Genomic DNA, 114680 nt, shown 5'->3' with positions numbered 1-114680 from the left:
ACGGCCTGGATCTGGTCGACGCCATGGTGGTCGCCGCCGACGACAGCGCCTCCGACGAGAAAGTCGCCGAGTACGAGCGCAGCGCCTGCCCGACCTGCGGCTCCTGCTCCGGCATGTTCACCGCCAACTCGATGAACTGCCTGATGGAAGCCCTGGGTCTGGCCCTGCCGGGCAACGGTTCGACCCTGGCCACCCACAGCGACCGCGAGCAGCTGTTCCTGCGCGCCGGGCGTCTGGCCGTCGAGCTGTGCCAGCGTTACTACGGCGAGAACGACGAGTCGGTGCTGCCACGCAACGTCGCCAGCTTCAAGGCGTTCGAGAACGCCATGACCCTGGACATCGCCATGGGCGGTTCGACCAACACCATCCTGCACCTGCTGGCCGCCGCCCAGGAAGGCGAAGTGGCCTTCGACCTGCGCGACATCGATCGCCTGTCGCGCACCGTGCCGCAGCTGTGCAAGGTCGCGCCGAACATCCAGAAGTACCACATGGAAGACGTGCACCGCGCCGGCGGGATCTTCTCGATCCTCGGCGAACTGGCGCGTGGCGGGCTGCTGCATACCGACGTGCCGACCATTCACAGCCCGTCGATGCTCGACGCCATCGCCCAGTGGGATATCACCCAGACTAAAGACGAGGCCGTGCACACCTTCTTCAAGGCCGGCCCGGCCGGTATCCCGACCCAGACGGCGTTCAGCCAGTCGACCCGTTGGGATACCGTCGACGACGACCGCGCCGAAGGCTGCATCCGCAGCGTCGCCAACGCCTACTCGCAGGAAGGCGGCCTGGCCGTGCTGTACGGCAACATCGCCGTCGACGGTTGTGTGGTGAAGACCGCCGGCGTCGACGAGTCGATCCATGTGTTCGAAGGCAAAGCGAAGATCTTCGAGAGCCAGGACAGCGCCGTGCGCGGCATCCTCGCCGACGAAGTGAAGGCCGGCGACATCGTGATCATCCGCTACGAAGGCCCTAAAGGCGGCCCGGGCATGCAGGAAATGCTCTATCCGACCAGCTACCTGAAATCCAAAGGTCTGGGTAAGGACTGCGCCCTGCTCACCGACGGCCGCTTCTCCGGCGGTACCTCGGGCCTGTCGATCGGCCACGCCTCGCCGGAAGCCGCCGCAGGCGGTGCCATCGGCTTGGTGCGCGACGGCGACAAGGTGCTGATCGACATCCCCAATCGCTCGATCAACCTGTTGGTCAGCGACGACGAGCTGGCCGCACGCCGCGTGCAGCAGGATCAGAAAGGCTGGAAGCCGGTCGAAGCCCGTCCGCGCAAAGTCACCACCGCGCTGAAGGCCTACGCCTTGCTCGCCACCAGCGCCGACAAGGGCGCGGTGCGCGACAAGGCGCTGCTCGACGGCTGAGTCGTCACCCGCGTGTCACCGAAAGCCCGGCCAAGTGCCGGGCTTTTTTGTTTTCGGGCGCCTGTAGGTTGGCGTTGAGCGAAGCGATACCCAACATTTGCGCCGCATGGGTATCGCTTCGCTCAACCCATCCTACGGACCTGCGTGCCCCAACCCATCCTACAAACTGCACCTCCTCTCCCTCTCCCCGCTGGGGAGAGGGCCGGGGTGAGGGGAGGAAGCCTCGTAGCAACGCAACATCTTCGCCCTACCTCGCTGCGCCCCCTCACCCTGCCCTCTCCCCAGAAGGAGAGGGTTCTGTCCGCGTAGACCTGTAGGGCGGGTGCAACCCGCCAAGGTTCGCCACTCGCGGGTTTCACCCGCCCTACCTCGCTGGCAACCGCGCAGCTCAACCCATCCTACAAACTGCACCTCCTCCCCCTCTCCCCGCTGGGGAGAGGGCCGGGGTGAGGGGAGGGAGCTTCGTAGCAACGCAACATCTTCGCCCTACCTCGCTGCGCCCCCTCACCCTGCCCTCTCCCCAGAAGGAGAGGGTTCTGTCCGCGTAGACCTGTAGGGCGGGTGCAACCCGCCAAGGTTCGCCACTCGCGGGTTTCACCCGCCCTACCTCGCAGCGCTACCAATTGCACCGTCGGGCGCCGCCGCGGTGGCGGGCCGCTCAGTCGTCCAGGCTGTTGACCAGCGCCCGGTACAACTGCGCGGGCGACACGGGCTTGTGCAACAAGGGCACACCACTGGTACGCGCCTCGCGCAAGCGTTCCGGCGCGGTGTCGCCGGTGATGATCAAGGCCGGCACCGCCGCGCCCAACGCCTCGCGCACCTGGCTGATGGCCTGGGCGCCGGTCTGGTGCTCGCGCAAGCGGTAATCACTGATCAACACCTGCACCGGCCACTGCTCGACCTGCCGCAGCGCATCCTCAATATCCTCCACGGCGCGGCACTCGCAGCCCCAATCCTCCAGCAGGTGCAGCATGCCATCGCGCACGCTGGCATCGTCATCGATCACCAGCACCCGCAGGCCACGCAAACGCTTGGCCTGCAATTGCGGCGCACTGGGCTGCTCGAACACATCGTCGCTGAAGTTGCCCTGGGCCAGGGGCAGGCGGATCCGGAACACACTGCCACGGCCGGGCCGGGACACCAGGCTCACGCCGTGCCCCAGCGAACGCGCCAAGCCCTCGGTAATTGCCAGGCCCAGACCCAGCCCTTTGAGGCGGTCGCGCTCCGGATTGCCCAGCTGGTGAAACTCGCGGAACACATCGCCCTGCTGCGACGGCTCGATGCCGATGCCGGTGTCGAAGACTTCGATCAACACCGCATCGCCGCGCCTGCGACAGGCGACCAGCAAGCCGCCCCGCTCGGTATAGCGGATCGCGTTGGCGATCAGGTTGCGCAACATCAGCTCCAGCAAGGCCGGGTCGGAATCCACCGCCAACTGGGTTTCGCGGCATCGATAGACGATGTCCTTGGCATCCGCCAGGCTGCCCAGTTCATTCTCCAGCTTGTTGAACAACGGCTGCAGGCGGAACGCCCGGCGCTGCGGCTCGATCACCCCGGCCTCGATACGCGAAAAATCCAGCAAGGTATTGAGCATCTGCGCCGAGGCCTGGCTGGCCGCCCGCGCACGGTTCAACACCTTGTGCTGTATGTCCGACAGCTCGCTGCGCGCCAGGACTTCCAGAAACAGCTCCTGGGCATACGCCGGCTGGCGCAGGTCATGGCTGGCGGCGGCCAGGAACTTCGATTTGGCCAGATTGGCCTGCTCGGCCGTGTCCCGCGCCGCCTCGGCTCGCTCGCTCTCCACCTGTAAGCGTTCGACTAGGTCGAGGTTCTCGAAGCGCAGGGCGATGGAGCGCCGCGACGCCCGCTGGGCGATCAGCGCCTGCCCGACCTGGCCGGCGACATACAGGCTGCAGCCAATGGCCAGATTGCGATAGGACGCATCCCCGATCAGCCACAGCTTGCTGTTGATGGCCACCAGTTGCGCAAACTGCATGCTGGCATAGAGGGGGAACACCGGCGCCAGCAGCGACACCGCATTGCCACTCACCCCGGCCAGCGAGGCCATGACCAGCAATTGCTCCATCAGCGAGCCGTGCCCCATCACCACCCAGGCCAATGAGCCCCAGGCCAAACCCTCCAGCACCTTGATCAGGCTCATGCCCAGAATCAGCCGGGACGCGTTGCCCGGCGTCACGCCGCGGCGCAGGGCCAGCATCGCGTAACCCACGCACAGCACGCGCGTCACCACCACCAGGGCAAACCAGCCCAGCAAGCGCTGGCGGTTCTCGGCGGAGTCCAGGGCCAGCAGCAGCACCAGGGCCAGGGCGAGACCCAGGAACAGCGAGCTGCGCATGCCGATGAACACCAGCCGCACCTGCTCGATGCGGATGTCCAGGCCCAGCTTGTCGCTCAGCGCTACCTCGTTCAAAGGCTCAACCCCAGGCGACGCGCCACGAAGGCCGCTTCCGAGCGACTGGACACCTGCAACGCCAACAGGGTGGCCTGCACATGCCCGCGCACGGTGTTCTCCGAGAGGTTGAGGCGCCGGCCGATCATCTTGTTGGACAGCCCCTGACACAGCAAATCGAGCACCTCACACTGCCGGGGCGTCAGCCTGACCGGCGGCTGACTCGCCTCCGGCAGCAAGGACGGGAACACCTGAGCGGGCAGCTCGTCAGCGAGCGCCTGGGCGATCAGTTCCAGCATGCGCGCGGGGGTCTCGGTCTTGCACACGAAACCATGGGCACCGCGTGCCAGTGCCTCCTGAACAACCCGCGCATCCTGCAAGGCAGTCACCACCAGCACCTTGGCCAGCGGCCACTTGCCCTTGAGCGCCGCGATGCCATCCAGACCGTTGCCGCCCTCAAGCTGCACATCCAGCAGCACCAGATCGACCGCCTCGCTCGGGCACAGCAGCGCCTGCGCCAAGGAGGATGCCTCGGATAGCTGAACATCGCTCAAGCCGGCGGCCAACACCAGGCCCACCCCGGAGCGGAACAACGCATGGTCATCGATAAGCAGCAGGTGTTTAGTCATGGTGGCCATTCAATGTCTTAACGGCTCGCCGCGCAAGCCAGTCCAAATGGACTATTGGGCTGCACATTCACTGCTGGTTAAGGTGACTGCCTAAAAAAACACCAGGCCAGAGAGTCGCCAGCCCCCCCGCTGCCGCGCGCGCAACGCCCTGCCTGCACATCAAGGACGACGCCATGAACCGCGTATTTTCCACCGTTTGGAATCACAGCCTCGGCGCCTGGGTGGTGGCCAGCGAACACGCGGCCCGCCAGGGCAAGCGCGGCGCGCGGCGCATCGCCACTGCCTTGACGGTGACCGGCCTGGGGCTCGGCGCCCCGCTGCACAGCCTGGCCGCCGACCTGCCCAGCGGCGGGCAGATCGTCCATGGCAGCGGCCAGATCGGCGCGGCCACCGGCAACCAGCTGGTGATCGGCCAGAACAGCAACCAGCTGGCCATCAACTGGCAGAGCTTCGATATCGCCGACGGCCACCAGGTGACCTTCAACCAGCCGGGTGCCGATGCGGTGGCCCTCAACCGGGTGCTCGGCGCCGACGGCTCGAAGATCATGGGCCAGCTCGATGCCAACGGCCGGGTGTTTATCGTCAACCCCAACGGCGTGCTGTTCGGCAAGGGCGCCGCGGTCAATGTCGGCGGTCTGGTGGCCTCGACCCTGGACCTCTCGGTGGAGGATTTCGCCGCCGGCAACTACCAGTTCAAGGGCGACGGCAGCAACCAGGCCGTGGTCAACCAGGGTTCCATCAGCGCCGCTAACGGCGGCGCCGTGGCGCTGCTCGGCGGCACCGTCAGCAACCAGGGGGTGATCGTCGCCAACCAGGGCAGCGTGGCCCTGGCGGCGGGCAACAAAGTCACCCTGGACTTCGCCGGCGACGGCCTGCTCAACGTGCAGGTGGATGAAGCCGTGGTCGACGCCCTGGTGGAAAACCGCCAGCTGATCAAGGCCGACGGCGGCCAGGTGCTGCTCACCGCCCACGCCGGCGAGGCGCTGCTGAAAACCGTGGTCAACAACACCGGGGTGATCGAGGCGCAGACCCTGGGCGAGAAGGACGGCAAGATCGTCCTGCTCGGCGGCTTCGACGGCGGCACGGTACAGGTGGCCGGCACCCTGGATGCCAGCGCGCCCAAGGGCGGCAACGGCGGCTTCGTGGAAACCAGCGGCGCCCACGTCAAGATCGCCGACACGGCGAAGGTCACCACCCAGGCGGAAAACGGCAGCACCGGCACCTGGCTGATCGACCCCAACGACTTCACCATCGCCGCCAGCGGTGGCGACATGAGCGGCGCGGCGGTGTCGCTGGCGGTGCAGAGCAACCACTTCGAGATCCAGACCGCCACCATGGGCACGACCGGCGGCAATGGCGACATCCACGTCAACGACGCGATCAGCTGGAGCAGCGACAACCGCCTGACCCTGAGCGCCGAACGCAACATCAATATCAAGGCGCCGATCAGCGCGACGGGTAACAGCGCCGGCCTGGTGTTCAAGCATGGCGGCGACTACCGCATCGGGGCGCCGGTCACCCTCTCCGGCGCCAATGCCAGCCTGAGCATCAATGGCCAGGGCTATACGCTGATCCACGATGTCGACCAGTTGCAGGCCATCGACAACAACCTCGGCGGCAGCTACGCCCTGGCCGAGGATATCGACGCCAGCGCCACCGCCACCTGGAACGCCGGCGCCGGCTTCAAGCCGCTGGGCGTAAGTGATAACGGCGCCGCCGCTACCGTCGGCTTCAGGCTGGCCGGCCTCGGCCATAGCATCGACGGACTGAGCATCAACCGGCCCCAGTGGAATTACGTAGGCCTGATGGGCGTGCTCGCTGGTGAGATGCGCGACCTTGGCCTGAGCGGTGGTTCGATCAGCGGCGGCCAATACGTCGGTGGGCTGGTTGGCTGGCACTACTCCGGCACCATCAGCAACGCCTACGTCACCGGCACGGTGAACGGCAACGACTACGTCGGCGGCCTGGTCGGGAAAAACGACGGCACTCTCAGCAGCGTCTACGTCACCGGCACGGTGACTGGCCGCAACTACGTCGGCGGCCTGGTCGGGACCAACAACGACACTCTCAGCAACGCCTACACCACCGGCACGGTGACTGGCAGCGGCTACTACGCCGGCGGCCTGGTCGGGGAAAACTACGGCACGATACGCAACGCCTACGCCACCGGCACGGTGACCGGCAGTAGCGGCGTCGGCGGCTTGGTCGGGTACAACGTCGCCGGCAGCATCAGCAACAGCTACTGGGATCAGGACAGCACTGGCCAGGCTCAGGCCGTGGGCAACCAGCTACTCCACCCAGGTGTGACTGAGCTCACCGCCGCTAACCGTTACAACCATGCCAGCTACGCCAACCTCGGCACCTGGGCCGAAACCGCCAGCGGCTCGGGCATCTGGGTGGCCAGTGTAGGGACAGACAAGCAATGGATCATGATCGAAGGGCAAACCCGGCCCTTCCTGTTCAGCGAATACAGCACCACCGTCCGCAACGCCCACCAATTGCAGCTGATGGCCTATGACCTCAGCGCCGACTACACACTGGCAAACGATATCGACGCCAGCGCCACCGCCGGCAGCAATGCCAGCGGCATGTGGAGCAGCCTGGGCTTCAGCCCCATTGGCAATAACTCCAACCTATACAGCGGCACCTTCGATGGCCTGGGCCACGCGATCTCGGGGCTGACCATCGCCCGGCCTTTGCAGGATTACGTCGGCCTGTTCGGCAGCACCCGCAGCACCGGCACGCTGCGCAATATCGGCCTGCTGGGCGGCACGGTGGAGGGCAGAGACAGCGTCGGCGGACTGGTCGGGTACAACGACGGCGAGATCAGCAACGCCTACGCCACCAGCGCGGTGAGCGGCAGCGGCGACTACGTCGGCGGCCTGGTCGGGTACATCGCCTCCGGCACGATCAGCAACGCCTACGCCACCGGCACGGTGACCGGCAGCAGCAACGTCGGCGGTCTGGTCGGGTACAACTTCGCCGGCACGATCAGCAACGCCTACGCCACCGGCATGATCAGACCGGTGACCGGCGCCATCTACGTCGGCGGCCTGGTCGGGCGCAACACCGGCACGATCAGCGCAAGCTTTTGGGATACACAGAGCACCGGGCAGGCCCATGCCACGGGCAATCAAGCCACCCCCTCAGGGGCAACCGCACTCACATCCGCCCAGATGAAGAGCGCGGCCAGCTTTAGCGGCTGGGACATCGCCACCGAGGGCGGTAGCGCATCAGTCTGGCGGATCTACGAGGGCTACAGCGCACCTCTGCTGCGCAGCTTTTTGAAGGCCGTGACCGTGAGCGCCAACCCCGCGAGCATCACCAGCAAGACCTACGACGGCAGCATCGCCAGCGGCACTTTCACCTATACCCCCAGCCTGGCCGGCGCGCTACTCAACGGCCCTGCCCGCTACGCCAGCACTTCCGCCAACGCCGGCACCTACAGCACCGCCAATGGCGGGTTGAGCCTGGGTGGCCTGTATTCCGGCCAACAGGGCTATGACATCAGCTATACCGGCGGCGGCAGCCTGACCATCACCCCCAAGGCCCTGAGCTGGAACAACTTGACGGTGAACAACAAAGTCTATGACGGCAGCAAGGGAGCCAGCATCAGCGGCGGCTCCCTGACCGGCATGGTCGGCGGCGAAACGCTGACCTCAGTCAGCAGCGCCATGTTCTCCGACAAGAACGCAGGCACAGGCAAGACGGTCACGGTCAACACCACCCTTGGCAATGGCGGCAATGGCGGCCTGGCCAGCAACTACACGATCAGCAACCCTACCGGCGTAACGGCCAATATCAACCAGGCCACCATCAGCTCGGTCACCAATGTGGTGGCCGACAGCAAGGTCTACGATGGCGGCACCGCGGTCACCTTCGGCTCGGCCACGGCCACCTTCAACGGCATGGTCAGCGGCGACAACCTGGCGATTGGCGCCACCACCGCCTCGTTCAGCAACAAGAACGCCGGCACCGGTAAGCTCGTGAACATCTCCTTCCTGACCCTGAGCGGCGCGGACGCGGGCAACTACCTGCTGGCCAGCACCACCGCGACCGGCACCGGCACCATTACACCGAAGGCACTGACGATTACCGGCATGTCGGCCCTCGACAAGGTCTACGACGGCAACACCATGGCCAGCGTGACGGGCGGCGCACTCAGCGGCCTGATCAGTGGTGAGATGTTGGGCGTGACCGGCCTGACGCTGAGGTTTGACAACAAGAACGCCGGCACCGGCAAGGCCGTGATCGCCAGCGGCGCCACCCTGGCCGACGGCACCGGCCTGGCCAGCAACTACACGATCAGCAACCCGACCGGTCTGACCGCCAGCATCACCCCGAAAGCCATCACCGGCACCATCGTCGCCGCCAACAAGACTTACGATGGCACCACGGCCGCCACCACCTACGGCAGCTTCGGCGGGGTCTTTGCTGCCGATAGCCTGAGCCTGAGCACCACCGGCAGCTTTACCGATAAAAACGCCGGCACCGGCAAGACCGTCACGGTCAGCGCTGTACTGGCGGGCGCGGATGCCGGCAATTACCTGCTGAGCCCCAACATCAACACAACCACGACCGCCAACATCACCCCGAAAGCCATCACCGGCACCATCGTCGCAGACAACAAGACCTACGACGGCACCACGGCCGCCGCCACCTCCGGCAGCTTGGTCGGGGTCATTGCGGGCGATAACCTGAGCCTGAGCACCTCCGGCAGCTTTACCGATAAAAACGCCGGCACCGGCAAGACCGTCACGGTCAGCGGTGTGCTGGCGGGCGCTGATGCCGGCAACTACCTGCTGAGTCCCAACGCCACCGCGACCGCCAGCATCAACAAAGCCGCCGCCACCATCACCGCCAACAACGCAAGCCGCACCTACAACGGCCTGCAGCAGAACGTGGCCGGCTTCACCGCCAGCGGCCTGCTCAATGGCGAGCAGGCCAGCGTACTCACCGGCGTCAGCACCGCCGGCGGCAGCGGCACCAACGCCGGCACCTACCGCCTGATCGCCAGCGGCGCGGATGGTAACTACCTGCTGACCTTCGACGACGGCGCGCTGACCATCGACAAAGCCGCCGCCACCGTCACCGCCAACAGTGCAACCCACACCTACAACGGCCTGCAGCAAAGCGTCGCCGGCTTCACCGCCAGCGGCCTGGTCAACGGCGAACAGGCCAGCGTACTCAGCGGCGTCACCACCAGCGGTGGCAGCGGCGCCAATGCCGGCACCTACAACCTGATTACCAGCGGCGCGGACGGTAACTACGTGCTGACCTTCGTCGACGGCGCGCTGACCATCACCAAGGCCGCCGCCACCGTCACCGCCAACAGCGCCACCCGTTCCCACAACGGCCTGCAGCAGAGCGTCGCCGGCTTCACCGCCAGCGGCCTGGTCAATGGCGAGCAGGCCAGCGTACTCAGCGGCGTCCGCACCACCGGCGGCAGCGGCACCACGGCCGGCACTTATGCCCATAGCGCCAGCGGCGTGGACGGCAACTACGCGCTGACCTTCGTCGATGGCGCGCTGACCATCAACGACGTCGCGCCCACGCCTCCCGCCGGGCCCCACGTTCAGGTCATCGCCGGCACGATCTACCTGACCAATGGCGGTGATTCACTCAGCTTCCCGACAGGCCAGTTCGGCTTCAGTGGCGGCCCGCAGATCCCGAAAGCGACCGTGATCATCCACGCCCCCGGCCTTATCTTCAGGCCGCCAGCCGGACCGGCCGCGAGTATGTCAGCGCCGGCATTCGCCGCGCTCCCAGGGACCACCATCATCGCCAAAGGCATCCGCCTGCCGGAAGGAATCTGATCATGCGTTTTACCCTTTCCCTGCTGGGCCTGGCCCTGAGCAGCGTCAGCCTCGCCGCCGTGGCACAGGTGGCGCCCGACGCCGGCCAGTCGATCCGCGAGATCGAGCAGGCCCCGCTGCAACTGCCGCCCAAGCAGTCGCTGGAGCTGAACCTGCCCGACGCGCCCTCCAGCGAGGTCAAGGCCGGCGGCCCGAGCCTGCAGGTGACCAAGCTGCGCCTCACCGGCAACACGGCGATTGCCGAGCCGGAGCTGCTGGCGCTGCTGGCCGATCTACAAGGCCGCACGGTCTCGCTCGGTGAGTTGCAGGCCGGCGCCAACCGCATCACCCGCCTGTACCGCGAACGCGGCTACCCGCTGGCACGCGCCTATTTGCCGGCCCAGGAGATCGAGGGCGGCGTGGTGCAGATCGCCGTGCTCGAAGGCCGCTATGGCGCGGTGCAGGTGGACAACCAGGCCGGTCTCAGGGGCGCCGCCCTGGCACCGCTGGAGGCCCTGCAGAGCGGCGATGCGGTGCGCGCCGCGCCGCTGGAGCGCAGCTTGTTGCTGCTCCAGGACACCCCGGGAGTGGCGGTCAAATCCACCCTCAAACCCGGCGCCTCGATGGGCGCCACCGACCTGCTGGTCGATGTGCAGCCCGGCCCGCCGGTTTCCGGCTCGGTCGACCTGGACAACTACGGTAACCGCTTCACCGGCGAGTACCGCCTGGGCGGCAGCCTGAACCTCAACAGCCCGCTGGGCCTGGGCGATCAGGTGTCGTTGCGGGCCATGGGCTCGGATGAGGAGCAGCACTACTACCGCGCTGCCTATCAGCTGCCGCTCGGCCCGTGGGCCACCCAGCTCGGCGTGGCCTACTCGGACATGGATTACGAGCTGACCCGCGACTTCGAAGACCTCAAGGCCCACGGCAACGCGCGCATCAGCAGCGCCTATGCGGTCCAGCCACTGCTGCGCAGCCGCGACTTCTCCCTGTATGCGCAGCTGCAGTTCGACGACAAGCGCCTCAAGGACGACATCGACTTCTTCGCCAGCAAGAGCGACAAGCGCGCGCGCGTGGTGATCGCCAGCCTCAGCGGCAACAGCCGCGACGACCTGCTGGGCGGCGGCGTGAACAGCTTCGCCCTGGCCTGGAGCCAGGGCAGCCTGAACATCGACGGCCCGCTCAACCAGTTGGTCGACGATCTCACGGCCGGCACCCAGGGGAACTTTCACAAGCTCAATCCCAGCCTGGTGCGCCTGCAACACCTGAGCGAGCGCTTCAGCCTCTACACCCAGGTGCAGGGCCAGTGGAGCGACGGCAATCTCGACAGCTCGGAGCAGATCAGCCTCGGCGGCGCCTATGGCGTGCGCGCCTACCCGCAAGGCGAGGCCTCCGGCGACCAGGGCTGGCAGGCCAATGTCGAGCTGCGCTACGCCCTGACACCGGCCTGGCAGCTGTCCACCTTCGCCGACCATGGGCAGGTGCGTCTGCACAAGGACACCTGGAGCGACGACGAAAACCACCGCAGCCTCTCCGCTGCCGGCCTGGGCGCCACCTGGGCCGACCACGGCTGGCGCCTCAACACCGTCGCCGCCTGGAAGCTCGGCAACGCCGAGCCCCAGAGCGATAACGACCGCAGCCCAAGGGTCTGGGCCCAGGTGGTGCGGTACTTCTAGCGCCGTATAGCGGGCGTAGGGCGGATTCAGACCTGTAGGGCGGGTGAAACCCGCCAAGGTTCGCCGCTCGCGGGTTTCACCCGCCCTACATTTACGAAGCTAACGACCATGAAGCAGGCGTAGGGCGGATTCAGGAGCGCAGCGAACAATCCGCCGCCCCATGCCCCGGCGCTTCGATTCGCGGATGAATCCGCTCCTACTGAGCGCATGTGTGGCGACTCAAATGCCCGGCTGCGCCGGCGCCAGGTTGGCGTTGCTCTGGCCGACGGCCAAGCCGGCGCGTACGGCACCCACGGCGGCCTGGTAATAGGCTTTACCACCCGCGGATTCGGCGAAGCTGGCGAATTCCTCGAGCTCCGGGTCGGACAAGTCGCGGTAGACGTACAGCAGGGTGTTGTCGATATCGCCATCGATTTGCTGCATCAGCCGCTCCCGCTGGCTATTCAGCATGCCTTGCGCCTGATCGCCGCCGAGCAGGCCGGGAATCATCTGGCTGAGGCTGTCGGCGGCCACCCCGGCAAGCGCCAGGCTGACTTCGGCACCGGCTTCCTTGGCTGGCAACACCTGGGCCAGATGACGAATCAGCAGGCGCCGGGTGGCGTCGGCCTGGATGCGCGGCAAACCGTTGGCGTTCTTTTGCAATTCCTCGCGACTGGTGGCCTTGACCTCGGCAGCGGTGATCTTGCGGCCCAGCGGCGACTGGAAGAATTGCAGCGCCGGCTGCGGATCGGCGAGTTGCTGACGCAACGCCGCCTGCGCGCGCTGGTCCATCGCCTGCGCGGCGAAGCGCTGATTGCTGTTGGCCACCAGCGCCTGATACACCGCCGGCGGCAGGGTGCTGCGATATTGCTGCTGGGCGGCCTGCAACGCGGCGCTGAAATGCGCACGCTGTTCGGCCCAACCCGCCACCTGATAGAGCTGGGAATGATCGTCAGCCCGGCTGGGCAGGCTGAGCAGCAACAACACACAAGCAAAAAGGGCGCGCATTCGGGACTCCTGTCGGACGAGGGGCATTTTCGGTGGCGATACCACGGCTTGTCGAGGCGTGCGCGCGGCGCTGTAGAATTGCCCGCATGTTAAGCCAAACTGCTCCCTCGCTGTTTCAACCAATTGTCGATGACCTGGCCGAGCATGGTTGGGCCCGGCAGAGCCGCTTCCTGCCAGATGATCTGACCCGAGCCTTGGCCGATGAGTGCCGTGAGCGTGCCCGGCAAGGCGAGCTGGCCCCGGCGCGGATCGGGCGCGGCGCCGGCCAACAGGTCCGCGAAGGGGTGCGCGGTGATCGCATCCAGTGGCTGGAAGCCGGCCAGTCGGCGGCCTGCGATCGCTATCTACGGCTGATGGAGGACTTGCGCGAGGCGCTCAACCAGGCGCTCTACCTGGGCCTGGCGGATTACGAGAGCCACTTCGCCTGTTATCCGCCCGGGACGTTTTACCAGCGCCACGTCGACCGTTTCCGCGACGACGACCGGCGCGTGGTCTCGGTGCTGACCTATCTGAATGATGATTGGCAGGCAGCGCATGGCGGCGCATTGCGCTTGCATCTGCCGGCGGCGAACGGTGAACGGACCGAGGATATCGCCCCGCTGGGTGGCAGCCTGGTGGTGTTCATGTCCGCCGACTTGCCCCATGAGGTGCTGACCAGCAACCGCGAACGGCTGTCGCTGGCCGGCTGGTTTCGCCGACGTGGCGACGGGTTGCTGTGATGATCGCAGACCTTAGTGACCCCAGACGCGAAACGTACCGCGCAGGTCGGTGATGTCGCGCACCGCCAGCTTGCCGATGCTGCTGTCGCCGATATACAGGTCGCCTTCCACACGCACGCGAATACGCTGAGCGGGGAAGTCGTTGGCAATCAACTGCTGATTGATGCCGGTCAGATCGGGCAGGGTCAGCTGGATCTGCTGCTGGCCGTTGTTGCCGGAGATTACATCGACCTGCAAGGTCGGCACGTTGATGCCCAGCAGCGGTACGCTGAGGCCCAATTGCGCGGGCCCGTAGGCGAAGCTGCCACCGGCGCCGTTCGGGCAGTCGCCGGGATTGACGCAGCCGTTGTCGACCTTGACGTTGCGCAACGAGACACTGCCACCGTCGTCATTCCAGGCCACCTGGCCGATATTGGCCTGCAGGTCGATGCGCAGGGTGATGCCGGCCTGACCGGTGATGGTGCTCAAGGTGTGATTGTCGAGATCGCGCAGGGCGGCCTGGCTGCTGCCGGCGGATAGCGTGGCGAAGCTGACGAGCGCCAGCAGTAGGTGACGGGTTGTGCTTGAGGACATGGCGGCGTTTCCTTCGCGCAGTTCGCGGGGTGCGCCGCAGTCTGGCCCGCGCCGTCCAGGCTGGCGAGCGGTGCCCGGCAGTTCCCGCCGAAGGATAGGCTGCGCGATGGCTGCGGGCGCCTCGGGCCGGCGCTTTGCTCCGTTTTCCCGCACCTTCGGTTGGCCGTCGATAGGCTTGAATTAGGCAGTTGTTACGCGCAGTGACTGACCATCACGCGTCGTCAGGAGGGATACCCAATGCAGAAAATCCTCGTCAGCCGTTGTTTGCTTGGCCATCTGGTGCGCTATGACGGCGGCTGCCACGGGCCGTTCGACTTGCTCGCGCGCTGGCAGGCCGAGGGCCGAGTGGTGCCGCTGTGCCCGGAAGTGGCCGGCGGTTTGCCGACCCCGCGCGCGCCGGCGGAAATCGCCGGCGGCCAGGGTGGCGAGGTGCTCGAGGGTCGCCAGCGGGTGCTGACCATTAGCGGCGACGATGTCACGGCGGAGTTCCTCGATGGTGCGCAGCAGGCGCTGGCTCTGGTCCGCGAACACGGCATTGGCCTGGCGGTGCTCAAGGCGCGCAGCCCGTCCTGTGGCAATCGGGAGAATTACGACGGCAGTTTCACGGGCCGCAAGGTCGCAGGCGAAGGCGTTACCGCCGCGCTGTTGCGGCGGGCCGGGGTGCAGGTGTTCAGCGAAGAACAATTGCCGGACGCAGCCCGGGCGCTGGCTGCACTGGATGCTGAAACTATCTGAAACAGAGCGGTTGCTTTGCTAGGGAACCGCGCCTTGCGGGGGTTGGTCTGTGCTCATCCAATCCAGCAAGGAACAGCGCCATGCCACGTCTACTGCCGATTTTCGCTCTCGCCGTCGCCTTCTCCGGTGGCCTCGCCCACGCAGCAATGCCGCTCACGGCAGCGCCGCAGGGGGCTGAGGTGTACTTCATCGAACCGGCTGACGGGGCCACGGTGGACAAGACCTTTACCGTCAAATTCGGCCTCAAGGGCATGGGCGTCGCACCGGCCGGCATTGACGCTCCGGCCACCGGCCACCGGCCACCATCATCTGTTGATCGATGTGCAGGACATGCCAGCGCTAAACATGCCGCTGCCGGCCACCGAGAACGTCCGCCATTTCGGCAAGGGGCAGACCGAAACCGAGCTGACCCTGGCGCCGGGCAAACACACGTTGCAGCTGTTGGTCGGCGACAAGAATCACGTGCCGCTCGATCCGCCGGTGATCTCGAAGAAAATTACCGTCACAGTGAAATGACGGCCACCGTGATGACGGCCACCGTGAAGTAGTCGCCTCGGCATCAGCCAGGCATGAAAAAGGGAGGCCGAAGCCTCCCTTTTTCATATCCAGCAAAACAGTTCTCAAAGCGTCGCGAGCGGCTGTCAGCTCGGTGCGGCCGGAGCGCAGGAACCGCAATGTACTGGAGTACATGAGGATTCCGAGCACCGCCCGTGCCGAGATCACAGGCACACAGCAGCTTTGCGGGCTGTTTTCAGAACAGTACGCGGCTGCGGATGGTGCCGGTGACGTGCTGAATCTTCTCCAGGGCCAGGTCGGAGTACTCGGCGTCGACGTCAATGACCACGTAGCCGACCTTGTCGTTGGTCTGCAGGTACTGGCCGGAGATGTTGATGCCGTTCTCGGCGAACACCTTGTTGATCTCGCTCATCACACCCGGGATGTTCTCGTGGATGTGCAGCAGGCGGTGCTTGCCCGAGTGCGCCGGCAGGGCCACTTCAGGGAAGTTGACCGACGATACCGAGGTACCGTTGTCGCTGTACTTGACCAGCTTCTCGGCCACTTCCAGACCGATGTTGGCCTGCGCTTCGGCAGTCGAACCACCGATGTGCGGGGTGAGGATCACCCGGTCCAGGCCACGCAGCGGGCTCTCGAACTCTTCGTCGTTGGACTTCGGCTCGACCGGGAACACGTCGATTGCCGCGCCGATCAGGTGCTCATCCTTGATCGCGTTGGCCAGGTGATCCAGTTCGACCACGGTGCCACGTGCGGCGTTGATCAGGATGCCGCCCTTCTTCATGGCGCGGATTTCTTTCTCGCCGATCATCCACTGGGTGGACGGCAGCTCCGGCACGTGCAGCGAGACGATATCGGCCATGCCCAGCAGTTCGTGCAGGTTGCCGACCTGGGTGGCGTTGCCCAGCGGCAGCTTGGTCACCACGTCGTAGAAGTACACCTGCATGCCCAGCGCTTCGGCGAGCACCGACAGCTGGGTGCCGATCGAGCCGTAGCCGACGATACCGAGCTTCTTGCCGCGGATCTCGAAGGAGTTGGCCGCCGACTTGATCCAGCCGCCGCGGTGGCACGAGGCGTTCTTCTCGGGGATGCCACGCAGCAGCAGGATGGCCTGCGCCAGCACCAGCTCGGCGACCGAACGGGTGTTGGAGAACGGCGCGTTGAACACCGCGATGCCGCGTTCGCGGGCGGCGTTGAGGTCGACCTGGTTGGTGCCGATGCAGAAGCAACCGACCGCGACCAGCTTCTTGGCGCAGTCCAGGACCTCGGCGGTCAACTGAGTGCGCGAGCGGATGCCGATGAAATGCGCGTCGGCGATCTTTTCCTTCAGCTCGTTGTCGGACAGCGCGCCTTTCAGGTACTCGATGTTGCTGTAGCCGGCGGCTTTCAGCGTATCCACCGCGTTCTGGTGCACACCTTCGAGGAGAAGGAACTTGATCTTGCTCTTGTCGAGAGAGGTCTTGCTGCTCATCTGCGTACCTGTGATTCGCGGTAAAAATGTCAGGGCGTGCGGCACTTGGGCCGGTCCCGAAAGTCGGCTCGGGGCACAGTCAACGGGGGCGCTATGCTAGCATACGGCCCCCGCGAAAGACCCACCCCTGGCTGATGAAGCGTGCTCAGGGTGACCATGAATCGTTTGAGAGTTCCGCTGATGACCCATGCCCTGATCGAAGAGCTGAAGACCCTGGTTGAGCCCGGCAAAGTCCTCACCGACGCTGATTCCCTGGCCGCCTACGGCAAGGACTGGACCAAACATTTCGCTCCGGCACCGCTGGCCATTGTCCTCCCCAAGAGCACTGAGCAGGTGCAGGCGATCGTGCGCTGGGCCAACGAACGCAAGGTCGCTCTGGTGCCTTCCGGCGGGCGTACCGGGCTGTCCGCCGCGGCTGTCGCGGCCAACGGCGAAGTAGTGGTGGCCTTCGATTACATGAATCAGATCCTCGCCTTCAACGAGTTCGATCGCACCGCGGTGTGCCAGCCGGGGGTGATCACCAAGCAGTTGCAGACCTTCGCCGAAGAGCAGGGCCTGTATTACCCGGTCGACTTCGCGTCCAGCGGCTCCAGCCAACTGGGTGGCAACATCGGCACCAATGCCGGCGGGATCAAGGTGATTCGCTACGGCATGACCCGCAACTGGGTGGCCGGGCTGAAAGTCGTCACCGGCAAGGGCGACCTGCTCGAGCTGAACAAGGACCTGATCAAGAACGCCACCGGCTATGACCTGCGCCAGCTGTTCATCGGCGCCGAAGGCACCCTCGGCTTCGTCGTCGAGGCGACCATGCGCCTCGACCGCGCACCGCAGAACCTCACGGCGATGGTCCTCGGCACCCCTGATTTCGATTCGATCATGCCGGTGCTGCACGCCTTCCAGAACAAGCTCGACCTGACCGCCTTCGAATTCTTCTCCGATAAGGCGCTGGCCAAGATCCTCGCCCGCGGCGACGTGCCGGCGCCGTTCGACAGCGAGTGCCCGTTCTATGCCCTGCTGGAATTCGAGGCGAGCACCGAGGAAGTGGCCAACGCCGCGCTGGCGACCTTCGAGCATTGCGTCGAGCAGGGCTGGGTGGTCGACGGGGTGATGAGTCAGAGCGAGCAGCAGCTGGCCAACCTGTGGAAGTTGCGCGAATACATTTCCGAGACCATCTCGCACTGGACGCCGTACAAGAACGACATCTCGGTCACCGTCAGCCAGGTGCCGGCGTTCCTCCATGACATCGACCGCATCGTCGGCGAGCACTACCCGGACTTCGAGATCATCTGGTTCGGCCACATCGGCGACGGCAACCTGCACCTGAACATCCTCAAGCCCGACGCGCTGAGCAAGGACGAGTTCTTCGCCAAGTGCGCGACGGTCAACCAGTGGGTGTTCGAGACCGTGCAGAAGTACAACGGCTCGATCTCCGCCGAGCATGGCGTGGGCATGACCAAGCGCGATTACCTGACCTACAGCCGCTCGGAGGCGGAAATCGCCTACATGAAGGCGATCAAGGCGGCCTTCGATCCGAACGGGATCATGAACCCGGGCAAGATATTCCCGGTCTGACCGCTCCTACAGTCGACTCAGCCGTAGGGCGGGCGTAACCCGTCATATCAACGCGGGTCGCCCCCGCCCGATGAGGAGCAGGCATGAGCTACCAACATCAGTACAGCGACGGTACCCACATCCATTTCCCGATGGGCAAGGTGGTCTGCGTCGGGCGTAATTACGCCGAGCACGCCAAAGAGCTGAACAACCCGGTGCCGACTGAGCCGCTGCTGTTCATCAAGCCGGGCAGCTGCGTGGTGCCGCTGGATGGCGGCTTCATCATCCCGCTGGACCGCGGCGCCGTGCATTTCGAAGCGGAAATCGCCGTGCTGATCGGCAAGCCGCTGTCGCGCCAGCCGAGCCGCGAAGAAGTCCTGGACGCCATTTCCGGCTACGCCCCGGCGCTCGACCTGACCCTGCGCGACGTGCAGGCCAAGCTCAAGGAAAAGGGTTATCCATGGGAATTGGCCAAGGCCTTCGATGGCGCCTTTGTCCTCGCCCCGTTCGTTCCCGGCGATAGCGTGGAAGACCCGGCTGACCTAGGCATCCGCCTGACCATCAATGGCGAAGTGCGCCAGGACGGCAACAGCCGCGACATGCTCAACCCGATCGTGCCGCTGATTCAGCACATCGCCGGGCATTTCAGCCTGCAACCGGGCGATGTGGTGTCTACCGGCACTCCGGCCGGGGTCGGCCCATTGCAACAAAACGATGAATTGCATCTCGAACTGCTCGGCCATGCGCATTTCGCCGGCCGGGTGCTATAAGGGCGCTTCACGTTTTTTTGATTATTGCCCCTCTATCTTGTGCGCCGGGATGCGCGCCTCCCGAGTGAGGTGCACATCCAGCACGCACCGTTCTGTTCATGGATGAAACAACGGAACTGTCATGCGTGGCGGCTAGTCTGACCGCCCCCAAGTCGCAGGTAGTTCGATGTCCATCTCCATGTCTTTCTTACCTCGGCCGCGCTGGCTGGCGCTGATCCTGGCGCTGACCACCCTCGTCGTGCTGACGCGATTCTGGCATTGGGATGATCGTGCCTTGTTCTGGCTCCATGAGCGTGGCATCGGCCAGGCCGAGCGCGATGCGAGCATCTGGTTGCCGGGCTACCGCGCAGTCATTCAGGCCAAGCCGCTGGCCGGACTGGAAAAGGATGAAACCTCCGATCTGGCCTACAACCCGGTCAGCCGAACCCTGTTCACGGTGACCGGCAAGAAGCCGTTGCTGGTCGAGCTGAGCCTGACTGGCGATGTGCTGCGGCGCATCGCCCTGAACGGTTTCTCCAATCCCGAGGGCGTGGCAGTGCTTGCCGACGGCAACATGGCGATTATCGACGAGCGTCGGCGCACCTTGTCGATCTTCAAGCTGACACCACTGACCGTCGAACTCAGCCCGCTGGACACCACCGAATTCGACCTGGGCTTTGCCGATTCCGGCAACAAGGGCTTCGAGGGCATCGCCTGGGACCCGGCGCAACATCGCCTGCTGCTCGGCAAGGAGCGCTCGCCGCTGGAGCTGTTCAGCTGGAGCAGCGATGGCACCGCGCAGCTCGGCGGCAGCATGAAACCGCTGCACAGCGACCAGCTGTACATACACAACCTCTCGGCGCTGGGCGTCGATCCGCGCACCGGACATACCCTGGTGCTGTCGGCGCAATCCAACCTGCTGCTGGAGATTGACGAGCACGGCGAACCGGTCAGTTTCATCAGCCTGATCGGCGGGCTCAACGGCCTCGACCGACGCATTCCACGCGCCGAAGGGGTGGCCATCGACGAGACCGGGACCATCTATATGGTCAGCGAACCCAACCTGTTCTATGTGTTTCGCAAGACTGTGACAGATGCCGAGCCGGTCGCCGAAGCGGACTGAGTTCAGCTCGGCTCAAGCCGCGTTAAGCCTCAATTCAGCTGGATTGACTATGCTGACGCCATCAACCACTGCTACGGAGTCAACCTTATGCAACGTCACCTCCTCGCTCTGCTGTTCGTCCCACTGTTCTCGGCCAGTGCCATGGCTGCCACCGGCGGCGGTTACACCGGCCCTGGCGCCACGCCGCAAGTGACCACCGTCGCGGGTGCCCTGGACGCCGCAGATGACACGCCAGTGGCGCTCACCGGCCAGATCGTCAAGCGCCTGAAAGGCGACAAGTACGAATTTAAGGATGCCACCGGCACCATTCAGGTCGAGATCGATGACGACGAGTGGCCGGCGCAATCCATTTCCGAGTCCGCCAAGGTCAAGCTGACCGGCGAAGTCGAACGCGAGCTGACTGGACGTGAAGTCGACGTCGATATCCTCGAGCTGGTGAAGTAATCCCCCCTGAAATAACCCCCCGAAGTTAACCTCGAGTCCACGTCGATCGTTGCGGTCGGCGTGGTCGTTCCTCCGCATGGACGCATGTTGCGCTGCTAGCCGGGCTATTCAGGCAGGCTTGATCGTCGGCATAGTGCAGTCCAGTTCTCCTGCCGAGCGCACGCGATGCTTCGATTGTTCACCTGGAAACGCCTGCCGGTTTTGCTGGCACTGGCGGCGCTGTTGTTGGCGGCGCTGGTCGGCCAGCACTTTCGGCTGTTCGAGCGCGCTTGGTTTACCGCGCAGGAAGGCCGTCATGAGGAGCGCTGGCGCGGTAAGTCGATCTGGTTGCCGGACTATCGGGTGGCCGTCGAAGCGCTGCCGCTCGAAGGCCTCGAAGATCTTTCTGCACTGACCTACGACCCGCAGCGCAAGACCCTGTTTACCGTGACCAACAAGCGCTCCCAGCTGATCGAGCTGTCCCTCGACGGACGGGTTCTACGCCGCATTCCGCTGCAAGGCTTCGGCGATCCGGAAGCCATCGAATACATCAGCCCCGGGGTGTATGTGATCACCGACGAGCGTGAGCAGCGCTTGATCAAAGTGCGCGTCGCTGACGGCGAGCAGCTGTTGGATGCGGCCAACGCCGAACAGTTGACCCTGGGCATCGGCCTGAACGGTAACAAGGGGTTCGAGGGACTGGCCTACGACGCGGGCGGCAAGCGGCTGTTTGTCGCCAAGGAGCGCGACCCGGTGCGCATCTATGAAATACAGGGTTTCCCGCAGCGCAATCCGGATATTCCCTTCGCCGTGCATGTGGTCGATGACCCCAAGCGCGATGCCGGACTGTTCGTCCGCGACCTGTCGAGCCTCGACTACGACGCACCTACCGGCCACCTGTTGGCGCTGTCCGATGAGTCGCGGTTGGTGTTGGAGTTGGACGCCGATGGCCGGCCGATCAGCAGTCTGTCACTGCGTGGCGGCCAGCACGGCCTGAAACATAACGTGCCGCAGGCCGAGGGCATCGCCACCGACGAGGCGGGCACGTTGTATCTGATTAGCGAGCCGAACCTGTTCTACGTGTTCCGTAAACAGGCCGACTGATCAGCTCTCGTCGACCAGCACGGCGCCCGGCGCATTGCTGGTCACCGACTGGATGCCGGCGTCACGACTGGTGGCGCTGGCATACATCTGGCTCTGGCCGATCACCTGGCCGTTGGTGGCCTTGAGCACGAAGTAGGGTTTGCCGCCGCTACCGTCCCTGGCTTCGAAGGCGCCGTCGCGCGCGACGTTTTTGCGCACCGACTCGATGCCGTTCAGCGCCGAGTCCTTGGCCTTGTACAGCTCGCTGGTGAGGACGATCTCACCGTTGCCGGCGAGCAGGTTGAAGTGGAACTGGCCATCTTTGGCCTTTTTCAGATGGAATTTTCCGGCCATCGGGGGTCTCCTGGCGTAATGGGCTGGCGCACCTCGGGCTGAGCTGGCGCCATCCCCAGTAACGCTAGACGACTCCACCGGACGCGGGCCGGCAGCCGATCAGCGGCGCAGGGCCTTCACACCCTCGCTGGTGCCGAGCAGCAACAGGTCGGCCGGGCGCGCGGCGAACAGGCCGTTGGTGACCACCCCGACGATGGCGTTGATCTGCGCTTCGAGCTCCGGCGGATTGACGATGCTCAGGTTGTGCACATCGAGAATCACATTGCCGTTGTCGGTCAGCACACCCTCGCGGTACACCGGGTCGCCGCCCAGTTTGACCAGCTGGCGGGCGACGTGGCTGCGCGCCATGGGAATCACTTCGACCGGCAGCGGGAAAGCGCCGAGTACCGGCACCAGCTTGCTGGCGTCGGCGATGCAGATGAAAGTCTTGGCCACCGCGGCGACGATTTTCTCGCGGGTCAGCGCGGCACCGCCGCCCTTGATCAGGTTCAGGTGCTCGTCGCTCTCGTCGGCGCCATCGACATAGAACTCCAGGTCGCTGACCGTATTCAGCTCATACACCGGAATGCCGTAGCCTTTGAGGCGCGCGGCGGTGGCTTCGGAACTCGCCACGGCGCCATCGAAGGCCATCCTGTGCTGGGCCAGCGCGTCGATAAAGCAGTTGGCGGTCGAGCCGGTGCCGACCCCGACCACGCTCTTGCTGTCGAGCTGCGGAAGAATGAAGTCGACGGCGGCCTGGGCGACGGCCTGCTTGAGCTGATCCTGGGTCATGGCGGAATCCGGGTAGAAAACAGAAGAAGCGAATTATAGCGGCGCGCTTGCGGCGGATGTTGGATTGCCAACCAACGGTTGATTTCGTTGCGGTAGACTGCCGGCTACCTGAATTTCCCGCCAGCGATGCCGCCATGCTCGAACAGTACATCAAGAAGATCCTCACCTCGCGCGTCTACGACGTCGCGGTGGAAACCCCGCTGCAGCCCGCCCGCCAGTTGTCCGAGCGGCTCAACAACCAGATTCTGCTCAAGCGCGAAGATCTGCAGCCGGTGTACTCGTTCAAGATTCGCGGCGCCTATAACAAGCTGGCGCAGCTGAGCCCCGAGGAACATGCGCGTGGCGTGGTCACCGCCTCGGCCGGCAACCATGCCCAGGGCCTGGCGCTGGCGGCCAAGCACCTCGGGGTCAAGGCCACCATCGTCATGCCGCGCACCACCCCGGAGCTCAAGGTGCAAGGCGTGCGAGCGCGGGGCGGTAAGGTCGTGCTGCATGGCGATGCCTTTCCCGAGGCGCTGGCCTATTCGCTGAAACTGGTCGAGGAAAAGGGTTACGCCTATATCCACCCGTACGACGATCCGGACGTGATCGCCGGCCAGGGCACGGTGGCCATGGAAATCCTCTGGCAGCACCCCGGCCAGCTGAATGCGATCTTCGTTCCGGTCGGTGGCGGCGGGTTGATCGCCGGCATCGCCGCGTACATCAAGTACCTGCGCCCGGAGATCAAGGTCATCGGCGTCGAACCGGACGATTCCAACTGCCTGCAGGCCGCGATGGCTGCCGGCGAGCGCGTGGTGTTGCCGCAGGTCGGGCTGTTCGCCGACGGCGTGGCGGTGGCACAGATCGGCCAGCACACCTTCGACATCTGCAAGGACTATGTCGACGAAGTGATCACCGTCAGCAGCGACGAAATCTGCGCGGCGATCAAGGACATCTACGACGACACCCGCTCGATCACCGAGCCGGCCGGCGCTCTGGCGGTGGCCGGGATCAAGAAGTACGTCGAGCGCGAAGGCGCCAGCGAGCAAGTGCTGGTGGCCATCGATTCCGGCGCCAACATCAACTTCGACCGCCTGCGCCATGTCGCCGAGCGCGCCGAGTTGGGCGAGAAGCGCGAAGCGATCATCGCCGTGACCATTCCCGAGCGACCGGGCAGCTTCAAGGCCTTCTGCGAGGCGATCGGCAAGCGGCAGATCACCGAGTTCAACTACCGCTACCACACGGATAAAGAGGCGCACATCTTCGTCGGCGTGCAGACCCATCCGGACAGCGACCCGCGCGCGGCGCTGGTCGCCAACCTGCGCGAGCAAGGCTTTCCGGTGCTCGATCTAACCGACAACGAACTGGCCAAGCTGCACATCCGGCACATGGTCGGCGGCCATACCGCGCGGGTCAGCGACGAGGTGGTGTACCGCTTCGAGTTCCCCGAACGACCTGGCGCGCTATTCAACTTCCTGCAGAAACTCGGCGGGCGCTGGAATATCTCGATGTTCCATTACCGCAATCATGGCGCCGCCGACGGGCGGGTGGTGGCCGGTCTGCAAGTGCCGGTGGCGGAGCGCCATCTGGTGCCGGAGGCGCTGGAAGAAATTGGCTATCCGTACTGGGACGAAAGCGACAACCCCGCCTACCAGCTGTTTCTTGGCTAGCCCTGGGCTAGGCTGGAAAGGTTGAGATCAAGGAACCGCAAGTATGCCTACCGTGCAAACCCTGGAAATTGTGCAAATCGCCGGGACCGCCCTGTTGCTGGTCGTCGCTCTCGGGCTCGCCGGGTATGGCTGGCGCACCTGGCGCAGCGGCGACCACGCGCGCGCCGCACAGAGCGTACGGCACATTGGCTGGGCGGGTTGGACGCTGGCCGTGCTGAGCATTCTCAGCCTGCCGGTCGCCAGTTGGTGGCTGGCCCGTCTGGGCCCCTGGCCGCTGGCGCAACTATGGTTGCTGGGCGGTGCGTTGCTATACATCCCGGCATTTATCGCCTGGCTGCTGCTGGCCGGACGGCTACAGCGATTGCGCGAAGCGGTACAAGGCGATGCAGGATTAGCCGGTGGTGCCGGCCTGCTGCGCGGTACGCAGATCATGACCGCGCTGACCGTGCTGCTGTTCGCCACGCTGCTGGTGCTGGTGATCGTCAAACCGGCATAACCGGCGTCCATGTGCCGATTAAGTGTTGCGCAGCGCTTTTGTAGGGTGGGTTAGCCGCGTAGCGGCGTAACCCACCAGCGGTGCCATCTCGGGCACCGGCGTCCAGCCTTCGGTGGGTTACGCCTATGGCTAACCCACCCTACGAATCTGACCAGCGTAAAGTCGTAGCCCGGATGTAATCCGGGGATTTGGCGACTCCGCCTCCCGGATTGCATCCGGGCTACCTCGAGCGTTCGGGCATTAACGCAACGAAATGATCGGCCAGCCGCGCTGCTCGGCTTCGGCGCGCAGTTTCGGGTCGGGATCCACCGCGCAAGGCCGGGCGACTTGCTCGAGCAGCGGCAGGTCGTTCAACGAGTCGCTATAGAAGCTACTGCCTTCCAGGCTCAAACCGTTTTCCGCCAACCAGCGATTCAGGCGCGTCACCTTGCCTTCGCGGAAGCACGGTACGTCGGTGGTGCGTCCGGTGTAGCGCTCGCCGACCATTTCGCACTCGGTGGCCAGCAGCGTCTCGACGCCCAGCCGCGCGGCGATCGGCGCGGTGACGAAGCGGTTGGTGGCGGTGATGATCAACAGCTTGTCGCCGGCAGCGCGGTGTTCGGCGAGCAGCGCCTCACCCTTGGCGAGGATGATCGGCTCGATGCAATCGCGCATGAACTCGGCGTGCCACTGTGCGAGTTGGGTCACGTCGGTGCGGCCGAGGATTTCCAAGCTGAAATTCAGGTAATCAGTGATGTTCAGCGTGCCGGCCAGGTAGTCCAGATAGAACTGGTCGTTGCGCGCTTTGTAGGCGTCGGCGTCGAGGATGCCGCGGCGGCACAGATAGTCGCCCCAGGCGTGATCGCTGTCGCCGGCCAGCAGGGTGTTGTCGAGATCGAATATCGCCAAACGCACGGTAAATGCTCGCTTTAGAGGCCAAAAATTGGCCCACAGAATACGGCCTTTTGCCCCTGATGCCCACATCGCTGGACGCCGCGTTGCCGCTCTCGCAACCTTTATGGAACAATGCCGGAACATGCGTTTTCGAGGTTGTATGCCGTGATCGATTCCGATGGTTTTCGCCCAAATGTCGGCATCATCCTGACCAATGATGTCGGTCAGGTACTCTGGGCTCGACGGATTAATCAAGATGCCTGGCAGTTTCCGCAGGGCGGTATCAACGCGCAGGAGTCGCCGGAACAGGCGCTGTACCGCGAGTTGAACGAAGAAGTCGGCCTGGACCCCGACGATGTGCAAATTCTTGCCTGCACCCGGGGCTGGTTGCGTTATCGTCTGCCGCAACGTCTGGTCCGGACCCATAGCCAACCGCTGTGCATCGGCCAGAAACAGAAGTGGTTCCTCTTGCGCCTGACCGGCGCGGATGAGCGGGTGCGCATGGATGTAACCGGCAAGCCGGAGTTTGATGACTGGCGCTGGGTCAGCTACTGGTACCCGCTGGGCCAGGTAGTGACATTCAAGCGCGAGGTCTACCGCCGCGCCCTCAAGGAACTAGCACCGCGCCTGTTGGCGCGCGACTGATACGGAGTTCGACCCCGAGCCATGCTCAATACGCTGCGCAAGATCGTCCAGGAAGTGAACTCCGCCAAGGATCTCAAGGCGGCGCTGGGGATCATTGTGCGGCGCGTCCGGGAGGCGATGGGCAGCCAGGTCTGCTCGGTCTACCTGCTCGATCCGGAAGCTGGGCGCTTCGTGCTGATGGCCACCGAAGGCCTCAACAAGCGCGCGATCGGCAAGGTCAGCATGGCGCCGAGTGAAGGTCTGGTCGGCCTGGTCGGTACCCGCGAAGAGCCGCTGAATCTCGAATTCGCCTCCGAACACCCGCGTTATCGTTACTTCGCCGAAACCGGCGAGGAGCGCTACGCCTCGTTCCTCGGCGCGCCGATCATCCACCACCGGCGGGTGATGGGCGTATTGGTGGTGCAGCAGAAGGAGCGCCGCCAGTTCGATGAAGGTGAAGAAGCCTTTCTGGTGACCATGAGCGCGCAGCTCGCCGGGGTCATCGCGCATGCCGAGGCGACCGGTTCGATCCGCGGCCTCGGCCGCCAGGGCAAGGGCATCCAGGAAGCCAAATTCGTCGGCGTCCCCGGCTCATCCGGTGCCGCCATCGGCACCGCCGTGGTGATCTTGCCGCCGGCCGATCTGGAAGTGGTGCCGGACAAAGCGGTCAGCGATATCGACGCCGAACTGCGCCTGTTCAATAACGCGCTCGAGGGCGTGCGCAGCGACATGCGCCAGCTGTCCGCCAAGCTGGCCACCCAGCTGCGCCCGGAAGAGCGCGCGTTGTTCGACGTGTATCTGATGATGCTCGACGACGCCGCCCTCGGCAGCGAAGTGACCAAGGTCATCAAGACCGGCCAGTGGGCGCAGGGCGCGCTGCGCCAGGTGGTCAACGAGCACGTCAAACGCTTCGAACTGATGGACGACGCCTACCTGCGCGAGCGCGCCGCCGACGTCAAGGACCTCGGCCGGCGCCTGCTCGCCTACTTGCAGCAAGAGCGCAAGCAGAGCCTGGTGTACCAGGACAACACCATTCTGGTCAGCGAAGAGCTGTCGCCGGCGATGCTCGGCGAAGTGCCGGAAGGCAAGCTGGTCGGCCTAGTCTCGGTGCTTGGCTCGGGCAACTCGCACGTGGCGATCCTGGCCCGCGCCATGGGCATTCCCACGGTGATGGGCGCGGTCGATCTGCCGTATTCCAAAGTCGACGGCATCAAGATGATCGTCGACGGCTACCACGGCGAGGTGTTTACCAACCCCAGCGAGGTGCTGTGCAAGCAATACGCCGAGGTAGTCGAGGAAGAGCGCCAGCTGTCCCAGGGACTGAATGCCCTGCGCGAGCTGCCGTGTGAGACGCTCGACGGCCACCGCATGCCGCTGTGGGTCAACACCGGCCTGCTTGCCGACGTCAAGCGTGCGCAGGAGCGCGGCGCCGAGGGCGTCGGCCTGTACCGCACCGAAGTGCCGTTCATGAATGGGGAGCGCTTCCCCAGCGAAAAGGAGCAACTGGCCACCTACCGCGAACAGCTGGCGGCCTTCCACCCGCTGCCAGTGACCATGCGCAGCCTCGATATCGGTGGCGACAAGGCGCTGTCCTACTTCCCGATCAAGGAAGAGAACCCGTTCCTCGGCTGGCGCGGCATCCGCGTCACCCTCGACCACCCGGAAATCTTCCTGGTGCAGACCCGCGCCATGCTCAAGGCCAGCGAGGGCTTGAACAACCTGCGCATCCTGCTGCCGATGATCTCCGGCACCCACGAGCTGGAAGAGGCGCTGCACCTGATCCACCGCGCCTGGGGCGAAGTCCGTGACGAGGGCGTGGACATTCCCATGCCGCCGGTGGGCGCGATGATCGAAATCCCGGCGGCGGTCTATCAGGTGCGCGAATTGGCCCGCCAGGTGGATTTCCTCTCGGTCGGCTCCAACGATCTGACTCAGTACCTGCTGGCGGTCGATCGCAACAACCCTCGCGTCGCCGATCTGTATGATTTCCTGCATCCGGCCGTGCTGCAGGCGCTGCGCCTGGTGGTCGACGGCGCGCATGCCGAAGGCAAGCCGGTGAGCATCTGCGGCGAAATGGCCGGCGACCCGGCCTCGGCGGTGCTGCTGATGGCGATGGGCTTCGACAGCCTGTCGATGAACGCCACCAACCTGCCCAAGGTGAAATGGCTGCTGCGTCAGATCAGCCTGTCCAAGGCCAAGGAGCTGCTCGCCCAGCTGATGACCATCGATAACCCGCATGTCACCCACAGCACCCTGCAACTGGCGCTGCGCAACCTCGGCCTGGGTCGGGTGATCAATCCGGCGGCGACCATTCAGGCCTGAGCCTGCGGACGATGAGCGATCATCCCTGCCCCACCTTAACGCTTGTGCATCTCGCCGAGCTGCAGTTGTCGGCGGCCAGTGCCGTGGTCTGCCAAGGCGACGAGCTGTGGATCGTCGCCGACGATGCGCTGGTGCTGCAGCGTTACAGCCTGACCGGCGAGTACGCCGGGAAAATCGCGCTGCTGCCGGGCGAGCTGCCTGCCGATGCAGCGGAACGCAAGGCGCACAAGCCGGATTTCGAAGCCCTCGCGCATTTACCGGACGGCAGCCTGCTGGCCCTTGGTTCCGGCTCGACTGCCAAGCGCCGACGCGGCTGTCTGCTGCAGGGCGAGGCGGTGCGCATCATCGATTTGAGTCCGCTCTATCAAGAATTGCAGCAGCACTTTGTCGAGCTGAATCTGGAAGGCGCAGTAGTGTTCGGCGAGGATCTGCTGCTGGCGCAGCGCGGCAATGGCGCGGCGGGGGAAAACGCGGTGGTGCTGCTCGATCTGCCCCAAGCGCTGGCCGATCTCGCCGCCGGCCAACTGAGCGCGGCCGCGCTGCGGCGGATTGTGCCGCTGGCGCTGGGCGACTTGGATGGCGTGCCGCTGGGCCTCACCGACCTGGCCGTCGACCCGCACGGACGGTTGTATTGCAGTGCTGCCGCCGAGGCCAGTGGCTCGACGTACCTGGATGGTGACTGCGCCGGCAGCGTGCTGGCGCGCTTCGATAAGGACTTGCACCTCGTCTGGCGGGCGCGGCTCGCGCCGCTGGCGAAAATCGAAGGGCTGGCCTTCCAGGCCGATGGCCGTCTGCTGCTGGTTGCCGATGCCGATGATCCGCAGCGTCTGGCGCCACTGTTTGCCCTGGACGATTTGCACCGCAGCTAAGCGATCCTCGCTACACCCCTTAGAGCTGTAGCCCGACTTCGCCGAGATGTGCGCCATAGGGGCCGAAACTGCGTTCCACCAGAGTCTGTGAACCATCGGCGCGGCGGATCAACGCGGTGCTAGCGCGGGTGCCGTAGTTGGGGCTGGCGATGAACGGGCTGGACAGCAGCTGCTCGGTGGCCAGGCCGACCCCGGTATCCGGCAGGTCGGCTTCGCGGGCCGGCTCGGCATCGGCGAGCAGGGCCAGGAGCGCCTCGGGCTGCGGATCGTCCAGGCAGTTGCTCAGGGCCGCTTTGACCCGTTGCAATTTCGGCCAGGGCGTATCCAGCGCCGCATTGGATAAGCCGTAAACGCCGGCCGCCAGTGCTCGCGGCGTGCCTTCCCGGGCGTTCAGGAACCACAACTCGCGTGCCGTGCCGACCAGTAGGTTGAACCCGGAATAATCCTTCAGCTGCAGGGCGACGTGCTGCAGGTATTCGCCCGGGGACAGCGTGCCGCGCAGATAGCGCGCCACCAGTTCACCGCGCGAATGGGTGCCGAGCGGCTGACCGGGGTTGCGGATATTGGTCAAGGCGGCGAAGCGGCCCGCGCTGGTCACCCCCATCCAGGTGCCACCGGCCTCCATATCACGGCCGGCGTACAGACCCGGCGCATCCGCCCACTCGCCCAGCGCGCGGCTCGGCCGGGCATAAAATTCATCGCGATTGGCGGCCAGCACCAGCGGTACGGCGTGAGTGGGGCGCCAAGCAAAGGTGATCAGGCACATCAGGCGTTTTCCACAGGGCAAAGCCTGAGCTTAAAGGCTTGCCAGGCTTTTCTGTAGCCGCGAATGCATTGGCGATCGACGTAGCGCGGGTGATGGTCATCGCGAATGAATTCGCTCCTACGCAGAATTCGATGTTTCAGGGCGGATGCACTGTTACGTACTGTCGATCACCTGCGGTGGAGGGGCCGGGGTGCATCCGTTACCATGCGTGCTGGTTTGGGGGGGGTGTCGATGGAATTCCTGCTGTATTTGCTGCTGGGTGCCGGCGCGGGAGTGATGGCCGGACTGTTCGGCGTCGGTGGCGGCATGATCATCGTGCCGGTGCTGGTGTACAGCTTCGCCGCGCACGGTTTCGATCCGCACATCCTTACCCACATGGCGGTCGGCACCTCGCTGGCCAGCATCATCTTCACCTCGCTCAACTCGATCCTCGAACACCACCGCAAGGGTGCGGTGAACTGGACGGTGTTCGTCTGGATGGCGCTGGGCATCCTGGTCGGCGCCGGCCTCGGCGCGTTGACCGCAGAAGCGATATCCGGGCCGATGCTGCAGAGGATCATTGGGATCTTCGCCATCTGCATCGCCGTGCAGATGGCCTTCGACTTGCGCCCCAAGGCCAGCGGCGGCCTGCCCGACAAGCCCGGCTTGAGCGCCGCCGGCGGCGTGGTCGGCTGGGCCTCGGCGATTTTCGGTATCGGCGGCGGCTCACTGACCGTGCCGTTCCTGGTCTGGCGCGGGCAGAGCATGCAGCAGGCGGTGGCCACCTCGGCGGCCTGTGGCTTGCCGATCGCGCTGATGGGCGCGGCGAGCTTCATGCTGATCGGCTGGCGCACGCCGGGGCTGCCGGAGTGGAGCCTGGGCTTCGTCTATCTGCCGGCGCTGGTCGGCATCGCGGTCGCCAGTATGCCGTTCGCCCGCGTCGGCGCGCGCCTGGCGCATCGCCTGCCACAACACATTCTCAAGCGCCTGTTCGCCCTGCTGCTGCTGTGCGTCGGCCTGAATTTCCTGCTCTGAAGGAGTGATTGATGCTGCCTTATCCGCAGATCGACCCGGTGGCGATTGCCCTCGGTCCGCTGAAAATCCACTGGTACGGCCTGATGTACCTGATCGGCATCGGCGGCGCCTGGTGGCTGGCCTCACGCCGGCTGGCCCAGTTCGATGCGAGCTGGAGCAAGGAAAAACTCTCTGACCTGGTGTTCTGGGTGGCGATGGGCGTGATCCTCGGTGGCCGCCTCGGCTATGTGCTGTTTTATGACCTGTCGTCCTATCTGGCCAACCCGCTGCTGATCTTCGAAGTGTGGAAGGGCGGCATGTCCTTCCACGGCGGGCTGATCGGCGTGATGCTGGCCACCTTCTGGTTCGGCAAGCGCCACGGCAAGAGCTTCTTCGAGCTGATGGACTTCATCGCCCCGCTGGTGCCGATCGGCCTCGGCGCCGGGCGCATTGGCAACTTCATCAATGCCGAGCTGTGGGGCAAGGCTACCGATGTGCCGTGGGCGATGATTTTCCCCACCGACCCCGCGCAACTGCCCCGCCACCCGTCGCAGCTGTACCAGTTCGCCCTGGAAGGCGTGGCACTCTTCCTGATCCTCTGGGCGTACTCGCGCAAGCCGCGGCCGACCATGGCGGTGTCCGGGATGTTCGCCCTGTTCTACGGGCTGTTCCGCTTTATCGTCGAATTCGTCCGCGTGCCGGACGCCCAGCTCGGTTACCTGGCCTTCGACTGGCTGACCATGGGCCAGGTGCTGTGCCTGCCGATGATCCTCGGCGGCATCGCGCTGATCGTGATTGCCTACAAGCGCCAAGCGGCGCCGGGAGTTGCCGGATGAAACAGTACCTCGACCTGATGCGCCTGGTGCGTGAAACCGGCACCTTCAAGAGCGACCGCACCGGCACCGGCACCTACTCGGTGTTTGGCCACCAGATGCGCTTCAACCTGGCCGACGGCTTCCCGCTGGTGACCACCAAGAAGTGTCACCTGCGTTCGATCATCGTCGAGCTGCTGTGGTTCCTGCGCGGCGATACCAATATCCAGTACCTCAAGAACCACGGCGTCAGCATCTGGGATGAGTGGGCCGACGAGCAGGGCAACCTCGGCCCGGTGTACGGCTACCAGTGGCGCAGCTGGCCGGCGCCGAACGGCGCGGCGATCGACCAGATCAGTAAGGTCGTTGAGATGATCAAGCAGAACCCGGATTCGCGGCGCCTGATCGTCTCCGCCTGGAACCCGGCGTTGGTCGACGAGATGGCCCTGCCGCCGTGCCACGCGCTGTTCCAGTTCTACGTCGCCGACGGCAAGCTGAGCTGCCAGCTGTACCAGCGCTCGGCCGACATCTTCCTCGGCGTGCCGTTCAACATCGCCAGCTACGCGCTGCTGACCCTGATGGTCGCCCAGGTCTGCGGTCTGCAGCCGGGAGAGTTCATCTGGACCGGCGGCGACTGCCACCTGTACGCCAACCACATCGAGCAGACCGACCTGCAGCTGAGCCGCGAGCCGTTGCCGCTGCCGACCATGCAGATCAACCCGGCGGTGAAGGACCTGTTCGCCTTCACCTTCGAAGACTTCGAGCTGGTCGGCTACCAATCGCACCCGCACATCAAAGCGCCGGTCGCGGTGTAAGGCGGGCGCCACCGCGATGCTCGCCGAGCTGAAGGCCTTCTACACCGTCGCCCGCCTGGGCAGCGTGACCCAGGCGGCGAAGAAGCTCGGCCTCAGCCAGCCGACGGTGACCACCCAGATTCGCCAGCTGGAGAGCCAGTACGGCGTCGAGCTGTTCTACCGCGGCGGCCGCGGCCTGAGCCTGAGCGAGGAAGGCGTGCGCCTGCTGCCACTGGTCAAGGAGCTGCTGCAGCGCGAGGCCGACATCGACTTCCACCTGCGCAACGCCGGCCAGTTGCAGGGCCACCTGCGCATCGGCGCCACCGCGCCCTACTACGTGCTCGACCTGATCAAGCGCTTCCGCGAGGCTCACCCGCAGATCGCCGTGTCGGTGGAGATCGGCAACTCGCAACAGGTCATCGAGGCGCTGGAGGAGTACCGCGTCGACCTGGCCGCCTCCTCGCAACCGCTCGACGACGCGCGCCTGACCCGCCTGCAGTTGGGTAGCGACCCGTTGGTCCTGGCGGTGCATCGCGAGCACCCGTTGGCGGCGCAGGCGCGCGTACCGCTGAGCGCGCTGAGCGGGCATTGCCTGCTGCTGCGTGAGGCTGGCTCGACCACTCGCCAGCTCACCGAAACGATGCTGGCTGCCGCCGGCGTGGCGCTCGGTCCGCTGCTGGAAATCGGCAGCCGCGAGTCGATCCGCGAAGCGGTGCTGCGCAATATCGGCGTGAGCATCATCGCCCGCCACGAAGTGCCGAATAACCCGGCGCTGTGCATCATCGAGCTGGAGGACGCGGCGGAAATCGGCGAGTACCTGTACTGCCTCAAGGAGCGCCGCCAGGCGCGCCTGCCGGCGGCGTTCCTCGCCGTGGCGCGGGAATTGGCGGAGCGCTGCTGATTCCGCGTTTGTAGCCCGGATGCAATCCGGGGAATCCAGACGCCTGCGCTTCCCGGATTGCATCCGGGCTACGCGGTTGCGAAAGCCCAGTCGCAGAGTGGATGCCGGCTATTGATGGAACACGCTTTGCGGTTTCCACCCGGCGGGTTCTCCGGTGCTTTTGTAGGTTGAGTCGCGCAGCGACGATACCCAACAGCGCGCGGCCGGCGCCGACCGGGCACCCCACAAAAATCCCAATAGACCTATCGTCAGCTTTTGCCTCGCTGCCACATAGTCTTCGCATTCGCTCCCTAGGATGACCTCGTCGCTTACCGCTGCACGAGGTTGTTCGCATGTCCGCTTCCGTTTCCGCCCCGCACCTGCAAGTGCGCGATCTGCATAAGCGTTTCGGTACCTTCGCCGCGCTCGATGGGGTGTCGCTGGACGTCGCCCAGGGCGAGCTGGTGTGTCTGCTCGGCCCGTCCGGCTGTGGCAAGACCACCCTGCTGCGCTGCATCGCCGGCCTCGAACGGCAGGACGCCGGCCAGCTGTTCAGCGCCGGCCGCGATATTTCCACGCTGCCGCCGCAGGCGCGTGACTACGGCATCCTGTTCCAGTCCTACGCGCTGTTTCCCAACCTCAGCGTGGCGCAGAACATCGGCTACGGCCTGAACAACCGCAGCCGCGACGAACAGCGTGCACGGGTCGCCGAGATGCTCGAACTGGTCGGCCTGAGCGGCAGCGAACAGAAGTATCCCGGCCAGCTCTCCGGCGGCCAGCAGCAGCGCGTCGCCCTGGCCCGCGCGCTGGCGCCGGCACCCTCGCTGCTGTTGCTCGACGAGCCGATGTCGGCACTCGATGCGCGGGTTCGCGAGCATCTGTGCGGCGAGTTGCGCCAGCTGCAGAAACGTCTGGGGATTACCACGGTGATGGTCACCCACAACCAGGACGAGGCCATGCTGATGGCCGACCGCATCGCCGTGATCAATCACGGTCGCGTCGAGCAATACGCGCGCGCCGAGGACATCTACCGGCAGCCGGCCACGCCGTTCGTCGCCGAATTCGTCGGCCAGGGCAACTGGCTGCCGTTCGAGCGCGACGGTGCCGGCCAGGCCTGCGTCGGCGGCCGCCCCATGCAGCTGGGCGATACCCGTGGCGGCATGCGTGGCCGGCTGTTCTGCCGACCCGAGGCGGTCAGCGTCAATCCCGCCGCCAACAGCGACAACCGCTTCCGCGCCCAAGTGCGCGACATCACCTTCCTGGGCAACCGCTGCCGGATGAGCTTCGAGCTGGATCATCTGCCCGGCCACGCGTTGCTCGCCGAACTGGCGCCGGAGAATCTGCCCTCCATGGCTTCGCCGGCCATCTGGGTCGCCCTGCCGCCGCGCAGCCTGCAGGTGTTCGCCTGATGAACGTGCTGCTCGGCGCCGCAACTCCGGCCGTGCCCCAGGCCAGCCGGCCTGACTGGGCCGACCGGCTATTCGTTGGTGGCGGCAAGTGGCTGCTGCTGGTGTTGCTTGGCGGCGCCGTGCTGCTGCCGCTGGCGGCGATCTTCTGGCGCGGCTTCAGCGACGCGGCGGGCCAGGGCGGTGGTCTGGCGGCGGCCAGCGAACTGTTGGGCAGCGCCAACTTCCGCTGGCTGCTCGGCAATAGCCTGACGACTGCGCTGAGCGTCTCGGCCATCGTGGTACCGCTGGCCTACGGCTTCGCCTACGCCCTGCAGCGCACGCTGATCCCGGCCAAAGGGGTGTGGCGCGGCATCTCCCTGCTACCGCTGCTGGCGCCGTCGATGCTCCCAGGCATCGCGCTGATCTACCTGTTCGGCAACCAGGGCGTGTTGCGCGGCTTGTTCGCCGACAACATCTACGGCTTCTGGGGCATCGTCCTCGGCCAGGCCATCTACACCTTTCCGCATGCGCTGATGGTCTTGCTCTCGGCGCTGGCGCTGGCCGACGCGCGGCTGTTCGACACCGCCGCGAGCATGGGCGCCTCGCCGTGGCGGCGCTTTCGCAGCATCACCTGGCCGGCCACCCGGCAGGCCGCCTTCGCCGCCTTCTGCCTGGTGTTCACCCTGTGCATCACCGACTTCGGCGTGCCGGTGGTGGTCGGCGGCGACTACCAGGTGCTGGCGCTGGAGGCCTACAAGGCGGTGGTCGGCCAGCAGCAGTTCGGCCGCGGCGCGCAGATCGGCATGCTCCTGCTGCTGCCGGCGCTGTTCAGCTTCGCGGTGGACAGCTGGCTGCGCCGCCGGCAGCGCGACGCCATGAGCGGCCGCGCGCAGGTCTTCCACCCGGCGCCGGATCGCCGTCGCGACGCCGCCTACCTGCTCCTGGTACTGCTGCTCTGCAGCGTGCTGCTGCTGGTGTTCGGCATGGCGATCTACTCCTCGCTGGTCAAGTTCTGGCCGTACAACCTCAGCCTGTCGCTCGATCACTACGCCTTCTCCGAGCTGCCCGGCGGCTGGCTGGCCTACCGCAACAGCGTGCTGCTGGCACTGTGCAGCGCACTGTTTGGCAGCCTGCTGATCTTCGCCGGCGCCTATCTGGTCGAGAAGACCCGCCAGGACTGGCTGACCCGCCTGCTGCGCCTGCTCAGCTTCGTGCCGATGGCGGTGCCCGGCCTGGTCCTCGGCCTCGGCTACGTATTCTTCTTCAACCTGCCGAGCAACCCGCTGCACGGCCTGTACGGCAGCCTCGGCCTGCTGGTGGTGTGCACCATCGCGCACTTCCTGACCACCGCACAGATGACCGCCAGCAGCGCGCTGCGCCAGCTCGACGGCGAGTTCGAGGCCGCCGCGCTGTCGCTCAAGGTGCCGCTGTGGCGGCACTTCTGGCGGGTCAGCCTGCCGCTGTGCCTACCGGCACTGCTGGACATCTGCCGCTACCTGTTCGTCTCGGCGATGACCACCGTGTCGGCGGTGATCTTCCTCTACAGCCCGGACAGCCTGCTCGCCGCCATTGCCGTGCTGAACATGGACGACGCCGGCAACGTCGGCGGTTCCGCCGCCATGTCCACCCTGATCCTGCTCACTTCTGCCGCCGTCTCGCTGCTGCTGGCCTGGGCCTCGCGCGGCGTGCTGCGCCGCGCCCAGGCCTGGCGTGCGGCGCCCGGCCACTGATCCTCTGGAGACTGCCATGCCCTACCAAACACCCACCCGTCTTGCCGCCGCGATCCTCGATTGGGCCGGTACCGTGGTCGACTTCGGCTCCTTCGCGCCGACCCGCATCTTCGTCGAGGCGTTCGCCAGCTTCGACGTCGAGATCAGCCTCGACGAGGCGCGCGGGCCGATGGGCATGGGCAAGTGGGATCACATCCGCAGCCTGTGCGACCAGCCGGCGGTGGCCGAACGCTTCCAGCGCCGTTTCGCCCGGCTGCCCAGCGATGCCGACGTCACCGCGATCTATGAACGCTTCATGCCGCTTCAAATCGCCAAGGTCGGCGAGCACTCGGCGCTGATTCCCGGCGCGCTGGATGCTGTGGCCAGGCTGCGCGAGCGCGGTCTGCAGATTGGCAGCTGCTCGGGCTATCCGAAGGTGGTGATGGACAAGGTGGTCGAGCTGGCCGCTGCCAACGGTTATCGCCCCGATCACGTGGTCGCCACTGACGAGGTGCCACGCGGCCGCCCCGGTCCGGCGCAAGCCCTGGCCAACGTCATCGCCCTCGGCCTCAGTGACGTCGCCGCCTGCGTCAAGGTCGACGACACCGAGCCGGGCATCCTCGAAGGCCGCAGCGCCGGCATGTGGACCGTGGCGCTGCGCTTCTCCGGCAACTTCCTCGGCCTCGACTGGGCGCAGTACCAGACGCTCTCGGCCGCGCAGCGTACCAGCGAGCGCGAGCGCATCGACGCGCTGTTCGCCGCCAGCCGCCCGCACTACCTGATCGACACGATCGCCGACCTGCCGCTGGTGGTCGACGCGATCAACGCCCGCTTGGCGCGCGGCGAAACCCCGCAATCCGCCTAACTCATCGCTTTGCCCAACATCGCAAAAGGAGCTTCGCCATGTTCAAACGCACCGTCCTGGCTACCAGCCTGCTCGCCGCCTGCACCTTAGCCCAGGCCAACACCGAACTGACCGTCTACACCGCCCTCGAGGTCGAGCAGCTCAAGGCCTACAAAGAAGCCTTCGAGAAAAAACACCCGGATATCGAGATCAAGTGGGTGCGCGACTCCACCGGCATCGTCACCGCCAAGCTGCTCGCCGAGAAGGATCGCCCGCAGGCCGACGTGGTCTGGGGCCTGGCCGGCTCGAGCCTGGCCGTGCTCAAACAGCAGGGCATGCTCGAAGCCTACGCGCCGGCCAACCTGGACAAGATCGGAGCTAGCTACCGCGACGCGGCCAACCCGCCGGCCTGGGTGGGCATGGACGTGTGGGCCGCGACCATCTGCTTCAACAGCGTCGAAGCGGAAAAACAGGGCCTGCCCAAGCCGACCAAATGGGAAGACCTGACCAACCCGGTGTACCAGGGCAAGATCGTTATGCCCAACCCGGCCTCGTCCGGCACCGGCTACCTCGATGTCAGCGCCTGGCTGCAGACCTTCGGCGAAGCTCAGGGCTGGGCCTACATGGACAAACTGCACAGCAACATCGGCCAGTACACCCATTCCGGCTCCAAGCCCTGCAAGCTGGCCGCCGCCGGTGAATTCCCGATCGGCATCTCCTTCGAATACCCGGCCGTGCAGCTCAGGCGCAAGGGCGCGCCGCTGGACATCGTGCTGCCCAAGGAAGGCCTGGGCTGGGAAATCGAGGCCACCGGCATCGTCAAGGGTACCGCCAAGCTGGCGGCGGCCAAGCAACTCGCCAATTTCTCCGCGAGCCGTGAAGCGATGGACCTGTACAAGACCAACTTCGCCGTGCTGGCCCAGCCGGGCATCGCCGAACGCTTCCAGGAACTGCCGGCCGACTACGAGCAGCGCCTGATCAAGAACGACTTCGCCTGGGCCTCGGAGAACCGCGACAAGGTATTGGCCGAATGGCGCAAGCGCTATGACGGCAAGTCGGAGCCGGTGGCGCAGTAGGTCTGGTTTGCAGCTTCGTAGGATGGGTGGGGCGCCGAGCCTGAGCGCAGTGATACCCATGCGGTGATTAGTGTTCCACCGCGGGTCGGTGGATGTGCTTCGCGACATCCACCCTACGCCCACTCATCTCAGCTGAGTAGGGTGGAAAACCGCGCAGCGTTTTCCACCACCGGCGCTTTAAGGATTTGCCCAAAACCCTCTCCCTAGCCCTCTCCCGTAAACGGGAGAGGGGACAAAGCGGGCGTGGCCTGCCTTAGATGGATTGGCCCGCCGCGGCCTTCGGCCATTTAGGACCGAGGGCACCCCTTTCGATCTTCACGGAGTTCTTTGTCATGCAACAATTTGATTGCGACCTGCTGATCGTCGGCGCCGGTATGCTCGGTCTCGCCCATGCCTGGGCGGCCGCCAAACGCGGCCTTAAGGTCAAGGTTTGCGAGCGCAGCCACACCCCGCTCGGCGCGTCGATCCGCAACTTCGGCCAGGCGCTGGTCACCGGCCAGGCGCCGGGGCCGATGCTCGACCTGGCGCGCCAGGCCCATGGCCTGTGGGCCGAGCTGGGCCAGGCCGCCGGGCTGGCCTTGAAGCAACAAGGCTCGCTGCTGTTTGCCCGCAGCGAAGCCGAGGAAGCGCTGCTCGAGGCGTTCTGCGCCGGCCGGGCGCGCGAGCTCGACTACCGCGTCGAGCTGCTGCGCGGCGCGCGGCTGAACCAGCTCTACGACGGCCGCTTCGAGCACCACCGTGCCGCCCTGCACGGCTGCGACGACCAGCAGCTGTACTCGCGCGAAGCGCTGCCGCAGATCATCGATTACCTGGCCCGCGAGCTGGGCGTCGACTTCCACTTCTCGACCCTGGTCCGCGATGTCGAGACCGGCTGGGCGCACACCACCGCCGGACGCTTCAGCGCGCGGCAGATCCTGGTCTGCTCCGGTCACGACTACCAGACCCTGCTGGCCGAACCACTGGCCGCCCTGCAACCGCAGGTCTGCCGCCTGCAGATGCTGCGCGCGCGCCTGCGCCAGCCGCTCGATCTACAGCATGCGCTGCTCACCGGCCTCAGTTGCGTGCACTACGGGGCGTTCGCCGACCTGCCGGAAGCTGCGGCGATCCGCGCGCAAATCCAGCGTGAGCAGCCGCAGCTGGAGACCCACGGCATCCACCTGCTGGTCAGCCCGACGCCGTATGGCGAGCTGATCATTGGCGACTCGCACGACTACGGCAGTGACGCCGCGCCGTTCAATGCCGAGGGCGTCGATCGCATCCTCATCGACCTCGCCGAGCACACCCTGGGCGGTCAGCTCGAGGTGCTCGAACGCTGGCAGGGCGTCTACGGCGCGCGCGGTCCGGCACCGTTCAGTGTGCTTAAGGCGGCCGACGGCGTGACCGCGGTGCTGATGCACACCGGCCTCGGCATGAGCGTCGGCTTGGCGCTTGGCGAGCGCACGATCGCCGCGCTGCACGGCGAGGGCGAATGGCCGCAGGCGCTGGCGGCGTGAGCGAAGGGCAGGCGCTGGCCTTGCGGGTGCGGCTGGCCGCCGAGCGGTGCGTTACGCCAAGCCGCTCGGACTAGTCGAGTAACTGCTCGGCCAGCTGCGCCACCTGCGCCTGCCGCTCGGCTTGGCCAAGCTTGGCGGCCGGGTTCAGCGACGACCATTCAGGATGGGCGCGAGCCTTGTGCAACGCCTCGGGCAGCTTGGCCTCGCGCCAGCGCTGATCTTCCGGGGTCTCCACGTGGATCGCCCCGGTCGCCGCATGTCCGCGCGCGGCCAAGGCGCCGAGCAGCTGACGCTGGCGCAGGGCGAGCAGGCGCAGCACATGGTCGTCGACGGTCAATTCGCGCTGGCCCTTGAGCTTGCCGAGCAGGCGCCCGCCGTAGTTGCGCGCGGTCTGCAGGCCGCCGCCGGCCAGCGCGCCGAGCAGCGCCGCGGCGCCGAGGGTAACGCCGCCGACCAGCAGGTCGATGCCGGCGCCGGCCGCCGCCCCCGCGGCCATGCCGCCGCCGAGGCTGACCCCCAACTGTTTCAAGGTTTCCGGATTGAACAGATCGTCACCCCAGCGCCCTTCGGCGAGCGGCAGGTCGCCGGCGCGGGCGTCGTCCTTGCGGAAGGCGTACAGGCGCAGCAGCGCCTCGACGCATTGCTGCTCGCGCTGGCGGATCGCCTGGTGCAACTCGGCGATCGCGGCCTGTTCCAGGGGCGCTTGCGCGGCGATGCTGCGCCGGCAGGCGGCGGCATCCACCAGCAATTCGGCGATCAGCCGCGCGCCGGCCTGGCGCCGTGCGGCGACCTGCGCCTCGTGATCGGCGATCAGACGTTGCAAGCGCACCCGCGCCGGCTCGATGAGCAGTGCCAGGCTCTCGTACAGACGTCGCTCGCCATCCAGCGGCGGCGCCACGGTGTCGAAACGCACCAACGCGTGCAGGCCCAGGCGGCCCAACGCCTCGCGCCATTCGCCCTCGCGCTGCTGCGGCGCGGCGCTGAAGTTGAGCACCGGCAATAGCGGCTTGCCGCAGCCGGCGAGCACCGCCAGCTCGTCGCGGTACTTGGCCAGCACCGGCTCGCGGGCATCGATCACGTACAGCCCGGCGTCGCAGGCGAGCAGCTGGCGCAGCACCTTGGCTTCCTGCTCGTAGCGCTGGCGCGCTTCGGCGCTGTCGAGGAAGCGGCTCAGCCGCGCCGGGCCGTCGAGGCATTCGCCGGGGCGTTCCAGGCGCTCGAGATAGTCGAGCAGGGCGATCGCGTCTTCCAGGCCGGGGGTGTCGTACAGCTCGAGCAGCGCCTCGCCGTCCACCGACAGCCGCGCGCCCTCGACATGCCGGGTGGTGCTCGGCCGGTGCGACACCTCGCCGAAGCCCACGTCGCGGGTCAGGGTGCGTAGCAGCGAAGTCTTGCCGACATTCGTGTGGCCGACCACGGCGAGTTTGATCGGTGTGCTCATAGCTGGCGGCCTCCCCGCCCCTCTCGACTAGGCGTCCCCCCGTAAACGGGCGAGGGGTGACGCGCGCTTGATCGGTTGTGCACAAACAGCTCCCTCTCCCATGAATGGGAGAGGGTTGGGGCGACACGCGTCAGGGAGAGGACCGGCCGTTGCTCAATCATTCGTGGTCTCCCGCAGTCGTAACCCGGATGCAATCCGGGGCCGCGGCGTTTTGAGCTTCCCGGATTGCATCCGGGCTACGCATTGCGGCGATGCGACCACAGCGGCGCAAGGGGTGAAGCGCGCCCAAGCGGTTGTGCACGAACCGCTCCCTCTCCCATTTATTGGGGGGACGCCTAGTCGAGAGGGCTGGGGAGAGGGTTGGCTGCGCTCAATCATGTCCCGTCTCCAACCAGCCCAGCGGTGAACTGTCGACATGCGCCAACTGCAACTGCTCCAGCGCAGCATGCCAGTCGCCGAGCCGCTCGCTGTCCAGCGCCTCGTTCGGCGGCGGCGCGAGCAGCCAGACCCGCGTGCTGGTCGCGCTGCGCGCCAGTTCGCCGAGCAGCGCCAGAGTGCCGCGATCCGGCGAGCGGCGTGGGTCGCAGGCGATCACCAGGCGCTTGGCGGGGAAGCGCGCGAGTTGCTCGAGCAGGCGCTGGCGCTGTTCGCGGCTGTCGAGCACCCCGGCATCGGCGACGCCCGACGGCAGCACGGGTGGCCAGGCGCGTTGCGGGTCGAGTTCGACCGCCACCAGCAGCGCGCCATCGCTCGGGCTCGGTGTGCCGCTGACGCTGCCGGCGGCATTCAGCGGTGGCGCCGGGTCGAGCACGCCGAGGCGTTCGCTGGACGGCAGCAGGCGTTCGCGCAGCAGGCTGTAGCCGGGCAGGCCGAGATCCAGACGCAGGCGCGCCTTGCCGCGCAGCCATTGCCCAGCGCAAACCAGCGCCAGCAGCAGGCGTGGCAGCAGGCCGTAGACCAGCAGCACGCCGAGCAGCCAGCTCGACCAGGCCTGACGCGCCGCGGCTTCGCCGAGCGCGCTGTCGCCACTGGCGCGAATCAGCACCTCGCTCGGCACCGCGAAACCGAGCAGGGCCGGCAGCGCGCCAAGGCCCTGGGTGAGGGCGACGAATACCTGGTCGCTGAGGATGGTGGTTTCCCAGACGAAGCCGTAGCGGCGGGTGGCGAGCAACGCAAGGAGGACCAATAGCGCGCTGAGCAGGATCAACAGCCATAAGCCGTGGACCAGGCTGCCCAGGGCCCAGCGGGCGAGTTTCTCGCGCTGCAGGGTGAGCAGCAGCGCCGGAGCCAACTGGGCCACCTGGGCGTCACGCGCCAGCTTGCCGCTCAGCCACAACCACAGGCGACCGAGCACCGCGCCGCTGTCGCCGACCAGCACGAAGCTCAGCGCCCAGCCGAATAATGTCAGCAGATGCAGGCCGAGCAGGCTGCCGAGCGCCCAGAACACGTTAACCGGGCGCTGGCCGTCACCCAAGGCGGCGAACGCCAGACCGGCGCCGCTGAGCAGGGCCACCACGCCGAGCAGCAACAGCGCCAACCGTGCGCCCTGGCGCCAGTGCTGCAGGCCGGCGAGCTGGCCGTCGCGCTCGGCGAGCAATAGCGCACGGCGTTCCAGACGTTGGCGGAAGTCGCCGCCGCCGACCACTACGTGGCGGTTGATCTCGCTGTCGTCGAGCGGCCCGGCCTGGTCTTCGCGCAGGCGGATGGTTTCGCACAGCCAGAGGCGTTCTAGCGGGGAAAGGTGCACAGCGCTCACAAGCTCTCCGGGCGTCTGATTCGGGCCTTGAGCATAGCCGCTAGGGTGTCCCGGTAACACTGCGGCGCACGCGCCAATCCTTGGAAAGGGCGTACCGCGCGGCGCGTGGCGCTAGGGTGGCGGGCATAACAACAAGAGGATTCGTCCATGCGCTACTGCCTTCTGCTGCTCCTCGCGCTGCTCGGGGTACCGGCCAGCGCCGCCGACACCCCGCCGCCGCGCGCCTCCGACTGGGGCCAGCCGGCGGTCGACCTGATGGCCGCAGTACCGCCGCGCCAGCTCGACAGTGCGGTCGGTCCACGCAGCTCCGGCTCGGCCACCTCGCGGCTGTGGATCGCCAACACCGACTTCCGCCTGCACGACGACATCGGCTTCTTCATCCGCCAGATGCTCATCGAAATGCGCCCGCTGCAGGCCGACACGCCACTGCTGCTCGACGACCCCAAGGCGATGGAGGCGCGCATCGAGGCCGGCGACATCTTCGTCGCCGACGCCACCCTGGCCACCCTGCTCAATAAGGACCTGCGCCGCGCCCAGGCGCCGGTGCGCAACCTGCGCCTGAGCACCCGCCACGACGGCCAGGAAGTCAGCGGCGAGCTGTTGCGCAAGGGCCGCTGGCGGCCACTGCGGATGCTTACCGGGATCGAGCTGGCCGGGCCGCTGAAGGTCGCTCTGGTGCCGCGGCAGATCTTCGTCGACGGCATCGACGTCACCCCGTCGCTGAGCGCCGCGTCGATCGACATGAGCGAGGTGCTCAAGCTGCAGACCCGCCACATGCAGCTGACCGGCAACCGCATCGTGGTCGACCTCGACGGCCTGTTTCCGCCGCCGCGCCTGGATTTCGCGGTGCGCACCCTGCGCCTCGCCGATGGTGGCATGGACCTGCAATTGGGCCGCGAACTCAGCACGCTGAGCTGGCCGCAACTGCGCGCGCCGGACAGTTACATGTTCATCGAGGGCGGCGACATCAAGCTGGCGCGCACCGTGCTGGTCAAGGCCTACGCGCTGTTCACCAGCCTCAGCCCGCACGAGCCGCTGCTGTTCAACCTCTACGACTACCGCCGCCAACTGCAGTACGGCGAAATCCGCCTGCGCGAGGACGGCATGGTGCATATCGCCGTGTCGCCGGTGAAGGCGCCGGCACCCCGGGAGGCCGCGCTATGAATAGGCTAGTGACAATGCTGCTCGGCATCGGCTTGCTGGGCAGCAGCCTGGCCCAGGCGGATAGCGCGATCGAGCGGCAACAACGCGAGCTGGCCCTGTTGCGCCAAGGCTGGTTCCAGCAGACCCCGCCAGCGCCCGGCCATACCGCAGTGCGAGCGGCCGGGGTGCGCGACTCCGGGCAGGACGGCGTCGGCCTGTTACTGCACAACGTCGACATGTATTTCCAGGGCGGTATCGGCTTTCACGCGCCGCAGCTCAAGGGCTGGCTGGTGCCGCTGCAGGCCGGCGCGCCGATCGACTTCGACCACCCCGAAGCGATGCGCATCGAGGTGCTCGAAGGCGAGGTGATCCTCAGCCCGCAGCAGCTGGGCAACCTGTTCAACCAGCACATCCTCGCCTACCCGGAGAGCATGTTGCGCGACTTCGTCATGCGCAGCGTCGACGGCCGCCTGCAGGTGCAAGGCGAGGTCCGTCCGCTGGGTGTCGGCCCATGGCTGCCGTTGCGCCTGGACGGCGCAGTGAGCCTGGACGAGCGCGCCGGGCTGATCGACTACCAACCCGACCAGCTCCAGGTGCTCGGCGTGCCGAGCTACGGGGCGATGAGTCTGGTCGGCCTGCAGCTCGATTCGCTGGTCGAGCTCGAGCGCCCCGGCGCGACCCTCGACGGCAACCGCATGCGCCTGGATTACCACAAGGTCTTCCCGCTGCTCGGCATCGACGGCCGGGTCGATGCCAGCTGGCTCGATGAGCAGGGTTTGCACCTGCGTTTCGCCCCGCTGCCGGGGCGCGCGCCGATGCACTTCAGTCCGCCGGCGCAGGCCGGCAATTCATATATCTGGCTGCAGTCCGGCGATGTGAAGATCTTCGAGATCCTCATCACCTATGCCCAGGTGCTGCTCAAGTCGCAAGCGGACACGCCGCTGATGTTCAGCCTCAAGGACTACCGCAAGGTGCTGGCGACCGGGCTCACCCAGGTCAACGAGGACGGCACGTTCTTCATGAGCGTGCCGCCGAGCCCGCTGGCGGTCGCCAATCGGCGTTGAACAGGACTCGGCAACGACAGCAGGCTCTAGTCGCCAACCACTGCGATCCGCCGGCGCGGCTGATATGCTGCGCCGGCTTCGTTTTCGACTTTCTGGAGACCCCATGACTGCAGCCCGACTGCCGCTGGCGATGATCGCCGCGCTGGCCGAAAACCGCGTGATCGGTATCGACAATCGCATGCCCTGGCACTTGTCCGCCGACCTCAAGCACTTCAAGGCGCTGACCCTCGGCAAGCCGATCATCATGGGCCGCAAGACCTGGGATTCACTCGGCCGACCGCTGCCCGGGCGCCTCAACCTGGTGGTCAGCCGCCAGCCGGACTTGCAACTGGACGGCGCGGAAGTGTTCGCCTCGCTGCAGGCCGCGCTCGAACGCGCCGACGCCTGGGCGCGCGAAGAAGATGCCGAGGAATTGATGCTGATCGGCGGCGCGCAGCTGTACGGCGAGGCGCTGCCATTGGCCGAACGGCTGTACCTGACCCGCGTCGGCCTGAGTCCGGCTGGCGATGCGTTCTTCCCCGAGGTGCCGGCCGGCGAATGGCACCTGGCGTCGAGCATCGAGCATGTCGCCAGCGCCGAAACCCCGGCCTATGCCTTCGAGGTCTGGGACCGGATCTAGGCGCGCGGCGTCAGCTTTGGAGGATGGGATGGGGCGCGCAGTTCGGACGCAGCGATACCAGCCTCCACTGCCCCGATTGCAATGGCTATGCACCACCTAAGTGTTGCGCATCGCTTTTGTAGGGTGGGTTAGCCGCGTAGCGGCGTAACCCACCCGCGGTACCACCCGGAACACTGGCGTCCAGCCTGGTCGGTGGGTTACGCCTACGGCTAACCCACCCGACGAATCTGCCCTGCAGATCCACAAAACCCAAGCGTCACCGGCAGCTTGCAGGCGACGCCTAACCCAAGCGCTCGCTTAAAAAGCCCAAATAGCGCGCGCGTAACGCCGCGCTTTCGTTGACCAGGTGATGACGCGCCTCAGGCAGCATCAATACCTCCGCACCGGCGAATTTGTTCGCCAGCAGCGCCAGGTTGTGCCGCCAGTCCACCGTCATGTCCGCATCGCCCTGCACGATCAGCGGCCGCCGCGCACTCGGTCGAGCCGCTTCGATCAGCGGTACCCAGCGGGCCAGGGCGCCGACCCACGCGACGGGCAGGGTCAACGGCTGCAACGGATCGCGCTGCAGAAAGGCGAGAAACTCGGGATCGTTGGAGTTGGCACTGAAGCGCCGCTCAATGCTGCTGACAAAGGGTTTCAGCAAGCGATAGCTGAGCTGCGACCAAGCCCAGGCGCGCGGCCGCACCAGCGGGGCGAGCAGAACGATCTCGCCGATCTCGTCACGCACCGCGCCGCGCAGCAAGTAGTCGATGAGAATCGCCCCACCGGTGCTCTGTCCGCACAGATGCCAGGGCGTCGGCAGGCCGAGTGCCGCGGCTTCGCCGAGCAGGCCGTGCAAGACTGCCTGGTACTCGGCGAAGTCCTGGATGCTGGCCCGTTCGCCACTGGACAGGCCGTGGCCCGGCAGGTCGCAGGCGAGCACCGCGAAACCCTGCTCGAGCGCCCAGGCGATCAGGTGGCGGTACAGGCCGACGTGGTCGTAGTAGCCATGCTGCAGCAGCAGCGTGCCGCGCGGCTGCGCCGGCCACCAGGCCTGAGCGACGATCTGGTAGCCGGCCGCCGGGAACACGCCCATGCGGCCGTGCACGCCGGCGAACTCGAGGCTGTAGAAGGCGCGGTAGGCAGCCAGCTGCGGCGCCTCGGCGGCGGCTTCGGCCAGCGGGCGCAGGTGCGCGCGCAACAGATCGGGCTGGAAACGCTCGGGCATGGACTCTGACATCGCTGAAGGGGACTGACTGACGGGCGGCTGCCGATATTCAGCTGCGCGGCGCGGCATGGCAAGCTATGCGCCCCGCTGCCGACCGATCCGCCATGTCCCCGTCCCGCCGCAAGACCCTGCTCGCCACCCTGCTCGCCGTCGTCTGGCTCGGCGGTCTGGCGCTCGCCTTCTGGTGGTACGAGGGCCGCTACCTGCGGCCGTTCGCCTCGTCGACGACGCTGTTCTCCGGTGCCGAACTGCGCCTGCCGGCGCCGCTGGCCGGGCCGGGACCGATCCGCCTGGTGCACTTCTGGGACCCGGCCTGCCCATGCAACGTCGGCAACCAGCAGCATCTCGCCGAGCTGCTGGCGCGCTTCGCGCCGCAGGGCGTGCAGTTCTACGCGGTGCAGAAGCCCGGCAGCCGCGGCCACCTGCCAGCACTGCTCGACGGCCTGCAACCCCTCGACAGCCTGCCCGGCGCCGAGCACCTGCCGGCCAGCCCGGCGGTGGCGATCTGGGACCGCGAGGGCCGCCTGGCCTACTTCGGCCCGTACAGCGAAGGCAGCACCTGCAGCTCGACGAACAGCTTCATCGAGCCGGTCCTCGAGGCCCTCAGCAGCGGTCGCCGCGTACAGGCCGACAATACCCTGGCCAGCGGCTGCTTCTGCGACTGGTAGTCGCAGCCCCTCAAGAACACCTCAGTGCCGCCGATAGCCGAACGCCCCATTCGCCTTATCAGAACGCACACCATGAACTATCCCGCTTTCAGTCTCGACCGCCATTACCGCAAGGCCGACCGCATCATGCTCGGCGTGCTCTGGCTGATGTTCCTCTATTCCCTCGGCCTGGCCGCCTGGCACGGTACCTGGGGCCAGGCGCTACTGGTCGGCGGCGGCACGCTGGCGACCCTGCACCTGCTCAACAACCTGATCCCCGGCCAGCGCCTGCTGCGCTGCTGCATCGGCGTGGCCTTCATGACCTTCTCGGCACTGCACATCAACCAGTCCGGCGGCGTCAGCGAGATGCACTTCGGCATCTTCGTGCTGCTCGCGGTGTTGGTGTACTACCGCGACTGGCTGCCGATCCTGGTCGCTGCGCTGTTCATCGCCGTCCACCACCTGGGCTTCTTCGCCCTGCAGCAGGGCGGCGTCGGCATACACGTGACCCAGGCCGGCGGCAGCTGGCCGATCATCTTCCTGCATGCCTTCTACGTGGTGCTGGAAACCGCGATCCTCATCTACCTGGCGATCCAGGCCCATGCCGAAGCGCTCGAGGCGGAAGGCCTGCTGCACACGGTCAGCCAGCTGGGCGACGACGACAGCGTCGACCTGCGCCAGCGCGGCGCCGGCAAGGGCCCGGTGACCAGCCGCTTCAACCGCTTCATCGAACGCCTCGACACCCTGGTCGGCGTGGTGCGGCGCGACACCCTCGGCCTCAACGACCTCGGCCAGCACCTCACCGAAGCCACCCGCCAGCTGCGCGAAGGCGCACGCCGGCAGCTCGACGAGACCGCCTACATGACCGGCGCCATGCAGCAGATGGGCGGCGCCATCGACGAGGTGGCGCGCCACGCCGACCAGGCCGCGCGCACTGCGCGCCAGGTCAACGACGAGGCGCGTGACGGCAGCAGCACGGTACAGGACGGACTCGACGAAATCGCCCGGCTGGCCGCGCAGATCGATGCCAGCGACCGCCAGGTGCAGGCGCTGGCCGAGCAGGCCGAGCAGATCGGTCGGGTCATGGCGGTGATCCGCAGCATCGCCGAGCAGACCAACCTGCTGGCACTCAACGCCGCCATCGAGGCAGCGCGCGCCGGCGAGGCCGGGCGCGGCTTCGCGGTGGTCGCCGACGAGGTGCGCAACCTGGCGCAGAAGACCGCCACGTCCACCGAGGAAATCCGCGAGATCATCGGCCGCCTGCAGCAGGGCAGCCGCAATGCCGCGAGCGCCATGCAGGGCAGTCGCGACAGCGTCGACCAGTGTGTGGCCGGCAGTCAGGGCACCGCCGAGCTGCTCAACCGCATGGCCGACGGCATCGAGAGCATCAGCCAGATGAACCAGCTGATCGCCGCCGCCACCCACCAGCAGAGCGCAGTGAGCGGCGAGATCGGCGAACACCTGCGGGGCGTGCAGCAGGTCGCTGAACGCAACGACCGCGACGCCGCGGAGCTGGAACGCGACAGCGACACGTTGCGCAGCCTGGCACGGCGTCTCGGCGGGCTGGTCGAGCGCTTCCAGGTCAGCCCCTGACCAGAGCCGCGAAAGCCGTCTAGAATGCTTCGGCGATCCATGAAGGATCCTCTCGTCATCAAGGAGTAACCATGTTCAAGCGCTCTTCCCTCGCCCTGCTTGCCTTCGTCAGCCTGCCACTGCTGGCCGCCGAGCAACCCAGCACCAAACAGGTGATGAAAGACCACAAGGCCGCGATCCAGAACCAGATCGCCGACATCGACTACAAGCGCAAGCAGATCACCGAGGCCGGCATGCAGCTCAATGGCGCGGAAGGCGAGAAGTTCTGGCCGATTTACAACAGCTACCGCACCGAGGCCGACAAGCTGAGCAAGGAAGCCATCACCCTGGTGCTCGACTACGCCAAGTCCTACAACAGCAACACGGTCGACGACGCCACCGCCGCCAAGCTGCAGGAGCGTCTGTTCGATCTGCAGGAGGACAAGCTCGAGCTCAAGGAGAAGTACGCCAAGCGCGTCGCCAAGGAAGTCTCGCCGCTGCGCTCGCTGCGTTTCGTGCAGATCGAAGATCAGCTCGACGCCATCAGCCTGCTCGCCAATACCCGCGACATCCCGCTGGCCGAGTAATCGGCCGCCTGCCCCTCCCGCCGGGAGCGGGCAGGCACCTCAGCCGCACAAACGCGCGCGCTGCTGCTCCGGCGTCTCGCCATACCAGCGGCGGAACGCCCGGTAGAAAGGCGACAGCTCGGCGAAGCCACAGGCTCGCGCCACCTCGCGAATCGACGCCCCAGCGCGCAGCAATTCTTGCGCGCGACTCTGTCGCACGGTTTCACGCAATGCCCGCAGGCTGGTGCCCTGCTCGGCCAGGGCGCGCTGCAAGGCGCTGACCGACCAACCGAGCTCCGCCGCACAGGCCGCCAACGTGCAATCCCCAGCGCCCAGGCGCACGCCGAGCAGATAGCGCAGGCGATTGAGCAACTGATTCTCCACCAACCCACCGAGCTGGCCCTGCGCATGCGCGCTGAGCAGCGCATGCAGGTCCGGGTTGGCGGTGCGTGACGGGCGCTGCAACAGCGCGGCAGGAAACAGCAGCGCGTCGTGCTCCTGACCGAATTCAGGGAGCAGGCCGAACAGCCGGCGGTGTTCCTTGAGCTGGCGCGGCTGGGCGTGGCGGAAATGCAGGCCGCTGAGCTGGAATTCGTTGTCGCTGACCAGCGCCAGCAGCTTGAGGATCAACTGCGCCAGGCACTCCATCTGCTGGCGCAGCGAGGCGACGCCGAGGTAGTTGAGGTCGATCACCAGGCGCGCCTGCTCGCCGTCGACCTGCAGCTGGGCGACGAAGCCGCCGGAGAGGATGTGCTGGAAGCGCACGAAACTCTCCAGCGCCTCGCGCAGGTCACGGCTGGCCAGCAGCAGGTAACCGACCACATCGAGCAGGCGCGGCTTCATCGCTTCGCCCAGATGCAGACCGATATCCGCATCGCCGGTGATCTCCGGCAGGGCCTGCCAGAACAACGGCGCATTGTCGTGTTCGAGGCGCTCGTGCAGCGGCGGCACGGCCAGGCGCCGGTGTTGATAGATGCGCCGGTAGATATCCGTAGGGTCCAGACCCAGCTCGGCGAGCGCCTCGTAGAGCAGGCGGCGCAGGGTCGCCGAGTGGGTCAGCGGCGAGTCGCCGGGGCTGTTCGAATCGACTGGCAGGGACATGCGGGCTCCAGAGAATTGACCGAAGATTTGCAGCCTTGAGGTATTCAGTCAATGCCGGGCGGCGGACGACTGCGGACAATCGGGTCACTACAAGAACGAAACACGGAGTTGTCGCCCCATGAAACGCAGCCTGACCGTCCTCGCCATCGCCGTTGCCGCGGTGGCCGCCGGTGCCACCTGGTACGTGCACAGCAAGCAACCGCAGCGCAGCGGCGAACTGGCCATCGCCCACCTGCAGGCGCCGGTCAGCGTGCGCTACGACGAGCGCGGCGTGCCGCATATCCAGGCGCAGAACGAGGCCGACATGTACCGCGCGCTCGGCTACGTGCAGGCTCAGGACCGCCTGTTCCAGATGGAAATGCTGCGCCGCCTGGCGCGCGGCGAGCTGGCCGAAGTGCTCGGCGCCAAGCTGGTCGACACCGACCGGCTGTTCCGCACCCTGGGCATCCGCGAGCACGCCGACCGCTTCGCCAAGACCCTCGACGCCCAATCCCCGGCGCTGCAGGCGCTGCAGGCCTACCTCGACGGCATCAACCAGTACCAGGACAGCCGCCCGGCGCCGGTCGAGTTCGACCTGCTGGGCATCCACAAGCGCCCGTTCACTGTCGAGGACACCGTCAGCGTCGCCGGCTACATGGCCTACAGCTTCGCCGCCGCGTTCCGCACCGAGCCGGTGCTGACCTACATCCGCGACCAGCTCGGTGCCGACTACCTGAAGGACTTCGACCTCGACTGGCACCCGGACGGGGTGATCGGCGCGCCGACGCTAGCCGCCGGCGACTGGCAGGACCTCAACACGCTGGCCAGCCTCAGCCAGCGGGCACTGGTCGACGCCGGCCTGCCGCAGTTCGAGGGCAGCAACGCCTGGGCCGTGGCCGGCAGCCACACCAAGAGCGGCAAGCCGCTGCTCGCCGGCGACCCGCACATCCGCTTCGCCGTGCCGGCGGTGTGGTACGAGGCGCAGCTGAGCGCGCCGGGCTTCGAGGTGTACGGCCACCATCAGGCGCTGAATCCCTACGCCTCGCTCGGTCACAACCCGCAGTTCGCCTGGAGCCTGACCATGTTCCAGAACGACGATCTGGACCTGATCGCCGAGAAGGTCAACCCGGACAACCCCAACCAGGTGTCGATCAACGGCCAGTGGGTCGACCTGCAAAGTCGCGAAGAGACCATCCAGGTCAAGGATGGCGAGCCGGTCAAGCTGACCCTGCGCCGCTCGCCGCACGGCCCGATCATCAACGACGCGCTCGGCGCCAGCGCCGGCAAGACGCCGATCGCCATGTGGTGGGCGTTCCTCGAGACCGAGAACCCGATCCTCGACGCCTTCTACCAACTGAATCGCGCCGACACCCTGAGCAAGGCCCGCGACGCCACGGCGAAGATCCACGCGCCGGGCCTCAACATCGTCTGGGCCAACGCCGCCGGCGACATCGGCTGGTGGGCCGCGGCCAAACTGCCGCAGCGCCCGGCCGGGGTGAACCCGAGTTTCATCCTCGACGGCAGCAGCCACGAGGCCGACAAGCCGGGCTTCCTGCCGTTCAGCGCCAACCCGCAGGAAGAAAACCCCGCGCGCGGCTACATCGTCTCGGCCAACTACCAGCCGCTGTCGCCGACCGGCGTGGCGATCCCCGGTTACTACAACCTGGCCGACCGTGGTCAGCGCCTCAACGAGCGCCTGGCGCAGCGCGACGTGAAGTGGGACCTGCAGAACAGCCAGGCACTGCAACTGGAAACCGCCACTGGCTACCCACAGCGCCTGCTCCAGCCGCTGCTCGCCGACCTGCGCGCCGCAGCGGCGGACGATGCCGAGCGCGCGCTGGTCGAACAGCTGGCCGGCTGGGACGGCGACCATCAGCTCGACTCGCGGGCCGCTACGCTGTTCAACCAGCTGACCTTCCAGCTGGCCTATGCGGCGACCCACGACGAGCTGGGCGATCAGTTCTTCGACAACCTGCTGTACACCCGCGTGCTCGATACCCTGCTGCCGCGCCTGGCCGCCAACCCCGCGTCGCCGTGGTGGGACGAGCGCAGCACGCCGACCAAGGAAGGCCGTGCCGAGACGGTGAAAAAGGCCTGGCAGTCGAGCCTCGCCCATCTGCGCAGCACGCTCGATAACGACCCAGCGCAGTGGCAGTGGAGCAGCGCGCATAGCCTGACCCACGGCCACCCGCTGGGCCAGCAGAAGCCTTTGGACAAGCTGTTCAACGTCGGCCCGTTCGCCGCGCCGGGCGGTCACGAGGTGCCCAACAACCTGTCGCACCGCGTCGGGCCGGCGCCTTGGCAAGTGGTGTATGGCCCATCGACGCGGCGCCTGATCGACCTCGCCGACGCCACCCACAGCCTCGGCATCAACCCGGTCGGGCAGAGCGGCGTGCCGTTCGACGCGCACTACCAGGACCAGGCCGAGGCCTACATCCAGGGCCAGTACCTGCCGCAGCACTACAGCGAGGAAGACGTGAAGGCCAACACCAAGGCCACCTTGCACCTGGTGCCGGTGCGCTAAGCGTTATCGGTAGGTGGTAGGTGGTAGGTGGGTTGAGTACAGCGCTCCCCCGATACCACGCGTGTCATGCGCGTGGGTATCGCTGCGCTCAGGCTAGGCGCCCCCACCCACCCTACAGGCTTGGCGGGGACGCTGTAGGAGCGAATTCATCCGCGATCCAGCGCTACCCGATAGATCGCCATCGCGAATGAATTCGCTCCTACCAAGGCGGACATGTCGACTGACTCAAGTCCCGCGCAACAGGTCGTGGGCGTTGAGCAGCTGGTAGGCGAGTTCCGGGTTGTGCTGCAGGCCACGGCGGATGGCGCGGACGATGGCCTGGCGAGTCTTGCGGCACAGACCGGGCTGCGCCGCGACCTCGATGTCGATGCCGCGCATGCTACGCACTTCGTTATAACCCGGCGCAATGCGTGTGCGGATGCCAAGCTGGTCGTGCATGCGCTGCTGGATACGCTCCAGGTCGTCCAGACTGGCGACGCGCTCCAGCCGCTCGAGCAGGCGCTGTTCCTCCACGCGAGTCAGACGCAGCACGCGCAGGTCGGCGCCAGGGGCGTGGACCAGCGTCTCCAACTGGCAGTCACAGAGACCCGGCGGACAGGATTGGCGGATCGGCAAGGAGGCGTTCATGGGCTCCGATCATAGTCAGCTGCGTGGGCCGTTGCCCATCGTTGTTGCATACGGGGCTAGGCGTCGGCGCTCGACTTGATAGGCCGGCGCCAGTTTGGCGGAGGAGCAGATTAATCCGCGAAGGGGCGACCGCGCATTACCCAGCATCGCGAATAAATTCGCATCTAAGTGCTACCTCGACATGCGCTGGCAGCGGCGTTGAACGTCGGCCTCAGCCCGGCCTGGGCCAGTCCGCGGCCGGTTGTGGGCGACCAAACAGATAACCCTGGCCCATGTTACAGCCCAGTTGGCGGAGCAACTCGGCCTGCTCCGGCTGTTCGATACCTTCGGCCAACACCTTGAGTCCCAGGCTATGACCCAGGGTGATCACCGAGCGGGCGATCGCCAGATCGTCATTGTCATGCGGCAGGCCGCGCACGAAGCTCTGGTCGATTTTCAGCTTGTGCACCGGCATGTCCTTCAGACGCATCAGCGATGAATAACCGGTGCCGAAATCGTCGATCGCCAGGTGCACGCCGAGTTGCCGCAGGCGCCGCATCATGTCCAGTGCTGCGTCGGGATCGAGCATCACCGCGCTTTCAGTAACTTCCAGCTCCAGGCGTTCCGGCGCCAAGCCGGTGGCGGCAAGGATCCGCGCCACCTGCAGGTCGAGCTCGCCACGACAGAACAAGCGACTGGATATATTCACCGCGACGAACTCCTGCGCCTGCCCCTCGGCGCGCCAGGCACACAGCTGCTGGCAGGCCTGCTCGAGCATCCAGATATCAATTGCGGCGATCAGCCCGCTTTTCTCGGCGATCGGGATGAACTCGCCGGGCGGCACCAGGCCGCGCTGCGGATGCTGCCAACGCACCAGAGCCTCGCTGCCAATCACCTGTCCACTGTGCAAATCGATGACCGGCTGAAAGTAGGCGCGCAGCTGCTGCTGATCCAGCGCCTGGCGCAGCGCTACGGCCAGTTCGACCAGTTGGCGCGAGTACTCGGTCAATTCATGGCTATAGAAGACGAATCTTTCCCGGCCGCTGCTTTTGGCTTTGAACAGCGCCGAGTCGGCGTTACGCATCAGGTTGTCGGCGCTTTGCGCGTCGCCGGGATACAGGCAGATACCAATGCTGGCGGTAATGAACAGGTCCTGAGCATTGATGGAGAACGGCTCGCGCATCGCGTCCAGCAGTTGCTGGGCCAGGGCGGCGGCCTGTTCTGGCTGCGCGCAGTCCTCGCAGAGCAGGGCGAACTCGTCGCCGCCCAGGCGCGCCAGGGTCATGTTCTCGCGCAACTGCAGTTTGAGACGCTCGCTGACCTGCTTGAGCAGCTGATCGCCAACACTGTGGCCGAAGCTTTCATTGATGTGCTTGAAGTGGTCGAGGTCGAGTTGTAGCACCGCGCCGCCGTGCTGGGTCTCGCGGGTGCGTGATAACGCATGGCCGACGCGCTCGGTGAACAGCAGGCGGTTGGGCAGGTCGCAGAGCGGCTCGTGATGGGCCAAGTGGTCGAGCTCGTGCTGCGAGCGCTTCAGGGCACTGATGTCGGAGAACACCGCGACATAGTGGCTGAGGGCGCCGGCCTCGTCGTGGATGGCGCGAATGCAGTGCCACTGCGGGTAGATCTCGCCATTCTTGCGGCGATTCCAGATCTCGCCGCTCCACGCCCCATGTTTGGCGATGGTGCGGAACACCTCCTGATAGAACGCCGCATCGTGGCGCCCGGACTTGAGCAGGCGCGGGTTCTGGCCGAGCGCTTCGATCGCCTCATAGCCGGTGATGCGGGTGAAGGCCGGGTTGACGTGCATGATGCATGAGTGCTGGTCGGTCACCAGCACGCCCTCCTGGGTCGACTCGAACACCGCGGCGGCCTGACGCAGACGTTCGCTGTGCTGCTGGAGGATGTCCAGATGCGAGTATTGGCGGCGTTCGTGGATGCGTAGGACCCCGTACAGCAGCAACGCGGTGAGGCCGACGAACAGCAGGCCTTTGAGCAGTTGCAGCACTTCGATAGAAGTGGTGCCGAAAGGCAGGACACTCAGGAGGAAATCACTGAAAAATATCCACAGGCAGGCGAGGACCAGATAGATCAGCGCCAGACGCCAGGCATTGGTTGGACGAGTCATAAGCGGCACACTTCCGGGGAATGCAGGGCAGTATAGATGCGGCTTGGCGGGACATATCCTGATCTAATCGTCAGGCTGGTTTTCTGCCCAAAGTCAGCGATAATGCCGGCAGGTTTGGCGCATAACAACAAACCGTCGGCTCATTTTCCCGAGGCAATATTTTCTATGTGGTACAACGGTTTACTCGACCTGTCCGCCTGGCAACTGCTGGCGGTCATCCTGCTGATGACCCACGTGACCATCGTGTCGGTGACGGTCTATCTGCACCGCTATTCGGCGCACCGTGCGCTGGAGTTGCATCCGGCCCTAAAACATTTCTTCCGCTTCTGGCTGTGGTTGACCACCGGCCAGAACACCCGCGAGTGGACTGCCATCCACCGCAAACACCACGCCAAATGTGAAACCGTCGATGACCCGCACAGCCCGGTGATCAAGGGCCTCAGCACCGTGCTGCGTACCGGCGCCGAGCTGTACCAGGCCGAGGCAAAGAACCCGGAAACCCTGCGTATCTACGGCAAGAACTGCCCGGAAGACTGGATCGAGCGCAATGTCTACTCGCGCTTCCCCACCGGCGGCATCGTGCTGATGGCGATCATCGACCTGGCCCTGTTCGGCGTGCTCGGCATGACCGTCTGGGCGATCCAGATGATGTGGATTCCGGTCTGGGCTGCCGGGGTGATCAACGGCCTCGGCCATGCGGTCGGCTATCGCAACTTCGAATGCCGCGACGCGGCCACCAATCTCGTGCCCTGGGGCATCCTGATCGGCGGCGAAGAGCTGCACAACAACCACCACACCTACCCGAACTCGGCCAAGCTGTCGGTGAAGAAGTGGGAGTTCGACATGGGCTGGGCGTGGATCAAGCTGTTCAGCTGGCTCGGCCTGGCCAAGGTGCAGCGCGTCGCGCCGATCGCCCACCGGGTGGCCGGCAAAGGCAACCTGGACATGGATACCGCCATGGCCATCCTCAACAATCGCTTCCAGATCATGGCCCAGTACCGCAAGTTGGTGATCGCCCCGCTGGTCAAGCAGGAGCTGGCCAAGGCCGACGAGTCGGTGCGCCACTTGTTCCGCCGCGCCAAGCGCCTGCTCTCGCGGGAAACCAGCCTGCTCGAAGAGCGGCACCAGGCGCGCATCGCTGACCTTCTGGCGCAAAGCCAGGCGCTCAAGGTGATCTATGAGAAGCGCCTGGCGCTGCAGCAGATCTGGGTCAAGACCAGCGCCAACGGCCACGACATGCTCGAGGCGATCAAGCTCTGGGTGCACGACGCCGAGGCCAGCGGCATCCAGTCGTTGCGCGATTTTGCCGAACAGCTGAAAACCTATTCGCTGCGTCCGGCGGCCATGGCGTAACCCGCCATTACTGAAATAGTAAAAAGCCCGCCGCTCGGCGGGCTTTTTTTTGGGGTCGATTGACCTCCGGCAGTATGCTGCTGTCATACCGTCAATCTTGTTGGGATCAAGCCGCAAATGGACGATAAAAATTCACTTCCCCTGGAGCTCGAAGAGCTCACGTTGGCGCTGCTGCACAGCCGCTCCGAGGTCGAGCGGCTGCGTGAGCGCGAGCATCTGTTCAGCTCCCTGCTGGGCAGCGTGAATGCCGTCCTGTGGGCGTTCGACTGGGATGAGCAGCGGATGATCTACGTCAGCCCGGCGTATGAGCATATCTTCGGTCGCTCCGCCGCCTCGCTGCTGGCCGATTACGGCGAGTGGCTGAACAGCATTTACCCGGACGATATGGAATACGCTGCGGCCAGCCTGGCACAGGCGCTCGACACCGGCGCCGTGGAAGCCCGCGAATACCGCATCCTGCGGCATGACGGGCAGCTGCGCTGGCTCAGCGACAAGTGCTTCGTCAGCCGCCGCGGCGACGACAAAACCCGCATTCTGGTTGGCATTGCCGAAGACATCACCGACAAGAAGCTGCTGGAGGGCGAGCTGCAACGCCTGGCCACCACCGACGTGCTGACCCAGAGCAGCAATCGTCGGCACTTCTTCGAATGCGCCCAGCGCGAGTTCACCGCCGCCCGCGAGGCCGGCACCCCGCTGGCGTTTTTACTGCTGGATCTCGATGACTTCAAACAGATCAACGACACCTATGGCCACCAGATGGGCGATCAGGTGTTGCTGCGGATCGCCGAGTGCGGCGCCGCGACGCTCCGGCGTGGCGACTTGTTCGGGCGTATCGGGGGCGAAGAGTTTGCCGTCGTGCTGCCGTACTGCGAGTCGGTGCTCGCCGAGCAGATCGCCGAACGGCTGCAACGGGAAATCCAGCGCTTGCTGTTCAGCCAGGACGACACGACCTTCCGGGTCACTGTCAGCCAGGGCCTGACCAGCCTGACCAGCAGCGATCAACTGCTGGACAACCTCTACACGCGCGCCGATGCGGCGATGTATCAGGCCAAACGCCAGGGCAAGAATCAGATCGTGGTGAGCTGAGCGCGGCCCGCTCGCGTAGGGTGGGTTAGGCGCGTGGCAGAGGGCTCCGCCTCGAGCAGCGATATTTCTGCGCCGTAACCCACCGGAGGTTCCCGGCCTGACACCGCCGGTGGATTACGCGGAGGACGGCCTTCGGACGTTGGATCGAGCCAAGGCGAAACGCCGCTAACCCACCCTACCAAAGCGTGTCGATCCGGACCCTCGGTTCAGCGCTGTTGCGGCGCCGGTTGCTGTTGGGTGATGCAATGGATATTGCCGCCACCGAGGAGAATCTCCCGGCCCGGCACCATCACCACCTCATGCGCGGGGAAGACGCGCGCGAGAATGGCGCGGGCTTCCTCGTCTTTCGGATCGTCGAAGCTCGGCGCGATGATGCCGCCGTTGACGATCAGGAAGTTCACATACGAGCCAGCCAGGCGGATCGCCGGATCGCGGTCCTGGCTGCCGGCGACCTTGTCGACACCCTCGGATTCCTCCGGCGTGGCATGCAGCGGTCCGGGAATCGGCATCTTGTGCACAGTCAATGCGCGGCCCTGGGCATCACGGGCGCTTTCCAATACGCGCAGGGCCGCCTGGCAGCGCGGGTAGTTGGGATCGGCCGGCTCGTCGGTCCAGGCCAGCAGCACTTCGCCGGGGCGCACGTAGCAGCAGAAGTTGTCGACGTGACCGTCGGTCTCGTCGTTGAACAGGCCGTTCGGCAGCCAGATCACCGTGTCTACGCCTAAGTGTTCGCGCAATACGTCCTCGATTTGCTCGCGGGACAGCTGCGGGTTGCGGTTGCGGTTGAGCAGGCACTCCTCGGTGGTGATCAGCGTGCCTTCGCCATCGACGTGGATCGAGCCGCCTTCGAGGACAAAACCCTCGGTGCGGTAACGTGCGCAGCGCTCGATTTCGAGGATCTTGCTGGCCACCTGATCGTCGCGCTCCCAGTTGGCGTACAGGCCGCCATCGAGGCCGCCCCAGGCGTTGAACGTCCAGTCCACGCCGCGCACTTCGCCACGGCTATTGGTGACGAAGGTCGGCCCGCTGTCGCGCACCCAGGCGTCGTCGGTGCTGATCTCGACCAGGCGGATGTTGCCGTCGTCGAGGCGCGCGCGGGCGTTTTCGTACTGCTCGGCGGACACGCAGACGGTCACCGGTTCGAAGCGCGCGATGGCCTTGGCCACTGCCGTGAAGGCCGCCTGCGCCGGCTTGCCGCCGAGGCGCCAATTGTCCGGACGCTCCGGCCAGACCATCCAGGTCTGGCTGTGCGCTTCCCATTCGGCCGGCATGCGGAAGCCGTCGGCGCGCGGGGTGGTCGTGAGAGTCGTCATAAGTCACCTGTAGCCCGGATGAAATCCGGGAACTCATATCGGCTGTTGTAAAGCTTCCCGGATTGCATCCGGGCTACGGCTTCGAACCTGTAGGATGGATGTGCAAAGCGACATCCACCCTACAGTCGGTGCGCGGAGCGGGCTGGATTACTTCGATGGATTCTCGCCATCGAGGCTGGCAATCGGCTGATACAGGTTCGGCCGCCGATCACGGAACACGCCCCAGGCACTGCGGACCTTCTCCAGTTCGTCGAGATCGAAGCGGTGCACCAGCACGCCTTCCTCGCTCTGATTCAGTTCCTCGACCTTGGCGCCGAACTGATCGGCGATGAACGACGAGCCGTAGAAGGTGATGTCGTAGCCGTCCTGCTCTTCCTTGCCGATGCGGTTGCTGGCCACCAGCGGCATCAGGTTGGCGCCGGCGTGACCTTGCTGCACGCGCTGCCAATGCTCGCGCGAGGTGATATTCGGGTCATGCGGCTCGGTGCCGATGGCGGTCGGGTAGAAGAGAATTTCCGCGCCGAGCAGCGCCATGCTGCGCGCGCACTCGGGGAACCACTGATCCCAGCAGATGCCCACGCCGATCTTCGCGTAGCGGGTGTTCCACACCTTGAAGCCGGTGTCGCCCGGGTTGAAATAGTACTTCTCGTGGTAGCCGGGGCCGTCTGGGATATGGCTTTTCCGATAGGTGCCGAGGTTGCGGCCGTCGGCATCGATGATCGCGATGCTGTTGAAGCGGGCCCGGCCGGCGCGCTCGAAAAAGCTGATCGGCAGCACCACCTGCAGCTCCGCGGCGACTTTCTGGAAGTGCGCAATAGCGACGTTCTCATCAACCGCGGTGGCCAGCTGGGCGTAGTCGACGTTGGGCTTCTGGCAGAAATACGGAGTCTCGAACAATTCCTGGATCAGGATGATCTGCGCGCCCTTGGCTGCGGCCTGGCGGACCAGCTTCTCGGCGTTGGCGATGTTGCCGTCGCGATCCCAAGAGCAAGCCATCTGGGTAGCGGCGACAGTGACGATGCGGGACATGGAACACCTCGTATGCAGGAAAGGCCAGCAGTCTTCTGAACCTAGCAGAGCGCGCTGACGGTGGTGCCGCGGGCGACTGGCGGCATGAAACGGTGACTTTATAACCGATATAAATCGGTATTTAAAGCTTATATTTACTATTTAAAGTTTGTATATGATTTAAATACGGATAAATATCCAATTATAAGATGATGCAACGTTTGTTCTGCGAACGTTCGGGAGCATTCCGGTTTCCGTGGGGGCCACCCTCTCCCCCGGCCCCTCTCCCGTAAACGGGAGAGGGGTGACTAGGCCAAACCTTCGGCGTGAGACCCGGCGCACGAGCCGCTCCCTCTCCCATTGATGGGAGAGGGCTGGGGAGAGGGCAGGCCGCTACGCCAACGGCGTAACGCGCTTGGGCAAGTGCGGCGGCAGATACAGACCCAGATACGCATCGAATACGCGCATGCCCTCTTCGCCCAAGCGTTCGGTAATGACGCCGTGCAACTGGATCGAGCGGGCATACACGCGGTCGCCGAGTTCCATAGCCAGGGCGAACACATCGATATCCTCGGGCAGCGCTGGCAGTTGGAAGTGGCGGGCGAACAGCGCCTGCATCAGTTGGCCGAGTTCGATGTCGTGCTGGTGATCGGCCTGCAGCACTTCGGCGAGGCCGTGCTGGGCCAGGATCAGCTGGCGGGCGGCCGAATCGGCGGCGTAGATCGCCAGCATCCGCTGCTCCACCAGCCGCGACAGATCGCGCCAGTCGCGCAAGGTGGCATGCTCGACCGGTTCTTGCAGGCAAGCGCGGAAGGCGGCGTGGATGTCCGCCGTCAGCCCTTCGAGCAGGGCCGGGACGCTGGCGAAGAAGTGGTAAACCGAGGACGGCGGGATCTGTGCGCGTTCGGCCACGCTGTAGATCGACAGGCTGGCCATGCCCTGTTCGGCCAGCAGCGCGCGCGCAGCGGCGAGGATGCCGACGATGCGCGTCTGGCTGCTGGCGCGGGGCTTGCGAGGGGTGGGCCGCTGCATGGGGGCTCCTTGAGCCGACGTTGGAAATGCCGGGGGCTGTCTGCTCCGGCGGCGCCCGGGTTGGCCCGTGGCCGGCCGCGAGCGTTATTGGACGTCAGACCGCAGCCGTCCGGCAAGCGGCCGTGCCGGTGGGCGGCTCACTGGGCGTCGCGAAAGCGCGGCCACTGGTCGTCGATGACCGCCTGCAGCTTGGGCGTGACGGTCTCCAGCAAGACCAGCCTTCGCTTGGTGTCGCGATCCGGGTAGAGCGTCGGATTGTCGCGCAGGTTTGGGGCGAGGAACTCGCGGGCGCCGGCGTTGCCGCTGGGGTAGAAGGTGACGCTGGTGGTGCGCGCGGCCACCTGCGGCTGCATCAGGTAGTCGATGAAGCGGTAGGCCAGGTCGACGCGCTGCGCGGTGCGGGGAATCACCATGCTGTCGATCGAGGCTGCGGCGCCTTCTTCGGGGATCAGGAACTGCACCGGCTGACCGGCCTCGGCGGCGCCCAGCGCGTCGCCGGACCAGGCCACCGCGAGGCACAGGCGGCCCTGATTGAGGTCCTCGATGTAGCGTTCGCTATCGACGTAGCGCAGGTGTGGGCGCAGCGCGGTGAGGGTGGCGCTAGCGCGCTTGAGGCGGCCGGGCGAGGTGCGCGCCAGGTTGTGACCCTGGTAGCTGAGCAGGCCGGAATAGATCTCTTTGGGTGCATCCAGCAGGCTGATGCCGCAACTGGCCAGGCGCGCGCTGTACTGTGGGTCGAACAGCAGGCTCCAGCTGTTGGGCAGCGGGCCGTTGAGGGCGGCCTCGGCCTGCGGCACGTTGACTGCCAGGCCGGCCGAGGTCCACAGGTAGGGCAGGGCGTGACGATTGCCGGAATCCATGGCCGCCAGCTTGGCCAGCAGGTCGGGGTCGAGGTGCTTGCGATTGGGCAGCCTGGCGAAGTCCAACGGCAGCAGGCGCTGGTCCTTGATTAGCGTGGCGAGTAGGTCGTGGGAGGGCATGGCGACGTCGATTGGTTGGTCGCTGGCGAGCCGCGCGGCGATCTCTTCGCTGGTGCTGTAGGTCTGGTAGTCGACGCGGATGCCGGTGTCGCGCTGGAAATCTTCCAGTACCTTGGGGTCGATGTAGTCGTTCCAGTTGTGGACGTGCAGCACGTCTTCGGCGTGGCCTAGCAAGGGAAACAGCAAGAGCAGTGAAACGAAGGTGCGCAGCATGACGATCACTCCTTAATGGCACGTTGCGGCACTGGGGCGTGCCTGTTGTGTGCGGTGCAGTGTCGTCTGTATGCCAGCGCTTTGACATTGGCTTTCACGCCAGTCTGGCCCTAGGCAGAGCGTGTGCGCTGAAAAGCACGACGCCGGCAGAAGCCGGCGTCGTGTGAGTGGAACGTGGTTCACACGGTATGCAAATACCAGTTGTATTCCAGGTCGGAGATCGAATGCTCGAACTCGGCCAGCTCGCTTTCCTTACAGGCGACGAAGATATCGATGTACTTCGGATCGATATAGCGCGCGAGGATTTCGCTGTCGTCCAACTCGCGCAGAGCGTCGCGCAGGTTGTTTGGCAGGCTCTGTTCCAGCTGCTCGTAGGAGTTACCCTCAATCGGCTCGCCTGGCTCGATCTGGTTAGTCAGGCCGTGATGCACGCCGGCCAGGAGCGCCGCCATCATCAGATACGGGTTGGCATCGGCACCGGCGACGCGGTGTTCGATGCGTACCGAATCCGGGCTGCCGGTCGGCACGCGCAGCGCCACGGTACGGTTGTCCAGACCCCAGCTCGGCGCGTTCGGCACATAGAACTGGGCGCCGAAACGCCGGTACGAGTTGACGTTCGGGCAGATGAACGCCATCGACGCCGGCATAGTTTCCAGCACGCCGCCGAGTGCGTGGCGCAGCGCATCGCACTTCTCCGGCTCGACGCTGGCGAAGATGTTGTTGCCGTCCTTGTCGAGAATCGAGATGTGCACGTGCAGACCATTACCGGCTTGCCCCGGATAGGGCTTGGCCATGAAGGTGGTGTCCATCTCATGGTCGTAGGCGATGTTCTTCACCAGGCGCTTGAGCAGCACCGCATAGTCGCAGGCCTTGATCGGGTCGGCGACGTGATGCAGGTTGACCTCGAATTGCGCCGGGGCGCTCTCCTTGACGATCGCATCGGCGGGAATGCCTTGCTCCTTGGCGCCTTCGAGAATGTCCTGCAGACATTCGGCGTACTCATCGAGGTCGTCGATCAGGTACACCTGGGTGGACATCGGGCGCTTGCCGGAAATCGGCGAACGTGGCGGCTGCGGACGGCCGTTCACGTTTTCCTGGTCGATCAGATAAAACTCCAGCTCGAAAGCTGCACAAATGGTCAGGCCCAGTTCGTCGAACTTCTGTACCACCCGGCGCAACACTTCCCGAGGGTCGGCGAAAAACGGCGCGCCTTCGATCTCGTGCATGGTCATCAACAGTTGCGCGGTTGGGCGCTTCTGCCATGGCTCATTGCACAGGGTGTTGGGGATGGGGTAGCAGATACGGTCAGCATCACCGATATCCAGACCCAGGCCGGTGCTTTCCACCGTCGAGCCATTGATATCCAGGGCGAACAAAGAGGCGGGGAGGTTGATGCCTTTTTCGTACACCTTGTGGAGGCTGGTGCGTTCGATGCGCTTGCCGCGCACGACGCCATTCATATCTGCAATCAGAAGGTCGACGAACAGAACCTCAGGATGTTCCTTAAGGAACGCGTTCGCTTCGTTGAGCTGAACGGCACGCGGGGGTACCGACATGATGAAACACCTTTATTGTTAAAAATATCAATCATTCGACTGATAGAGCTTGAGTCAATCGTAAACGCCATAGCCTGTCAAGCTAGAGGAATTGTGCCCTAAAAAAGCGCCTTCAAGCCAGTTTTGGGGCATTTCAGCGCGTTACAGGATAGCTCGCGGCCTTGTTCTACGCAGTGCACAGCAGGGTGTGTTCAATTTTTTACATGACTATTGTGGAAAAAAATGAACAAGGCTAAGCTCGGCCGAAACCCATAACAGCAATAAATCGGGTGTCTCATGGCTCGCCTGCCATTGATCGGCGTCACCGCTTGCACCAAGCAGATCGGCCTGCATTCCTACCATATCGTCGGCGACAAATACCTGCGTGCAGCGGTGCTTGGTGCCGGTGGACTACCCTTGGTGATCCCCGCCCTCGGCGATCTGATCGACCCCCACGCATTGCTGGAAAGCCTCGATGGCTTGTTGTTCACCGGCTCGCCGTCCAACGTTGAGCCGCATCTATATGGTGGCTCGGCCAGCGCGCCGGGCACCCCGCATGATCCCGAACGTGATCGCACCACCCTGCCGCTGCTGCGCGCCGCGGTGGCCGCTGGCGTTCCGCTGCTCGGAATCTGCCGCGGCTTCCAGGAAATGAACGTCGCGTTCGGCGGCAGCCTGCATCAGAAGGTGCACGAGGCTGGGCCGTTCATCGACCACCGCGAGCCGGAAAACCAGCCGCTGGATGTTCAATATGCGCCACGCCACCCGCTGCAGGTGCAGCCAGGCGGGGTCCTCGCCGGCCTCGGCTTGCCACGCGAGATTCAAGTCAATTCGATTCATGGCCAGGGCGTTGATCGTCTGGCGCCGGGCCTGCGAGTCGAGGCTCTGGCCCCTGATGGGCTGATCGAGGCGATCTCGGTCGAAGGAGCCAAAAGCTTTACGCTGGGGGTGCAATGGCATCCAGAGTGGCAAGTACGCAGCAATCCCGATTATCTCGCCATTTTCCAGGCCTTTGGTGAGGCTTGCAGGAAGAGGGCGGGGCAACGCTGAGCTCAGCTATATAAAAGGTGCAGCTCTTAACCCTGAGGTCTCTATGAGTACCAGTCTCGACCAGCTCTCCAGCTGGCTGAAAGAACGCAAAATCACCGAAGTCGAATGCTTGATCAGCGACCTGACCGGCATCGCCCGCGGCAAGATCGCGCCGACCAACAAGTTCCTCGACGAAAAAGGCATGCGCCTGCCGGAAAGCGTGCTGCTGCAAACCGTCACCGGCGACTACGTCGAGGATGACATCTATTACGAGCTGCTCGACCCGGCGGACATCGACATGATCTGCCGGCCGGACGAGGGCGCGGTGTTCCTGGTGCCCTGGGCCATCGAACCAACGGCCATGGTCATCCACGACACCTTCGACAAGCTCGGCAACCCGATCGACCTGTCGCCGCGCAACATCCTCAAGAAAGTCCTGAAGATGTACGCCGACAAGGGCTGGAAGCCGATCGTCGCGCCGGAGATGGAGTTCTACCTGACCAAGCGCAGTGACGACCCCGACTACCCGTTGCAGGCGCCGGTCGGCCGCTCCGGGCGTCCGGAAACCGGGCGCCAGTCGTTCTCCATCGACGCGGCGAACGAATTCGACCCGCTGTTCGAGGACATGTATGACTGGTGCGAAGCGCAGGAGCTGGATCTCGACACGCTGATCCACGAGGAAGGTCCGGCGCAGATGGAGATCAACTTCCGTCACGGCGACGCCCTGCACCTGGCCGACCAGATCACCGTGTTCAAACGCACCATGCGTGAGGCCGCGCTCAAGCACAACGTGGCGGCGACCTTCATGGCCAAGCCGATCACCGACGAGCCGGGCAGCGCCATGCACCTGCACCAGAGCGTCGTCGACCTGGAGACCGGCAAGAACATCTTCTCCAACGACGACGGTTCGATGAGCGAGCTGTTCCTCAACCACATCGGCGGCCTGCAGAAGTTCATCCCCGAGGTGCTGCCGCTGTTCGCCCCGAACGTCAACTCGTTCCGCCGTTTCCTGCCCGATACCTCGGCGCCGGTGAACGTCGAATGGGGCGAGGAAAACCGTACCGTCGGCCTGCGCGTGCCGGACTCCAATCCGGACAACCGCCGGGTGGAGAACCGTCTGGCCGGCGCCGACGCCAACCCCTACCTGGCGATCGCCGCCAGCCTGCTGTGCGGCTACATCGGTATGGTCGACGGCCTGAAGCCAAGCGCCCAGGTCAAGGGGCGCGCCTACGAACGGCGCAACCTGCGCCTGCCGTTGACCATCGAGGATGCCCTCGAGCGCATGGGCAACTGCAAGGCGCTGGAGAAATATCTCGGCCAGCGCTTCATCGACGCCTACGTGGCGGTGAAGCGTGCCGAGCACGAGAACTACAAGCGGGTGATCAGCTCCTGGGAGCGTGAATTCCTGCTGTTCTCGGTCTGATCGAGCGCGTCTTTCGCCGGGCGAAAGACGCAGCATTTCACGGGGCGGATTCGTTCGCTCCGACCTGATTCCGGCCCGCCGCGACGGGCCACATTGCCAAGAGGTGAGTAATGAGCAGCCAACCGACCAACCCGCAGACCCGCATGTGGCAGGAGCTGAGCCAACAGCACCATCTGGCGCCGTTCAGCGACTACAAGCAGCTGAGCGAGAAAGGTCCGCGCATCATCACCAAGGCCGCAGGCGTGTATCTGTGGGACAGCGAGGGCAACAAAATCCTCGATGGCATGGCCGGCCTGTGGTGCATGGCGATCGGCTACGGCCGCGAAGAGCTGGTCGAGGCGGCCAGCAAACAGATGCGCCAGCTGCCGTTCTACAACACCTTCTTCCAGACCGCGCACCCGCCGGTGCTGGAGCTGGCCAAGGCGATTGCCGATGTCGCCCCGGCCGGCTTGAACCACGTGTTCTTCACCGGCTCGGGCTCGGAAGGCAACGACACCATGCTGCGCCTGGTGCGCCATTACTGGGCACTGAAGGGCCAGCCGCAGAAGAAGGTGATCATCAGCCGCATCAACGGTTACCACGGCTCGACGGTGGCCGGCGCCAGCCTCGGCGGCATGAAGTACATGCACGAGCAAGGCGACCTGCCGATCCCCGGCATCGTGCACATCCCGCAGCCGTACTGGTTCGACGAAGGCGGCGACATGAACCCCGAGGAGTTCGGCATCTGGGCGGCCGATCAGCTGGAGAAGAAGATTCTCGAAGTCGGCGAAGAGAAAGTCGCCGCGTTCATCGCCGAGCCGATCCAGGGCGCCGGCGGGGTGATCATCCCGCCGGACAGCTATTGGCCGCGGATCCGCGAGATTCTCGCCAAGTACGACATCCTGTTCGTCGCCGATGAGGTGATCACCGGGTTCGGCCGTACCGGCGAGTGGTTCGCCAGCGACTACTACGGCAACACGCCGGACCTGATGACCATCGCCAAGGGCCTGACCTCCGGCTATGTGCCCATGGGTGGTCTGGTGGTCAGCGACAAGGTGTTCGCGGTGATCAACGAAGGCGGCGACTTCAACCACGGCTTCACCTATTCCGGGCATCCGGTGGCGGCCGCCGTGGCCCTGGAAAATATCCGCATCCTGCGCGACGAGAAAATCGTCGAGAAGGTCAAAGCCGAAACGGCACCCTATTTGCAGACACGTTTACGCGAGCTGGCTGACCACCCATTGGTGGGCGAAGTGCGCGGTATCGGCATGCTCGGCGCGATCGAATTGGTGAAGAACAAGCAGACCCGCGAGCGCTATGCAGACGACGTGGGCGCCGGCATGGTTTGTCGTGGTCACTGTTTCAACAACGGCCTGATCATGCGTGCCGTTGGGGACACTATGATTATTGCGCCACCACTGGTAATCAGCCGCACCGAGATCGACGAACTGGTGAGCAAAGCACGGCTGTGCCTTGATCTGACGTTGAAGGATATTCAAGGCTGATCGCCGGATGGCAAGGTGCGCAACGGTAGAAAAGTTGTAAACACGTGCTGGTCCTTGCCAGACTTCGCCAGTGCGTTGGCCAGGCTCACCGGGTGGTGAAAAAAACCGGTTACAACGCCACCCGGACACTCAAAAAAAAACAGGAGCGGTACGCATGAAAAAATTCGGCAAGTCTCTTCTCGCGCTGTCCCTGATGGGGCTGATGGCGGGCGCGGCTCAGGCGGACGAGAAAGTGCTGCACGTGTACAACTGGTCCGACTACATCGCGGCGGATACCGTAGCCAAGTTCGAGAAAGAGTCGGGCATCAAGGTCGTCTACGACGTCTTCGACAGCAACGAAACTCTGGAAGCCAAACTGCTGGCCGGCAAGTCGGGCTACGACATCGTCGTGCCGTCGAACAACTTCCTGGCCAAGCAGATCAAGGCCAAGGTTTATCAGCCGCTGGACAAGTCCAAGCTGCCGAACTGGAAAAACCTCGACACCAACCTGCTGAAAACCGTGGAAGTCAGCGACCCGGGCAACCAGTATGCGTTCCCCTACATGTGGGGTTCGATCGGCATCGGTTACAACCCGGACAAGGTCAAGGCCGCGCTGGGTGAGAACGCCCCGGTGAACTCCTGGGACCTGGTGTTCAAGCCGGAAAACATCGAGAAGCTGAAGTCCTGCGGCGTCTCGTTCCTCGACTCGCCGACCGAAATCCTCCCGGCGGCCCTGCACTACCTGGGCTACAGCCCAATCAGCCAGGACCCTAAAGAGCTCAAAGCGGCCGAAGAGCTGTTCCTCAAGATCCGTCCGTACGTGACCTACTTCCACTCCTCCAAGTACATCTCCGACCTGGCCAACGGCAACCTCTGCGTAGCCATCGGTTACTCGGGTGACATCTATCAGGCCAAGTCGCGTGCCGAGGAAGCCAAGGGTGGCGTGACAGTCGGCTACAACATTCCGAAAGAAGGCGCCGGTACCTTCTTCGACATGGTCGCGATCCCGGCTGACGCGGAGAACGTCGACGCCGCCTACGCTTTCATCAATTTCCTGCTCAAGCCGGAAATCATGGCGGAGATCTCCAACGAGGTGCAGTTCCCCAACGGCAACGCCGCCGCCACCCCGCTGGTGAATGAAGCAATCCGTAAGGACCCGGGCATCTACCCGACCCCGGAAACCATGAAGCAGTTGTATGCCTTCCCGGATCTACCGGCCAAGGCCCAGCGCGCCATGACCCGCAGCTGGACCAAGATCAAGTCCGGCAAGTAAGCGATGACACCTCCGGCGGGTGCTCCCGCCGGAGACCCGCCAGGAGTGTGGTGCGTTATCCACCCTCTCGACCCTGGCGTTCACCGTGCCCCTTCACGGCGGTACTGGCGAAGGCCTGTGGCTAGGCCGTGGCAAGGATCGACCGATCACGGTCACCAATACCAACAAGAATGAGGATCGGCATGTGCGAATTCCCTTCCATAGAACCCTGATCGGGGCAGTGGCAAGCCTCTGTCTGAGCGCTGGCGTCCAGGCAGAATCGACCGTGCATGTCTACAACTGGTCGGATTACATCGGCGAAACCACCCTGGCCGATTTCGAGAAGGCCACCGGCATCAAGCCGGTTTACGACGTCTTCGATTCCAACGAAACCCTCGAAGGCAAACTGCTCGCCGGGCGTTCCGGCTACGACGTGGTGGTGCCGTCCAACCACTTCCTCGGCAAACAGATCAAGGCCGGCGCATTCCAGAAGCTCGACAAGAGCCAGCTGCCCAACTGGCAGAATCTCGACCCCAAGCTGCTCAAGCAGCTCGAGGTCAACGACCCCGGTAATCAGTACGCGGTGCCTTACCTATGGGGCACCAACGGCATCGGCTACAACGTCGAGAAGGTCAAGGCGGCGCTGGGCGTCGACAGCATCGACTCGTGGGCGGTGATCTTCGAACCGGAGAACATCAAGAAGCTCTCCAGCTGCGGTGTGGCCTTCCTCGACTCGGCCGATGAGATGATCCCGGCGATGCTCAAATACCTGGGCCTGGACCCCAACAGCCAAAACCCGGAAGACTACAAAACCGCCGAAGCCAAGTTGCTCGCCGTGCGCCCGTATGTCACCTACTTCCATTCCTCCAAGTACATTGGCGATCTGGCCAACGGCGACATCTGCGTGGCGGCCGGTTTCTCCGGCGACATCCTGCAAGCCGCCGAGCGCGCCGAAGAGGCCGGCAAGGGCATCGAGATCGCCTACAGCATCCCCAAGGAAGGCGCCAACCTGTGGTTCGACATGATGGCCATCCCGGCCGACGCGGCGAACGGTAAACAGGCGCATGCGTTCATCAATTACCTGCTGCAGCCGGAAGTGATCGCCAAGGTCAGCGACTACGTCGGCTATGCCAACCCCAACCTCAAGGCGGGCGAATTCATGGATACCGAGGTGCGCGATGATCAATCGGTGTACCCACCGCAAGCGGTTTTGGACAAACTATTCGTTTCCGCCGAGCTGCCGCCCAAGGTGCAGCGTTTGATGACCCGGTCGTGGACCAAGGTTAAATCCGGCGAATAATCAAAGCGCCCGGCCTCGCATGCCGGGCTTCATTGAGTTGGGAGTGTGTGATGGCGATTGCCTCTGGTGCCTACAAGAAAGCCCTCGAGGGCAGCCAGCAACCCAAACAGGTGCTGGTTAAAATCGATCGGGTCAGCAAGCAGTTCGACGAGACCCTGGCGGTGGATGGCGTATCGCTGACGATCAACAAGGGCGAAATCTTCGCCCTGCTCGGCGGCTCGGGCTCTGGCAAGTCGACCTTGCTGCGCATGCTCGCCGGTTTCGAGCGGCCCACCGAGGGGAAAATTTTCCTCGACGGTGTCGACATCACCAACATGCCGCCCTACGAGCGGCCGATCAACATGATGTTCCAGTCCTATGCGCTGTTCCCGCATATGACCGTGGCGCAGAACATTGCCTTCGGCCTCAAGCAGGACAAGATGAGCAAGGAAGACGTCGACGCTCGCGTCGCCGAGATGCTCAAGCTGGTGCAGATGAGCCAGTACGCCAGGCGCAAGCCGCACCAGCTGTCCGGCGGCCAGCGCCAGCGCGTGGCCCTGGCCCGTTCACTGGCCAAGAGCCCCAAGCTGCTGCTGCTCGATGAGCCGATGGGCGCACTGGACAAGAAACTCCGTTCGCAGATGCAGCTGGAGCTGGTGGAAATCATCGAGCGGGTCGGCGTGACCTGCGTGATGGTCACCCACGACCAGGAAGAGGCCATGACCATGGCCCAGCGCATCGCCATCATGCACCTCGGTTGCATCGAACAGATCGGCAGCCCGGTGGACATCTACGAGACGCCGATCAGCCGCCAGGTTTGCGAATTCATCGGCAACGTCAACCTGTTCGAAGGCCAGATCGTCGAAGACATGGAAGGCCACGCGCTGATCGACAGCCCGGTGCTAGAGCGCAGCATCTACGTCGGTCACGGCGTGACCACCTCCGCCGAGGACAAGAGCATCACCTATGCCATCCGCCCGGAGAAGCTGCTGGTCACCACCGAGCAGCCGGCCAGCGAATACAACTGGTCGCGCGGCACCGTGCATGACATCGCCTACCTCGGCGGCCACTCGGTGTTCTACGTCAAGCTGCCGAGCGGGGCGATCGTCCAGTCCTTCGTCGCCAACGCCGAGCGGCGCGGCGCGCGGCCGACCTGGGACGATGAAGTGTTCGTCTGGTGGGAAGACGACAGCGGGGTCGCGCTGCGCTCATGAAAATTTCCAGTCTCAAGAAACGTCTGCCCAGCGGTCGGCATACCGTGATCGGTGTGCCATTCGCCTGGCTGTTCCTGTTCTTCCTGCTGCCGTTCCTGATCGTCCTGAAGATCAGCTTCGCCGAAGCCGACGTGGCGATTCCGCCCTACACGGAAATCTACAGCTGGGCGGAGAACCAGCTGTCGATCATCCTCAGCGTCGAAAGCTACATGCGCCTCGGCGAGGACTCGCTGTATCTGGCGGCCTATCTCGGTTCGCTGAAGATGGCGCTGATCAGCACCCTGCTGTGCCTGCTGATCGGCTACCCGATGGCCTACGCCATCGCCCGCGCCAGCAAGGAAATGCAAACCACCCTGCTGCTGCTGATCATGATGCCGACCTGGACCGCGATCCTGATTCGCGTCTACGCCTGGATGGGCATCCTCAGCAACAACGGTCTGCTTAACAGCTTCCTGCTCGGCATCGGGCTGATCGACAACCCGCTGCACATCCTCAACACCAACCTCGCGGTGTATATCGGCGTGGTCTATTCGTACCTGCCGTTCATGGTGTTGCCGCTCTACGCCAACCTGGTCAAGCACGATGGCAGCTTGCTGGAGGCCGCCGCCGACCTGGGTTCGAGCACCTTCAACAGCTTCTGGAAGATCACCGTACCGCTGTCGAAGAACGGCATCATCGCCGGCTGCATGCTGGTGTTCATCCCGGTGGTCGGCGAATTCGTGATTCCTGAGCTGCTCGGCGGCCCGGAGACCCTGATGATCGGCAAGGTGATGTGGCAAGAGTTCTTCAATAACCGCGACTGGCCGGCGGCGTCGGCCCTGGCGGTGGTGATGCTGCTGATCCTGATTGTGCCAATCATCCTGTTCAACAAGAACCAGGCGAAAGAGCTGGAGGGCAAGGTATGAAGCGCTTCAGTTTCTCGACGCTGATGCTCTGGGTTGGGCTGATTTTCATCTACGCGCCGATGGTGATTCTGGTCATCTACTCGTTCAACGCCTCCAAGCTGGTGACGGTGTGGGGCGGCTGGTCGGTGAAGTGGTATGTCGGCCTGCTGGATAACAGCCAGCTGATGGGTTCGGTGATGCGCTCGCTGGAGATTGCCTGCTACACGGCGATCGCCGCGGTGGCGCTGGGCACCTTGGCGGCCTTCGTGCTGACGCGGATTCCACACTTCCGGGGCCGCACGCTGTTCGGCGGCATGGTCACTGCGCCGCTGGTGATGCCCGAAGTGATCACCGGCCTGTCGTTGCTCCTGCTGTTCGTGGCCATGGCCCAGCTGATCGGCTGGCCGGCCGAGCGTGGCCTGCTGACCATCTGGATCGCCCACACCACGTTCTGTTCGGCCTACGTGGCGGTCGTGGTGGCGGCGCGCCTGCGCGAACTGGACCTGTCCATCGAAGAGGCGGCGATGGATCTGGGTGCCAAGCCGTGGAAGGTGTTCTTCCTGATCACCATCCCGATGATCGCGCCGTCGCTGGCGGCGGGGGGGATGATGTCGTTCGCCCTGTCGCTGGATGATCTGGTGCTTGCCAGCTTCGTCTCCGGGCCGGGCTCGACCACCTTGCCGATGGAGGTGTTCTCCGCCGTGCGCCTAGGCGTGAAGCCGGAAATCAACGCGGTCGCCAGTCTGATTCTGTTGGTGGTCTCGCTGTTCACCTTCTGCGCCTGGTACTTCGCCCGGCGCTCGGAAGAGCGGCGCAAGCGGGCGATCCAGGAAGCCATGGAAACCATGGGCAAAGAAGCCTCTGCCCCGGCGTGGAAATCCAACGCCGAGCAGGTTGCCTGAGGCTCAGGCTGGTATGAACAACGGGCCCTGCGGGGCCCGTTTTCATGTGCATGGGCGCTAATTCCGTAGGCGCGATCCGAGCGGTGTGCAGCCATTGCGGATCAAGCCGCGCCTACTGGGTTGTGCTCACGAGAGCGCCCCCTCGCTCACAGCTTGGCGATCGAGACCTCGGTGGATTTGACGAAGGCGATCACTTCACTGCCGACGCCCAGTTCCAGCTCCTTGACCGAACGCGTGGTGATCACCGAGGTGACGACACCGGCGGCGGTCTGCACGTCGATTTCCGAGAGCACGTCGCCGAGGACGATTTCCTTGATAGTGCCTTTGAACTGGTTGCGCACGTTGATGGCTTTGATGGTCATGGTGTGTATCTCCTAGCGGTCGGTGGATTGGGGAGCGGCTCCCTCTCCCGTTTACGGGAGAGGGTTGGGGAGAGGGCAAAATTGGCGCCCCTCTCCCCCGGCCCCTCTCCCACAAGTGGGAGAGGGGAGTTTCCTAAAGCGCCCAGCGCAGTTGCGTGGGCAACGGTGAAACGGGTTCCGGTTCGGGCGGCAACGGCGCTTGCGCCAGCACCCGGTTGAGCACTTCCGCCTCCAGCGCGGCGAGGCGTGGCGAAGAGCGGGCGCGCGGGCGGGCCAGGCCAACCGGCAGGTCCAAGCCGATGCGGCCATCCTCGATGAGGATCACCCGGTCGGCGGTGGCCACCGCCTCACTGACGTCGTGGGTGACCAGCAGCACGGTGAAGCCATGCTGCTGCCACAGGCGTTCGATCAGTTGCTGCATCTCGATACGGGTCAGCGCATCCAGCGCGCCGAGCGGTTCATCGAGCAACAGCAGGCGCGGCCGATGGATCAGCGCGCGGGCCAGGGCGACGCGCTGCTTCTGGCCGCCGGACAGCGCCGCCGGCCACTCGTGGGCACGATCGGCCAGGCCCACCGCTTCCAGCGCCTCGCGCGCCTTGGCCCGCCAGTCGCCGGAGAGGCCCAGGCCGACGTTGTCGATCACCCGCTTCCAGGGCAGCAGGCGGGCATCCTGGAACATCAGGCGGATGTCCTCGCGGGCCGCCGCCAGCGGACCGTTGCCGGCCAGCAGCGCGCCGTCGCTCGGCTGGTCGAGGCCAGCCAGTAAGCGCAGCAAGGTGCTCTTGCCGCAGCCGCTGCGGCCAACCACGGCGACGAACTGCCCGGCCGGGATGTGCAGGTCGATGTCACTCAGCACCTGGCGTTCGCCGAAGTGTTTGCCGATGCCGTCGAGCGCCAGCGGGATGCCGCGCTTGAGGGTATGCAGGGCGGTCATGCGGCACCTCCTTTGGCCTGATAGGCCTGATAGGCCGGATGCCAGCGCAGCCAGACGCGTTCCAGGCCGCGCGCGGCAAGGTCGGCGAGCTTGCCGAGCACGGCGTAGAGGAGGATCGCCAGCACCACCACGTCGGTCTGCAGGAATTCGCGGGCGTTCATCGCCAGATAGCCGATGCCGGCGCTGGCGGAGATCGTCTCGGCGACGATCAGCGTCAGCCACATGAAACCGAGGGCGAAGCGCACGCCGACCAGAATCGACGGCAGCGCACCGGGCAGGATCACCTGGCGGAACAGCGCGAAGCCGGACAGCCCGTAGCTGCGCGCCATCTCCAGCAGGCCGGGGTCGATGTTGCGGATGCCGTGGTAGGTGTTGAGGTAGATCGGGAACAGCGTGCCGAGGGCGACCAGGAAAATCTTCGCGCTCTCGTCGATGCCGAACCACAGGATCACCAGCGGGATCAGCGCCAGGTGCGGCACGTTGCGCAACATCTGCACCGAACTGTCGAGCAGGCGTTCGCCCCAGGTCGACAGTCCGGTGATCAGACCGAGCGCCAGACCGATGGCGCCGCCGATGGCGAAGCCGACACCGGCGCGCCAGCCACTGATCGCCAGGTGCTGCCAGAGCTCGCCGCTCTGCACCAGCGCCACGCCAGCGGCGAACACCGCGCTGGGCGCCGGCAGGATGCGCGTCGACAGCCAGCCGGCGACCACCGCCAGTTGCCAGAGGGCCAGCAGCAGCACGGGCAAAGCCCAGGGGGCCAGGCGCGCGGCCAGTTTGTGTAGCGTTTGCGGGGTCATGCTCAACGCTCCTTGCGTTCTTTGCGTTTGTGGGGATGGTTCGAGCCGACCGGCCACCCTCTCCCCCGGCCCCTCTCCCGCAAGCGGGCGAGGGGAGTCAATCCGTGCGCGCCCCTGCCACTCGGCTGACCGGCAACTCCGCCCAGCTCCCTCTCCCATTCATGGGAGAGGGTTGGGGAGAGGGCGCTTTTCCGCGCGTTCCTCAACTCGCCGAGGCCGCCTTGGGCAACACATCGTTGGCCACCATCTCGCCAAACGGGCTGATGTAGCCGCGCCCTTCGGGCTGCGCCGGGCGCGCCACGTCGAGGTGCGGGAACAGCAGCTCGGCGACCCGATAGGACTCTTCCAGGTGCGGGTAGCCGGAGAAGATGAAGGTGTCGATGCCCAGCGCGGCGTACTCCTTGACCCGCGCTGCCACGGTCGGGCCGTCGCCGACCAGCGCGGTACCGGCCCCGCCACGCACCAGGCCGACCCCGGCCCAGAGGTTCGGCGAGACTTCCAGGTGGTCCTTGCTGCCGCAGTGCAGGGCGGCCATGCGCTGCTGGCCGACCGAGTCGAAGCGCGCCAGCGACGCCTGGGCGCGAGCGATGGTGTCGTCGTCGAGGTGGCTGATCAGCCGGTCGGCGGCGGCCCAGGCCTCGGCGCTGGTCTCGCGGACGATGACGTGCAGGCGGATGCCGAAGCGCACTTCGCGACCCTGGGCGGCGGCCTTGGCGCGCACCTGGGCGATCTTCTCGGCCACCGCCGCCGGCGGCTCGCCCCAGGTCAGATACAGCTCGACCTGCTCGGCGGCCAGATCCTGCGCGGCGTCCGAAGAGCCGCCGAAGTACAGCGGCGGGCGCGGTTGCTGGAGCGGCGGATAGAGCAGCTTGGCGCCCTGCACTTGCAGGTGCTTGCCGGCGTAGTCGACGGTCTCGCCTTCCAGCACGCGGCGCCAGATGCGGGTGAATTCGACCGCGGCCTCGTAGCGCTCCTCGTGGCTCAGGTGCAGACCGTCGCCGGCCAGCTCGTCCGGGTCGCCGCCGGTGACCAGGTTGAACAGCGCGCGGCCGTTCGACAGCCGGTCGAGGGTCGCTGCCTGGCGTGCCGCCACGGTCGGCGAGATGATCCCCGGACGCAGCGCGACGAGGAACTTCAGGCGCTGGGTGACCGGGATCAGCGACGCCGCGACCAGCCAGGAATCCTCGCAGGAACGCCCGGTGGGAATCAGCACGCCGCCGAAGCCGAGGCGATCGGCGGCCTGGGCGATCTGTTGCAGGTAGCCGTGGTCGACCGCGCGCGCGCCTTCGGCGGTGCCCAGGTAGTGGCCGTCGCCGTGGGTCGGCAGGAACCAGAAAAGGTTGAGGCTCATGGAGTGGTCTCCTTCGTCATGCGTAGCCCGGATGCAATCCGGGGGCTTGGTGGTGGTCCCGGATGGCATCCGGGCTACGGTCCTTGATCGTGCTGGGTGAGGGTCCGCCCTCTCCCGGCCCTGCGGGCCACCCTCTCCCGCACACGGGCGAGGGGAAATTCGTGCTTAGCCTGAGCTGAGCGGCAGGCTCTCTTTCCCCAGCAGGCAAGCTCAATGAACTCGCCGATGCATGAAACCCCCTCTCCCGCTTGCGGGAGAGGGTCGGCTTACTGCACGGCCTGCGCCACCTTGGCCGGCGGCACCGCATCCGGCCGAGTCCAGATCACTTCCTGAATGCTGAGTTTTTTCGGGATCAGCTTCAGCGCGGTGAAGGTGTCGGCGATCTTCTGCTGCGCGGCGACCACGTTGGGGGTGAGGAACTGCGCGCCGTAGCCCTGGCGCTTCACCGCGATCGCGGTGATGTCCTTGGGCAGGCCGAGCAGCGGCGCGACCTGTTCGGTGACCTGATCCGGATCGGCTTTGGAGTCCTCGCCGACCGCGCGCACTTCCTCGATCAGCGCGCTAATCACTTGCGGGTGCTGCTGCGCATAGGGACGGGTGGCCAGGTAGAACTGGTGGTTGTCGACCAACTTTTCGCCATTGCGCAGGGTGCGCGCCTGCAGTTGCTGTTCGGCGGCGGCCTGGAACGGGTCCCAGATCACCCAGGCGTCGACGCTGCCGCGCTCGAAGGCGGCCCGCGCGTCGGCCGGCGGCAGGTAGATGGGCTGGATATCGCTGTACTTCAGGCCGGCTTCTTCGAGAGCGCGGACCAGCAGGTAGTGCACGTTGGAGCCCTTGTTGAGGGCGACTTTCTTGCCCTTCAGTTCGGCCACCGATTTCAGCGGCGAGTCCTTCGCTACTAGGATCGCCTCGCTGGTCGGCGCCGGCGGCTCGTAGGCGACGTAGAGCAGGTCGGCACCGGCGGCCTGGGCGAACACCGGCGGGGTTTCGCCGGTGACGCCGAAGTCGATCGAGCCGACGTTGAGCCCTTCGAGCAGCTGCGGGCCGCCGGGGAACTCGGTCCATTTGACCTCGACGCCCTGCTCGGCCAGGCGCTTCTCCAGCGAGCCCTTGGCCTTGAGCAGCACCAGGGTGCCGTATTTCTGATAGCCGATGCGCAGGACGCTATCGGACTCTGCTTGAGCTTGGGTGGCGCCGAAGGAAATGGCCGCGACAAACAGGGCGACCAGGCTCCGACGCAGAGTAATGGTGCGCATTGGCGCTCTCCTCTGAGTACGTTGGGTTGGTTGCGCCTGCTGGCCCGTTGGCGGGTGAGTAAGGCTGGGTGTAACAAAAAAACGGCACTTATCGTTCCGTAGGGCGGGTGCAACCCGCGCGGGTTGCACCCGCCCTACGGCTCTTTCAAGCGATGCAACTGCGTAGGAGCACATTCATTCGCGATAGAGGCCGCGAGCATCGCGAATGAATTCGCTCCTACGGTTTCTCGTTCAGATGCTCCATTGCGCCGTGGCCAGCAGGTTCGGGTCCAGCGCCCGCGGGCGGCGGGCCATGGCTCTGACGAAATGCTCCAGCGCTTCGTCGAGTCGTTGTTCCAAGGCCGGGGCGAACTGCGCCGCGGCACCGTTTTCGCCATAGGCGATCTGGCTGTCGTCGGCGAATACGCCGTGCAGCACTTCCTCGGCTTTCAGCGCGCTGAACACCGGCTTCAGCGCGTAATCCACCGCCAGCATGTGCGCCTTGCTGCCACCGGTGGAAAACGGCAGCACCACTTTGTGTTCGAAGGCACGCTCCGGCAGCAGATCGAGCAGGGTCTTCAGCGCCCCGGCAAACGACGCCTTGTACACCGGCGTGGCGACCAGCAGACCGTCGGCGCGAGAGACCTGGGTGAGCAGGTCACGGATGCGCGGACTGTCGAAGCGGGCGAACAGCAAGTCATCGGCGGCGAAGTCGGTGATCCGGTACTCCACCACCTCGATGCCACTGCGTCCCAGCCAGCGCCGCGAACAGTCCAGCAACAGGTTCGAGCGCGAACGTGCGGCCGGGCTGCCGCCGAGAGAAACCACCAACATGACCGACCCTCAGCGCTGCGGTTGCGCAGTCAGGCGCAGGTAGGGTTTCACCGCGCGATAGCCCTGCGGGAAGCGCCGCTGGATTTCCTCCGGATCTTGCAGCGACGGCACGATCACCACCTCGTCGCCGTCCTGCCAGTTGGCCGGAGTGGCGACCTTGTGCTGCTCGGTCAGTTGCAGCGAATCGATGACGCGCAGGATCTCGTGGAAATTGCGCCCGGTGCTCGCCGGGTAGGTGATGATCAGGCGCACCTTCTTCTGCGGGTCGATGATGAACAGCGAACGCACGGTCAGGGTGTCGTTGGCGTTCGGGTGGATCAGGTCGTAGAGGCTGGAAACCTGCCGGTCGGCGTCGGCGATAATTGGGAAGTTGACGCGGGTGTTCTGCGTCTCGTTGATGTCGTCGATCCAGCGCACGTGTGACTCGACCGGATCGACCGACAGCGCCAGCACCTTCACGCCGCGCTCGGCGAACTGGTCCTTGAGCTTGGCGGTGAAGCCCAGTTCGGTGGTGCACACCGGGGTGAAGTCGGCGGGGTGCGAGAACAGCACGCCCCAACTGTTGCCCAGCCAATCGTGGAAACGGATGCGACCTTGGCTGGAATCCTGTTCGAAGTCGGGGGCGATATCGCCGAGTCTGAGGGTCATGGTGCGGCTCCTGGGCAACTGTTCTGTGGCGCTCACTATGCTCAGGCTCTTGGAGAATTAAAAAGAATAAATAACAATTTATCTAGACCATAAAAGAATATAAGACACTCCCATCGACCGCTAAAATTCATCGCCATCCGGCTATAAGAAGCGAATCAAATATTCTTTATCAGAATAAAAAACAGCCTCTATAGTCCTACCGTTTCGCTCACATCCAAGGACATTGCTATGAAGCGACTGCTCACCTCTTCCCTGCTCGCCGCCGGCCTGGCGCTGGCCTCAAGCGCCCAGGCGGCGACCCTGCTCAACGTCTCCTACGACGTGATGCGCGACTTCTACAAGGAATACAACGCGGCCTTCCAGAAGCATTGGCAAGCCGAGGGCAACCCCGCGCTGACCCTGCAGATGTCCCACGGCGGCTCGAGCAAGCAGGCGCGCGCGGTGATCGACGGCCTGCCCGCCGACGTGATCACCATGAACATGGCCACCGACATCAACGCCCTTGCCGACAACGGCGGCCTGGTGCCGCAGAACTGGGCAACCCGCCTGCCGGACAACAGCGCGCCGTTCACCTCGGCCACCGTGTTCATCGTGCGCAAGGGCAACCCGAAGAACCTCAAGGACTGGCCGGACCTGCTCAAGGATGGCGTCGAGGTGGTGGTGCCGAACCCGAAGACCTCGGGCAACGGCCGCTACACCTACCTGTCCGCCTGGGGCTACGTGCTGCAGAACGGCGGTGACGAGAACAAGGCCAAAGACTTCGTCGGCAAGCTATTCAAGCAGGCGCCGGTGCTGGATACCGGCGGCCGCGCGGCGACCACCACCTTCATCCAGAACCAGATCGGCGACGTGCTGGTGACCTTCGAGAACGAGGCCGAGATGATCGCCCGCGAGTTCGGTCGCGGCGGCTTCGAGGTGGTCTACCCGAGCGTCTCCGCCGAGGCCGAGCCGCCGGTAGCGGTGGTCGACAAGGTGGTGGACAAGAAGGGCACGCGCAAGGAGGCCGAGGCCTACCTGAAATACCTGTGGTCCGACGAGGGCCAGCGCATCGCCGCCAACAACTACCTGCGCCCGCGCAACCCGAAGATCCTCGCCGAGTTCGCCGACCGCTTCCCGAAAGTCGAGTTCCTGCCGGTGGTGAAGACCTTCGGCGAGTGGCCGCAGATCCAGAAGACCCACTTCAACGACGGTGGCGTGTTCGATCAGGTGTATAGCGGCCAGTAATAGCGAGTGCTCTGAAAAAGCCGGGCAATGCCCGGCTTTTTTGTGGGCGCTGCGCACGCGCCCATAGCCAACCTCTCTTTTGCCTATTTCGAATCAGCGCATAACGCCGCACGCTGGCTGGCTACGCGGAACGCCCCTGACTACGCTGAACTCGCCGTTTGGCTTGATCACGAGCGAGGACAAATAGATGAAACGTTATGCAGCAGAATTTCTCGGCACCTTCTGGCTGGTCATGGGCGGCTGCGGCAGCGCCGTACTGGCCGCCGGCTTCCCGGAGGTCGGCATCGGCCTGCACGGCGTCGCCCTGGCCTTCGGCCTGACGGTGCTGACCATGGCCTACGCCATCGGGCCGATTTCCGGTTGTCACCTGAATCCTGCGGTGTCGATCGGGCTGTGGGCGGGGGGGCGTTTCGCGACCAGTCAGGTCGTCCCCTATATCGTCGCCCAGGTGCTCGGCGGCGCCGCTGCCGGTGGCGTGCTGTACCTGATCGCCAGTGGCGCCGCCGGCTTCGACGTGAGCCAGGGCTTCGCCGCCAACGGCTATGCCGCGCACTCCCCCGGCGGCTATTCGCTGCAGGCGGCGCTGATCTGCGAGGTGGTGATGACGCTGTTTTTCCTGCTGATCATCATGGGCGCCACCGATGCGCGCGCACCGGCCGGCTTCGCGCCGATCGCCATCGGCCTGGCGCTGACGCTGATCCACCTGATCAGCATTCCGGTGACCAACACCTCGGTGAATCCGGCGCGCAGCACTGGCGTGGCGCTGTACGTCGGCGACTGGGCCATCGCGCAACTATGGCTGTTCTGGCTCGCGCCGATTGCCGGCGCCGTGCTGGGCGCCTGGCTGTACCGGCTGATCGCCGGCGAAGCGCGCGAGCCGGTGGCAAGCACCGAGGCCGCCTGAGGCATAAAAAAGCCGGGCCCAGGGCCCGGCGAAACACCACTTGAGGAAATCCGCGGGCTGCGCCTGGCGCAACCCGTTTGGTTTAGAACCTGTTTACGATCTCGCGAGCTAGGGCCAGACAAGGCGAAATCGGGCGAAGAAGCGCAGTTTACGTGTTGTAAATGAGCATTCTGAGCCCGATTTCAACGCCGTATGGCCGACGCGCAGCAGATCGTAAACAGGTTCTTACAGCAGGGTCAGGGTGTAGCTAAGGATCAACCGGTTCTCATCCGAGTCGGCAACGTAGTTGCCGCGCTGGGTGGCGTTGCGCCAGGAGACGCCGAGGCCTTTCAGCGGGCCGCCCTGCAGGGTGTAGTCGAGGCGCAAGTCGCGTTCCCACTCCTGCTTGTCGCCAGTTGCCGAATCGATGTTGTCGCCCGACAGGTAGGTGATGATCGCTTTCAGGCCCGGTGCGCCGACCTTGGCGAAGTCGTAGCTGTATTCGGTCAGCCAGGTGCGCTCGCCGGCGTTCTGGAACTTGCCGATCTGGCGGTCGGTGATCAGATAGGCAGTGGAGCCGTCGCCCTGGTTGAGGAACGGAAAGGCGCTGTCGCCGCTGAGTGCCTGGTAGCCGGCGCTCAGCGCATGCGAACCAAGGCTGTAGGTGAAGAGCGCGCTCCAAGCCTGGTTGTCGACCTCGCCGGCGGTGATTGGCGCGCCCGCACCGGTCACGCCGTAGAAGCCGCTGCTGCGATAGCCTTCGGCGCGCCCGGCGACGCTGCTGTTCTTGCCGTCGGAGTTGCTGTCGAAATAGCGCAGGTCGCTCTTCAGCACGCCCGGGCCGATCGCCCAGTTGTGCAGCAGGCCGAGGAAGTGTTGTTTGTAGAAGTCTTCCAGGTTGCCGTAGTAGTACTGCGCGGTGAGGTCTTTGGTCAGCTTGTAGTCGCCACCGGCGTAGTAGAACTTGTTGGAGTCGGCTTGCTGGCCGTTGACCGCCGTGGCGCCGGCGATGCGCAGACCGATGTCGTCGGTGGAGCTACGGGTCTTGGTGTGCTCCAGTTGGCCGCCGATCAGAGTCAGGTTGTCGATTTCGCTCGAGGTAATCTGCCCGCCCTCGAACAGCTGCGGCAGCAGACGACCGTCGTTGAAAGTCACCACCGGCAGCTTCGGCTGCAGGGTGCCGAGCCGCGCTTCGGTCTTCGACAGGCGCAGCTTGGCAGTCGCGCCGGCCTTGCTGTAGTCGTCCACCGCCTTACCATCGCTGTCCAGCGGGAACAGCTGGCCCGGCTTGCGGCGGTCACTGGTATCGCCGTCGCCACCGCCGTCGAGCTTGACGCCGAGCAGGCCCACCACGTCGACCCCCACGCCGACCGTACCCTCGGTGAAGCCGGAGGCGTAGTTGAACAGGAAGCCTTGACCCCACTCGCTGGCTTCGCTGCGGTTGTCCGGGGTGTTCTTGCTGTTCAGGTTGTAATAGTAATTGCGTAGGCCCAGCGTCGACTTGCTGTCCTCGATGAAGCCGCCGGCGACAGCCTGCTGGCCAACTGCGGCGAGGGCGACAGCCAGCACCAGGGGGGACTTGTTCATGCGTTGCTCCTAAAGGTCTTGTTGGCTTTATTGGTCAGGCGTAGGGGATATTCGCTATATATGATTCTATACAGCGTAACGCCGTGGTCACAATTCCGAAGTCCGTTTCCTGGCCTTCGCTTCACCCCCGCGGCCGTTGCTCACGGCCAATGGGTGCACAGTAATGAAAAGTTCATAAATCAAAAAAGAATTGTTAGTTAGATTTTAATTCCTAGAATGAATAAAAGGATTTCCCTGATTTCCACCGCGATAACCGCCTGATCCGCTCAGAAGGTCGCGCCAGACAGGTGGCTTCTCCAGCCCTGGCCTACGCTAGGACGGCCTCCTCCCTTTTCCTGACCGAGATCCCTGCATGCTGCAACGCGTCCCCGACACCGAGAACCTGGCCGAATTGACCCTGCGCGGGCTGATTCTCGGCGCGCTGATCACCGTGGTGTTTACCGCCTCCAATGTGTACCTGGGTCTCAAGGTCGGCCTGACCTTCGCCTCGTCGATTCCCGCGGCAGTGATTTCCATGGCGGTGCTGCGCTACTTCGCCGGCGCCAATATTCTCGAAAACAACATGGTGCAAACCCAGGCCTCGGCGGCCGGCACGCTGTCGTCGATCATCTTCATCCTGCCCGGCTTGCTGATGATCGGGTACTGGAGCGGCTTTCCGTTCTGGCAGACCGCGGCGATCTGCGCCATCGGCGGGATTCTCGGCGTGCTGTACACCATCCCGCTGCGCCGGGTGATGGTGGTCAACAGCACGCTGCCGTATCCCGAAGGCGTGGCGGCAGCGGAAATTCTGCGCGTCGGTAGCGCCGCCGACGACCCCAGCCAAGCGGCACCGGACAGCCAGGCGCCGGGCCTGCGTGACATCCTCATCGGCAGCCTGGTGGCCGCACTGTTCAGCCTGTGCAGTAGCGGCTTCAAGCTGCTCGGCGAAGGCATCAGCCTGTGGCTCAACGCCGGCCAAGCGGTGTTTCGCCTGGCCACCGGGTTTTCCCTGGCGCTGGTCGGCGCCGGCTATCTGATGGGCATCACCGCCGGCATCTCAATCATCGTCGGTGTGGTGATCGCCTGGGGCGTGGCGGTGCCGCTGCTGACCGTCAACGCAGTGCCGCAGGTTGGCCAGAGCCTCAGCGAACTGGCCCTGCAATTGTGGAGTTCGCAGGTGCGCTTTCTCGGCGCCGGGACCATCGGCGTGGCGGCCTTGTGGACGCTGGCGACGTTGCTCGGGCCGATGGCTGAAGGGGTCGCCAGTTCGCTGCGGGCGGTGCGTGGCAGCGCGGAGGCGAGCGGCCTGCGCACCGAACGCGATATGCCAGCAAAGTGGATTCTAAGCATCGCCGGGCTGCTGCTGGTCGCTCTGTTTGGGGTGTTCGGCTACTTCCTCGGCGCCGCCGAACCGGACCTCACCGGCCTGGGCTTCTGGGGTTTGGTCACGACCTGCGTGGTGTTCGCCTTTGTCTTTGGCTTCCTGATCGCCGCGGCCTGCGGTTACATGGCCGGGCTGGTCGGCTCGTCGAGCAGCCCGATCTCGGGGATCGGCATCATCGCGGTAATCCTCGTCTCGCTGCTGATTCTCGGCATCGGCAGCCTTGAGCCGAACCTGCTGCACAGCAGCCATGGCAAGCTGGCGATTGCCCTGGCGCTGTTCACCACGGCGGTGATCCTGGCCATCGCAGCGATTTCCAACGACAACCTGCAAGACCTCAAGACCGGCTATCTGGTCGGCGCCACGCCATGGCGCCAGCAGGTCGCGCTAATCGTCGGCTGCCTGGTCGGCGCACTGGTGATCCCGCCCGTGCTCTCGCTGTTGTATGACGCCTATGGCTTCACCGGCGCCATGCCCCACGCCGGCATGGACCCACAGGAGGCGCTGGCCGCACCACAGGCGACGCTGATGACGGCGATCGCCAGCGGGATTTTCAACGACGCGCTGAACTGGACAATGATCCTCATCGGCATGGCCCTGGGGGTCGCGCTGATTCTCGTCGACCTGCTGCTGCGGCGTACCGGCAAGGCCAGCCTGCCGGTGCTGGCGGTCGGCCTGGGCATCTACCTGCCGCCGACCATCGGCATGACCCTGGTGGTCGGCGCGCTGCTCGCCTGGCTGTTGGAGCAGGCCCAGGCTCGCCGGGGCGGGAGCGATGGCGACAGCATGCAGCGCCGTGGCGTGCTGCTGGCCTCGGGGTTGATCGTCGGCGAAAGCCTGATGGGCATCCTGCTCGCCGCGCTGATCGGCGCCAGCGGCACGAGCGCGCCCCTGGCGCTGGTCGGCGCCGGGTTCGCCGAGACCGCGCAGTGGCTCGGCTTGCTGGTGTTCGCGGTGATCTGCGTGCTGTTCTACCAGCGTGTGCGCGGCAGCCGTGGGGCGTAGAGTGCGGCCAGTTGGGCGCATCGCGCGCCGCTGCAACGTACTGCCCTGGAGCACCCGATGAGCGATTCCCTCACGCAGATCAGCCGCCTGACCCTCGCCGACTATCAACAGTCGGCTGAGGCGTTTCGCACCGGCACCCGCGATCACGACGTGCGCCAGAACGTCTCCGCCTTGCTGCGCCACATTCATGCCGAGCCACCCTTTGCGATCCTCGATTTCGGCTGCGGACCGGGCCGCGACCTGCGCACCTTCGCCGAGCTCGGCCACCAGCCGGTCGGCCTGGACGGCTGCCCGCGCTTCGTCGAAATGGCCCGCGCCGACTCCGGTTGCGAGGTGTGGCACCAGGATTTTCTACAGCTCGACCTGCCCGCCGCGCACTTCGACGGCATCTTCGCCAACGCCTCACTGTTCCACGTGCCGCGCAGCGAGCTGCCGCGGGTGCTTGGCGAGCTGCAGGCGAGCCTGAAACCGGGCGGCGTGCTATTCAGCTCCAACCCGCGCGGCGCCAATCAGGAAGGCTGGCAGAACGGCCGCTACGGCTGCTTTCATGACCTCGACAGCTGGCGCGCTTATCTGCACGGCGCCGGCTTCGTCGAGCTGGAGCACTACTACCGGCCAACCGGTTTGCCGTGCGCCCAGCAGCCCTGGCTGGCCAGTGTGTGGCGCAAGGCCTGAGGCTCAGCCGCGATCGGCAGCGTAAAGGCCAGTCGGTAGGGCGGACTCAGGAGCGCAGAGAACAGTCGCCGCCCGCCACCGCAGGCTTGGCGTACTGCTTCGCGAGTACGCCCTACGGGACTGTTTTCTAACGTAGATTCGGGTGGGTTACGCCCCCCCCGGCCTACAAAAGCTGGTTTCAGCGCCTTGGTAGGAGCGAATTCATTCGCGATCCGCGGCGCCGGCTATCGCGGATAAATCCGCTCCTACAAAAAAATCTACGTCAGGCGCGTGGCGTACTCGCGCAGCAGTACGCCGTTGATCGCACGGCGGACTAGAGTGACTAGGCCACTCGCTCCGGAACTCGCCGCCATGCTCAGTGCCGCCCTCGCCCGTTTCCCGCGCCTCGACCTGATCCCCACGCCCACCCCGCTGGAGGCGCTGCCGCGCCTGTCGCAACAGCTCGGCCGCGCGCTGTGGATCAAGCGCGACGACACCACCACCCTGGCGCTCGGCGGCAACAAGGCGCGCAAGCTCGAATTCCTCGCCGCCGACGCCCTGCGCGCCGGCGCCGACATGCTGCTCACTGCCGGCGCGATCCAGTCCAACCACGTCCGCCAGACCGCCGCGGTGGCCGCGCGCCTGGGCCTCGGCTGTCACGCGCTGCTGGAAAACCCGATCGCCAGCGGCGACGCCGACTACCTGGGCAACGGCAATCGCCTGCTCCTCGACCTGTTCGGCGCCACGGTGGAAGCGGTCGCCAACCTCGACGACGCCGACAACCTGCTCGCCGCCAGCGCCGCGCATTTGCATAGCGCCGGCAAGAATCCCTACGTGGTGCCGATTGGCGGCTCCAACCCAATCGGCGCGCTCGGCTATGTGCGCGCCGGGCTGGAGCTGGCCGAGCAGATTCAGCGCAGCAATCAGCCATTCGCGGCGGTGCTGCTGGCCTCCGGCAGCGCCGGCACCCACGCGGGCCTGGCCCTCGCCCTGGGGTACGCGCTGCCCGGCACGCGAGTGATCGGCGTCAGCGTGTCACGCCCCGAGGCAACTCAGCGGCCGAAGGTCGAGGTCCTGCTGCAACGTACCGCCGAGCTGCTCGGCATCGCCGTGCCGAGCGGCCTGCATATCGAGCTGTGGGACCAGTACTTCGCCCCCCGTTATGGCGAGCCGAACCCCGCCACGCTGGCGGCGATCCGCTTGCTGGCCAGTCAGGAAGGCGTGCTGCTCGACCCGGTGTACACCGGCAAGACATTCGCCGGGCTGCTCGACGGCATCCAGCGCCAGGCCTTCGCCGACGGGCCGGTGCTGTTCCTGCACACCGGCGGCGCGCCGGCGCTGTTCGCCTACCGCTCCGCGTTCACCTGAGCTGCCCGCCGGCCGCCGGCAGTTCAGCGGCGCACCGCGCCGTGGGTAGGCCCGGCACGGCCCAGCACAGCGTCTACCCTGCATAGACATCCACCTGCACGGGGATTTGCCATGATCCATTCGTTTCTGCGTCGTCACCTGCTGCTCGGCAGCTTCGCCCTGCTGCTCGGCCTGGCCAGCGGCGCCTCGGCCGCCGACCTGCTCGACGCCATCAAGGCCAACGGCAGCATCAAGGTCGGTCTGGAGGGCACCTATCCGCCGTTCAACTACCAGGACGAAAAAGGCCAGCTGAGCGGCTTCGAGGTCGACTTCGCCAACGCCCTGGCCAAGGAGCTGGGGGTCAAGGCCGAGTTCCAGCCGACCAAGTGGGACGGCATCCTCGCCGCGCTGGAGTCCAAGCGCCTCGACGTGGTGATCAACCAGGTGACCATCTCCGAGGAGCGCCAGAAGAAATACGACTTCTCCACGCCCTACACCGTCTCCGGCATCCAGGCGCTGACCCGCAAGGACACCGCGGCGAGCATCACCGGCGCGCAGAGCCTGGCCGGCAAGAAGGTCGGCGTCGGCCTCGGCACCAACTACGAGCAATGGCTGAAGGACAACGTGCCGGACGCGGTGATCAAGACCTACGACGACGACCCGACCAAGTTCCAGGACCTGCGCGTCGGGCGCATCGACGCGATCCTGGTCGACCGTCTGGCGGCCTTCGAGATGGTCAGCAAGACCGGCGACCAGCTGGCCCTGGCCGGCCAGGCGTTCTCCCGTCAGGAGGCCGGCGTGGCACTGCGCAAGGGCAACCCGGCGCTGCTCGCGGCGATCAACCAGGCGATCGCCAAGCTGCGCGCCGACGGCACGCTCACGCAGCTCTCGGAGAAATGGTTCAAGGCTGACGTCACGCAATGATCGAAGCCAGCCTGCAACTGGCTCTCGACTCCGCCCCCTTCTTGCTCAAGGGGGCGATGTGGACCGTAGTGCTCAGCCTCGGCGGGATGTTCTTCGGTCTGCTGCTGGGCTTCAGCCTGGCCTTGCTGCACCTCTACGCGATTACCCCGTTGCGCTGGCTGGCCAAGGTCTACGTGTCGTTCTTCCGCGGCACGCCGCTGCTGGTGCAGTTGTTCATGATCTATTACGGCCTGCCGCAGCTGGGCATTCAGCTCGAACCGCTACCGGCGGCGCTGATCGGCTTCTCGCTGAACATGGCCGCCTACACCTGCGAAATTCTCCGCGCGGCGATCGCCTCGATCGACCGCGGCCAGTGGGAGGCCGCTGCCAGCATCGGTATGACCCGCGCGCAGACCCTGCGCCGTGCGGTGCTGCCGCAGGCCGCACGCACCGCCTTGCCGCCGCTCGGCAACAGCTTCATCTCGTTGGTCAAGGACACCGCTCTGGCCGCCACCATCCAGGTCCCCGAGCTGTTCCGCCAGGCGCAGCTGATCACCGCGCGGACTTTCGAGATCTTCACCATGTACCTCGCCGCCGCGCTGATCTACTGGGCGCTGGCCAGCGTCCTCGCGCACTTCCAGGGCCGCCTGGAGGCGCGGGTCAACCGCCACGAGCAGGACGCGCCATGATCGCCGTGCGCAACCTGAGCAAGCAGTTCCACGGTCAGCCGGTGCTGCAGGGCATCGATCTCGACGTCGCGCCCGGCGAAGTGGTGGCGATCATCGGCCCGAGCGGCTCGGGCAAGACCACCTTGCTGCGCTGCCTGAATCTGCTGGAGACGCCCAGCGGCGGCAAGATCCAGGTCGGCGATATCGAGATCGACGCCGACCGACCGCTAAAACCGCAGCAGAACCTGATCCGCCAACTGCGCCAGCGGGTCGGTTTCGTGTTCCAGAACTTCAATCTGTTTCCGCACCGCAGCGCGCTGGAGAACATCATCGAAGGCCCCATGGTGGTGAAGAAGGAGTCGCGCGAGGTCGCCGTGAGCCGGGCCCGCGCGCTGCTCGCCAAGGTCGGCCTGGCCGGCAAGGAAGATGCCTATCCCAAGCGCCTGTCCGGCGGCCAGCAGCAACGCGTGGCGATCGCCCGCGCGCTGGCCATGCAGCCCGACGTGATCCTCTTCGACGAACCGACCTCGGCGCTCGACCCCGAGCTGGTCGGCGAGGTGCTCGCCACCATCCGCGGCCTGGCCGAAGAGCAGCGCACCATGGTCATCGTTACCCACGAGATGAGCTTCGCCCGCGACGTCGCCAGCCGGGCGATCTTCATCGACGGCGGGGTGATCGTCGAACAAGGCCCGGCGCGCGAACTCTTCAGCGCGCCGAAGGAGGAACGCACCCGGCAGTTCCTCGCCAAGTTTCTCGGCGACTCACTGCGGTAGCCGCACCGCACCGCACCGCACCGCACCGGCCGACGGTCTGACGCAGCGCTTCCGCAGCGGACGAAAGTGCGTAAGATGCGCGCCCGCTTTACGCCGCCCTGCTGGAAGTACGCATGAATCCCGCCACGCTCCTCTCCCTGCCCTTGCTCGCCCTGGCCCTCGGTGGCTTCGTGGTCGGCAGCAGCGAATTCATCATCATGGGCCTGCTGCCCGAGGTCGCCGCCGACCTGCGTGTCAGCCTGGCCGACGCCGGTCTGCTGGTCAGCGCCTACGCGATGGGCGTGGTGATCGGCGCGCCGCTGCTCGGTCCATTGCTCGGCCGGCTGGCACGCAAGCGGGCGCTGCTGTGGCTGATGGGTGCCTATGCGCTGGGCAACCTCGGCTGCGCACTGGCGCCGGATTACCACTGGCTGCTCGCCGCGCGCATGCTCACGGCGATCTGCCATGCCGGCTTCTTCGGCTGTGCCACCTTGTTGGCCATCGAACTGGCCCCGGTGCATCGGCGCGCCTCGGCGATGGCCCTGGTGCTCAGCGGCCTGACCATCGCCAACGTGCTCGGCGTGCCGCTCGGCGCCTGGCTCGGCCAGGCCACCAGCTGGCGCATGACCTTCTTCGTGGTCGCCGGCCTCGGCGCGCTGGCGGTGCTGGCGATGGCGCTGTGGCTGCCGCACGGCCACGCGCCGGCCCGCAACGCCGCGCACAGCGCCTGGGGCGGCGTGCTGCGCTGGCCGGTGCTGCATCCGCTGCTGGTTTGCTGCCTGTCGTCGGTGGCGCTGTTCAGCGTGTTCACCTACATCAGCCCGCTGCTGCGCGAGGTGGGCGGTTACTCAGCCGAGCAGAACAACGGCGCGCTGCTGCTGTTCGGCATCGGCCTGACCCTCGGCAACCTGCTTGGCGGGCGCCTGGCCGACCGCGGCCTACGACATGCGGTGCCGGTCGCCCTGGGGATCAGCGGACTGGCCCTGCTCGGTCTGTTCGCCTGGCTGCACCAGCCGCTGCTGCCGCTTGCGTTGTTGCTGCTGTGGGGCATGGCCAGCTTCGCGATTTCCTCGCCGCTGCAGATGCTGCTGGTCGAGCAGGCCGGTGAGTCGGCGAGCCTCGCGGCGACCCTCAGCCACGCCGCGTTCAACCTCGGTAACGCCAGCGGCGCCTGGCTCGGCGGGCTGTGGCTGAGCACTCAGTACGGCTTGAGCAACCTGCCGCTGCTCGGCGTCGGCGCGCTGGCGCTGACCATCCTGGTCGCCCTGCCACTGCCGCGCCTGCGCGCCAGCAAAGAGCGCATCGGCCTGCATTGAGCGCTGCGGCGCAGCGCCGCCCTTAGATTGAGGGAGGCTGCGCTAGCCTGCGTGGTGCGCTGACGGGTAGCGTTACGGCCAATCCATCCTACGACTCGGCTTTAGTCGAGTAGCAGGATGCAATCCGGCACACGACTCGCCCGCTTCCCGGATTGCATCCGGGCTACTGGATCCCCGCCTACGCGGAGACGACGGCGGTGGCGCAGAACCTCACCCGGTCACGTCACTCCCGCGCAGGCCGGAGTCCAGCGCGCGCCGGGCGGAAATTCCCATCCCTGCTGGAAAACCCTGGAAGCGCACAGGCGCTACAGCAGCTCGCCGAGCAATTGGCGCAGCGCTTCGCGCTGCAGCGGATCGCTGGCCAGCAGGCGCACTTGCGCGCTGAGTTGGGCGATATCTGGGGTCGGCAGATTGAGGTGTTCGGGATGGATCTCCGCGCCGCCGCTGACCAGCAGGGCGAAGTGGATGACGTTCTCCAGCTCGCGGGTATTGCCGGGCCAGGCGTAGGCGTTGAGCACGCGCTGCGCGGCGCTGCTGATCAGCGGCAGGGCCAGACTCAGGCGCTGGGCATACAGGCCGAGGAAGTACTCGGCCAGCGGCGCGATATCGCCGACCCGCTCGCGCAACGGCGGCAGCACCAGACGCCCTTCATTGAGATACAGATAGAGCCGTTCGTTGAACTTACCGGCGGCCACCGCCTTGCCCAGGTCGATGCTGGTCGCGGCCACCAGGCGCACCTCCACCGGGTTCGCCTGGCTGGCGCCGACGCGCGTCACTTCGCGGGTTTCCAGCGCTGCCAGCAACTTGGCCTGCAGAGCCAGCGGCAGGTCGCCGATCTCATCCAGGTACAAGGTGCCGCCATTCGCCGAGCCAAACCAGCCGGCGCGGCTGCTGGCGGCGCCGGCATACGCGCCCGCCACATAGCCGAACAATTCGGCTTCGGCATGGCTGGGACTCAGGCCACTGCAACTGAGCGAGACGAACAGCCCGGGGCGGTCGCTTTCCCGGTGGATATGCCGGGCCAGCAACTCCTTGCCGGTGCCGGTTTCGCCGCTGATCAGCACCGGCAAAGCGCCGGGCGACAGAACGGTGAGTTCCTCGCGCAATTGCCGCGAGCGTGGATCGACGAAGACCAGCGCCTTGGCGCGGATGCTCAGCGGGCTTTTGTCCGCCTCGGGCAGGATCAGCAACGGCTGATCGAAGGTAGCGCTACGGCTCATGGCCAACTCCCGCCGAGCGGCACCGCTGTACGGCGCTCCGGCGTATTGAAAAGGTGGATGCGTCAGGCGCGGCGCCTGGCTTGCTGCTCGATCTGGTTCTGCAGGCGGAACAGATAGGCGAAGCCCTGCTCCCAGCGTTGATGGCCGGACTTCACATTGATATGCCCGGCGCCGCTGAGAATCGCGGTTTCCGCGCCCCATTGGCGCGCTAGTTCGAGCACGCGCGCGGCGCTGGCGGCGGAGTCGTTGTCGGAGCCGACCAGCTGGCTGGGGAACGGCAACAGATCCTGCGGAATCGGCGCGAAATTGTGCAGCGCCGGCGGGCAGTCAGGTCGTTCGACATCGGCCGGGGCGACCAGCAGCGCCCCGCGTATCAGGCGCAGCAAGGCCAGCGGCGCCTGCGCCGCCCAATGCGCGACGGTGACGCAACCGAGGCTATGCGCGATGAGGATCACCGGCGTCGGCTCACTAGCAATGGTCCGCTGCAGCGCGGCGATCCAGTCACCGCGCAACGGGTTCTGCCAGTCGCGCTGCTCGACCCACACGGCATTCGGCAGGCTGCGCAGCCAATGGCTTTGCCAGTGCTCGGCGGGCGAACCCTGCCAACCCGGCAAAATCACATAACGAATGGCTTGGCTACGCATGGCGGCCTCCTTGATGGACTGGATTGGCGGCAGTCTAGGTCGAAGGCTTATAGCTGTTAAGTAATAAGAAATTATTTACTTATTACTTAAATCGCAAAAATCTCGCTGCCTTTCGAAAATTCCGGCGCAGCCGATTGGCGTGTGAAGGGGGCGATTCCGGTAGCTGGTCAAGCCATGAGCGAAACCACACTGGCGACTTAAACGCAGCCGTCTGCTCAATCAGGCCGAAATTGTGATTTTGGTTATATAAAAATTCTTAAATAGTATTTTTATGAATATTGCTGAGGCTTCTACTATCTCTCCACGCCATCGAGCCAGGTCTCACGACGACTTAATTCCAAGGAGCAGATAGATGAGTGCATCACTACGCAGCATCGAAGGCCAGGACGAAGCCAGCATCCTGCGCGAGATCCAGAATGCCCTGCATGGCCTGCGGTTCGGCTCGGTGGAAATCACCGTGCATAACGGCCAAGTGGTGCAGATCGAGCGCAAAGAGAAGTTTCGCCTGCAAGCGCCAAACGGCAAGCAATCCTGAGTACAGGCCGACCGGAACTCCGGAGGACAGCGCATGAAAACCCATGCCAACACCGCTCGAGCACACCCCAGCAGCGCGGTAGAAAAAATAAGCCAAAACACCGAGCACACTCGAATTCTTAGGAGCTACACCATGTCCATCCGCCGTTTCGCTCTGGCTACTCTGGCCACCGCACTTGCCGCTACCCTGATTGCCGGCCCGGCCATCGCCGCCACGGAAATCCTCAACGTTTCCTATGACCCGACTCGCGAGCTCTATCAGGAGTACAACGCCGAGTTCAACAAGTACTGGCAGGCCCAGGGTCATGAGGCCGTGAAGGTCCAGCAATCCCACGGCGGCTCCGGCAAGCAGGCTCGCGCAGTGATCGACGGCCTGAAAGCCGACGTGGTGACTCTGGCCCTGGCCGGCGACATCGATGAGCTGAACAAGCTCGGCAAGCTGATCCCGGACAACTGGCAAGAGCGTCTGCCGGAGGCCAGCACGCCGTACACCTCGACCATCGTGTTCCTGGTGCGAAAGGGCAACCCGAAAGGCATCAAGGACTGGGGTGACCTGACCAAAGAAGGCGTGGAAGTCATCACCCCGAACCCGAAAACCTCTGGCGGCGCACGCTGGAACTTCCTCGCCGCCTGGGCCTATGGTGTGCAGAAATTCGGTAGCGAAGAGAAAGCTCAGGAATACGTGAAGGCGCTGTATCAGCATGTGCCGGTCCTCGACACCGGGGCGCGTGGTTCGACCATCACCTTCGTCAACAACAACATCGGCGACGTGCTGCTGGCCTGGGAAAACGAAGCCTTCCTGGCCCTCAAAGAGCAAGGCGGCGAGAACTTCGAGATCGTCGCCCCGAGCCTGTCGATTCTGGCCGAGCCACCGGTGGCGGTGGTCGACAAGAACGTCGACAAGAAAGGCACCCGCGCCGTCGCCGAAGCCTATCTGAAGCACCTGTACAGCCCGGAAGGTCAGCGCATCGCGGCGAAGAACTTCTACCGCCCACGGGACAAGTCGGTGGCTGCGGAATTCAGCAAGCAGTTCCCCGACCTGAAACTGGTCACCATCGACAAAGATTTCGGTGGCTGGAAAGTCGCCCAACCGAAGTTCTTCAACGACGGCGGAGTGTTCGACAAGATCTACCAGGCGCAGTGAGCTCGCAGAGCGAACGTAGGATGGCTGGAGGCACGTCGCACCGATACCCATCCTACGAATGAACCACTAGGGGTTAGAATCGCCGCCCCGAGCAAAACGAGAGAGGGAAGCCCGCGGCTTCCCTTTGTCGCGAGCGGAACCAGGCGAATCTGGACAAGCGGCCAGCCGTTTCTCCGAGCGTTCCAACGCAGATATAAGGACAGACCATGTCACGCCGTATTTCCCCCGTCATACCCGGCTTCGGGCTGACGCTGGGCTACACCCTGGTGTACCTCAGCCTGCTGGTGCTGATTCCCCTGGGTGCGATGTTTCTCAAGACCACGCAACTGAGTTGGGAGCAATTCTGGGCGATCATCAGCGCACCGCGCGTGCTCGCCGCGCTCAAGCTGAGCTTCGGCACCGCGTTCGTCGCCGCAGTGATCAACGGCTTGATCGGCACGCTGCTGGCCTGGGTGCTGGTGCGCTACGACTTCTTCGGCCGCAAGGTCATCGACGCGATGATCGACCTGCCGTTCGCCCTGCCCACCGCCGTTGCCGGCATCGCCCTCACCGCGCTGTATGCGCCGGCCGGGCTGGTCGGCCAGTTCGCCAGCGAGCTCGGTTTCAAGATTGCCTACAGCCCGCTGGGCATCACCCTGGCGCTGACCTTCGTGACCTTGCCGTTCGTGGTGCGCACCGTGCAACCGGTGCTCGCCGACATCCCCCGCGAAGTCGAAGAAGCCGCCGCCTGCCTGGGCGCCAAGCCGATGCAGGTGTTCCGCCATATCCTCGTGCCCGCGCTGTTACCGGCCTGGCTGACCGGCTTCGCGCTGGCCTTCGCACGTGGCGTCGGCGAGTACGGCTCGGTGATTTTCATCGCCGGCAACATGCCGATGAAGACCGAGATCCTGCCGCTGCTGATCATGGTCAAGCTCGACCAGTATGACTACACCGGCGCCACCGCCATCGGCGTCTTGATGCTGGTGGTCTCCTTCATTCTGCTGCTGCTGATCAACCTGCTGCAGCGCCGCATTCAGACACCTTGAGGAGGCTGCCATGTCTACTACGACCATAACCGCCTCCGCCACCGCCAATGCCGCGCGACGGGGCAATGCCTGGGGCCGCCGACTGTTGATCATCAGCGCCTGGCTGGCCTTTGCGCTGTTCCTGCTGCTGCCGCTGTACATCGTCTTGAGCGAGGCGTTGAAGCAGGGCCTGGGCACCTTCGCCAGCGCGATTTTCGAGCCGGATGCGATTTCGGCGCTGAAACTGACGCTGATCGCCGTGGCCATCTCGGTGCCGCTCAATCTGGTCTTCGGCGTCTCCGCGGCCTGGTGCGTAAGCAAGTTCGAGTTCCCCGGCAAGAGCCTGCTGGTGACCCTGATCGACCTGCCGTTCTCGGTCTCGCCGGTGATTGCCGGCCTGATCTACGTGCTGCTGTTCGGCGCCCAGGGTTACTTCGGCGCATGGCTGAGCGATCGCGACATCCAGATCGTCTTCGCCGTGCCTGGCATCGTCCTGGCCACCCTGTTCGTCACCGTACCCTTCGTCGCCCGCGAGTTGATCCCGCTGATGCAGGAGCAGGGCACCCAGGAAGAAGAGGCCGCGCGTCTGCTCGGCGCCAACGGCTGGCAGATGTTCTGGCACGTGACCCTGCCGAACATCAAATGGGGGCTGATCTACGGCGTGGTGCTGTGCACCGCGCGGGCGATGGGCGAGTTCGGCGCGGTGTCGGTGGTCTCCGGGCACATCCGCGGCGTCACCAATACCCTGCCGCTGCATGTCGAAATTCTCTACAACGAATACAACCATGTCGCCGCGTTCAGCGTCGCCAGCCTGCTGCTGATCCTCGCGTTGATCATCCTGCTGCTCAAGCAGTGGAGCGAAGCGCGTATGTCCCGCCTCAAGTCCAAAGCTGACGAGGAATAATTCATGTCGATCGAAATCCGTAACGTCAGCAAGAACTTCAACGCGTTCAAGGCGCTCAACGACATCAATCTGGATATCCAGAGCGGCGAGCTGGTGGCCCTGCTCGGCCCGTCCGGCTGCGGCAAGACCACCCTGCTGCGAATCATCGCCGGCCTGGAAACCCCGGACGCCGGCAACATCGTGTTCCATGGCGAAGACGTGTCGCAGCACGATGTGCGTGACCGGAATGTCGGTTTCGTGTTCCAGCACTATGCGCTGTTCCGTCACATGACGGTGTTCGACAACGTCGCCTTCGGCCTGCGCATGAAGCACAAGAGCGAGCGCCCGAGTGAGGCGGAAATCGCCGACAAGGTCCATGAGCTGCTCAACATGGTGCAGCTCGATTGGCTCTCCGACCGCTACCCGGAACAACTCTCCGGCGGCCAGCGCCAGCGTATCGCCCTGGCCCGCGCGCTGGCGGTGAAGCCGAAGATCCTGTTGCTCGACGAACCCTTCGGCGCCCTCGACGCCAAGGTGCGCAAGGAACTGCGTCGCTGGCTGGCGCGCCTGCACGAGGAGATCAACCTGACCTCGGTATTCGTTACCCACGACCAGGAAGAGGCCATGGAAGTCGCCGACCGCATCGTGGTGATGAACAAGGGGGTGATCGAGCAGATCGGCGCGCCAGGCGAGGTTTACGAAAATCCGCAGAGCGATTTCGTCTACCACTTCCTCGGCGACTCCAACCGTCTGTTCATCGGCGAGGATCACCACGTGCTGTTCCGCCCGCACGAGGTGTCGCTGTCGCGCTCGCAGCTGGAAGACCATTGCCAGGCCGAGGTGCGCGACATCCGCCCACTCGGCGCGACCACGCGGGTGACGCTCAAGGTTGCTGGTCAGGACGAGTTGATCGAAGCCGAAGTGGTCAAAGATCACGACAGCCTGATCGGCCTGGTGCGCGGCGAAACCTTGTACTTCAAACCCAAGGCGCGCCAGCCGGTCGCGCACGGCTAAATAGCCAGAGCCGGGCGCCCTGCCCGGCCCTGGCTCGCGCTGGCCCAGCAGCGTCTTATTCGCGAGGCGCTCGCCGTGGCCCCAGCCGGGAAGTTCTGCGCCAGCCGCCGCGACCATCCCGGTCCAATTCGCCGCCTGCTCGGCGCATTTCGCCACATCACCAGCGAGGCTACTGAAAGAATCACTCTTTGGGGTAATATCGGTGAATCTGTGTCGCACTACTCTGTGGCCGGATAGTCCGCGGGGATACCCGGACTGCTCACAAAAATAATAAGGGGCACACGGTATGCGCAATCCAGCAGTGCTACGCCATCTCCTCGCCTGGAGTGTGGCGTTTCTCGCAAGTCTCTCTACCCTCGTCCTGGCCGCCCAGCAGCCAATCAATCCCATCGAGCAGATGCAGGTCAACGCTTGCCGGGCCACCAGCAGCCTGCTGCTGTACCGCGGCGAAGGCTACCAAGGCATTCATCTCGAGCGCATGAACAACGATCTCGCCACGCTGGACCAGTCGATGCAAAGCGCCACAGGGGTCAGCGATGAAATGCGTGCGACGCATCAGGCCCTGGTCGCCGAGTTGCGCCGCGGCGCCGCGTTCGGCCACAACGACGAAGATATGGCCTGGAGCTATCCGCGCGATCTGAGCAAAGGCCTGCGCGACTTCCTGCTCGCTACCAACAAGCAATCGTCCAACTCGGAGATCGAGCAGATTCCCGTGCAGGTCGAGTACCTCGCGGTGCAGTATTTGTACCGTTCCTATCTCGGCAGCTTCGAGGTTGCCAAGGAGAATACCGACCAGTACCTCGGCCAGGACGAGCGCAAGCTGGTACCGGTCATTGATGGCGAGCTCGGGCAACTGCAGGAAACCAGCACGCCAGGACTGGCGAAGATCAAGGTGCGCTGGAACTACCTGAAAGTTGCGTTCAGCGACCTCAACAGCGGCGTTACCAACATGGAAAGCATCTCCGGTCGGCCCTTCGCCCCGACCATGGTCGATCGCCACGCCCGCTCGCTGTCCAATCAGTTGATGGCGCAAAACTGAGATTACGCGGGAATCGCTCCCGTTTTTTGGGCAACGGCGCATGTCGTGCGCCGTTGCCGCCGCCATCCTTTCGGGTAATGCTCCCCCTGAGCCGGCGATGCCAAGCTTGCGCGCTTAGCGTCTCCATTATGGAGCCATGGGGGAATACATGATTCGTTCCGCAATCTTTGCACTGCTTATCGGTTTGTTCGGCTGGACGCTTCCAGCGCTCGCCGCCACTCCGCTGGAAACCGCACAGATTCAGGCCTGCCGCGCCGTCAGCAGCTTTCTGATCTTCCGTTATGAAGGCTTTCAGGCCGAGCATGCGCAGCGCCTGAACGACGACCTCGCCGCGCTGACTGCCAGCTTCCAGAACGCCGCGCTGAGCGACGACGCCCTGCGTCAACAACACCAGAAGCTCGACCAGCTTCTGCGCGCAGGCCAAGCCTTCGGCCATGGCGAAGACGATATGCCCTGGACGTTCACCAACGATCTGGCCGCGGCCTTGCGTGAGTTCCTCACCGCCGCCCATACCCTGGATAACAAGCCTTCAGCAGATATCGCCCTGACCAGCGAATACCTCTCGGTGCAGTATTTGTATCGCGCCTATGCGGGGTTGTTCGAAAAGGCTCGCGAGCAAGACCAGATTTATCTCGGCCAGGATGAAGTCGCTTTGGTGCCGGCGATCGACGCCCAGCTGGAGCGTCTTGATCACACCCAGGCCCTCACGCTGAAACCACGCTGGCGTTTTCTGCGTTCGGCATTCACCGACATGAACTCTATTTCTGGCGGTCCCTTGACGCTCTCGCAGCGCCCTTTTGCACCACTGATCGTCGATCGCAACGCGCGCCTGTTCAGCAACCAGGCCCTGCAACTGCAACTCTGAATGACCTGCTAACCCGTGGCCTTCCTGCCCCGTATGCAGGTCGGCCCGGCGCGCTGCTCTACGGCCTTGCGCACTTCATCGCGCAGGCCGAGCAGAAAGGCCAGCTCGGCGACCACGAACAACGGCCCGATTACCAATCCCATCACATCGTCGACAAACGCCGGTTTGCGCCCTTCGTAGTAATGGCCAATGAACTGAATCAGCCAGCCGAGCACGAACAAGCCAATCCCCGCCACCAGCCAGACCGACGTGCTCTGCACCGCCAAGTCCGCGCCGAGCCATAGGCTCAACGCCAACAACGCGGCCATCAGCAGACCAAAGCGCAGATCCAGGCGCAGATAGAACTGCGCTGCCGCCAGCGCCACCAGGGTCGCCGGTGACAGCCACAGGCCGAACAGCTCCAGTCCCGGCCGCGACAACAACACCGCGACCGCCAGCACGATCATCGGTATACCGATAAAGTGGCTAAAGATATTGCGCCGGTCACGGTGATATTCCGCGTATTGGCCAAGGTGCTCGTTGAGGGTTTTCATTAGGTTGACTCACATCCAGGCAGATGCGCCGATAATGGCCTCTCGCCGCCAGCCGGCTCTGTCAGTTAGCCGACAAACCTCTGGATAAACCATGCCCGAGATCCACGCCTACCGCACGTTGCTGCTCAGTGGTCACTGGTTCAGCCAGCTGCCGAGCACTTTGCAGAATGCCCTGCTGCACGCCGCCAGCCTGCGCCGCCTGGATGCCGGCCAGCGGCTGTTCAGTCGCGGCGACAAACCCTGCGGTCTGTATGTGGTGGTCGAGGGCACGATGCGTATCGGCGCGGTCAGCGAGGTCGGCAAGGAAGCGCTGTTGATGCTGATCGAGCCGCCGTACTGGTTTGGCGAGATTTCCTTGTTCGACGGCCAGCCGCGCACCCACGACGCCTATGCCGACGGCCCCTGCGTATTGCTGAATGTGCCGCAGGCCGCGCTGCTCGAGCTGCTCGAACGGCAGCCGCAGCACTGGCGCGATTTCGCTCTGCTGCTCAGCCAGAAATTGCGCCTGGCGTTCATTGCCCTGGAAGAGATGAGTTTGCTGCCGGCAGCGCCGCGCCTGGCCCGGAGGTTGGTGATGATTGCCGAAGGCTACGGTGGGGTCAGTGGCGAGCGCCGGGTGATCCACCTGGCCCAGGAGCAACTGGCGTTGATGCTGGCGATTTCGCGGCAGACCACCAACCAGATCCTCAAAGACCTACAGGCCCAGGGCATCGTGCGCCTGACCTATGCCGAGATCGAAATCCTCGATCTGGAGCGCCTGCGCCAGGTTGGCAAACAAGCGGCCCCATAACGCTCACGTAGGCGCGGCCCTGGCGCGCAAAGCGTCGCTGGCGGGGCCAGCTTCTACGTGGCGCTGCTACGTAGCCCGGATGCAATCCGGGAAAATCTGCACCCGCAATCTTGCGAACCCATTGGATCGGCCTACAGACCCGACGACTCGCTGGCGCGCAGCTGCTCGGCGATGTCGCCCAGCTGGCGGCTCTGGCTATCGCTGGCGCCGGCCACTGCCTGCAACTGCTCGAAGTCATCCAGCAATTCGCCGAGCCGCTCCGAGTGCACGGTGCTGTCGCTTCCGATGTCCGCCAGCTGTTGTTCCAGTTCCGTCGCCAACGTGACGGCGCTGTGCAAATGCCCGGCGCTGTCGACCAGCTGGACGCTGGCCTGCTCCAGCTCATCGGCCTGGCTCTGGATATGCGTCACCACCGCCGCGCTCTGCTGGCGAATGTCGCCGACGATCTGCCCGACTTCACCGGTGGCCGCCGCGGTGCGCCCGGCCAGATTGCGCACTTCATCGGCGACCACCGCGAAGCCGCGGCCTTGTTCACCGGCGCGCGCCGCTTCGATGGCCGCGTTCAAGGCGAGCAGATTGGTCTGGCTGGCGATGGATTGAATGACCTGGGTGACCTGTTCGATTTGCGCACTGCGCGCGTTCAGACCATCGAGCAGCTCGCGACTGACGCGGGTGTGTTCGGTCAGTGCCTGCATGCGCGCGATCAGCGGATCCAGTTGCTGCTGACCGACCGCGCTGACCTGACGGGCACTCTGCGCCGCGGCCAGCGCCTGCGCGAGGCGGGCCTCGCCCTCCTGCTCACCGCGTAGCATCGCCTCGGCCTGAGCGCTGGCGCGCTGCAACGCCGCCCGCTGCGCGGCCATTCCAGCCGCCAAATGCTCAGCGCCGACGACCAACTGGGCGACCTGCTCGGCGCGCTGCCGATTGCGCAGCAGCTGCGCCGTATCGACTACGACTGGCTCCGGCTGCTCCGCCATCGGCAGTTCCTCGGCCACCTTCCACGGTCCCAGCCACGGCCACAACGCCAGCAGCAGATAGGCCGGAATGCTCCAGCTCAGCGGCAATTGCCAGTGCATGTACACCGCCATCAAAAGACCCAGGCCGAGCGCGTGCAACAGCGCGGCATAGGGATGGCGGGCATAGGCAGGACGCATCGAAAAATGCCTCGGCAACAAGGGTGGTGGTGATTAGATCGGCCGCAAGTCTATCGACTTGAAAGCTTTTGCCCAGTCCAGCCGGAAAGCACGCCCGAGCAAAGCGAAACCCACAGACAAAAAAAGACCCGCCGAAGCGGGTCTCCTGGTCTACCTGGAAACGTCAGGCCAGTTCGTCGAAGCACTCGGCGACGATGGCGATGCCCTGTTCCAGCTGCGCATCCGGGATGGTGACCGGCATGAGGAAACGGATGACGTTGTAGTAGGTGCCGCAGGACAGCAGGATCAGGCCCTTGTCGCGTGCGCGGGCGACGATCTTGCCGACCAGATCAGCGTTCGGCTTGCTCTCGTCACCACCTTCAAACAGCTCGATGGCAACCATCGAACCCAGGCCGCGCACGTCGCCGATCACCTTGTGCTTGGCGGCGATGACACTGAGGCCAGCCTTGAGCTTCTCGCCGAGCGCCTGCGAGCGCTCGAGCAGCTTCTCTTCGTCGAACACCTTGAGCACCGCCAGCGCCGCGGCGCAGGCGATCGGGCTGCCGGCGTAGGTGCCGCCGAGGCCGCCGGGGGCGATCACGTCCATGATCTCGGCCTTGCCGCACACCCCGGAGATCGGGAAGCCGCCGCCGACCGATTTGGCGAAGGTGGTCAGGTCCGGAACGATGCCCAGCTGCTCGGAGGCGAAGAAGGTGCCAGTGCGCCCGGCGCCGGTCTGCACTTCGTCGGCGATCAGCATGATGCCGTGCGCATCGCACAGCGCGCGCAGGCGCTGCAGGAAGGCCTTGGAGTTGACGTAGAAACCACCCTCGCCCTGCACCGGCTCGATGATGATCGCGGCGATGTCGCTCGGCTGCGCGTCGTTCTTGAAAATCCGCTCGATGCTGGCGATCGACTCGTCCTCGCTGACCCCGTGCAGTTCACACGGCGCCAGGGCACGGAAGATGCCGCCGGGCATCAGGCCCATGCCGGCCGAGTACGGCACCACCTTGCCGGTCAGACCGAGAGTCATCATGGTGCGGCCGTGGTAGGCGCCGGTGAAGGCGATCACCCCGGCGCGGCCGGTGGCGGCACGGGCGATCTTCACCGCGTTCTCCACCGCTTCGGAGCCGGAGGTGACCAGTAGGGTCTTCTTGGCGAAATCGCCCGGCACGCGCTTGGCGATCTCTTCGCACAACTCGATGTACGGCTCGTAGGCCAGCACCTGGAAGCAGGTATGGGTCAGCTTGCCCAGCTGCTCCTGCACCGCGGCGATCACCTTCGGGTGCAGGTGGCCGGTGTTGAGCACCGCGATGCCGCCGGCGAAGTCGATGTACTCGCGGCCCTCGACGTCCCAGACGGTGGCGTTCTCGGCGCGCTCGGCGACGATCGGGTGGATCTGGCTGACACCGCGCGGAACAGCGGCGGCGCGGCGTTGCAGCAGGGATTCGTTCTTGCTCATGGTTTCCTCATTGGCCGCTCATCGTGCGGCTCGGTCCAAGGAGAGTGCCCTCGTCGGTTGCCTGGCAGCATACGATGATCGACTGCCAGGGCCTGCGCGGGTGCGGTGAAACGTTTTTCGTAGGAGTCAGCTTGCTGGCGATCCGGCCGGTAGCGGCAAAAGCATCGCCAGCAAGCTGGCTCCTACACGGACTGTGCGGGCCTCAGATGCTCAGGCACAGGTATTTGATTTCGAGGTAATCCTCGATGCCGTACTTGGAACCTTCGCGGCCCAGGCCCGAAGCCTTGACGCCGCCGAACGGTGCCACTTCGGTGGAAATCAGCCCGGTGTTGATGCCGACCATGCCGTACTCCAGCGCCTCGGCCACGCGGAACACGCGGGACAGGTCACGGGCGTAGAAATACGAGGCCAGGCCGAATTCGGTGTCGTTGGCCATGGCGATCACTTCGGCTTCATCTTTGAAGCGGAACAGCGGCGCCAGCGGACCGAAGGTTTCTTCCTTGGCCACCGCCGCATTGCCCGGCACGTCGATCAGGATAGTCGGTTCGAAGAAGCTGCCGCCGAGGGCGTGCGGCTTGCCGCCGAACGCCACCTTGGCGCCTTTACCCACCGCGTCGGCGATGTGCTCTTCGACCTTCTTCACCGCCTTGTCATCAATCAGCGGGCCGGTGGTGGTGCCGTCGTCCAGACCGTTGCCGATCTTCAGCTTGGCCACTGCGACCTTGAGCTTCTCGACGAACGCATCGTAGACACCGTCCTGCACGTACAGGCGGTTGGCGCACACGCAGGTCTGGCCATTGTTGCGGTACTTGGAGATCAGCGCGCCATCGACCGCGGCATCTAGGTCGGCGTCGTCGAAGACGATGAATGGCGCGTTGCCGCCCAGTTCCAGCGAGACTTTCTTGATGTCCTTGGCGCACTCGGCCATCAGCTGGCGACCGATCTCGGTCGAGCCGGTGAAGGTCAGCTTGCGCACGATCGGATTGCTGGTCAGCTCGGTGCCGATATCGCCAGCGCTGCCGGTAACCACGCTGAACACGCCCTTCGGAATCCCGGCGCGCTCGGCCAACTCGGCCAGCGCCAGCGCGGAGTACGGCGTCTGCGAGGCCGGCTTGAGCACCATGGTGCAGCCGGCGGCCAGCGCCGGACCGGCCTTGCGGGTGATCATCGCCGCCGGGAAGTTCCACGGGGTGATCGCCGCGGTCACACCGATCGGCTGCTTGATGACGATGATGCGCTTGTCCGGCTGATGGCCGGGAATGGTATCGCCGTAGACGCGTTTGCCTTCCTCGGCGAACCACTCGATGAACGAGGCGGCGTAGGCGATCTCGCCCTTGGCCTCGGCCAGCGGCTTGCCTTGCTCGAGGGTCATTAGGCGGCCGAGGTCATCCTGGTTGGCGATCATCAGCTCGAACCACTTGCGCAGCTTGTTGGCGCGCTCCTTGGCGGTCAGCGCACGCCAGGCCGGCAGCGCCTTATCGGCGGCCTCGATGGCACGGCGGGTTTCGGCGGCGCCCATCTTCGGCACGCTGCCGAGGATTTCGCCAGTGGCCGGGTTGTTGACCTTGATGGTCTGGCCGCTGTCGGCGTCCTGCCAGGTGCCGTCGATGTAGGCTTGCTGACGGAACAGCGTGGCGTCTTTCAAGTGCATGGCAGTCTCCTGAAACCCGACATCCCTGAAGCGGGCAAAGAATAAAAACACCGACGCGCGGCAGACTGCCGAACATCGAGGATTGGCTGGCGAACGACGGCCACCGAGCGTGTAACAGCAGAGTGGCGAACGGCCCTCGAGTTCCTTGCCGACAAGGCGCTCGCTGGCGTTTGAAATCTCAAACGAATCCTAGGGGCGCAGCGGGAAAAGGGCAATAGTGTGTGCAGAAAAACTAACGGAATATAGAGCCGCGAGTGGCTTTACTGTGCAAAGCGCTAAATGCCACGCCCCACTGTTCGAGATCACGAACAAGCCAACCTCCATCCACCCAGCATGGACGCCTGCCGGCGAGATGCGTATGATTGCGCCGCGCTGCACCAGTAGCTCAGCTGGATAGAGTACTGCCCTCCGAAGGCAGGGGTCGTGGGTTCGAATCCCGCCTGGTGCGCCATATAAAACAAGGGCTTAGGTGAAAACCTAGGCCCTTTTGTTTTTCATGTGTCCATTCTGTGCCTAAACCGTGCCGCACTATTACGTACGGGCATTTCGCTCAGTATCCCTTTGAGTACTAGCCATGCTGGCTGGAAGGCTGAGAAGAACTGCTTATCTCAGCGAATGGCTCATCCCAACATGCCTCCCATGCTCTGCTGCAATGACGACTTGAGCACTGCATCGCTGGCCACCAGCCGGTATAGCTCCAGATCCTGGCGTCGACGTATCAACATCACCTCTTCGAAGATCTTCTCGAAGGCCAAAGAGCGGTGGTCTTCGTCCTGACTCTTTTGATACTTGGGCTCGAAGTCCGGGTGCTCTTTAATGCCCTGCAGAATGCTCAGGAACTTCACGCGCTTTTCCTCGGTGGTTACAACACCCCAGCCTTGGAACCAACGCTCGCTGAAGCTCTGAATGATTTGATCCAGAGGGTCTTTCTCCTGCTCGTTGCCGTGCACGCCACGAGGATTGGGGTTGGCCGGGTCCAACTCGGTCTCTAGAGAACCCAGGTCTATTCACAACTGCGCGCACTGGCCGCGCAGTCGACCAATCCGCACTCCTCGCGCCTTGCCCCGCACAAAATCAGGTCCGTCGCAGCCGGAGCGAATCGGCAACAGACCCTAGGCGGCGTGGGACCGTGGCTGCATGGCGATTGGCAGAGTTGCCACGGCCGCCAGGGCCGCACAGAGCAGCAGGGCAGTGGTATAGCTGCCGTTGGCGTCGACCAGGTAGCCGACAGCTGCCGGACCGAGCGCCGCACCGAGCCCGCCGATCAGGTTGCCGATGCCGAGCAGGCTGCCGAAGTTGCGCTGTCCCACGGACTCCGCCAGGAACAGCGGCGCGAGCTGGTTGACCAGGTTGAAAGTGGCGCCCCAGCTCAGGACAAACAGCGCGACCGCCGCCAGGCCAAATGCCGGATGCTGTGCGGCCAGCAGGCAGAGGATGCCGGCGGTGCCGATGGCGTTGCCGAGCAGCAGGATGGTCCTTGCGCTCCAGCGCTGGCTCGCGGCCCCGAACAGGAAATTGCCCAGCAGCGACGCGACGCCCACTCCGGCATACCAGCTGGCGGCGGCCTGCGCCGAGTAGCCGGCTGATACCAGATAGGAAACCAGCGCGATGAAGATACCGAGGCCGCTCATGGTCAGCAGCAGCTGCATGGCGACCCACACCCAGTAGCGGGGCATGCGCAGGGCCTGGCCGATAGCGTGACCACTGAGCGGGGTCGTCACGCCATGGCCCGCGGTGGCCGGGACCGCCGGCAAGCGCGCCAGCCACAGCAGCAAGGGCACGCAAACCAGCAGGATCAGGCCGGCGATGGCTTGCATGACGCTGCGCCAGCCGAGCAGGCCGATAAGGTGGGTGAGCAGGTTGGGAAAGATTATGCCGCCCATCGAGGCGCCGGCGAGCAGGATGCCAAAGGCCAGGCCGCGCCGGCTCGGCGCTATCCAGTGCGAGGCCAGGGTAATGGCCGGAACATAGGTCGAGGCGCCGACGCCGAGGCCTGCCAGCGCCAGGGCCAGGGTCAGCCGGCCGATGTCCGGGCTGCTGGCGGCGAGCAGGTAGCCCAGCACCGTGAGGGCGCTGCCTGCGGCCATCACCGGGCGCGGCGCAATGCGGTCGAGCAGCCAGCCCGCCAGGGGCATGGCCAGGGTCATGCAGAGCATGAAGGCGGCGGCGAGGAGTGCGGCCTGTTCGTTGGTGCACTGCAGATCCGTGGTAATCGGCAGGGTGAACAGGCCGAGGGCGCTGATGGTGGTGCCGAAGGTGACGCACAGCACCACGGCCAGGCCAAGGACCAGGGTCCACCCCTGGCGCTGGTCGGGCTGGGCCGGAACCGCTGCATGAGGGCCGGCGCGGTCCTCGAACGTTGCGCTGTCCAGCGCTGCTGCCGTCTGTTGCATACGCGCCATGCTGAGTCTCTCTGAAGGTGACGGGGTGGGATGTCTGGTCCGGAGTCTAACCAGAGGCCGCTCGCCCCCAGCAGTGCCATTTGGCACTGGAGCGCTGATTTGCCTCCCCAATAGGATCGAAACCGCTGTGGCAGGTGGTGGCGGAGATATCCCGTTCAGCCTCGAGCAGTTCGATGCGAGGGCTTGGCAGTGAATTCGAGGAGGCAGCGGTGAGTGGGCGAGAGGATCGGAGTGCAGTGGCGGGACAGGTTCCCGTCTTCCCGGTAGCGGATGCGTACGAGTCGGGGCTGGTGCCCATTCGCTTCAGCGGTTGGCCACTGCCACGGGAAATCCCGGCCTACCCGGCACTGGATGAGGACATCGAGGCGGATGTGGTGGTCGTCGGCGCCGGGCTGGCCGGGTCTTCGCTGGCCTTGCGTCTGGCCGAAAGCGGTGTGCGGGTGGTGGTGCTGGAGGCCGATCAGCCGGCCAGTGGCGCCTCTGGCCGCAACGCCGGGCATGTGCAGCCTTACCTGGGTTCGCTCGATCCTCTGCGCGCCCATGCCGATGGCGGGCGGCGTTTTACCGAGTACTTCATCGAGAACCGCGACGTGGTCTTCGATCTGTCGCGCAAACATGGCCTGGAGGCCGATGCGGTCAAGTCCGGCATGGTCGCCGCGGCTTTCCAGAGGCACGCCGCGCTCGACGACAAGGTGAAGAAGTGGAAGGCCTTCGGTTACGACGTGGACCTGGTCGGTGCGGAGCGCCTCAAGGAGCTGCTCGGCACCAGCACCTACAGCTACGGCGTCCACTGGCGCGAAGGCGGGCGAGTCAATCCCTTTCTCTTTACCAACGGCATGATCGCCACCGCCGTCCGCCTGGGCGCCAAGGTGCACGGCAACTCCTGCGTCGTGGGTTGCGAACGGAGCGGGTCGTCCTGGCGCGTGCGCACGGCCATCGGCAGCGTGCGTGCGCAGCGGGTGGTGATGTGTACCAACGGGCACGCCGGCAATGCCTTCTTCCCGGAGCTGAACCGCACCCAGTACCCGCTGGTGTCCTGCGGTATGGCGACGCGGCCGCTGCCGCAGGCGGTGCTGGATATCGTCAACCCGGCCCGGGTCGCCATCACGCAGCATCCGGGTGGGCTGTATCCGCTGGTCATCGACGGTCGCAATCGACTCATCACGGCGACCATTCCGGGGGTCGGCCGCGCGCAGCGGGCAACGGATTATTTCGCCTACTTGCTGCGTTACCTGCGCCGCACCTTCCCGCAACTGCGCGACCTGCCCATCGAGCTGGAGTCCTACTGGACGGGCATGACCGCCAATTCGTCCGCGGTCTACGAGGACTCCTACCCGAAGTTGTACCAGCTCGCCGATGGCGTGCTGGCCCTGAACAATTTCGGCTCCTGGGGCAATCTCATGGGACCGATGATGGGCATCAATCTGGCTGATGCGCTGGTCCGCGACCGCCCGGACGACTGCCTGCTCCCGCTGGAAACCCCCAAGGCCGTGCAATGCCCCAGCCTGTACGAAACCAAGATCCGCCGCGTACTGATTCCCCTGGCGAGGCTGGCTGACAAGTTCAATCGCATCTGATGCCCGAGCGGGCGTGGCCCGCAGGCTAAACGCTTTGTAGAAGAACAACCGGATAAAGGAAGAAAGAATGAGAGTCTTGCTATTGGGATGCGGCAACGTAGGCGCCAACGTGGCGCGGCAGCTGGTACCGCGCCACCCCGAGCTGGAATGCGTGGTCGCCGACCTCGATCAGGACAACGCCGAGAAGCTCGCTGCCGAACTGGGGCCGCGGGTTCGCGGCGTGCGCGTCGACGTGCACGACGCCGCCCGCCTGGACGAGTTGCTCGACGGCGTCGATCTGGTGTTCAACGCCGTAGGACCGTTCTACCGCAGCGCCGTTCCGGTCATCGAGGCTGCGCTGCGGGCGCGGGTCGACTACATCGACATCAACGACGATCACGATGTGGCGGAGAAGCTGTTCCTCGATCCGTCCTGGAATCAGCGTGCGCTGGAAGCGGGGATCAAGCTGGTCATCGGTTGCGGCTCGACGCCGGGGCTGACCAACGTCATGGCCAAACTGCTCGCCGATCGCCTCGACAAGGTGCGTGAAATCCATCTAGCCACCGCCGTGCCCTTCATGCCGGAGGCCCTGTCGCCGGCGGTCGTCGACCACATGGTGCATATCACCGCTGGCGAGGTGCTGCAGTTCATCGACGGCGAGTACCGCCAGATGCCGGGCTGGGGCGGTCGGCTCGAAGTGCCCTATAGCGCGCCGTTCAAGGCCTATCCGTCGTTCTTCATCGGCCATGGCGAAACGGTCACCCTGCCGCACTTCATCAAGGGTCTGGATCAGGTGACCAATCGGATCGCCTTCTTCCCCGAAGCCGGCTCGCAAGTGTGGCGCTCCCTGCTCGACCTGGGGCTGGGCAGTTCCGAGGTGATCGAGGGCCTTGGCATCTCGCCGCTCAAGTTCCTGACCCATCACCTGGCCAGCGAAGCCGGTCGCAAGAGCCTGACCGTGGACATCTCGGATGAGCCTTGGGCCGTCGCCACCCGCGTGGAGGTGGTGGGTGAGCGCAACGGCGCCGAAATCCGCAACGTGCTCGAGTACCACATCAATCTGCCGCGCACGCGGAGCGAGAACAGCACCGCCGACCCGACGCCGACCTGTGCGCGACTGGTCATCGAGGCATACCTGGCCGGCCAGGTATCCGGCCAGGGCCTGCTGGCCCCCGAGGTCTGCCTGGATGCCGAAGCCTACGTGCACGCCTTCGCCTGCGAGAGCGGCGCCACCTTCATCAGCACCGAAAACCAGGTCAAGCGCCACCTGCACGCCTGATGGTGGCGCCGCCCAGCAGCGTGCCGGGGTGATGCAGCAGAGGCCAGATGATGTTTGGAAATTCGACGCGGCCAGATGGCCAACATTAGGAGACAAGCAGCATGAACAATAAGAACAATCTGCTTCGCAGGGCTCTGTTTGCCCAACGCTTTCCGCTCATGGGGCTGGTGGCTGCCATTGCCTTGGCCAATGGGCCGGCGCAGGCGGGAGAAACCATCGAGTTCGAAAATGGCGCCACTCTCGACTGGGCCATCACCGGTAACTACGGCATGGGCGTACGCACGGAGGACCAGGCCAGTGCCCTGATCGCTCCTGATCAGCTCAACAGCGATGACGGTGACCGCAACTTCGACAAAGGCTCGCTGGTCAACAACAGCGTGGGGGCCCTCGGCGAGCTGATCCTGCGCAAGGACGACTATGGTGCAGTGCTGCGCGGCTCCACCTTCTATGACGCTGTCTACCACGGCAGCAACGATAACGATTCGCCTGATACCGTGAACAAGTCCGGTGATTTCAACGAGTTCACCAGCGATACGAAACACTATGCCGGCGGTCGTAGCCGCATCCTGGACGCCTATGTCTTCAAGGGCTGGGTCACCGAGGGCGGGCAGCGCATCGACGCCAAGGCTGGTGAGCACGTGCTTGCCTGGGGCGATAGCCTGCTCTTCCCAGGCGTATCTGGTGCCCAGATGCCGGTCGACGTGGTCAAGTCCTCGCTGCCGGGCGTGGAAACCAAGGACGTGCTGCTGCCCGTGGGCCAGGTATCCGCCCAGTGGACCATCAATGAGACGTTCAGCCTGGGCAGCTATGTCCAGTACGAGTGGACTGGCAACGAACTGCCGCCGGTAGGCAGCTATCTCTCCACCGTCGACATCATCGGGCCGGGACGGGAGGTTCTGAAGACGGGATTCTTCGACATTCCCTACGCGGATACCGATGAGCCGCGCTCGAGCGGGCAGTGGGGCCTCCAGTTGCGTTACCGGCCAATTGGGGATCTGGAGCTGTCGCTGTTCCGCATCAACTACCATGACCGTAACCCGTCCGGTATCGAGATCATCTTCCCGCCGACCGGTCCGTTGGGCTACCAGGTCAACTACTTCGAGGACATCCACCTCACCGGCGCGAGCTTCACCACCAAGCTCGGCGATACCCAGGTGAGCGGCGAGTGGTCGTATCGCGATGGCGCTCCGATCCAGGTGACTACGCCTGATGGCCCGACTGCGGCCAAGGGCAAGGGCCAGCAGATGCAGCTGTCCTTCATGCGCATCCTCGGCGACCGTCCGTGGGCCAGCCAGACTACCCTGCTCGGCGAGATCGTTCACGTTCGTGCCGACAGCGTGGAGGACGTCAACGGCTTCGATGACTTCTCCTTCAAGAATGAAAGCGAATGGCAGAGCCAGACCTCCACGGCTTATTCGGCCGTTGCGATTTTCTCCTATCCGGGTGTGGTCACGGCCTGGGACCTCGACGTGCCGATTCGCTTCTCCCAGGTCCTGGAAGGCTCGACTCCCATGTCTGGCGCCATCTCGGGTGCCCAGGGTGACCGCCGCCTGAGCGTCGGCACCAGCTTCAAGTACCTGGGCAACCTGCAGGTCGAACTGGCCTACAACGCCTTCCTCGGCGAGGCTGACCCGATCAAGCGCCAACTGGCCGACCGGGACTATGCGACGCTGTCGGTTAAGTACTCACTGTAAGGTTCAGCCGGGCAGTGTCTGCTGCCTGGCCTGGGAAACATAGATTCCGGCAGCAAGCCGGACCACCGCATCGGAGACCAACAACAATGAATAACAAAGGTGCTGTGCTAGCCGTAGTGCTGGCGCTCAATGCAGGCCTGATCGCCAGCGCCCACGCCAAGGTAAGCCCCGAGGAAGCCGCCAAGCTCGGCAAGGAACTCACCTGCACCGGTGCTGAGCGTGCTGGCAACGCGGATGGCAGCATTCCCGAATTCACCGGCAAATACTTGGGGGAGGTGCCGGGCTGGCCGCACAAGCTGTACGCCGGTGACCAGCCGATTGACCCCTACGCCAACGAGAAGCCGATCCTGGTGATTACCGCGCAGAACGTGGATCAATATGCCGAACGCCTGAGCGACGGCCAGAAGGCCATGCTCAAACACTATCCGGACACCTACAAGATCACCGTCTACCCCGGGCACCGCGACTTCCGCTATCCGGACTACGTCTGCGATCGCGCCAAGAACAACGCCTTGAATGCCGAGCTCGAGAACGATGGGATGGGTATCAAGGGCCTGGGCCAGGTTCCTTTCCCGATTCCCAAGACTGCCCTGGAAGTGTTGTGGAACCACCTGCTGCCGGTGCGTGCCTGGACCGAAGACAGCATCCGCGACATTGCCAGCGTGCAGGCCAACGGCCAGATCGCCTGGGGCAGCACCTGGATACGCAGCATGGCCCTCTCCAACGATCCGAAACACGAGCCGAAGAGCGACGATGGCTGGTCGGCTTTGGTGTGGAACACCACGCTGAAGCCGGAGCGCGACAAGGGCGCGATGACCATCGCCCACGAGCCTTACAACTACGCGACCAGCAGCCGTCGGGCCTGGGGCTACAACCCCGGAACTCGCCGCGTGCGCCTGTCGCCTGGCTTTGGCTTCGACCAGCCGATGCCCGGCACCAACGGCACCATGATCCTCGACGAGGACACGCTGTTCAACGGTTCACCCGAACGCTACAACTGGAAGCTGCTGGGCAAGCGTGAGATGTACGTTCCCGCCAACGGCTTCAAGGCCAACAGTAGCGAGGTCAAGTACGCCGATATTCTCACGCCGAACCATCCCAATCCTGACGTGATTCGCTATGAACTGCGTCGCG

General features: G+C 65.0%; 98 protein-coding genes, 1 tRNA gene, 1 other RNA gene and 1 pseudogene (2 of these 101 only partly in view). 64 read left to right on the top strand and 37 right to left on the bottom strand.

The window, feature by feature from the left end; all coding sequences use genetic code 11:
• A protein-coding gene (gene ilvD / locus NVV93_RS01310) for a dihydroxy-acid dehydratase (RefSeq protein WP_258252664.1) crosses the window boundary here: on the top strand, positions 1–1367 show its 3' portion. Its footprint begins 472 nt before the window's first position; 1367 of the gene's 1839 nt are visible here — the last part of the coding sequence; its start codon lies beyond the left edge, outside the window; the stop codon is at positions 1365–1367.
• Positions 1368–2025: 658 nt separating this feature from the next.
• On the opposite strand, the gene NVV93_RS01305 is transcribed toward ilvD, so the two are convergent.
• Positions 2026–3798 carry a hybrid sensor histidine kinase/response regulator gene (locus NVV93_RS01305; RefSeq protein WP_258252663.1) on the bottom strand — a complete coding sequence of 591 codons (1773 nt, stop codon included), beginning with the start codon at positions 3796–3798 and terminating at the stop codon, positions 2026–2028.
• Positions 3795–4406, bottom strand: coding sequence for a response regulator transcription factor (locus tag NVV93_RS01300; RefSeq protein WP_258252662.1), 612 nt, complete (start codon positions 4404–4406; stop codon positions 3795–3797). Before NVV93_RS01300 ends, NVV93_RS01305 begins: the two co-directional genes overlap by 4 nt.
• A 173-nt stretch (positions 4407–4579) precedes the next feature.
• Between NVV93_RS01300 and NVV93_RS01295 the strand changes: the two genes are divergently transcribed.
• Together NVV93_RS01295 and NVV93_RS01290 are read left to right on the top strand one after the other, a co-directional pair.
• Complete coding sequence (locus NVV93_RS01295) at positions 4580–10222, top strand: YDG domain-containing protein (protein WP_258252661.1); 5643 nt, start codon at positions 4580–4582, stop codon at positions 10220–10222.
• Between the two features lie 2 nt (positions 10223–10224).
• Positions 10225–11877 carry a ShlB/FhaC/HecB family hemolysin secretion/activation protein gene (locus NVV93_RS01290; protein WP_258252660.1) on the top strand — a complete coding sequence of 551 codons (1653 nt, stop codon included), beginning with the start codon at positions 10225–10227 and terminating at the stop codon, positions 11875–11877.
• Positions 11878–12096: 219 nt separating this feature from the next.
• On the opposite strand, the gene NVV93_RS01285 is transcribed toward NVV93_RS01290, so the two are convergent.
• Entirely contained in the window at positions 12097–12864 is a 768-nt protein-coding gene (locus tag NVV93_RS01285) for a DUF2059 domain-containing protein (RefSeq protein ID WP_258252659.1), read from the bottom strand.
• 86 nt (positions 12865–12950) lie between these two features.
• Between NVV93_RS01285 and NVV93_RS01280 the strand changes: the two genes are divergently transcribed.
• On the top strand, positions 12951–13583 hold the full coding sequence (locus NVV93_RS01280) for a 2OG-Fe(II) oxygenase (protein WP_258252658.1): 633 nt from the start codon (positions 12951–12953) through the stop codon (positions 13581–13583).
• A gap of 12 nt (positions 13584–13595) precedes the next feature.
• Here NVV93_RS01280 and NVV93_RS01275 read toward each other — a convergent pair whose 3' ends face one another.
• Positions 13596–14156 (bottom strand): DUF6160 family protein, encoded by a 561-nt coding sequence (locus NVV93_RS01275; protein ID WP_258252657.1) that lies wholly within the window; start codon positions 14154–14156, stop codon positions 13596–13598.
• 237 nt (positions 14157–14393) lie between these two features.
• On the opposite strand from NVV93_RS01275, the gene NVV93_RS01270 reads away from it, so the two are divergent.
• Together NVV93_RS01270 and NVV93_RS01265 are read left to right on the top strand one after the other, a co-directional pair.
• Positions 14394–14891: a DUF523 domain-containing protein gene (locus tag NVV93_RS01270; RefSeq protein WP_258252656.1), complete on the top strand. Its 498-nt coding sequence runs from the start codon at positions 14394–14396 to the stop codon at positions 14889–14891.
• Positions 14892–14971: 80 nt separating this feature from the next.
• Positions 14972–15407: pseudogene (locus tag NVV93_RS01265) on the top strand (DUF4399 domain-containing protein).
• A gap of 99 nt (positions 15408–15506) precedes the next feature.
• Here NVV93_RS01265 and NVV93_RS01260 read toward each other — a convergent pair.
• Both NVV93_RS01260 and serA read right to left on the bottom strand, forming a co-directional pair.
• A non-coding RNA gene (locus NVV93_RS01260) (sX9 sRNA) lies at positions 15507–15581 on the bottom strand.
• Positions 15582–15642: 61 nt separating this feature from the next.
• The gene (gene serA, locus NVV93_RS01255) at positions 15643–16875 is read right to left on the bottom strand and encodes a phosphoglycerate dehydrogenase (RefSeq protein WP_258252655.1); all 1233 of its coding nucleotides are present in this window, start codon (positions 16873–16875) and stop codon (positions 15643–15645) included.
• A 180-nt stretch (positions 16876–17055) separates the two neighbouring features.
• On the opposite strand from serA, the gene NVV93_RS01250 reads away from it, so the two are divergent.
• The 5 genes from NVV93_RS01250 (at position 17056) to NVV93_RS01230 (ending at position 21825) form a co-directional block, all read left to right on the top strand.
• Entirely contained in the window at positions 17056–18447 is a 1392-nt protein-coding gene (locus NVV93_RS01250) for an FAD-binding oxidoreductase (protein WP_375162945.1), read from the top strand.
• A gap of 83 nt (positions 18448–18530) precedes the next feature.
• Positions 18531–19196, top strand: coding sequence for a fumarylacetoacetate hydrolase family protein (locus NVV93_RS01245; protein ID WP_258252654.1), 666 nt, complete (start codon positions 18531–18533; stop codon positions 19194–19196).
• Between the two features lie 166 nt (positions 19197–19362).
• Positions 19363–20298 carry an SdiA-regulated domain-containing protein gene (locus tag NVV93_RS01240; RefSeq protein WP_258252653.1) on the top strand — a complete coding sequence of 312 codons (936 nt, stop codon included), beginning with the start codon at positions 19363–19365 and terminating at the stop codon, positions 20296–20298.
• 87 nt (positions 20299–20385) lie between these two features.
• Positions 20386–20742 (top strand): NirD/YgiW/YdeI family stress tolerance protein, encoded by a 357-nt coding sequence (locus NVV93_RS01235; RefSeq protein ID WP_258252652.1) that lies wholly within the window; start codon positions 20386–20388, stop codon positions 20740–20742.
• A 165-nt stretch (positions 20743–20907) separates the two neighbouring features.
• Positions 20908–21825 carry an SdiA-regulated domain-containing protein gene (locus NVV93_RS01230; RefSeq protein WP_258252651.1) on the top strand — a complete coding sequence of 306 codons (918 nt, stop codon included), beginning with the start codon at positions 20908–20910 and terminating at the stop codon, positions 21823–21825.
• Here NVV93_RS01230 and NVV93_RS01225 read toward each other — a convergent pair whose 3' ends face one another.
• Positions 21826–22158, bottom strand: a complete 333-nt coding sequence (locus NVV93_RS01225) for a YegP family protein (protein WP_258252650.1) — start codon at positions 22156–22158, stop codon at positions 21826–21828.
• Between the two features lie 99 nt (positions 22159–22257).
• Entirely contained in the window at positions 22258–22929 is a 672-nt protein-coding gene (gene rpiA / locus NVV93_RS01220; RefSeq protein WP_258252649.1) for a ribose-5-phosphate isomerase RpiA, read from the bottom strand.
• Between the two features lie 134 nt (positions 22930–23063).
• Here rpiA and ilvA point away from each other — a divergent pair, with 134 nt between their 5' ends.
• Both ilvA and NVV93_RS01210 read left to right on the top strand, forming a co-directional pair.
• Positions 23064–24578: a threonine ammonia-lyase, biosynthetic gene (gene ilvA, locus NVV93_RS01215; protein WP_258252648.1), complete on the top strand. Its 1515-nt coding sequence runs from the start codon at positions 23064–23066 to the stop codon at positions 24576–24578.
• Positions 24579–24621: 43 nt separating this feature from the next.
• Positions 24622–25074 carry a DUF2269 family protein gene (locus NVV93_RS01210; protein WP_258252647.1) on the top strand — a complete coding sequence of 151 codons (453 nt, stop codon included), beginning with the start codon at positions 24622–24624 and terminating at the stop codon, positions 25072–25074.
• Positions 25075–25314: 240 nt separating this feature from the next.
• Here NVV93_RS01210 and NVV93_RS01205 read toward each other — a convergent pair whose 3' ends face one another.
• Positions 25315–25968, bottom strand: coding sequence for an HAD family phosphatase (locus tag NVV93_RS01205; protein ID WP_258252646.1), 654 nt, complete (start codon positions 25966–25968; stop codon positions 25315–25317).
• 144 nt (positions 25969–26112) lie between these two features.
• Between NVV93_RS01205 and NVV93_RS01200 the strand changes: the two genes are divergently transcribed.
• From NVV93_RS01200 to NVV93_RS01190, 3 genes are read left to right on the top strand one after another with little or no spacing between them, the layout of a single operon-like run.
• Entirely contained in the window at positions 26113–26592 is a 480-nt protein-coding gene (locus NVV93_RS01200) for an RNA pyrophosphohydrolase (protein WP_258252645.1), read from the top strand.
• 21 nt (positions 26593–26613) lie between these two features.
• The gene (gene ptsP, locus NVV93_RS01195; protein WP_258252644.1) at positions 26614–28893 is read left to right on the top strand and encodes a phosphoenolpyruvate--protein phosphotransferase; all 2280 of its coding nucleotides are present in this window, start codon (positions 26614–26616) and stop codon (positions 28891–28893) included.
• Between the two features lie 11 nt (positions 28894–28904).
• Positions 28905–29762, top strand: coding sequence for an SMP-30/gluconolactonase/LRE family protein (locus tag NVV93_RS01190; protein WP_258252643.1), 858 nt, complete (start codon positions 28905–28907; stop codon positions 29760–29762).
• A 19-nt stretch (positions 29763–29781) separates the two neighbouring features.
• On the opposite strand, the gene NVV93_RS01185 is transcribed toward NVV93_RS01190, so the two are convergent.
• Complete coding sequence (locus NVV93_RS01185; RefSeq protein ID WP_258252642.1) at positions 29782–30528, bottom strand: NRDE family protein; 747 nt, start codon at positions 30526–30528, stop codon at positions 29782–29784.
• A gap of 231 nt (positions 30529–30759) precedes the next feature.
• Between NVV93_RS01185 and NVV93_RS01180 the strand changes: the two genes are divergently transcribed.
• From NVV93_RS01180 to NVV93_RS01140, 9 genes are all read left to right on the top strand, one after another.
• The gene (locus NVV93_RS01180; RefSeq protein ID WP_258252641.1) at positions 30760–31542 is read left to right on the top strand and encodes a sulfite exporter TauE/SafE family protein; all 783 of its coding nucleotides are present in this window, start codon (positions 30760–30762) and stop codon (positions 31540–31542) included.
• An 11-nt stretch (positions 31543–31553) separates the two neighbouring features.
• A complete protein-coding gene (lgt, locus tag NVV93_RS01175; RefSeq protein WP_258252640.1) occupies positions 31554–32357 on the top strand; it encodes a prolipoprotein diacylglyceryl transferase in 804 nt (267 codons plus the stop codon).
• Positions 32354–33148, top strand: a complete 795-nt coding sequence (locus NVV93_RS01170) for a thymidylate synthase (RefSeq protein WP_258252639.1) — start codon at positions 32354–32356, stop codon at positions 33146–33148. The genes lgt and NVV93_RS01170 overlap by 4 nt, the downstream gene beginning before the upstream one ends.
• 16 nt (positions 33149–33164) lie before the next feature.
• Positions 33165–34028, top strand: a complete 864-nt coding sequence (locus tag NVV93_RS01165; RefSeq protein ID WP_258252638.1) for a LysR family transcriptional regulator — start codon at positions 33165–33167, stop codon at positions 34026–34028.
• Positions 34029–34360: 332 nt separating this feature from the next.
• Positions 34361–35416 (top strand): putative 2-aminoethylphosphonate ABC transporter ATP-binding protein, encoded by a 1056-nt coding sequence (locus NVV93_RS01160; protein ID WP_258252637.1) that lies wholly within the window; start codon positions 34361–34363, stop codon positions 35414–35416.
• A complete protein-coding gene (locus tag NVV93_RS01155; RefSeq protein ID WP_258252636.1) occupies positions 35416–37125 on the top strand; it encodes a putative 2-aminoethylphosphonate ABC transporter permease subunit in 1710 nt (569 codons plus the stop codon). The genes NVV93_RS01160 and NVV93_RS01155 overlap by 1 nt, the downstream gene beginning before the upstream one ends.
• Positions 37126–37141: 16 nt before the next feature.
• Positions 37142–37969 (top strand): phosphonoacetaldehyde hydrolase, encoded by an 828-nt coding sequence (phnX, locus tag NVV93_RS01150; protein ID WP_258252635.1) that lies wholly within the window; start codon positions 37142–37144, stop codon positions 37967–37969.
• Positions 37970–38007: 38 nt separating this feature from the next.
• Positions 38008–39024 (top strand): putative 2-aminoethylphosphonate ABC transporter substrate-binding protein, encoded by a 1017-nt coding sequence (locus tag NVV93_RS01145; protein WP_258252634.1) that lies wholly within the window; start codon positions 38008–38010, stop codon positions 39022–39024.
• A gap of 332 nt (positions 39025–39356) precedes the next feature.
• Positions 39357–40517 (top strand): TIGR03364 family FAD-dependent oxidoreductase, encoded by a 1161-nt coding sequence (locus NVV93_RS01140; RefSeq protein WP_258252633.1) that lies wholly within the window; start codon positions 39357–39359, stop codon positions 40515–40517.
• A 70-nt stretch (positions 40518–40587) separates the two neighbouring features.
• On the opposite strand, the gene NVV93_RS01135 is transcribed toward NVV93_RS01140, so the two are convergent.
• Together NVV93_RS01135 and NVV93_RS01130 are read right to left on the bottom strand one after the other, a co-directional pair.
• On the bottom strand, positions 40588–41958 hold the full coding sequence (locus NVV93_RS01135; protein WP_258252632.1) for a GTPase/DUF3482 domain-containing protein: 1371 nt from the start codon (positions 41956–41958) through the stop codon (positions 40588–40590).
• 370 nt (positions 41959–42328) lie between these two features.
• A complete protein-coding gene (locus NVV93_RS01130; protein ID WP_258254438.1) occupies positions 42329–43705 on the bottom strand; it encodes a DUF2868 domain-containing protein in 1377 nt (458 codons plus the stop codon).
• Between the two features lie 156 nt (positions 43706–43861).
• On the opposite strand from NVV93_RS01130, the gene NVV93_RS01125 reads away from it, so the two are divergent.
• The 3 genes from NVV93_RS01125 to NVV93_RS01115 all read left to right on the top strand — a co-directional run bounded on the left by NVV93_RS01125 (position 43862) and on the right by NVV93_RS01115 (position 46540).
• Positions 43862–44878 carry a hypothetical protein gene (locus NVV93_RS01125; protein WP_258252631.1) on the top strand — a complete coding sequence of 339 codons (1017 nt, stop codon included), beginning with the start codon at positions 43862–43864 and terminating at the stop codon, positions 44876–44878.
• The gene (locus NVV93_RS01120) at positions 44875–45921 is read left to right on the top strand and encodes a hypothetical protein (RefSeq protein ID WP_258252630.1); all 1047 of its coding nucleotides are present in this window, start codon (positions 44875–44877) and stop codon (positions 45919–45921) included. The genes NVV93_RS01125 and NVV93_RS01120 overlap by 4 nt, the downstream gene beginning before the upstream one ends.
• A gap of 103 nt (positions 45922–46024) precedes the next feature.
• The gene (locus NVV93_RS01115) at positions 46025–46540 is read left to right on the top strand and encodes a dihydrofolate reductase (protein WP_258252629.1); all 516 of its coding nucleotides are present in this window, start codon (positions 46025–46027) and stop codon (positions 46538–46540) included.
• A gap of 280 nt (positions 46541–46820) precedes the next feature.
• Here the strand turns inward: NVV93_RS01115 and NVV93_RS01110 are convergent, their stop codons facing one another.
• Positions 46821–47747: an alpha/beta hydrolase gene (locus NVV93_RS01110; protein ID WP_258252628.1), complete on the bottom strand. Its 927-nt coding sequence runs from the start codon at positions 47745–47747 to the stop codon at positions 46821–46823.
• 104 nt (positions 47748–47851) lie between these two features.
• On the opposite strand from NVV93_RS01110, the gene NVV93_RS01105 reads away from it, so the two are divergent.
• The 3 genes from NVV93_RS01105 (at position 47852) to NVV93_RS01095 (ending at position 50553) form a co-directional block, all read left to right on the top strand.
• Entirely contained in the window at positions 47852–48415 is a 564-nt protein-coding gene (locus NVV93_RS01105; RefSeq protein ID WP_258252627.1) for a DUF6436 domain-containing protein, read from the top strand.
• A 72-nt stretch (positions 48416–48487) separates the two neighbouring features.
• Positions 48488–49987: a methyl-accepting chemotaxis protein gene (locus NVV93_RS01100; protein ID WP_258252626.1), complete on the top strand. Its 1500-nt coding sequence runs from the start codon at positions 48488–48490 to the stop codon at positions 49985–49987.
• A gap of 71 nt (positions 49988–50058) precedes the next feature.
• On the top strand, positions 50059–50553 hold the full coding sequence (locus NVV93_RS01095) for a transcriptional regulator (RefSeq protein WP_258252625.1): 495 nt from the start codon (positions 50059–50061) through the stop codon (positions 50551–50553).
• A gap of 39 nt (positions 50554–50592) precedes the next feature.
• Here NVV93_RS01095 and NVV93_RS01090 read toward each other — a convergent pair whose 3' ends face one another.
• Positions 50593–51633 (bottom strand): AraC family transcriptional regulator, encoded by a 1041-nt coding sequence (locus NVV93_RS01090; protein WP_258252624.1) that lies wholly within the window; start codon positions 51631–51633, stop codon positions 50593–50595.
• 118 nt (positions 51634–51751) lie between these two features.
• Here NVV93_RS01090 and NVV93_RS01085 point away from each other — a divergent pair, with 118 nt between their 5' ends.
• Positions 51752–54136, top strand: a complete 2385-nt coding sequence (locus NVV93_RS01085; protein WP_258252623.1) for a penicillin acylase family protein — start codon at positions 51752–51754, stop codon at positions 54134–54136.
• Between the two features lie 225 nt (positions 54137–54361).
• Here the strand turns inward: NVV93_RS01085 and NVV93_RS01080 are convergent, their stop codons facing one another.
• Positions 54362–54763 (bottom strand): hypothetical protein, encoded by a 402-nt coding sequence (locus tag NVV93_RS01080; RefSeq protein ID WP_258252622.1) that lies wholly within the window; start codon positions 54761–54763, stop codon positions 54362–54364.
• 211 nt (positions 54764–54974) lie between these two features.
• A complete protein-coding gene (dibA, locus tag NVV93_RS01075; protein ID WP_258252621.1) occupies positions 54975–56870 on the bottom strand; it encodes a phosphodiesterase DibA in 1896 nt (631 codons plus the stop codon).
• A gap of 165 nt (positions 56871–57035) precedes the next feature.
• Between dibA and desA the strand changes: the two genes are divergently transcribed.
• Together desA and NVV93_RS01065 are read left to right on the top strand one after the other, a co-directional pair.
• On the top strand, positions 57036–58223 hold the full coding sequence (desA, locus tag NVV93_RS01070) for a delta-9 fatty acid desaturase DesA (RefSeq protein ID WP_258252620.1): 1188 nt from the start codon (positions 57036–57038) through the stop codon (positions 58221–58223).
• A 117-nt stretch (positions 58224–58340) separates the two neighbouring features.
• Entirely contained in the window at positions 58341–59309 is a 969-nt protein-coding gene (locus tag NVV93_RS01065; protein ID WP_258252619.1) for a sensor domain-containing diguanylate cyclase, read from the top strand.
• Between the two features lie 206 nt (positions 59310–59515).
• On the opposite strand, the gene aguA is transcribed toward NVV93_RS01065, so the two are convergent.
• From aguA to NVV93_RS01040, 5 genes are all read right to left on the bottom strand, one after another.
• Positions 59516–60622: an agmatine deiminase gene (aguA, locus tag NVV93_RS01060; RefSeq protein ID WP_258252618.1), complete on the bottom strand. Its 1107-nt coding sequence runs from the start codon at positions 60620–60622 to the stop codon at positions 59516–59518.
• A 147-nt stretch (positions 60623–60769) separates the two neighbouring features.
• Entirely contained in the window at positions 60770–61651 is an 882-nt protein-coding gene (aguB, locus tag NVV93_RS01055) for an N-carbamoylputrescine amidase (protein ID WP_258252617.1), read from the bottom strand.
• A 372-nt stretch (positions 61652–62023) separates the two neighbouring features.
• Positions 62024–62662 carry a TetR/AcrR family transcriptional regulator gene (locus tag NVV93_RS01050; RefSeq protein ID WP_258252616.1) on the bottom strand — a complete coding sequence of 213 codons (639 nt, stop codon included), beginning with the start codon at positions 62660–62662 and terminating at the stop codon, positions 62024–62026.
• Positions 62663–62799: 137 nt separating this feature from the next.
• On the bottom strand, positions 62800–63855 hold the full coding sequence (locus tag NVV93_RS01045) for an extracellular solute-binding protein (protein WP_258252615.1): 1056 nt from the start codon (positions 63853–63855) through the stop codon (positions 62800–62802).
• Between the two features lie 179 nt (positions 63856–64034).
• Entirely contained in the window at positions 64035–65411 is a 1377-nt protein-coding gene (locus NVV93_RS01040; RefSeq protein WP_258252614.1) for a glutamine synthetase family protein, read from the bottom strand.
• A gap of 276 nt (positions 65412–65687) precedes the next feature.
• On the opposite strand from NVV93_RS01040, the gene NVV93_RS01035 reads away from it, so the two are divergent.
• The 8 genes from NVV93_RS01035 (at position 65688) to NVV93_RS01000 (ending at position 74836) form a co-directional block, all read left to right on the top strand.
• Positions 65688–66440, top strand: a complete 753-nt coding sequence (locus tag NVV93_RS01035) for a gamma-glutamyl-gamma-aminobutyrate hydrolase family protein (protein ID WP_258252613.1) — start codon at positions 65688–65690, stop codon at positions 66438–66440.
• 43 nt (positions 66441–66483) lie between these two features.
• Positions 66484–67842, top strand: a complete 1359-nt coding sequence (locus NVV93_RS01030; RefSeq protein ID WP_258252612.1) for a glutamine synthetase family protein — start codon at positions 66484–66486, stop codon at positions 67840–67842.
• A gap of 110 nt (positions 67843–67952) precedes the next feature.
• Positions 67953–69326: an aspartate aminotransferase family protein gene (locus tag NVV93_RS01025; protein ID WP_258252611.1), complete on the top strand. Its 1374-nt coding sequence runs from the start codon at positions 67953–67955 to the stop codon at positions 69324–69326.
• A gap of 154 nt (positions 69327–69480) precedes the next feature.
• Positions 69481–70578, top strand: coding sequence for a polyamine ABC transporter substrate-binding protein (locus tag NVV93_RS01020; protein WP_258252610.1), 1098 nt, complete (start codon positions 69481–69483; stop codon positions 70576–70578).
• A 184-nt stretch (positions 70579–70762) separates the two neighbouring features.
• Positions 70763–71857: a polyamine ABC transporter substrate-binding protein gene (locus NVV93_RS01015; protein ID WP_375162944.1), complete on the top strand. Its 1095-nt coding sequence runs from the start codon at positions 70763–70765 to the stop codon at positions 71855–71857.
• Between the two features lie 50 nt (positions 71858–71907).
• Complete coding sequence (locus NVV93_RS01010; protein WP_258252609.1) at positions 71908–73050, top strand: ABC transporter ATP-binding protein; 1143 nt, start codon at positions 71908–71910, stop codon at positions 73048–73050.
• Between the two features lie 23 nt (positions 73051–73073).
• Positions 73074–73955, top strand: a complete 882-nt coding sequence (locus NVV93_RS01005; protein WP_258254436.1) for an ABC transporter permease subunit — start codon at positions 73074–73076, stop codon at positions 73953–73955.
• Positions 73952–74836: an ABC transporter permease subunit gene (locus NVV93_RS01000; RefSeq protein ID WP_258252608.1), complete on the top strand. Its 885-nt coding sequence runs from the start codon at positions 73952–73954 to the stop codon at positions 74834–74836. Before NVV93_RS01005 ends, NVV93_RS01000 begins: the two co-directional genes overlap by 4 nt.
• A gap of 146 nt (positions 74837–74982) precedes the next feature.
• Here the strand turns inward: NVV93_RS01000 and NVV93_RS00995 are convergent, their stop codons facing one another.
• The 7 genes from NVV93_RS00995 to NVV93_RS00965 all read right to left on the bottom strand — a co-directional run bounded on the left by NVV93_RS00995 (position 74983) and on the right by NVV93_RS00965 (position 81000).
• Positions 74983–75198: a molybdopterin-binding protein gene (locus tag NVV93_RS00995; RefSeq protein WP_258252607.1), complete on the bottom strand. Its 216-nt coding sequence runs from the start codon at positions 75196–75198 to the stop codon at positions 74983–74985.
• Positions 75199–75331: 133 nt separating this feature from the next.
• A complete protein-coding gene (gene ssuB / locus NVV93_RS00990; RefSeq protein ID WP_258252606.1) occupies positions 75332–76132 on the bottom strand; it encodes an aliphatic sulfonates ABC transporter ATP-binding protein in 801 nt (266 codons plus the stop codon).
• On the bottom strand, positions 76129–76932 hold the full coding sequence (ssuC, locus tag NVV93_RS00985) for an aliphatic sulfonate ABC transporter permease SsuC (protein WP_258252605.1): 804 nt from the start codon (positions 76930–76932) through the stop codon (positions 76129–76131). Before ssuC ends, ssuB begins: the two co-directional genes overlap by 4 nt.
• A gap of 202 nt (positions 76933–77134) precedes the next feature.
• Positions 77135–78283, bottom strand: coding sequence for an FMNH2-dependent alkanesulfonate monooxygenase (gene ssuD, locus NVV93_RS00980; protein WP_258252604.1), 1149 nt, complete (start codon positions 78281–78283; stop codon positions 77135–77137).
• Positions 78284–78549: 266 nt separating this feature from the next.
• The gene (locus NVV93_RS00975; protein WP_258252603.1) at positions 78550–79539 is read right to left on the bottom strand and encodes a sulfonate ABC transporter substrate-binding protein; all 990 of its coding nucleotides are present in this window, start codon (positions 79537–79539) and stop codon (positions 78550–78552) included.
• 231 nt (positions 79540–79770) lie between these two features.
• Positions 79771–80352, bottom strand: a complete 582-nt coding sequence (gene ssuE, locus NVV93_RS00970; RefSeq protein ID WP_258252602.1) for an NADPH-dependent FMN reductase — start codon at positions 80350–80352, stop codon at positions 79771–79773.
• 9 nt (positions 80353–80361) lie between these two features.
• On the bottom strand, positions 80362–81000 hold the full coding sequence (locus NVV93_RS00965) for a peroxiredoxin (RefSeq protein ID WP_258252601.1): 639 nt from the start codon (positions 80998–81000) through the stop codon (positions 80362–80364).
• Between the two features lie 228 nt (positions 81001–81228).
• Here NVV93_RS00965 and NVV93_RS00960 point away from each other — a divergent pair, with 228 nt between their 5' ends.
• Positions 81229–82224, top strand: coding sequence for a sulfate ABC transporter substrate-binding protein (locus tag NVV93_RS00960; RefSeq protein WP_258252600.1), 996 nt, complete (start codon positions 81229–81231; stop codon positions 82222–82224).
• A gap of 187 nt (positions 82225–82411) precedes the next feature.
• Positions 82412–83128, top strand: a complete 717-nt coding sequence (gene aqpZ / locus NVV93_RS00955; protein WP_258252599.1) for an aquaporin Z — start codon at positions 82412–82414, stop codon at positions 83126–83128.
• 225 nt (positions 83129–83353) lie between these two features.
• Here the strand turns inward: aqpZ and NVV93_RS00950 are convergent, their stop codons facing one another.
• Positions 83354–84694 carry an OprD family porin gene (locus tag NVV93_RS00950; RefSeq protein WP_258252598.1) on the bottom strand — a complete coding sequence of 447 codons (1341 nt, stop codon included), beginning with the start codon at positions 84692–84694 and terminating at the stop codon, positions 83354–83356.
• A 352-nt stretch (positions 84695–85046) separates the two neighbouring features.
• Here NVV93_RS00950 and NVV93_RS00945 point away from each other — a divergent pair, with 352 nt between their 5' ends.
• The 7 genes from NVV93_RS00945 (at position 85047) to NVV93_RS00915 (ending at position 92699) form a co-directional block, all read left to right on the top strand.
• Positions 85047–87059 carry an OPT family oligopeptide transporter gene (locus NVV93_RS00945; protein ID WP_258252597.1) on the top strand — a complete coding sequence of 671 codons (2013 nt, stop codon included), beginning with the start codon at positions 85047–85049 and terminating at the stop codon, positions 87057–87059.
• 57 nt (positions 87060–87116) lie between these two features.
• Complete coding sequence (locus NVV93_RS00940) at positions 87117–87734, top strand: bifunctional 2-polyprenyl-6-hydroxyphenol methylase/3-demethylubiquinol 3-O-methyltransferase UbiG (protein WP_258252596.1); 618 nt, start codon at positions 87117–87119, stop codon at positions 87732–87734.
• 351 nt (positions 87735–88085) lie between these two features.
• Positions 88086–89081: a D-cysteine desulfhydrase gene (locus NVV93_RS00935; RefSeq protein WP_258252595.1), complete on the top strand. Its 996-nt coding sequence runs from the start codon at positions 88086–88088 to the stop codon at positions 89079–89081.
• Positions 89082–89192: 111 nt separating this feature from the next.
• Positions 89193–89984: a cystine ABC transporter substrate-binding protein gene (gene tcyJ / locus NVV93_RS00930; protein ID WP_258252594.1), complete on the top strand. Its 792-nt coding sequence runs from the start codon at positions 89193–89195 to the stop codon at positions 89982–89984.
• On the top strand, positions 89981–90652 hold the full coding sequence (tcyL, locus tag NVV93_RS00925; protein WP_258252593.1) for a cystine ABC transporter permease: 672 nt from the start codon (positions 89981–89983) through the stop codon (positions 90650–90652). The genes tcyJ and tcyL overlap by 4 nt, the downstream gene beginning before the upstream one ends.
• Positions 90649–91404, top strand: coding sequence for an L-cystine ABC transporter ATP-binding protein TcyN (gene tcyN / locus NVV93_RS00920; protein WP_258252592.1), 756 nt, complete (start codon positions 90649–90651; stop codon positions 91402–91404). The genes tcyL and tcyN overlap by 4 nt, the downstream gene beginning before the upstream one ends.
• Positions 91405–91517: 113 nt before the next feature.
• Positions 91518–92699: an MFS transporter gene (locus NVV93_RS00915; RefSeq protein ID WP_258252591.1), complete on the top strand. Its 1182-nt coding sequence runs from the start codon at positions 91518–91520 to the stop codon at positions 92697–92699.
• A 305-nt stretch (positions 92700–93004) separates the two neighbouring features.
• On the opposite strand, the gene NVV93_RS00910 is transcribed toward NVV93_RS00915, so the two are convergent.
• Both NVV93_RS00910 and NVV93_RS00905 read right to left on the bottom strand, forming a co-directional pair.
• Positions 93005–93919, bottom strand: a complete 915-nt coding sequence (locus NVV93_RS00910; RefSeq protein ID WP_258252590.1) for a sigma-54 dependent transcriptional regulator — start codon at positions 93917–93919, stop codon at positions 93005–93007.
• A 62-nt stretch (positions 93920–93981) separates the two neighbouring features.
• Complete coding sequence (locus NVV93_RS00905) at positions 93982–94563, bottom strand: alpha/beta hydrolase (RefSeq protein WP_258252589.1); 582 nt, start codon at positions 94561–94563, stop codon at positions 93982–93984.
• 352 nt (positions 94564–94915) lie between these two features.
• Here NVV93_RS00905 and oscA point away from each other — a divergent pair, with 352 nt between their 5' ends.
• The 7 genes from oscA to NVV93_RS00870 all read left to right on the top strand — a co-directional run bounded on the left by oscA (position 94916) and on the right by NVV93_RS00870 (position 101046).
• Positions 94916–95098, top strand: coding sequence for a sulfur starvation response protein OscA (oscA, locus tag NVV93_RS00900; RefSeq protein ID WP_258252588.1), 183 nt, complete (start codon positions 94916–94918; stop codon positions 95096–95098).
• 132 nt (positions 95099–95230) lie between these two features.
• Entirely contained in the window at positions 95231–96241 is a 1011-nt protein-coding gene (locus tag NVV93_RS00895) for a sulfate ABC transporter substrate-binding protein (protein ID WP_258252587.1), read from the top strand.
• A gap of 206 nt (positions 96242–96447) precedes the next feature.
• Positions 96448–97266, top strand: coding sequence for a sulfate ABC transporter permease subunit CysT (gene cysT, locus NVV93_RS00890; RefSeq protein ID WP_258252586.1), 819 nt, complete (start codon positions 96448–96450; stop codon positions 97264–97266).
• Between the two features lie 10 nt (positions 97267–97276).
• Positions 97277–98149, top strand: coding sequence for a sulfate ABC transporter permease subunit CysW (cysW, locus tag NVV93_RS00885; protein ID WP_258252585.1), 873 nt, complete (start codon positions 97277–97279; stop codon positions 98147–98149).
• Between the two features lie 3 nt (positions 98150–98152).
• Positions 98153–99142: a sulfate/molybdate ABC transporter ATP-binding protein gene (locus NVV93_RS00880; RefSeq protein WP_258252584.1), complete on the top strand. Its 990-nt coding sequence runs from the start codon at positions 98153–98155 to the stop codon at positions 99140–99142.
• A gap of 286 nt (positions 99143–99428) precedes the next feature.
• Positions 99429–100181 carry a hypothetical protein gene (locus tag NVV93_RS00875; RefSeq protein ID WP_258252583.1) on the top strand — a complete coding sequence of 251 codons (753 nt, stop codon included), beginning with the start codon at positions 99429–99431 and terminating at the stop codon, positions 100179–100181.
• Positions 100182–100329: 148 nt separating this feature from the next.
• Entirely contained in the window at positions 100330–101046 is a 717-nt protein-coding gene (locus tag NVV93_RS00870; RefSeq protein WP_258252582.1) for a hypothetical protein, read from the top strand.
• An 8-nt stretch (positions 101047–101054) separates the two neighbouring features.
• Here the strand turns inward: NVV93_RS00870 and NVV93_RS00865 are convergent, their stop codons facing one another.
• On the bottom strand, positions 101055–101579 hold the full coding sequence (locus tag NVV93_RS00865; RefSeq protein ID WP_258252581.1) for a DUF962 domain-containing protein: 525 nt from the start codon (positions 101577–101579) through the stop codon (positions 101055–101057).
• Positions 101580–101670: 91 nt separating this feature from the next.
• On the opposite strand from NVV93_RS00865, the gene NVV93_RS00860 reads away from it, so the two are divergent.
• Complete coding sequence (locus NVV93_RS00860) at positions 101671–102369, top strand: Crp/Fnr family transcriptional regulator (protein ID WP_258252580.1); 699 nt, start codon at positions 101671–101673, stop codon at positions 102367–102369.
• A gap of 131 nt (positions 102370–102500) precedes the next feature.
• Here NVV93_RS00860 and NVV93_RS00855 read toward each other — a convergent pair whose 3' ends face one another.
• From NVV93_RS00855 to gabD, 3 genes are all read right to left on the bottom strand, one after another.
• The gene (locus NVV93_RS00855) at positions 102501–103181 is read right to left on the bottom strand and encodes a methyl-accepting chemotaxis protein (RefSeq protein WP_258254435.1); all 681 of its coding nucleotides are present in this window, start codon (positions 103179–103181) and stop codon (positions 102501–102503) included.
• A gap of 505 nt (positions 103182–103686) precedes the next feature.
• Entirely contained in the window at positions 103687–104964 is a 1278-nt protein-coding gene (gene gabT / locus NVV93_RS00850; protein WP_258252579.1) for a 4-aminobutyrate--2-oxoglutarate transaminase, read from the bottom strand.
• Between the two features lie 202 nt (positions 104965–105166).
• Positions 105167–106615, bottom strand: coding sequence for an NADP-dependent succinate-semialdehyde dehydrogenase (gabD, locus tag NVV93_RS00845; RefSeq protein WP_258252578.1), 1449 nt, complete (start codon positions 106613–106615; stop codon positions 105167–105169).
• Between the two features lie 374 nt (positions 106616–106989).
• Between gabD and NVV93_RS00840 the strand changes: the two genes are divergently transcribed.
• Positions 106990–107066: transfer RNA gene (locus tag NVV93_RS00840), tRNA-Arg, on the top strand.
• A gap of 169 nt (positions 107067–107235) precedes the next feature.
• Here the strand turns inward: NVV93_RS00840 and NVV93_RS00835 are convergent.
• Positions 107236–107595 (bottom strand): hypothetical protein, encoded by a 360-nt coding sequence (locus tag NVV93_RS00835; protein WP_258252577.1) that lies wholly within the window; start codon positions 107593–107595, stop codon positions 107236–107238.
• A 132-nt stretch (positions 107596–107727) separates the two neighbouring features.
• Positions 107728–109017: an MFS transporter gene (locus NVV93_RS00830; protein WP_258252576.1), complete on the bottom strand. Its 1290-nt coding sequence runs from the start codon at positions 109015–109017 to the stop codon at positions 107728–107730.
• A gap of 290 nt (positions 109018–109307) precedes the next feature.
• Here NVV93_RS00830 and NVV93_RS00825 point away from each other — a divergent pair, with 290 nt between their 5' ends.
• The 4 genes from NVV93_RS00825 to NVV93_RS00810 form a co-directional block, all read left to right on the top strand.
• On the top strand, positions 109308–110594 hold the full coding sequence (locus NVV93_RS00825) for an FAD-binding oxidoreductase (protein WP_258252575.1): 1287 nt from the start codon (positions 109308–109310) through the stop codon (positions 110592–110594).
• 67 nt (positions 110595–110661) lie between these two features.
• A complete protein-coding gene (locus tag NVV93_RS00820) occupies positions 110662–111852 on the top strand; it encodes a saccharopine dehydrogenase NADP-binding domain-containing protein (protein WP_258252574.1) in 1191 nt (396 codons plus the stop codon).
• A 101-nt stretch (positions 111853–111953) separates the two neighbouring features.
• Positions 111954–113546, top strand: a complete 1593-nt coding sequence (locus NVV93_RS00815; protein WP_258252573.1) for a DUF1302 domain-containing protein — start codon at positions 111954–111956, stop codon at positions 113544–113546.
• Between the two features lie 86 nt (positions 113547–113632).
• Positions 113633–114680, top strand: the 5' portion of a protein-coding gene (locus tag NVV93_RS00810; protein ID WP_258252572.1) for a DUF1329 domain-containing protein. Its footprint extends 329 nt past the window's final position; only the first 1048 of its 1377 coding nucleotides appear in the window; the start codon lies at positions 113633–113635; its stop codon lies off the right edge, out of view.

Origin of the sequence: Pseudomonas sp. LS44 (assembly GCF_024730785.1) — a bacterium.
Lineage (GTDB): Bacteria > Pseudomonadota > Gammaproteobacteria > Pseudomonadales > Pseudomonadaceae > Aquipseudomonas.
Note: the sequence above shows the minus strand (reverse complement) of the source record. Positions and strands in the feature narration are given on the sequence as shown.

Excerpts from the sequence above, each read along its gene's own strand:
- NVV93_RS01180 (WP_258252641.1), top strand. The coding sequence starts at position 30,760 with ATGGAATTCCTGCTGTATTTGCTGCTGGGTGCCGGCGCGGGAGTGATG.
- NVV93_RS00865 (WP_258252581.1), bottom strand. The coding sequence starts at position 101,579 with ATGAAAACCCTCAACGAGCACCTTGGCCAATACGCGGAATATCACCGT.
- NVV93_RS01040 (WP_258252614.1), bottom strand. The coding sequence starts at position 65,411 with ATGTCGGTACCCCCGCGTGCCGTTCAGCTCAACGAAGCGAACGCGTTC.
- gabD (WP_258252578.1), bottom strand. The coding sequence starts at position 106,615 with ATGCACTTGAAAGACGCCACGCTGTTCCGTCAGCAAGCCTACATCGAC.
- NVV93_RS01280 (WP_258252658.1), top strand. The coding sequence starts at position 12,951 with ATGTTAAGCCAAACTGCTCCCTCGCTGTTTCAACCAATTGTCGATGAC.
- NVV93_RS00860 (WP_258252580.1), top strand. The coding sequence starts at position 101,671 with ATGCCCGAGATCCACGCCTACCGCACGTTGCTGCTCAGTGGTCACTGG.
- NVV93_RS01115 (WP_258252629.1), top strand. The coding sequence starts at position 46,025 with ATGACTGCAGCCCGACTGCCGCTGGCGATGATCGCCGCGCTGGCCGAA.
- NVV93_RS01105 (WP_258252627.1), top strand. The coding sequence starts at position 47,852 with ATGTCCCCGTCCCGCCGCAAGACCCTGCTCGCCACCCTGCTCGCCGTC.
- NVV93_RS00905 (WP_258252589.1), bottom strand. The coding sequence starts at position 94,563 with ATGCGTAGCCAAGCCATTCGTTATGTGATTTTGCCGGGTTGGCAGGGT.
- serA (WP_258252655.1), bottom strand. The coding sequence starts at position 16,875 with ATGAGCAGCAAGACCTCTCTCGACAAGAGCAAGATCAAGTTCCTTCTC.
- NVV93_RS01110 (WP_258252628.1), bottom strand. The coding sequence starts at position 47,747 with ATGCCCGAGCGTTTCCAGCCCGATCTGTTGCGCGCGCACCTGCGCCCG.
- ssuE (WP_258252602.1), bottom strand. The coding sequence starts at position 80,352 with ATGTTGGTGGTTTCTCTCGGCGGCAGCCCGGCCGCACGTTCGCGCTCG.
- NVV93_RS01185 (WP_258252642.1), bottom strand. The coding sequence starts at position 30,528 with ATGTGCCTGATCACCTTTGCTTGGCGCCCCACTCACGCCGTACCGCTG.
- tcyJ (WP_258252594.1), top strand. The coding sequence starts at position 89,193 with ATGATCCATTCGTTTCTGCGTCGTCACCTGCTGCTCGGCAGCTTCGCC.
- NVV93_RS01095 (WP_258252625.1), top strand. The coding sequence starts at position 50,059 with ATGTTCAAGCGCTCTTCCCTCGCCCTGCTTGCCTTCGTCAGCCTGCCA.
- NVV93_RS00950 (WP_258252598.1), bottom strand. The coding sequence starts at position 84,694 with ATGAACAAGTCCCCCCTGGTGCTGGCTGTCGCCCTCGCCGCAGTTGGC.
- NVV93_RS00870 (WP_258252582.1), top strand. The coding sequence starts at position 100,330 with ATGATTCGTTCCGCAATCTTTGCACTGCTTATCGGTTTGTTCGGCTGG.
- NVV93_RS01155 (WP_258252636.1), top strand. The coding sequence starts at position 35,416 with ATGAACGTGCTGCTCGGCGCCGCAACTCCGGCCGTGCCCCAGGCCAGC.
- NVV93_RS01050 (WP_258252616.1), bottom strand. The coding sequence starts at position 62,662 with ATGCAGCGGCCCACCCCTCGCAAGCCCCGCGCCAGCAGCCAGACGCGC.
- NVV93_RS01170 (WP_258252639.1), top strand. The coding sequence starts at position 32,354 with ATGAAACAGTACCTCGACCTGATGCGCCTGGTGCGTGAAACCGGCACC.
- desA (WP_258252620.1), top strand. The coding sequence starts at position 57,036 with ATGTGGTACAACGGTTTACTCGACCTGTCCGCCTGGCAACTGCTGGCG.
- ptsP (WP_258252644.1), top strand. The coding sequence starts at position 26,614 with ATGCTCAATACGCTGCGCAAGATCGTCCAGGAAGTGAACTCCGCCAAG.
- NVV93_RS00830 (WP_258252576.1), bottom strand. The coding sequence starts at position 109,017 with ATGGCGCGTATGCAACAGACGGCAGCAGCGCTGGACAGCGCAACGTTC.
- aqpZ (WP_258252599.1), top strand. The coding sequence starts at position 82,412 with ATGAAACGTTATGCAGCAGAATTTCTCGGCACCTTCTGGCTGGTCATG.
- NVV93_RS01120 (WP_258252630.1), top strand. The coding sequence starts at position 44,875 with ATGAATAGGCTAGTGACAATGCTGCTCGGCATCGGCTTGCTGGGCAGC.
- rpiA (WP_258252649.1), bottom strand. The coding sequence starts at position 22,929 with ATGACCCAGGATCAGCTCAAGCAGGCCGTCGCCCAGGCCGCCGTCGAC.
- NVV93_RS00815 (WP_258252573.1), top strand. The coding sequence starts at position 111,954 with ATGAACAATAAGAACAATCTGCTTCGCAGGGCTCTGTTTGCCCAACGC.
- NVV93_RS01230 (WP_258252651.1), top strand. The coding sequence starts at position 20,908 with ATGCTTCGATTGTTCACCTGGAAACGCCTGCCGGTTTTGCTGGCACTG.
- NVV93_RS00960 (WP_258252600.1), top strand. The coding sequence starts at position 81,229 with ATGAAGCGACTGCTCACCTCTTCCCTGCTCGCCGCCGGCCTGGCGCTG.
- NVV93_RS01290 (WP_258252660.1), top strand. The coding sequence starts at position 10,225 with ATGCGTTTTACCCTTTCCCTGCTGGGCCTGGCCCTGAGCAGCGTCAGC.
- NVV93_RS01020 (WP_258252610.1), top strand. The coding sequence starts at position 69,481 with ATGAAAAAATTCGGCAAGTCTCTTCTCGCGCTGTCCCTGATGGGGCTG.
- NVV93_RS00875 (WP_258252583.1), top strand. The coding sequence starts at position 99,429 with ATGCGCAATCCAGCAGTGCTACGCCATCTCCTCGCCTGGAGTGTGGCG.
- NVV93_RS01025 (WP_258252611.1), top strand. The coding sequence starts at position 67,953 with ATGAGCAGCCAACCGACCAACCCGCAGACCCGCATGTGGCAGGAGCTG.
- NVV93_RS01080 (WP_258252622.1), bottom strand. The coding sequence starts at position 54,763 with ATGAACGCCTCCTTGCCGATCCGCCAATCCTGTCCGCCGGGTCTCTGT.
- NVV93_RS01165 (WP_258252638.1), top strand. The coding sequence starts at position 33,165 with ATGCTCGCCGAGCTGAAGGCCTTCTACACCGTCGCCCGCCTGGGCAGC.
- NVV93_RS00940 (WP_258252596.1), top strand. The coding sequence starts at position 87,117 with ATGAGCGATTCCCTCACGCAGATCAGCCGCCTGACCCTCGCCGACTAT.
- NVV93_RS01250 (WP_375162945.1), top strand. The coding sequence starts at position 17,056 with ATGACCCATGCCCTGATCGAAGAGCTGAAGACCCTGGTTGAGCCCGGC.
- NVV93_RS01245 (WP_258252654.1), top strand. The coding sequence starts at position 18,531 with ATGAGCTACCAACATCAGTACAGCGACGGTACCCACATCCATTTCCCG.
- lgt (WP_258252640.1), top strand. The coding sequence starts at position 31,554 with ATGCTGCCTTATCCGCAGATCGACCCGGTGGCGATTGCCCTCGGTCCG.
- NVV93_RS00965 (WP_258252601.1), bottom strand. The coding sequence starts at position 81,000 with ATGACCCTCAGACTCGGCGATATCGCCCCCGACTTCGAACAGGATTCC.
- ssuB (WP_258252606.1), bottom strand. The coding sequence starts at position 76,132 with ATGACCGCCCTGCATACCCTCAAGCGCGGCATCCCGCTGGCGCTCGAC.
- tcyN (WP_258252592.1), top strand. The coding sequence starts at position 90,649 with ATGATCGCCGTGCGCAACCTGAGCAAGCAGTTCCACGGTCAGCCGGTG.
- ssuD (WP_258252604.1), bottom strand. The coding sequence starts at position 78,283 with ATGAGCCTCAACCTTTTCTGGTTCCTGCCGACCCACGGCGACGGCCAC.
- NVV93_RS01010 (WP_258252609.1), top strand. The coding sequence starts at position 71,908 with ATGGCGATTGCCTCTGGTGCCTACAAGAAAGCCCTCGAGGGCAGCCAG.
- ilvA (WP_258252648.1), top strand. The coding sequence starts at position 23,064 with ATGCTCGAACAGTACATCAAGAAGATCCTCACCTCGCGCGTCTACGAC.
- NVV93_RS01065 (WP_258252619.1), top strand. The coding sequence starts at position 58,341 with ATGGACGATAAAAATTCACTTCCCCTGGAGCTCGAAGAGCTCACGTTG.
- NVV93_RS01085 (WP_258252623.1), top strand. The coding sequence starts at position 51,752 with ATGAAACGCAGCCTGACCGTCCTCGCCATCGCCGTTGCCGCGGTGGCC.
- NVV93_RS00910 (WP_258252590.1), bottom strand. The coding sequence starts at position 93,919 with ATGAGCCGTAGCGCTACCTTCGATCAGCCGTTGCTGATCCTGCCCGAG.
- NVV93_RS01300 (WP_258252662.1), bottom strand. The coding sequence starts at position 4,406 with ATGACTAAACACCTGCTGCTTATCGATGACCATGCGTTGTTCCGCTCC.
- NVV93_RS01225 (WP_258252650.1), bottom strand. The coding sequence starts at position 22,158 with ATGGCCGGAAAATTCCATCTGAAAAAGGCCAAAGATGGCCAGTTCCAC.
- NVV93_RS01270 (WP_258252656.1), top strand. The coding sequence starts at position 14,394 with ATGCAGAAAATCCTCGTCAGCCGTTGTTTGCTTGGCCATCTGGTGCGC.
- NVV93_RS01090 (WP_258252624.1), bottom strand. The coding sequence starts at position 51,633 with ATGTCCCTGCCAGTCGATTCGAACAGCCCCGGCGACTCGCCGCTGACC.
- cysT (WP_258252586.1), top strand. The coding sequence starts at position 96,448 with ATGTCACGCCGTATTTCCCCCGTCATACCCGGCTTCGGGCTGACGCTG.
- NVV93_RS01125 (WP_258252631.1), top strand. The coding sequence starts at position 43,862 with ATGCGCTACTGCCTTCTGCTGCTCCTCGCGCTGCTCGGGGTACCGGCC.
- NVV93_RS01190 (WP_258252643.1), top strand. The coding sequence starts at position 28,905 with ATGAGCGATCATCCCTGCCCCACCTTAACGCTTGTGCATCTCGCCGAG.
- gabT (WP_258252579.1), bottom strand. The coding sequence starts at position 104,964 with ATGAGCAAGAACGAATCCCTGCTGCAACGCCGCGCCGCCGCTGTTCCG.
- NVV93_RS01140 (WP_258252633.1), top strand. The coding sequence starts at position 39,357 with ATGCAACAATTTGATTGCGACCTGCTGATCGTCGGCGCCGGTATGCTC.
- NVV93_RS00880 (WP_258252584.1), top strand. The coding sequence starts at position 98,153 with ATGTCGATCGAAATCCGTAACGTCAGCAAGAACTTCAACGCGTTCAAG.
- NVV93_RS00895 (WP_258252587.1), top strand. The coding sequence starts at position 95,231 with ATGTCCATCCGCCGTTTCGCTCTGGCTACTCTGGCCACCGCACTTGCC.
- tcyL (WP_258252593.1), top strand. The coding sequence starts at position 89,981 with ATGATCGAAGCCAGCCTGCAACTGGCTCTCGACTCCGCCCCCTTCTTG.
- oscA (WP_258252588.1), top strand. The coding sequence starts at position 94,916 with ATGAGTGCATCACTACGCAGCATCGAAGGCCAGGACGAAGCCAGCATC.
- NVV93_RS01030 (WP_258252612.1), top strand. The coding sequence starts at position 66,484 with ATGAGTACCAGTCTCGACCAGCTCTCCAGCTGGCTGAAAGAACGCAAA.
- NVV93_RS00915 (WP_258252591.1), top strand. The coding sequence starts at position 91,518 with ATGAATCCCGCCACGCTCCTCTCCCTGCCCTTGCTCGCCCTGGCCCTC.
- NVV93_RS01295 (WP_258252661.1), top strand. The coding sequence starts at position 4,580 with ATGAACCGCGTATTTTCCACCGTTTGGAATCACAGCCTCGGCGCCTGG.
- NVV93_RS01275 (WP_258252657.1), bottom strand. The coding sequence starts at position 14,156 with ATGTCCTCAAGCACAACCCGTCACCTACTGCTGGCGCTCGTCAGCTTC.
- dibA (WP_258252621.1), bottom strand. The coding sequence starts at position 56,870 with ATGACTCGTCCAACCAATGCCTGGCGTCTGGCGCTGATCTATCTGGTC.
- NVV93_RS00995 (WP_258252607.1), bottom strand. The coding sequence starts at position 75,198 with ATGACCATCAAAGCCATCAACGTGCGCAACCAGTTCAAAGGCACTATC.
- aguB (WP_258252617.1), bottom strand. The coding sequence starts at position 61,651 with ATGTCCCGCATCGTCACTGTCGCCGCTACCCAGATGGCTTGCTCTTGG.
- NVV93_RS01235 (WP_258252652.1), top strand. The coding sequence starts at position 20,386 with ATGCAACGTCACCTCCTCGCTCTGCTGTTCGTCCCACTGTTCTCGGCC.
- NVV93_RS01160 (WP_258252637.1), top strand. The coding sequence starts at position 34,361 with ATGTCCGCTTCCGTTTCCGCCCCGCACCTGCAAGTGCGCGATCTGCAT.
- NVV93_RS01145 (WP_258252634.1), top strand. The coding sequence starts at position 38,008 with ATGTTCAAACGCACCGTCCTGGCTACCAGCCTGCTCGCCGCCTGCACC.
- NVV93_RS01100 (WP_258252626.1), top strand. The coding sequence starts at position 48,488 with ATGAACTATCCCGCTTTCAGTCTCGACCGCCATTACCGCAAGGCCGAC.
- phnX (WP_258252635.1), top strand. The coding sequence starts at position 37,142 with ATGCCCTACCAAACACCCACCCGTCTTGCCGCCGCGATCCTCGATTGG.
- NVV93_RS01135 (WP_258252632.1), bottom strand. The coding sequence starts at position 41,958 with ATGAGCACACCGATCAAACTCGCCGTGGTCGGCCACACGAATGTCGGC.
- NVV93_RS00935 (WP_258252595.1), top strand. The coding sequence starts at position 88,086 with ATGCTCAGTGCCGCCCTCGCCCGTTTCCCGCGCCTCGACCTGATCCCC.
- NVV93_RS01035 (WP_258252613.1), top strand. The coding sequence starts at position 65,688 with ATGGCTCGCCTGCCATTGATCGGCGTCACCGCTTGCACCAAGCAGATC.
- cysW (WP_258252585.1), top strand. The coding sequence starts at position 97,277 with ATGTCTACTACGACCATAACCGCCTCCGCCACCGCCAATGCCGCGCGA.
- NVV93_RS00820 (WP_258252574.1), top strand. The coding sequence starts at position 110,662 with ATGAGAGTCTTGCTATTGGGATGCGGCAACGTAGGCGCCAACGTGGCG.
- NVV93_RS00975 (WP_258252603.1), bottom strand. The coding sequence starts at position 79,539 with ATGCGCACCATTACTCTGCGTCGGAGCCTGGTCGCCCTGTTTGTCGCG.
- NVV93_RS01285 (WP_258252659.1), bottom strand. The coding sequence starts at position 12,864 with ATGCGCGCCCTTTTTGCTTGTGTGTTGTTGCTGCTCAGCCTGCCCAGC.
- NVV93_RS01000 (WP_258252608.1), top strand. The coding sequence starts at position 73,952 with ATGAAGCGCTTCAGTTTCTCGACGCTGATGCTCTGGGTTGGGCTGATT.
- NVV93_RS01045 (WP_258252615.1), bottom strand. The coding sequence starts at position 63,855 with ATGCTGCGCACCTTCGTTTCACTGCTCTTGCTGTTTCCCTTGCTAGGC.
- NVV93_RS00855 (WP_258254435.1), bottom strand. The coding sequence starts at position 103,181 with ATGCTACGCGGTGAGCAGGAGGGCGAGGCCCGCCTCGCGCAGGCGCTG.
- ssuC (WP_258252605.1), bottom strand. The coding sequence starts at position 76,932 with ATGACCCCGCAAACGCTACACAAACTGGCCGCGCGCCTGGCCCCCTGG.
- aguA (WP_258252618.1), bottom strand. The coding sequence starts at position 60,622 with ATGACGACTCTCACGACCACCCCGCGCGCCGACGGCTTCCGCATGCCG.
- NVV93_RS01210 (WP_258252647.1), top strand. The coding sequence starts at position 24,622 with ATGCCTACCGTGCAAACCCTGGAAATTGTGCAAATCGCCGGGACCGCC.
- NVV93_RS01240 (WP_258252653.1), top strand. The coding sequence starts at position 19,363 with ATGTCCATCTCCATGTCTTTCTTACCTCGGCCGCGCTGGCTGGCGCTG.
- NVV93_RS00945 (WP_258252597.1), top strand. The coding sequence starts at position 85,047 with ATGCTGCAACGCGTCCCCGACACCGAGAACCTGGCCGAATTGACCCTG.